Genomic DNA, 90,891 nt, shown 5'->3' on the forward strand with positions numbered 1-90,891 from the left:
TGCTGGAAGCCCACCTCGTACGCCGCCGTGTAGCCGATGAAGCGGGGGACGAGCACCCACAGGCCGTTGCGGCCGGAGCTGAGGGTGTCGGAGGTCGACCCGCTGAAGCCGACCTCGGCGCTGATGCTGAGCGCCGTCGCGTCGTCCGTGACACCGAGGTTGGCCCCGGCGATCAGCGGGGTCACACCCGAGGTCTGCGACAGGGTGTGGCTGCCGCCCCCGCCGTCGATGGCGGTGCGGACGTTCTCCACGGGGGCCTTGTCCGTCGTCGCGCCCACCGGCTCCGCACCGGGCAGGCGCTGCGAGCGCAGCTCGACGAGCACGGTACGGCCGTCGGGCTTGATCTCGAAGCTGTAGCCGCCGGCCTTGTTGACGGCCTCGTCCAGGTGGGCGTCGAGGTTCCACAGTTTCTGGATCAGCTCGTTGCGTGCCGTCGAGCCGAGCGGCAGGTCGATGCCCTGCCGGCCCAGCTCGCCGGTGACGGTGTCCAGCAGCGCCGGCAGCCCGGTCAGGCCCGAGGCGTAGTGGAACTGGGGCAGCCGGTCCCGCAGGACCTCCTCGCCCCTGGCGGTGACATGGGAGCCGGCGTCCTGGAGGTAGTGCTCCGGGACGTACAGCATCAGGCGTTCGTCACCGGTGGTCCGGATCTCGGCGGGCGGCGTGTCCGCCCACCGCCGCGCCGGGTCGGTGCGGAGCTTCACCGACCACTCGGCCTCGTAGGCGAGCAGCTGGGACTCGGCGTCGCTCACCTCGACGTGGCCGCCCTCGGCGTCCGCGATGTGCGTGGTCGAACGCGACGACGCGTTCGCGGTACCGGTGAGCCTGAAACCGCCGTAGAGGCCGCTCAGCGCCATCGGGACCAGACCCAGGTTGTACGTCGCCGTCATGCCGAGACGCGTGGCGCTGGTGTTGCCCGAGTGGGTCTGCGCGTGCGCGCCGGTGAAGTACGTCCCCTTGATGCTCTGGTTGGCGCGGAAACGGCTGGAGGAGTCCGTGCGGGAGCCGAACAGGCGCTCCTGGAGCCTCCCTTCCGCACCATTCTGAGCCGGTGTGCCGTCCGCCGCTTCGGCGGTGCCCTCGCCGTCCTCCTCCGGGACGGTCTCCAGCCGCGGCGGGCGCGCCAGTCGTGCCGGCCGTTCGGGGCGGCCCACCGGTTCCGGCCGTGCCGGTGCTTCCGGCCGTTGCGGCCGTGCCTCGCCGGGCGCGTCGGTGCCGGTGCTCTGCGTCAGCGGGCGGTCGTAGGACCCGGCGGGGTCGAGGACCGCGCGCGGGGCGGTCGGGTTGAGGGTGATCAGCGCCTCGGCCGGGCCGAGCGGCACCACGAGACCGCTGCGCCAGCCGGTGCCCGGGGCCGGTGTCTCGTCCGGGGCGGGCAGCAGGTAGCGGTAGTTGCTCAGCAGCCGGTGCGGCAGGAGCGTCCACACCGACTCCTCGACCGTGAGTCCCTGCTCCTCCACGAGGTCGCGCAACTGCCGCACGACCTGCGCCACATGGGGCAGTTGCGACCGGGGAACACCGGTGGAGCGCACCGCGGGCGGCGCGTCGACCGCGTCACCGAGCACCAGGTGCCGCGGTCCGGGACCGCTCTCGCCCGGTGTGGTTCCGTCCTCGCTCTGCCACGGCGCGATCCGTATCTCGTGGCCGACACCGAGGTCGAGGGGAAGGTCATCGCCCCGCGTCTCCTGCGGGGTGTACACGCGCAGGCCGGTGCCCTCGCGGATGCCCTCCGGGTCGGGCCGCTCCGACAGGATGCCCCGCACCGGGTCCGCCGTCACGCCGAAGCGGCTGCCGATCACCGGCCGTCCCAGGTGGTGGGTCAGACGGGCGGCCAGGACGTCGCCGTCCGGGCCCATCAGCACCGGCGTCTTGCCCTGGGCCTCGACGGCGAGGAACGTCGCGAGCCGGTCGACGGGCACGCCGGAACCGTCGGCGGTGCCCGGGCGCGCGGCGGGGGTGAACACCAGGACGTGGTCCGGGTCCGAGAACCCGGCCACCTCCCGCGCCGCGGCCCGGTCGGCGCCGGGCAGCCAGACGGCCTCGGCCCGTGTGTCGAACTCGTCCCGGACGAAGGACGACTCGTCCATCAGCCGCTTGATCGCAGGCCAGTTCCCCGGCGCGGCCGTGACGGAGTCCGGCCGTGCCGGGGACGGCGGCAGGAGGGCCGCCGCCGTGTCCACGAGGGAGACGAGCGCCTCGCGCTGTGGAAACGCCTGCGTACGCACCACGGTGAGCAGTTCCGCCAGCGGATGGCGCGGCATGGTCTCCGGAGTGGAGGTGCCCTCCACGGCCGTGCCGCCGGGCTCGTGCCGCGTCTCGCCGGCGGGGCCGGCCGCCAGGGCCTCCCGCAGCCGGGGCAGCAGAGCGGGCAGGCGCCGGTCGAGGGTCGCCAGGTGCTCGTGGCGGCTCGCGGTCTCCAGCCGGACCGCCTCGTCGAAGGTGCGGCCCGCCTGCCAGGAGGTCCGGTAGATCATGGCCAGCTCCCGCTCGTCGAGGCCCAGTTCGTCCACCAGGGCCCGTCGTTCGGGGGACAGCAGGCCCGCGTCCTGCGCCTGCTGGGCGGAGAGACCCGCCACTCCGGGCGCGCGGTCGTCGAGCGGGTCGAAGGCGTGGACGCGTCCGTCGGGGTCCGCCCAGCGGGTGTGCCACGCGCCGTCGGGGAGGCGGACGTCCAGGCGCAGGTGGGTGCCCAGGTCACCGGCGAGCCGGTGCAGGAGGTGTTCGACCGAGGCGAGGTCGTGCGGGGCCCGCAGGACCGGTGGCCGCAGCGGCGGCAGGCTGCCGTCGGGGTCGATCCGCGAGCGGACCGCCCCGAGGTCGCCGACCACCGTGGCGAGCAGGTCCTCCGGGGCGCCCGCGAGCGAGCCGGGCGCGGTCCGCAGGTCCTCGTAGGCGGCGAGCTGTTCGAGGACCTGCGCGTCGGGCCGGGTGCCGGTGTGCTCCAGGTCCGCGCGCAGGATGCGCTCCGCCCAGCCCGCGATGTGCCGCAGCGCGTTCTGCCCCAGCCGCCGGGTGTCCAGGGTCAGGACGGCGCCGTTCGCGCCCTCCCGGGCCGGGAGCCCGTCGGACCGCTCGCGCAGTGCCTGGGCCAGCAGGCGGTGGGGCGGCGCGGTGGCGGCGTTCGGGCCGTCCGCGACCTCGACGAGGAGGTCGGCGAGGTCCGCGCGGGGGGCGCCGTCCAGTCCGGGCCGGCCGGTCGTCTCCCCGGCGGGCTCCGCGACCTCGTCGACGGGGGCCAGGCGGGTGACGGGAGGGGCGGGCCGGCTGGTCTTGAAGAGGACCGGCGAGACGGGTACGCCGAAGCGCTCCGTCATGACGCCGGCGACGGAGGCGAGCCAGTCGCGGGCCTGCTCCGGACGCAGACCGGGCCGTACCTTCTCGCTCATGTGGCGGCCCGACTTGTCGGTCACCTCCCACCGGTCGGTCTCCGCGTTGAACGACAGCTCCCCGGCGACGCGGGCCGGGCGGACCACGGCCCGGCCGTCCTCGGTGAAACCCGCCGCGACCGTGGGATGGCCCTGGAGGGTCAGTGCCTCCTTGAGCAGGTCCTCGGTGAGGGCCGAGTCCTTCGCCGTCATACCGTCGGCGAGCTGCCGCCACTCCTCCTCGGAGAGGATGCTCAGCGGCTTCTCGCTCCCGATGCGTATCTCACCCTCCTCGTCGACGGCGAAGTGCCACACAGCGCCCTTGCGCGTGAGGAAAGCCGGGTCGAAGTCGTCCAGCGGGTGCCACAGCGGGTTCAGCCGTACGGCCCCCTGGTCCTCGTCGTGGAGGTCCCTCTCGTGGCCCTTCACCTTCTTCGGTCCGGCCAGCGGTCCGAACCGCTGGTCCAGTTCGGGGGTGCCGCTGCCCGACACGCGCACGTGCTTGCCCAGGCGGGGCTCGTCGGGGCCGACGGCGACGAGCGGGACGCCCAGGGCCGCGCTCATCCTGTCGGCGGCGTTGCGCACCCACCCGGCGATCTCGTCCGTGCCGTACCCCGGGCGCACCTCACGCCCCATGTAGCGGCTCGAGGCGTCGATCTCCCAGAGTCCGGTCAGCGGGTTGTGCAGCAGCTCACCGCTCACCCGGCCGCGGCCGACCTGCGTCACACCGGTGCCGGGATCGAAGCCGGCCGCGAGGGTGGGGACGCCGAGGTCCCCGAGGGAGTTCCTGAACCGGCTCAGGGTGAGCCCGGGATCCTTCTCCCGCATGCCCTCCCAGAGCCTGTTCAGCTCGGCCCCGCCGAGGACCGACTCCAGGTCCTCGGACCCGATGAACACCTCACCGTCGGCGTTCACCGTGTAGAGCCACCGGCCCTCGGTACGTTCCAGCAGGGACGGCGGGAAGTCCTCCAGCCGGTACCAGAGCGGGTTCAGCCGGACGGGGCGCGCCTCGCCCCCGTCGTCCGCGGTGGCCGCCGGGTCGTACTCGTGCTCCTTCACTTTCCTGGGCAGGACGGCCGGACCGAACTCCTCGTGGAGGGCGGCCCGTTGCGTCTCACTGTCGGGTGCGGGCCGGTGTCCGCCGGAGTAGGCGGCGGCGATCGACGACGCCAGGGCCTCGATGTCCCCCACCCGGCGTTCGCCGGGGGGCAGGTCCTTGAAGACGCCGAGGAGCGTGTCGAGGTCCAGCTCCCGCGTCCCGTCCCCGTCCCGCCGAAGCTGCCGGGCGACCAGCGAGGACAGCGTCGTACGGAACGCGGAGTCGCCGCGCAGCGCCGCCACGCGGCGCACGTCGGAGGCCGAGACCGAGTCCCGGAAACCCTCCCGCCGGGCGACGAGGCGTCCCGCTTCGGCCTCGACGATCTCCTCCACGGAGCGCGGCACGCCGCCGTCCCGGCCCGCCGTGCCCGCGTCCTCGTGCTGCTCCGCCAGCACCGCTTCCACCAGGGAGCGCACGTCCGCACCCCATTCGGCGCGGTCCTGCCGCGCCGCGGCCGGGTCCAGGCGCAGGGGCTGGGGACGCAGTTCGGTGTACGCCCGGTAGGCCGCACCCACCAGGTCCCGCGGCAGGTCGTCGAGCCCGTACGCCCTGACCGCCGCACCGGGCCGGTCGTCGGTGCCGTGCGTCTCGCGGCCCGCGCCGGGGAGGCCGGTGGTCACCGGCACCCGGTCCGGGACACGGTCTTCCGTCCGCGCGGGATCCCGCAGAGCCGTGGCCACTGCCCTGGCGGCGGGTTCGCGGCCCGCCTCCCAGGCCGTGACCAAGGTGCCAAGGTGCCATGCCGCATCGGATCCGGGCCGTGCCAGGTCTTCGGCGGACGCCGTCCCCGCCGGGTGCAGTTCCTCGTGCAGGGACCGCACCGGGGCGGGGACGGTGGACGCGCTCCCGCCAGGTCCGGCCATGACGTCCGCGCCGAGATCACGCAGCGTCCGGGCGGCGGACACGAGGGCGGCCGCCGGTTCGCGCAGGGACTCGGGGGACCGGGCCGAAGAGCCCGAGGCGCCCAGGGCGTCGAGCGCCGTGAAGTACTCGGCGGTGGCGGAGGCGAGCCGCTGCGCCCGGTCCACGACGGCCGTCTCGACGGGCGTGGGAGAGCTGACGGCGGGCGCCCACGACGGGGACGGCCCCGGCTGCTCCAGGGTGTTCTGCCGGACCTGGCGCACGAGGTGTTCGGAGCGCAGCAGGTGGGGGTTGTTGGCGATGTGCTCCAGCCTGGGCGGACCGGCGATCAGGTCACCCGCGCCGTTCCACCGGTAGTCGTTGCCGCTCGCTCCGCCCCGGTCCGTGCTCTTCGCGTACACGACGGTGTCCACCAGCCCGTCGGGGGCCAGCGCGTAGAAGAACGCGACGCCGCCGCTGCCGCCGTTCAGGTGTGCGTGCAGGGGCTTGTTGATCGTCCGGGCTCCGCGTTCCCGGATGCCCGTGAAGTCGGCCAGCCTTCTGACCACACCGAGTTCGAGATCGGTGAAACCGATCTTCTGCACCGTGTCCGTGAAGTGCACCCGCCCGCTCATGCTCCAGGTGGCGTGCTCGTGCGGGCGGAACGAGGCGAAGCGCCGCGCCCGTTCACCGCGTGCCTCGTCCCACGCCGCCAGCCGGCCGCGGACCACCTCGCGCCAGGCGTGCCTGGCCGCGCCCTCGACCTCCCTGATCACCTCGTCATAGACCCCGGGGTCGAGGACCATGTCGAGCTGCGAGACGAAGCTGCGGAAGTGCTGCTGGAAGCCGGCCGGTCCCAGCATCCGCTGGAGTGCCGGGATCTCGTGGTCGAGGAGGTGTCCGTCGGCCGCCGGAAGGTGGTGTTCGAAGTAGGCGCGTGCGCTGTGCGCGGTGGAATCACCTTCCGCGACCGTCCGCCAGTCCAGCGCGCCGGACCGCAGCAGCGGAAGCAGCGAGGGATCGTGCGCCAGGCGTCCGGCGATCGCCCTGCCCTGGGGCCCGGACAGGGCCTCGGTGAGTTCTTCGGAGTGCTCGAACCGGTCGGGCCGGGCCTGCGGAGGCATGGGCCGGGGGGCTTCGGCAGCGGTGTTCCGCTCCACCGGGGCGGGCTGGGGCTCCTGGGCCTGCGACGGCGTCGGGCCGGCGGTGTCCGGTTCCGCCGCGGCCGGGGCCGGCCGGCCGCTCGTGGGCCGGTCCAGCGCGGCGATCAGCCGCCCGGGATCGGCGTCGCCCAGTATCTCGTCGAACTCGGCGACGGAGCGCATCAGGTTCCGCACGTCGGAGGCGAAGCCCGGGTCGGTGTGGGCGCGCGCCTGCCAGGCCGGTTCCCGCAGGAAGCGGCCCGCGAACAGGCCGGCGCGCTCGTCCTGCTCCGCCAGCAGGTGTGCCAGGGCCGACCGCCGCAGCAGCGGTGCCAGCGAGCCGGCCTCCTCCTCGCTCATCCGCTCCAGGCCGGAGACACGCTCCGTGAGCAGCGGCCGGCGCAGCAGCTCGCGGCGGACCTGCCGGGTCAGCAGTCCGCCCAGGGCGGGGTGCCGCTGCACCAGCGCCCAGAGGGCGGGTTCCTCCTGCGCGACTTCGACCAGGGCGCGGTTGGCGCGGAACGCCCGGGCCAGCTCCGGCGTGGTGCGGACGGCGTTCAGCACGCCCTCGTCCCGCTCCAGCAGCCGCACCAGCCGCGGCTGGTCGATCAGCGCGCCGCGCAGGTCGTCCCCGCGGGCCAGTTCCTCGGCCAGGGCCGGGTACCGGCGGATGAGCGGGAGGACACGGGAGGCGAGCAGTGCCTCCCGCGACTCTTCCGGGGTGCGGGCGAGCACGTCCACCAGGGCGGGGGCGGCCTGGGCCGTCGGCAGTACGTCCGGGTCCAGGACGCGGCCGATGAGTTCGGGGTGTGACGTCAGCCGGCTCGTCAGGGCCCGGTTGCCGACGAGGTGGGTGAACTCCGTCTCGTCGGCCGCCACGTCCACCCGCGTCGCCAGGGCCGTGACGAGTTCCGGCAGGTCGCTCAGGGAGCCCACCAGGTAGCTCATCTCGGTCACGGCCGCCAGGCGTCCCGGCGTGGCCATGACGGCCCGTACGACCGGTTCGCCGGCCTCCTCCAGTGCCGCGATGGTCTCCGGGGCCTCGGAGAGCGCAAGAATCTCACCGGGCCACTTCAGCATGGCCTTCGTCGCGGCGGGGCTGTGCTTGACGAATTCACGCAGGGGGCCGTTCTCGTTCCGGCTCAGTTCCCCTCTTTCCACCGAGGCGAAGTCCGGGTTCTTGGTGAGGAAGTCGACCCGGCCCCGGTCGTAGGTGCTCCATACGGACGAATCCCTGGTGAATTCAGCGAAAACGACGTCCTGCTGGGCCAGGAGCTGCGGGAGACCTGTGAACTTCAGCAGGTGCGGCAGGAGGGCCGGGTTCTCCTGGATCCGGCTCAGAAGTGACGGGCGGACGGAGATGAGTTCCCGCATTTCCGAGTTGAAAAGCAGGGCCTCGGCGACGCCGGGGTTGGCGATGGCCGCGTCTCGCATGTTCTCGTCCGCCAGCACGGCGGAGTAGTTGTTCCGTACCTCTGTGATATCAGGGCTGTTGCTTGGTGGCAGTTGTGGTACGAGGTCTTCTGCGGGCGTCCGCGCGGAAAGGCCCGCGGTGAGCAGCCGAACGTGTTCGCTGCGTTCCAGGGTGAGCGGGAATCCCTCGGCGGTCAGGTGTGCGGGACCGCTCGCCTCTATCGCGGACAGCAGGCCGCCGCGTCGTGAAGGGTCTGCGAGGGCGGCCTGCGCGAGTGACTCCGCGTCGGTGGTGCCATGGTCCCATGCCGTGGTGAACCCAGGGCGCGCGATGGCCTCGCGCAGCGCCTCGGGGAAGGTCAGGAGCGCCTCGGTCAGAGCGCTGTCCCGGCGCTCCGCCATCAGGACGTACATTCGCTCGCTGGTCAGAAGTCTGTTCCAGTGCTCCGCCGGCAGTTTGCCGAAGGAAGGCGCCAGATCTTTCAGCATGTCGGGTGCTGAAGCTATGTTTCTGAAGTAACCGGCGAATCCGTCCACAATGTTGGGCCAGATGTTCGGGTGGCGGTACAGCAGCCTGATCAGCCCTGATTCCCCGGCGGTCAGGAGTCTGGAGAAGTCGGCAGGCATGGGGATGGCGATGGTGGGGGTGAAGCGGGCAGCCGCGGCCCACCAGGGTTTCTCGTCGATCAGTTCCACACGATGAAGGAAGTTCGAACTGAGAGAGATCCAGTAGTTGACAGCGGGGCTGTTGTAGGTGGCGGTGCGCGTCCTGTGCGTCTCCAGGGCGATCATGTGGTGCTGGAACGCGTAGAGGTGGGTGCCGCGATACGCGTGGGCCGCCATTTCGTTGCGGGCGGCGTTCTTGAGGGCGAACGCGGCCTGGAAGCCGTCCGCGGGCAGTCTGAGGTCGCCCAGCGGGCGGTTGAGGATGCGGCGCAGGTGATGAGGCCACAGCGGTGTGGGATCGGTCGGGTCGGGCTGGAGCTGCTGCACCGCTGTCATCAGCGGTCGCAGAGCGGTGGAGCGCAGCTGACCGGCGTTCTCCCTGAGCACCTTCGTCAGTGCGGTCTTCGCCGGTTCCAGATCAGGGGCGACGGTGGCGGCGAGTCGGGCCGGCAGGTCTTCGTCGGCGACGTCGTCGTAGCGGTGCGGATCGTGTGACAGCGCGACGGCCACCTGCGGGTTGCGCGCCGCCTCCGTGATCCGGCTGGGGTCGGAAAGCAGCCGCAGTGCGAGTTCCGGGAGATCTTCGAGTACATCGGTCAGACGCGAGTCAGGGTCGAGGTTCTTCAGCTGGGTGAGAGCTGAAGGGTCCCTCATGACGGTCCTGAGAATCCTGATGCCCGACAGCGCCAGAATGAGTTGACGCGGGTGGTGCGCGAGTTTCTCGTCGACGTACTGGCCGTCGATTCCGGCGAGGACCGTGCGGAAGAGTTCGGGGGTCGCCCTCTCGGGGAAGCGTGCCACCACCGAGTGCAGTGCTGCCGGAACAGCCGTCACCTGGTGTAGCTGCCAGATGCGTTCGACAGGGTCGTCCAGGCTCAGCAGCACATCGGTGAATTCCCTGGAGTCGTTGACCAGATGAGCCATCACGCTGATGTGGTTGGCGACCTCGACGAGAGCGGAAAGGACGTCGAGGTTTCCGTTTGTACGTGCCAGCAGCCGAGGAGGGTGAGTGATGGTGGGGAAAGCGAACTGGCGGATCGTGGCGTCGGACTCGAGCCGTGAGGTCACGTCATCGCGCATGAGGACGCGTATGAGGTCGTGATAGCCGTTCTCCTGGGCGCTGTGCCAGCGTTCCGGCGCCTGCTCCAAGGAATCCAGCACGTTGGGAGCGTTCTCGAGTACGTGAACGAGCGCGGGCTCGTTGCTCAGGATCGGCCACAGGAACCGCCCGCGACGAGCGAGCGAGTACATGATGGACGGGGATTCGAGGAAAACCTCGGCCCGGAATCCGGTGCCTTGGTTTCTCGCGGCGTGATTGATGACGTGGGCGATCGTCGACAACAGGTGGGTGAATTCGACGCTGTCGGGCTTCGGTTGCTTCCGGACGATGTCGAGAGCCGCTCTCTCCATCTCGTTCCGAAAAGCGACCGGAACGTTCGTGAATATCCTGAATGCCTCCTGGATCTCGGCCAGAGTCGTGCTGGGGATCTCGCTCTCGGCCGGCCGTGCGGGCTGGCCCGGTGCGGCGGCGGACTGGGGCGCGGCTGCCGGAGCCGATGAGTTCGCGTTCTTGGCCTTGCCCTTCTTCTTTTTCTTGGTTGCGCTCTGGTGCTCCTGCTTCTCGGGCTGATCAGGTGCCTGCTGGTCGGAATCTCCCGAGGGCCGCCCATGAGTGTCGAGAACCTGTTGGAGCCGGTCCCGTGCCCCGGGGGAGAGATCATCTCTCCTCAGTTCCCGTTCGAGTACCTCCCGGTGCGGGCTCTGGTCGATGCGTGAGGCCATGACGGTGACGGCGTTCTGCCTCGCGGCGGAGTGGTGGTGCGCGGCGGTCCACGCCTCCGTGATCAGGGGAAGCGCCTGGTGCAGGCGGGCTCGGACCTCGGGCGGGATGGCGGTGGCGGAGGACCGGGAGCGGTCGAGGAGGGAGCGGACGCGTTCGTGCAACTGCTGCAGCCGGCGCGGCACCGACGAGGGCAGCCCTCCGCCCTGGACGGCATACCGGGCTGTGAGCCCTGCGAGTTCGTTCCACTCGACGTTCGAGATCAACGGCTGGATGGGACGGTTCGGATACGGGTGGAGCTTGTCGATAGCCCTGGCCACGGTGACCAGGGACCTCGCGAGGGGATGGCGAAGGATGTGCTCGGCCTGTTGCACCGTGAGCGGAGCGTACTGCTTCTGTTCGACCTGCCTGTATGAACTGCGGGACAGATCGGATATCCGGTTGACGACGTGGGTCATCTGCTCGTTGTCGAGCAGATGGTCTGGATGGTTCAGGTGCCGAAGTTCCAGGAGAACCAGGGGGAAGCGAATGTTTCCGTTGTTGGTGTCCAGCCCACGATCGTGCATCCCCACCGAGCCGAACTGGGTGACTGGCCCTCCCCGGGTGGGTGCTCCCAGTATGCCGGTTCGGAAGTAGTCTTCATGCGTCGAACCCCAGTCCAAATACTGGCTGAGGATGTCCTGGGCCGCTTCGTCCTGAGAATTGCCTGAATAAACCCGCCGATACTCATCTATCGTGGCTTGAAGGTGCTCCTCGAATCCAGTACGCAGGAGGTCGAAATTCTGCCACAGGAAGACCTGAGCAGTCAGGTCGAGTGAGTTCAGGACTTCGTTCACTGGTGTGCGCAGTGCTGCGGGGAGAAGGTTCTTGATCAGGTCGTTCTTGAAGAAACGAGATTGCAGCGGCCCTGCGGAGACGTGACTGGAGAGAAGCCACAGGTGGCCACGGAGACCGTCCATTCCGGGCAACCCCGAAAGGAAAGGCAGTTCCTCGCTCGCTGCGCGGCGGCTCAGCCCGAGATATTGGGAATAGTGTCCGGCGACCTGGTCGGCGAAGTCCTTGGCGGCGCGGAAGGCGTAAGCGTTCTGGGAAAGGAGGTTGTATTCCTCCGCGGCCAACTCCAGGGTCGAGATCATGCCTTCCACGGGGAGGCCGACGGTGAGTTGGGTGTATGCGGGATGCTGTGCCCCGTCGGTCGACGGCAGTACGGAGACGGAAGCAGCGTCCGGGTGCAGGTTCCAGTGCGGGTGGTTCAGCAGCTCCCGCAGGGGTATCGGCCTGTTCTCCGCGTCGGCGCGTCCGAGCAGCGAGCGGACCCAGCTGTTCATTCTCAAGCCGTCATCGATGGTCATCCGCCCGTGATCACCCGGAAGCGCGGCCATGGGGGGCAGTACGATCTCGAGAATGGGGAGCGTCACCGATTCAGGCCGGACACCTGGCGTGGCGCGCAAGGCCTTCTCTTCAGAAGAGTAGAGTCGGCCGTCCCTGGCCCTGAAGAAGTAGCTGTAGTCCACCGCGATGACCACACCGGGTCCCTGGGGGGACGTCGGGGGGCCGACGTACTCCGCCAGTTTGGTGTCACCCGCAAGATGGACGCCGGATGCGACCAGGAGGGGGTGCTGGTCTTCGACCTCCGTTCCGACAGCCCCGTACTGGTGGTTGGACGCGGGGTCGGTCAGGGCCTGTGTGAGGGAGGTCGCGGCGGACTCGCGGCGGGGCGGCAGCACCTGGCCCGACGGGTCGACGAAGAGCGCGCGTGCCTCCACCGGGACCCGCGGCGGCAGGTCGTCCGAGAGGAGCCGCTGAGGCGTCGTCAGGTCGACCCAGACGACCCGCGGTGCGTCCTCCGGGTCCTCGGGCGTCAGGGCGTAGGCGGCCCAGGCATGCCCCACGCCGGCCAGGTGCCGGTTCAGGACGAACGCGGTGGTGCCCGGTGCGCGGCCGACTCTGGCCGCCACCGACTCCCAGGAGTCCACCGCCTGCCACCCCGGACCGAGAGCCAGGGGGCTCTCCTGCGGGCGGACGCCCAGCACGGAGTCGTCGACGGTCCCCGACGGCCTGACCCCGCGAGGGAAGAGGCCTGCCCGCAGCTCGTGCAGCAGGGCCAGGCATTCCTGCACCGACATGTCGTAGGGGGACTGGGTCGACCGCCCCGGTCCGGGGGCACCCGCCCGCGCGGCCGAGGTCCGCTGCTCGTCCACGGTCCGGATCGCGGCGCGCGCCGCCCTCTCCAGGCTTTCGGTGTCCAGCACCCGGTGGCGGACGGGGGCGACGGCGTCGTGCCCCGGTCCCTGTGCCACCGATTCCTCTTCGAGGGCAGCGTGTTCCGTCGGGGAGACGGAGCCGTCCGAGGAGAACCACTGCACGGAGTTCTTTCGGGTGTAGTGGTTCTTGTAGACGGGCTTCTGATGGGGAAAGACGACGATGACTTTCTCTCTCCCCTTGTTGATCGGACTGTCGATCTTGTCGCGGATCGCTATTTCCTTGGGATCATCCGTCTCCCACTGGCGGTGCGCTCCGTGCTGGACCTCGGGAATCGTGTTCATGGTCTCGCTCAGAACACGTTCGTACGTTCTGGGTGTGAGCGACAGGCCGGCCGGCTTGTAGATGTCGAGCAGATCGATGTCGCTCGCGATGGGGTGGCGAACCCTCTTGCTGTCGTACCCGTGGACGATGCCGTTGAGGACGGGGAAGTCCTCAGCGATCTCCGCCATGTGATCGTGGAACTGCGCGAACTCCTGCTTGCGCTTGTCGTGATGCTTTCTGATCGCATCCTGGAGTTCGGGTGAGTGCGGCGAAAGGTCCGGGAGTATCGGGTCGTAGAATCCGGTCAGGCCGAGGTGTTCTGTCTTGAAGCGCGCCCGTACGATTTCACCGGTGGCTTCATCGACTTCCTCGTGCTCCAGGTAGAGGTCGAGGGCAGAGATCGACTTCGACTTGATCTGGAGCGGTTTGGGCAGTGCGCCTTCCTGGAGGCGGAGGACGGCGAACTCGTTGACCTCCCGGATGGCGTAGGCGATCCCCAGATCACTGCTCAGCCGGCGGAACCGGGCCATGTTCTCGGCGGAGATGCCGCCCATGCCTTCGGAGTCGTCGTCCGACGGCGGTTTCCATCCGCCCCAGTGGGTGCCGAATCCGCTGCCGGTGTCCACGGTGAGACCCATGGCGTTCCGGCGGGCCCCGCTCTGCGCCGGCCGCGGTGTGAGAGGTGAGCCGGGACCGGCCGGCCGCGGCGTGAGAGCCGATTCCGGACCGGACGTCTGGGGCACCGGTTCCAGCGGTGACACCGCATCCCAGTCGAACGGTGCGGGGGTGCGGCGGACCCGCCCCGGAGTGGCCGTGGCGGGAGCGTCCTGCGGGTCGGTGCCGAACACGGAACCGAACTCGACGAGCCCGGCCTCGTCGGCCGAGGACGCGTCCTGACCGCCCCGGCTCCGCGACGCGAGCGCCGTGCGCAGCGTCTCGATGTGTTCGGGGCTGAGGTGGCTCGTGACGTCCGGGCTGTTCAGGACGTTCGAGATCCCCGATTCCATGGCCTCGTCGGCGGCTGCCATGAAGACCTGCACGTCGGCGGGGCGCTGGACGACGGAGTCGTTGCGCCACCAGCCGCCGGAGGAGTCGCCCGTGTCATGCGCCTCGTCGAGCCCGGCCAGGGCCGTCAGCAGTTCCTGGAAGGGGCCGTGGTCCGGGGTGAGCGTGCCGCGCACCAGGTCGGTGAGGTGGAAGGCGGGCGCGCCCGGGAGCACGTGTTCCGCGTCGATGAGTTCCACGGTGACGACGACGGGCACCCTGCCCGCCATCGCACCGACGCCGTTGAGGTAGGCGGAGAAGGCGCGGCTGATGTCCGTCTCGATGTCGTCGAGGCGGGTCCAGTGCGGGGCGGCCCAGCGTTCGGCGTCCCAGTCGCCGAGGCGTGCGTCGTACCGGGGGCGTGCGACCTTGAGGTGGACGTGCGCGTGCGAGGTCGCGCCCTCGCTGACGTGGGTGTGGATCGTGTAGGGCCGGCTGAGGAGGGGGGCGAGCACGTCCCGGTCGAAGCCGGCCGTGTGCAGGTGGGTGTGCCGGCCGATGAGGTCGGCGTAGTCGGCGGCGGTGGCGTCCACCGGCCAGGCGGAGGGCTGGGGTGCCTGGAGGAGGAGCATGCCCGCGCCGTCCTGCGGGTGGCTCGTGTCGGTGAGGTGGAGCGTGAGGTGCGGGCGCTCGTCCAAGGTGACCTGGCGCAGCGCGACGTAGCGCTGGTCAGGGCGGTGGTTGAAGCGCCGCGCGACACCCGCGCGGGCCTGGTCCAGTACCGCGGCGGCGTGGGTGTGGGCCGCGTCGCCGGTGAACGCGACGCGGATCTCCAGCTCGGTCCGTTCGTGCCCGGTCTCGGTGTGGACGCGGCGCGCGTCGAAGAGGGGGCCGGGGGTGAGCGGTCCGCGGCGTACCGGCGGCGGCGCGTAGGACCGGGCGGGACGGGAGGGTACGGGAGTCGGCGGAGCCGTCCGGTGCTCCGTGTCCTGGGTGTCGGCGGGGCGCGGCAGCTGCTCCTGGAGCTGGACGCCTTCCTGTTCGTCCTCCGGTCCGCGGACGGTGCTGCCGTCGGCCGGCACCGCGCCGGCGGTGTCCCGTTCCGGCGCGGGCGCGGGCGCGGGCGCGGAGGTCGGGGAGGGCGAGGGAGCGGCGGCCGGCGTCGGGTCGGTGACGTGGTCCTCGGCGGGGCCCGTGTCCGACGTGGTGCCCGGGCCCACGTGCCCCGGCGATTCGGTGACCAGGCCGTCGACGGGCCGGGGGACGGGCTGCCCGGCCGGCTGGGGGCCGGGGGCCCCGTCGTCGGGGGCGGGGTGTGCCGAGGGGGCCGGGGCGGCGGACCTCGCGGCGGTGTCGGCGGCCTCCAGGGCGGTGACGGTGGTGGTGAAGGTGTCTTCGTTGGCCTTGTCGTGGGTGAGCCAGGCGGCGATGTCGTGTTCGACCTGGGCCCAGATGGTGTCGTAGGCGGTGAGGGTCTTCTCGCGGAAGTCGTCGGCGAGCCGTTCCCGGGTGGCGTCGTCGAGGGTGCGGCCGGGGTCGTCACGGTGGTGGCCGGACAGCAGGGCGTGGAAGTCGCGGGCGGCGCCGGCGGCGGCTTCCGTCAGCTCGTGCTCGTGCTGGATCCGGGAGAGCAGCGTGGCGTCGAGATAGGCGGCCGACTCGTGCCAGGGGCGGTTCTCGGGGGCGCGCTGCGGGCGGGCGCCCCCGGACGCCGGGGCGTCGGCCAGGTGCAGGGCGGCGGCGCGGAAGTCACGGTGGCCCAGGTGCCCGAACCAGTGGTCGGCGACGGCCTGGTCCACCGCTCGCTCCCACTGGGAACGCAGCCGCCGCTCCATCTCGTCGCTCAGGGCCGGGCCACTGCGCAGACCGTCGAAGTGCTCGGCGAGCGCTTCGGTCAGGACGGCGTTCTGCTCGTCCAGGCGGGCCTGGCGGAAGGCGGTGTAGTCCAGGCGCGCGCGCAGCTCCTCGGAGCTGGTGTAGGACGTCGTGAGCCGGGCGAACCGGTCGCTCACACCGGCCGGGGACGCCGAAGGTCCCTCGCCGTCCCGTTCGAAGACGGTGTGCAGGTCCCGGTCGAGTTCGTCGCGCAGCAGGCGCCGTGTGTGCTCCGGCAGCTCCTGCGCACCGGACAGGGCGGGGCCGTCCAGGGCGCGTTCGAAGGCCTCCAGGCCCTGACGCGCCCACCGGGTACGTACGTTCAGCCGGGAGACGGCGGGCCGGACGTCGGCGAGCAGCCGGTGGTAGGTGTTCTCCAGGACGTGCCAGTCCGGCTCGGCGCGTTCGCCGCCGCGGCCGGTGTCGTTGACGTGCAGACCGTCCGTCGCGTCCGGGTCCCAGCCGGCGGCCTTGTCCACCGCGCGGTCGGTGATCGCGTCCAGTTCCCTGCCGAAGTGCTCCTGGAGAGCGCGGACGTGGCGCAGCATCATGCGGTCGCGCAGCTCGGTCATCGTCCGCGGGACCGTGTGCGGTTCGCCTTCGCCGAGTGCTTCCCAGAACCGTTGCGAGCCCACGAACAGGCGGCCCTCGTCCGGGTCGGCGCCGTCGTGCGGGGTGCCCGCCCCGTCCCGGCCCGCCTGGGCGCCGGCGTCGGCCACGGCCTGGCGGAAGTCCGCGTGGAAGGCGTCGGCCCAGCGTACGGTCTCGGCGAGCTGGACCGCGTGCCAGCCCAGGTGCGTGCGCAGCTCCTCGGTGACCGCCCGCCACTCCGGCTCGGTCACCACCACCTCGCGCGGGTCGGTGCCCAGCCGCTGGGCCAGCCGGACCCGCAGCCGGGCGTGGGCGTCGGCCAGCTGCCGGCGGAACGACTCCTCCACCCGCGCGGCCGCCACCTCGTGCGCGGCCTCCTGCGCACGGCTGTCCTCCCGCTGCTCGCCCAGCAGCGTCCGGGCGCCGAGGAACTCCTCGAACCGGGTCCCGCGCAGGGAGTCCACCGCCCCGCGGGTGTGCTCACGCAGCGCGTCCCCGTCGAAGATCTCCGCCTCGTCGAACAGGTCGTCCCGGGCCAGCTGCTCGTGCAGATCGGCGTCCCGCGCGGTACGGAACTCCTGCCACAGCCCATCGAGCCGTTCGCGCTCCGCCCGGCGGGCCCCGCGCAGCAGCTCGCCGCCCGCGTCCACCACGTCGGCGGGGCGCTCGTGCAGGTCTCCGCCGGGAGCGGCCCGCCGGGCCAGGTCCGCCAGCCCGGCCGTCACCTGCCGCCGCACGCCGTCGGCCTCGCCCCCGGCCCGGTCGGCGATCGTGCCCGCCCGTACGTCCGCCCGCCGGGCCGCCACCTCGTCGCCGCCGGCGGGAGCCTGGGAGTCGAACACCTTCGCGCCGAAGGCGGCCGAGTCGCCCGCGGCCCAATCCAGGCCACGAGGCAGCCCGCTCTCCGCCGCCGGGTCCACCAGCGTCTCCTGGGAGGCCATCGCCTCCGGGGCGGGGGGAGCCGGCGCGTCCCCGTCCACCAGCGTCTCCTGGGACGGGGACGCGTCGGGGAGCGGCCCGGTCGTGGGGTCCTCGGAGGCGGTCGGGAACAGGGCGGGGCCGGACGCGCTCCCGGCCGGCTGGTGCCGGACGCCGTCGGACGGGCCGGTGGACGTGTCGTCGGTGCGGACGGAGTCGGTCTCGTCTCCCGCCGGAACGGCTCCCCCTTCGGGACCCGCCGCGCTCCCCGGTTCCGGCGCCACGGTCTCCGTCTCCGCCGGACGGACGGTGCCACCGCTGAGGACGGTGGCCGTGGTGTCCGTGACGGAGGACGTCGTGACGGAAGACATGGTGGCGGAGGACGTCGTGTCCGGCGTGGTGCCGTGCTCGGCCTCGGAGGGAGCGCCGGGGGCGGTCGGCACGTGTTCCTGGCCGCCCTGGCTGTGGGTGCGTATGGGGTGGCCGGGTGCGGCCGTGGTGTGTGTGCCGGTGGCGGGCTCCTGGGCGGGTGTGCCGGATGCGGGTGTGTGGGGGACGGCCGGGCCGGTGTCGAGGGTGGTCCGTATGTGGTCGCGGAAGGCGGTGAGACCGGCGGCTGCCTGCGGCCAGTCGCGGCGGGCCACCGCTCTGTCGGCGCCGGCGAGCAGGCGGCGCTGTTCAGCCGGTGTGATGCCCGCTTCGGCGGCGAGCTGCCGCAGGTGCTGCATCGCCTGGAAGGCGGCCGCGGGACGCTCCAGGACGAGGCGCGCCCGGTCGGCGTCGTCGGTGTCGTGACGGGTCAGTTCCTCGGGCGCCTGCCAGCGGTGCAGCGACTCTTCCAGCCGGGCCCGCTGACCGGCCCCGAGCGGAGGGCGGGCGGCGCCGGACTCGGTGGCCAGGCGCGGGGTGGGGGAGAGGGACGACGGCCGGTCGCCGCCGGTCCGGACGGGGTCGGGCGTGGTGTGCCCGACGGTGAGCCGCTCGGGGATGTCGAGGCGGACGTGACCCGACCGGGGGAACTGGCCGGCCGGGGCCGGGGACAGGGGCGACCCGGTGTTTCCGCCGGTGGTGGGCAGCACGTTTCCCGGCGGCAGGGTGGTTTCGCCGGGGCGGGGGGCGGCCCGGTAGGACGGGGCCGGGGTGGAGCCGCCCTGCCTGGAGCCGCCGTCACCGGGCAGAGCGCCGCCGCCCCCGGCGGGCCCGTGCACGGGTGCCCTGTTGATCTGCGTGAGGTCGAGGTCCCCGAGGGAGGGTTTGTGCTGGGGGAGGTCGAAGCCGAGGCGGCCTTTGATCCAGTGGCCGAGCTTGACCGCCCCGATGTGGCCGACCGCGCTGCCGAACGCGGCGCCCGCACCGCCGGCGGTGGTCATCCAGGAGGTGGTGAACTTGCCCTGCTCGTCGAGGTTGAAGAAGCCTTCGGCGAGGTTCATCGCGCCGGCCTGCAGCCCGGCCTCCGGGAAGGCCCGTACGAACTTCATCCACGACGGCGACGGCAGCGCCCGGGCCAGTTCGTGGGAGAGCGCGTCCCGCACACCGCCCATGCCGGACGGCATCCAGTGCAGCGCGCCCTCCAGCTCCCGGCCCAGCGCCTTGGGACCGCGTCCCGCGTGCGCCATGAAGGTGTCCGCCCACAGCCGGCCCGCCTCCCGCGCCTGGCGCCAGCCCAGCCGCTCGCCGAAGGCCCGCGCGAACTGGTCGCCCACCGCGTTGCGGAACGTCTGCCGCCCCGAGCGCCCCACCACCTCGTTCTGCAGGCGGACGGCCATCGGGACCGTCAGACGCCCGATCTCGCGCCCGAACCAGTTGCCGCTGACCAGCTCGCGGTTGAGCGGATCGTTCCACAGGTCGCGCAGCGCCTTCTCGTCGAAGGACTTCGTGGCGCCGAGGAGGGCCTGCTTCCCGCCCAGGGCCGCCTTCTCCCCGCCGACGGCCGCCTTCTCCCCGCCGACGGCCGCCTTTCCGCCGCCCAGAAGGGCGCTCCCGCCGCCCGCGGCGGCCGTCTTGCCGCCACTGCGCGCCGGGGTCGCGGCGGGACCGTGCAGGCTCTCCCCGATGATCTGCTGGATGTTCCTGATCGACTTCGGCCCGAAGAAGGGCAGCTTGCCGATGCCCTTGCCGATCGGTCCCATCGCGAACGGCACCAGGGAGGACACCGCGCCCTGGATGGCGCCGAACTTCAGCGACTGGTTGCGGTACTCGTCGCCGTGGGCCGTGTGCTTGCCCTGCGCCGCCAGGACCCACCGGGTCAGACCGTCCAGGGCCGCGGCGAGCACGACGTTCATCGTCATGATCGACGCGGTCTGCGCCGCGATGCGGGCTATGAACTGCGTCAGCTCCGTCGTGAACAGCTCCCGGAAGAACGTGTCCAGAGCCAGTTTCTCGAACGCCGCCTGGATGGGGTTGAAGACCTCCAGGAGGGCGATGAGGGCCAGCTCCGCGAAGAACAGGACCACCTGCTCCACGATCATCATGTTCGTGTAGTCGAGCTGGTAGGCGAACTCGTTGCCGGCGTCCGCCAGCTGCAGCGCGGTGTCCTTCAGACCCTTCACATAGTCGGCGCCGTCCCCGGAGGTGAGCTGCGAGACCGCCTGCGCGTACGCCTGCATCGCCTCACCCTGCGCCCCCTTGACGGTGGCACCGGTGATGTCCCCGAGGGCGCCCTCCAGACCGGTCAGGAAGCGTGCGAGTTCCAGGTGCGGGACCACGATCTCCGCCCGCACCCGCTCCGCGGAGCCCTCGGGGATCGACATCCCCGACAGTGCGATCACCAGACCATTGACCACCGGGTCCACAGCCACCGAAAACCACCCGCAAGCACACATCAGCCGACGGAACAGGCCGTCGCGTGATCGCGTCCACAGCGCCTGTGCCGTGGAGGGTAGGCACCCTCTTCACCTCACACGATTCTCGCGGCGGAAAAGTTCACGGCGGGGACGCGCATGGATCGAGCCACACCGGGAGCGGCGGTTTCACGGGGCGGCGGACATGTGTCCGGGGGAACGGCGAAGGGCATGTCCTGGCGCCGGGGAACGGCAAAGGGCGTGTCCTGGCGCGGGAGGACCGGGCGCCGGGACACGCCCGAACGAGCGCGGGCAGGGGGTCAGCCGCGGGAGGCGCCGGCGCCGTCCTCGGCCGCGTCCTGCCGCCCCACCGGTTCGACCAGGGAGTACATCACCGACCGCTGCTGCTTGTGCCGCCGGATGCGGCCCTTGGCGACCAGGGCTTCCAGGGTGTTGCGCACCACCTGCGGCGTCGGGTTGCGGTCCGGGTGCTTCTCCAGGAGTTCGTCGCGCAGTTCCTTGGCCAGGCGCGGCTCCTCGTACTGGCCGAGCAGGTCCCGCAGCAGGTCCCCGAGCAGAGGCTGACGCGACTTCCCCTTCGCGGCAGTCCTCGGGGCGGTGCGGCCGGCGCGTGCGGCGGGGGTGCCGCGGGATGCCGTACGGCGAGCGGGCGCGCCCGTCCCGGCGGGAACGGTACCGCTGCCGGACTCCTCGGGTGTGAGAGCAGGCTCCCCCTGGGCCTGCTCGGGCAGGCGGGACGGGTCCGACGACGCCTCATACCGCTCCGCGAGGGTCAGGATGTCGACCAGGAGACCTTCCTCCTGCTTCAACATCTTGATCTTCTCGGCCAGTTCCTGCTGCCGACGGCGATTCTCCTCAAGGTCCGACGCGGCCTGCTCGACATACCGCGATCGGAGGGTGGCGGCTGATTGGCTGGTCACAACCGTTCACTCCTTTGTATTTGGATGACGTTGCGCATGGTACCCACGCCGGGGGACCTGTGCTCAGGAGTGCGCTTCACGGAGACCGGGCGGACGACGTGTCGACGGTGTGAACCGGTGTGCCGTCCCGGCGGGACAGCCCCTGTTCCGTTGCCGCTCCGGTGTACTCGCCTGCGATTCGGAAAACCTCCTCCGGGAGAAACTTTCCCCCGAACGATGTCCCGGAACCGGCCCGCTCCGCATCGCGCCGCTGGGTACCCCGTGCCGGGCACCACCGTTCAGCGCCGCGCGCGCTCGTACGCCCGACCTGCGGCTTCCTTGGCGGATCCGCGGTGCACCGGGCCGTGACCGGGCACGACGACATCCGCCGCCACCCCTTCGAGTGTGGTCAGGGCACCCAGGGCGGTGGCACGGTCGGTGTGGAACATGTCGGGCAGCAGCTGGGGGCCGGCGGTCCTCGACGTCGGGTGCGCGGTGACCAGTGCGTCGCCGCTGATCAGGATGCCGCTGCGGGGCAGGTGGTAGGCGCAGTGGCCCTTGGTGTGCCCCGGGGTGTGCACGGGGACCGGGGAGCCGGGCAGGTCCAGCGGCCCGGGCCACGCCTGGGGACCGGCCACCGGGACGTGCTCCGTTCCGCCGGCCCGCAGCGCGTGCAGGGCCCACGGCAGCACGCCCGGGCGCCACACCCGGGCGAGCACCTGGCCGACGGACACCTGGTCCAGGAAGTCGCGGCGCGCGTGCGGCACCTCTTCCTCGTGCATCAGGACGGGCACGCCATGGGCTGCCCGGAGCCGCTCGGCCGCTCCGATGTGGTCGTTGTGCGCGTGCGTCACCAGGACGGCGGCCACGGACTCCGGACGCAGTCCGAGCATGTCCAGCGACGCCAGCACGGCGTCGTGGTCGCCGGGATAACCGGAGTCGACCAGGACGCAGCTGTCCCCCTCCTTGACGATCACCCAGTTGGTGTTGCTCCCGGTGACCGCGTAGACCTCGTCACCGACGTGCACGACGTCCTCGTCGCGCAGGTCCTTCGGCATGTCTTCCCTCCCTCGGTGGGGCCGGCGGATCCGCGCGCGGTCCTTCGGCCCTCCCCCGAGAAACCGGCAGGTGGACAGGGCCCGTCGTGCGGCCCGGCGGCCCAGGCGTGTGCCCGCCGCGGTCCTCGCGGCGGGCACGGGCCGTGCCGCATGCGTGCTCAGCGCGCGCGAGCACCGCATGCGGAGTGTGTCACGCGCGGTGTGTCACGCGCGGTCAGGTCCAAAGGGGCCGGCCGGGCTCTTCTCCAGGTCCGCGGGGACGGCCCCGGGCGGGCCGAGGATGATGTCGCCGAGTTCCTCGGTGACCGCCTGGAACAGGCCCATGTCCCATTCGGTCTCGGCGGTCGCCAGGTGCGCCGGGGTCCCGCTGCGCCGGATGAGTTCCGCGAACGCGGCCGGGGAGGTGATGTTGAGGGACCGTGCGCCCTCCGGGCCCGCCTTGATCGTGTGCGGCGTGTTCATCGGGATGGCGTAGAAGTCGCCGGACCGCAGCGTGAACGTGTCGGGGCCGGCCCACACCGTCAGACTGCCCTCGACGACCCAGATCCGCTCCTCGTAGCCCGTGTGCAGGTGCAGCGGCGTGCCCGCGTCGGCGGGCAGGACGATGTCCGAGAGGTCGTGCCGCCCGTCCGTCTCCTCCGCGGACGTGAGGATGGACATGCGCAGGTGCTGCCCGAGGACGAACCGGCGGTCCTGCGGTACCGGCGGCGGCGAGGGGAAGTTGCTCACGAGGACGGGATCCTGACTGGGGGTGAGGATGACTCCAAGTCCGTACGGCGCGCAGGAGGTGTGCGCGGACGAGCGCCCGGACCGAGTCGCTGATGACACAGGGACCCTATACCCCGGACACACTTCGCAGGAGCCGATCAGCGATGGCAACACATATTTTCGTCTCCGGAGAAACCTGACAGGGTGCCTCCTGGACAGGGTGCCTCCTGGGCCGGGCGCTTCCTGGGCCGGGCGCCTCCTGGAGAGGGCGCCTCCTGGACAGGGCGGAGGTTGCCCGGCCGGGTCGGTGGCCCCGGCGGTGGCCACACGCATCCCCCCCCCGGCCGCGGCCCGCGGCGCTCCCAGTGGGAACCTTCGTTTCCCTCGTTTCCCTCGGTTCCCTCCGGTCCCGGCTCCCTGCTTTCGTTCGGCTCCCTGCTTTCGTTCGGGTCCCGCGCCCTTGCGGTCTTTCGGGTCCCGGGTCCCTGCGGTCCCTGGGGCGGCTGCGGTCCCTGCGGTCCCCGCCCCGCCCAGCGGCCCAGCGGTCTCTCGCGGTCCCCCAGTACGCCCGACGGTCCGGTCCCGTCATCCGACGGGGATCCGGGCCCAGGCCCCCCGGCCGTCGAAGCTGCCGCTCCCGGCCTGTGGCGCGCCGGGCGGCGGCCCTCGTCCGGCACATGTCGTCGCGCTCGTGAAGCCGGCGGACCGCAGGCCGACGGTGCACACGGGTCCGCCAGCTCCGGAACCGCCGCACGGCCCGCCCGCACCCGTACGCTCCGGCAACGAGCCCGCCGGGTCCGACCGGCGGTGAACCGGCCGTGCCGTCCCGGCTCTTGACAGACGCCCCGCCTCGCCACAGCCTATGGCCACACCTATGGCAACGTTGTCAGACCCGGCGGGGCAGCCCCGCGCCAGGCCGCTCGTGCCACCCGCCCACCCTGTGATTGGACGACTCACATGGCCGACCAGGCGAGTCCATCGCACCGCCCCTCCCGGCGCACCGTCGTGGCCACCGGCTCGACACTGCTCGCCGGGTTCAGCCTCGGCACGGTGTTCCCGGCCGCCGCGAACGGCGCCGAGCGCGCCGGGCAGCCGACCGCCGTCTCCTCCACCCCCGCCACCGGTGAACTCGCCGCGTACCGCCCGGTCGAGGTCTCCTCGCAGGCGTACGCACCCACCCCGGCCGAGTTCGCGGTGGACGGCATCGGCGCCCAGGGAGTGCGCGGCACCGGCTGGCGCGCGCAGGCGGGCGACCCGCAATGGATCTCGGTCGACCTCCAGGCGGAGTGCCGGGTCGACTGGATCCGGCTCACCTTCGAGGCCGACGCGAGCGACCCGGTGTTCACCCCGCCGAGCGACGGCAACCCGCACCAGGGCACCACCGGCAAGGAGATCCAGTCGAGCTACGCGACGGAGTTCGTCGTGGAGACCTCCCGGGACCGCGCGTCCTGGACGAGCGTGTACCGGACCACCGCGGGCACCGGCGGCCGGGTCGACATCCAGTTGCCGAGCCCCGTCACCGCCCGCTGGGTGCGCATGACGGCCCGCAGACGCTCCAGCCCCAACCCGCTGGGCGTCAACGGCTTCGAGGTGTACGGCGCCGTCCACGGCAGGCGCCCCGCCGCCACCGGCTGGACCGACTGGGGCACCCACCACACCCCCGCCCCGCCGCTCGCCGTCGCCGCCGACGGCACCGTGCCCCTGGAATCCGGCTGGACCCTCACCCTGGACGACCGGGCCGGCGGCGACGGCGCCCACCTGTCCACGCCCGGCGTCGACACCAGCCGCTGGCTGCCCGCCACCGTGCCCGGCACCGTCCTGGGCTCCCTCGTCGACCAGGGCAAGCTGCCCGACCCCGTCGCCGGACTGAACAACCTGCACGTCCCCGAGGCACTGTCGCGCCACTCCTGGTGGTACCGCCGCGACTTCGACCTGCCCAAGGGCCTGCGCACCGGCGCCGGACGGCACGTCTGGCTGGAGTTCGACGGCGTCAACCACCAGGCGGAGATGTGGCTCAACGGCCGGCAGGCCGGCACCCTCACCTTCCCCTTCGCCCGCAGTGCCCACGACGTCACCGGGCTCCTCACCGCCGAGGGCCGCAACGCGCTCGCGGTGAAGATCACCCCCATGCCGGTGCCCGGCAGCCCCGGTGACAAGGGCCCCGACGGCTCGGCCTGGGTGGACGCCGGCGCCGACCAGATGAACCGCAACTCGCCGACGTACCTGGCCTCCTCGGGCTGGGACTGGATGCCCGCGGTCCGGGACCGCGGCGCCGGCATCTGGAACCACGTGCGGCTCAGATCCACCGGGCACCTCGTCATCGGCGACCCGCGCGTGGACACCGTGCTGCCGGACCTGCCCGGCCTGTCGGTCGCCGAGGTGACCGTCACCGTCCCGGTCCGCAACGCCGACACCACCGACCACAACACCACCGTCACCGCCGCCTTCGACGGCATACGTGTCTCGCGTACGGTCACCGTCCCCGCGGGCAGGAGCGTCGACGTCACCTTCGCCCCGGACGCCTACTCCCGCCTGCGGATCAGGAACCCCCGCCTGTGGTGGCCCAACGGCCTGGGCGAACCCGTCCTGCACGACCTCACCCTCACCGCCGAGGCCGGCGGGACCGTCAGCGACCGGCGCACCACCCGCTTCGGCATCCGCCAGTTCGGCTACGAGCACCACACCCCGCTGCCCTTCACCCCCTCCACCGACGCCTGCACGCAGTCCGTCGACCTCGGCGCACAGCACGCCCGGTACGTACGGATCCGCTGTCTGACCCGGGCGACCGACTGGGGCAGCTCGCTGTGGGCGCTGTCGGTGTACGACAGCGCCCGGCCGGGCACCGACCTCGCCCTGCACGCGCCCGCCGACGCCTCCAGCCAGGACCAGGACGACCACGGCGCGGGCAACGCCACCGACGGCGACGCGGGCACCCGCTGGGCCTCCGCCTGGCGGGACGACCAGTGGATCCGCGTCGACCTCGGCTCGTCCCAGGGCTTCGACCGTCTCGACCTGGTGTGGGAGCAGGCGTACGCGCGGACGTTCGTCGTGCAGGTCTCCGACGACGGCACCGACTGGACGGACGCCAAGTCCGTGGACAACACGGCGGTGCCGCTGCCCTTCAACAGCGGCGACGCCAGCCTCCGGGTCACCGACTTCGCCCCGCGCACCGCCCGCTACCTGCGCCTGGAGTGCGGACTGCGCAACACCAGCTGGGGCAACTCCCTGTGGTCGCTCGCCGTCGTCGACAGCGCCGCGCCCGGCACCGACCTCGCCCTGCACCGCACGGTGAGCGCCTCCAGCGAGGAGGACGGCCACCCGGCCGCGCACGCCACCGACGGCAACCCCGGCACCCGCTGGTCCTCCGCCTACGAGGACCACCAGTGGATCCAGGTCGACCTCGGCTCGGCCCGCCGCTTCGACCGGGTCGCGGTCCTGTGGGAGCAGGCGTACCCGAAGACGTACACCATCAAGGTGTCCGACGACGGGAACACCTGGAGCGACGTCACCACCGTCTCCAACACACCCGAACCGCTGAAGATCAGCGTCAACGGCGTGCGGGTGCTGGTGCGCGGCGGCAACTGGGGGTGGGACGAACTGCTGCGCCGCATGCCCGCCGACCGGATGGACACGGCGGTGCGCATGCACCGCGACATGAACTTCACGATGATCCGCAACTGGGTCGGCAGCAGCAACCGCGAGGAGTTCTACGCGGCCTGTGACGCGCACGGCATCCTGGTGTGGAACGACTTCCCCAACGCCTGGGGCATGGACCCGCCGGACCACGACGCCTACAACGCGATCGCCCGCGACACCGTCCTGCGCCACCGCATCCACCCGAGCGTCGCCGTCTGGTGCGGCGCCAACGAGGGCAACCCGCCCGCCGCGATCGACCAGGGCATGCGCGAGGCCGTCGAGCAGGGGGCGCCCGGCATCCTGTACCAGAACAACTCCGCCGGCGGCATCGCCACCGGCGGCGGCCCCTACGGCTGGGTCGAGCCCGCCCGTTACTTCGACCCGGCCACCTACGGCAGCAAGAACTTCGGCTTCCACACCGAGATCGGCATGCCCGTCGTCTCCACCGCCGCCAGCACCCGCCGCATGACCGGCGGCGAACCGGAGTGGCCCATCAGCGGCGCCTGGTACTACCACGACTGGAGCGAGCACGGGAACCAGGCACCGCAGAACTACAAGGCGGCCATCGAGACCCGCCTGGGCACCGCCCGCGACCTGGACGACTTCACGGCCAAGGCGCAGTTCGTCAACTACGAGAACTTCCGCGCCATGTTCGAGGCCTGGAACGCCCACCTGTGGGACGACGCCAGCGGCCTGATGCTGTGGATGTCCCACCCGGCCTGGCACAGCACCGTCTGGCAGACCTACGACTACGACTTCGACGTCAACGGCGCCTACTACGGGGCCCGCACGGCCTGCGAGCCGCTGCACGTCCAGGCGGACCCGGTCGAGGGCCAGGTCATCGCGGTCAACCACACACGTGAGGCGCTGCGCGGGGCCACGGTCACGGCCGAGACGTACGGCCTCGACGGACGCCGGACCGGCCCCGCCCGCAGCACACGTGTCGACGTCCGGGCCGCCGCCACCGCGCAGGCGTTCACCGCCGCCTTCACCGACGACCTGCCCGACCTGCACCTGCTGCGCCTCACGCTGCGCAGCGCCGGGGGAGAGACGCTGTCGCGCAACACCTACTGGCGTTACCGCACACCGGAGGCGATGCGCGCGCTCAACCGGCTCAAGCAGGTCGGGCTCGCGGTGTCCGCCGGCCACGTCGTCCGCCACGGCGACCGCCGCGAGGCGAGTGTCACCGTCCGCAACCAGGGGACCGCCGTCGCCGCGATGGTCCGGCTGTCCCTGCTGGACGCCCACGGCGGCGACCGGGTGCTGCCCACGCTCTACGGCGACAACTACCTGTGGCTGCTGCCCGGGGAGGCACGGACGGTCACCGTGTCCTGGACCGCCCGGGGCCGGTCGACCGGGTGGGAGCTGCGGGCGGAGGGGTACAACACGAGGCCGGTGAGCGTACGGCTGTGACGTCCGGGGACTTCGCAGCCCGGGCGGCGGCCGGCGCGTCCATCGGCGCCGGCCGCGTCCACCTCCGCGCGCCCGCCACTGCCGTGAATCCCGCGGCCGGCGGCTGGAAGCTCTTCGCCCGCGGCACCACGGGCAACGCCGGGGCCGACGCGTACCTCGTCGTCGAGGCGAGCGAGCGCGGCTGAGCCGGAAACCCACGGATCCCCTCCGGACCCCTGCGGTCCGGACGGGATTCCTCGTTCCCGGCCGCCGCCCCGGCCGGGCTTCGCGACGGGCGGCCACGGCCGGGGCCGGCCGGTCGCCTCCGGTCACGGAGCGGGTGTGCGTGCCCCGGCGGCGAGCGCACCCTCGGGAAGGTCCTCGGGCAGCAGCGTGGTCAGTGCTTCCAGGTCCGGCGCGGACAGGGAGGCCAGACGGCCCGCCTGACGGGTCATCATCGTCTCCATCAGCTGCCGGGCCAGGCGGGCGTTGCCGAAGGACCGGGTGCGCGGCAGGGCGTCCAGGTGGGCGCGCAGCGCCTCGCGGGTCGCGGGCGCGCAGACGTACCCCGCCGTGGCGGCTTGCTCGTCGATGATGGACAGCAGTTCGTCGGTGGAGTAGTCCTCGAAGGAGACGTGCCGGGAGAAGCGTGAGGCCAGACCGGGGTTGGAGGCGAGGAAGCCCTCCATCTCCGCCGGGTAGCCCGCGACGATCACCACGACCTCGTCCCGGCGGTCCTCCATCAGCTTCAGCAGGGTGTCGACGGCCTCCCGGCCGAAGTCCTGCGGGGAGTTGGCGGGGGTCAGCGTGTACGCCTCGTCGATGAACAGCACACCGCCGACGGCCTCCTCGAACTTCTCCGTGGTGAGCTGCGCGGTGTGTCCGATGTAGCGTCCCACCAGGTCGGCGCGGCTCACCTCGACGAGCCGGCCGCTGGAGAGCACGCCGAAGGAGCGCAGCAGCTCGGCGTAGAGCCGGGCCACCGTGGTCTTGCCCGTGCCGGGCGGGCCGGAGAACACCAGGTGGTGGCTGATCGAGGGCGTGGGCAGGCCCACCGCCGCGCGCTGCCGGTAGGCGGTGAGCAGGTCGACGATGCCGCCGACCTCCCGCTTGACCGCCGCCAGACCGGTCATGGCGCGCAGCCTGGCCAGCGCGTCCGACTCGCCGGGTTCCTTCCTGACCTCCGCGCGCACCTCCTCGGCCTCGTCGGCGCCCACGTCCTCGGGGACCATGAGCATCAGGTCGGCCTCGCTCGCCTCCTGCTGGGTCGCCAGCCGCAGCGACTGCCGGTCGATCATCTCCTCGAAGACCTGGCGGGCGGCCCGGCCGTTGCCGAAGGTCGCGTCCCGCCGCATCCGGGAGAAGCGGATGCCGAGCGCCTCCCGGGTCAGCGGGTCCAGGACGTACCGGTGGGTGGCGCACATGTTCTCGGTGATGGTGACCAGCTCGTCCACCGAGTAGTTCTCGAACTCGATGGTGCGGGTGAACCGCGAGGCCATGCCCGGGTTGGCGGCCAGGAAGTCCGTCATCTCCTTGGGGTAGCCCGCGACGATGACGACGGTGTCGTCGCGGTGGTCCTCGATGAGTTTGACGAGGGTGTCGATGGCCTCCTGCCCGAAGTCGACGGAGGAACCCTTGCTGTCGGACAGCAGGGTGTACGCCTCGTCGATGAAGAGCACACCGCCCAGGGCGCGTTCGAACACCTCCGTCGTCTTGATCGCCGTACCGCCGATCACCTGGGCGACCAGGTCGGCCCGGGACACCTCGACGATGTGGCCCGAGGACAGCATCCCGAGGCTCGCCAGGATTCCGCCGTACAGCCGGGCCACCGTCGTCTTGCCCGTGCCGGGCGGACCGGCGAAGACCAGGTGGCGGCTCATGGGCGGGGCCGGGATGCCGAGCCGGGCCCGCCGCTGGGCGAGCTTGCCCAGGCTGACGAGCATGTTGACCTGTTCCTTGACGTTGTCCAGGCCGATGAGCGCGTTCAACTCCGCGACCAGCGCGTTCTCCGGCTCCCGGTTCTCCTGCCCGCTGGTCGTGGCCGGCTCGCCGGCGGCGGGCGGGGCGTCCTCGGCGGGCGGTTCCGTGCCCACGTCGGGCGTCTTGTTGTCGAGGCTGGTCAGACCGGAGAGGGTGAACCGAGCACCCGGGCGGGCGTGCTTCAGGCCGGCACCCCTGTTGGACCGCACGGTGCAGTCGGTCACCTCCACCGGGCCGTCCGACTCGATCCGGACGCCGTCGCCGGTGTTCCCGCTGAACTCGCACGCCTTGAGCACCGCCCGGCCCTCCGCCGCGACCAGCGCACCGTGCCCGCCGGACCCCAGGACCCGGGTCCTGACCAGGGTCAGCTCACCCTTGCCCTCGACCGCGGCGCCCGACGCGGAGGAACCGGAGATCTCGCAGTCGCGCAGGGTGCCCTGCCCCTCCGCGCCCGCCGAGACACCCGAGCCGCCCGCGCCGCGCAGCGCCGAACTGCCCATGTGCGGGTTGCCGCCCCCCTCGATCCGCAGCGCGTGTCCCGCGCAGTCACCGACCTCGCAGTCCTCGAACCGGCCCCGGGCCTGCCCGGAGACCTGGATGCCCGCACCGCGCGCCTCGGTGACGCGGGCACGGCGCAGCAGCGGGTTGGCGCCCGAGGTCACCGACACCCCGGTGCCGCCCGCCCGCAACACGTCCAGCTGGTCGAACTCGGCGGCGGACTCCCCCTCCAGCAGCAGGCCGGTGCCCTTGCTGCCGGTGACCCGGGCGCCGGTGAAGGACGGGGTGCTGGAGTCCTCGACGTGCACGGCCGCCGCTTCGGCGCCGTCGAAGTGGCAGTTCACGAAGTAGCCGCGGGAACGCCCGGTGACGTACGCGCCGCTGCCCTGCGTCGCGGAGGTCTCGCAGTACGACAGCTGAGGGTCGGAGCGGTCGGCGACGACGAAACCGTGGCCGGCCGAACGGTGCACCGCCACGTGGGACAGCTCGGTGCGCACCGAACTCGACACGTGGACGCCGAGCGTGCAGTCCCGCAGCGTGGTCCGCACGACCCTCAGTGACGTGCCGCCCTCCAGCGCGACACCCGGCTTCTCGGTGGAGGTGATCTCGCAGTCCTCCACGACCCCGCGCGACTGGCCGTTGGCGAGCACGCCGTTGCCCCGGGCGTCGCGCATACGGCAGTTGCGCACGGTGACCCGGCCCTCCTCGCTGACCACGACCGCCGACGTGCCCAGGTTCTCGATGAGGCAGTCCTCGATGACACTGCCCGTCGAACCGGCCTCGACGACACCCGCGCCGGTCGGGTTGGTGATCCGGCACGACCGCATCGCCAGGGAGCCGCTGCCCCGGCTGAGCAGCGCCGTCCAGCCCGCGCCCAGGACCTCGCAGCCGTCCAGGGCGACCTGCCCGCGGACCGCGTCGATCACCGGCAGCTCGCCCTCGCCGGCCCGCAGCAGCAGGTCGGTGAGCATCACGGCGTCCGCCGCGAGGGTCACCGCCGCCCCCTTGGCGGGAGCGATCTCGACGCTGCCGCGCGGGCCGTCGGCGACGATCGTCACCCGGTTCTGCACGACCAGGGTCTCCTGGTAACTGCCCGGACGGACACTGATGATCGCTCCCGGACGGGCGTTGAGCAGAGCCGCGCCGATCGTCGTGTGGTCGCAGCCGCCCTCCCGGCCGACAGTGATCAGATGGCGGGCCACGACTGCTCCTTCCCGTCGGGTGCGGACGGCCGGGACGCCTGTTCCTGGGCGCCGGCGGGCGGCGCGGCGGGACCCGCGCCGCAGGCACGGCGGTGCGCGCTCTGCATGGTGATTACCTCTTCGGGGTGGGGTACCCGGCCGGGCTGGTCGGCCGGGCCGTGCTCAGTGCTGCGTCCCGGCGGCCCACAGAACGCGGCCGTCGGTGGCGAGGATCGTGACGTTGCCGTCGTTCTGGAGGACGAGCCGGGCCCCGTCGTGGCCGCCCGAGCCGGACGACCAGAGGGTCTGCTGCGCCGCCGTACGGACGACGAGGTCGCCGTCCGACTGGAGGACGGCGTAGTCGCCCCGGCCCGAGGTGTGCGAGGACCAGCGGACCGCGCCGTTCTCGTCCGTGATGACGAGGTTGCCGTCGGAACGCATCGTCAGGTGCGTCCGGTTCGAGGCGAGGCTCTGCCCGGGGCGCAGGACGTGGGTGCCGGTGAAGACCTCGGTGCCCCACCGGGGGGCGGGCTCGGGATCGGGGTGCGCGGCCGGCTTCGGGTCGGCGGCGGCGCCGTCGCCCTGCGCCGGGGTGGCGGTGCCGGTGCCGGAGTCGGGGGTGGTGGTGTGGTCGGGCGTGGTGGCGACCGGGCTGGAGCCGGTGGCGTGGTCGTGGGGTGCGTCGGGGGCGGTCGTGGTGGGTTCGAGCGGGGTGAGGGGAGTCTCCGCGGCGGGCGCGGACGTGGAGGCGGAGGCGGCGGCTCGCGCCTGGGGCGCGGCGGGCTCGGCCGCGGCCGCGGCCGCGGCCGTGGCACCGGCCGCGGTTCCGGTCGCGGCCACGCGCGCGCGGGCCGAGGCCGTCGCCGGTGCGGAGCCGGCCTTCGCCGGGGTGTCCGCCGCGGCCTTCGTCGTGTCGGTCGTCGGCTTCACGGCCGCGTTCTTCACGGCCGCGCTCTTCGTCGCCGCGGTCTTCGCGGCGTCGGTGGTGGTGCCGGCCGGCTTCTTGGCGGCAGCGGTGGCTGCGCCTGCGCCCGTGCCGGCACCGGTGGCCGCGGTCTTGGCGGTTGTGCCGTCCGGCAGGCCCGGGTGGGCCGCGGCCGGTACGGTCTGCCGGGCCGCTCCCTTCGCGGGGGCCCCGGCGGCCGTCGCGGTGTGCTGCGGTACGGCGGAACGGACTGGGGAGGAGACGTCCGCCGCCACGCCGGACGGGGTGTTCGAGGAGGCCGTTCCCGTTCCCGCCGGGGTGTTCTGGGCCCGGTCGGCGGTGTCCGCGGCGAGCGCCTGGGGCACCGCGGGGGAGTCCGCCGCCGTCTGTCCGCCCGACGCGGCGGCCGGAGCGTGCCACGCGCCCGCCCCCGGGTCCAGCAGACCACCGGCGGAACCGTCGCCGTCGGACTGCGCGATCGGCATCTGGCTGGGGTAGGCGTCGGGGTGCCGGTCCGGGGTGCCGCCCGGGAGCTTGGCGACCGGATCACCGGCGCCCATGCCCTCGTAGTTGCGCATGTGGTCCTTGCCGTGGTTGGCGACGAACGGCGTGGCGGCGATGACGGCGCCCGCGACGGCGGCGGCCACCAGGAAGGGCCGTTCGGTGACCCGGGCGGCGAAACCCGTGCCCGGTGTCCGGCGCGGCCCCGACGGCGGGGCGGACGCCGCGGCCTCGCCGGCCGCCTCGGCACCGGCCTGCCGGGCCTCCTCGCCCGTGCCGCCCGGCCGCCAGGCCTCCGGGTCCGCCTCGGGCGCCGGCTCCGGGCTGCGGGGCGCGGACAGGGCCGTGGCCAGCGCCCGCGCGGTCTTCTCGTCCTCGCCGGTGCCCAGCGGGTCGGCCGGGGCGAACGGGCTCATGCTCGCTCCGTCGGGCATCGGCAGTGCGGCGGCCCGCCGGATCCGCGGCGCGGCGGCGGAGGCCGTGTCGGCCAAAGCGGCCGGCGTGGCCGCGGTCCTCGGGGTTCTGGGAGACATGGGGCTCCTTGTACGGGACGGGCCGGTGCCGGAGCACCGGCGTGGTGGCCGGGAGGGCAGGGGAAGCGGGAGGGGGTCAGGCGGTGCCGGTGTGCGGTGGCACCGCCGCGCCCGCCGCCGCGGGCCGGGTCGTAGGTGTGCGCGCGGCCGGGGCGGCGGACAGGTCCACGGCGGTGCGCAGCCGTTCGAGGAGGGCGAGGTCGGACGCGGTCAGCTCCGTCGTGCCGGACGAGCGGTCGTGCGCGGGCAGTTCACGCAGCAGGCCGACGGTGGCCGGTCCGCGCCGCGCCACACCCAGGAACCGGAAGCCGGAGTGGCGGGAGAACACGATCTCCCTGCTCTCCTCGTTCAGGAGGGCACTGGCGCGGCGGCCCGTCACCGACCAGATGAGCACGTGATCGGTCGCCGGTGCCGGGCCCGCGGCCTCGGCCGCCGTACCGCGGACCGGGAACTCGCCGTCCAGACGGGCTCCCACCAGGTCGGGCGTCAGGAGGGCGGTGAGCCGCGGGCTGACGCTGACCACGGCGCCACGGTAGGAGGGAAGCCTGCGTAGCCCCCACTCCAGACAGCGCAGCAACGCCAGTGTCGACTCGTCCCCGTCCGTCACGGACGTGCCCAGTTCCGACTCGTCCACGGCGGTCAAGTACACGTGCACGGCGGCCAGATGGGTGAGCGCGACGTCACCGGAGTCCTGCGCGCGCATGCCGGGCATCCGCGTCATCGCCTGCACGGCGGCCCTGGTGTGGCGCTCCCAGAACGGACCCAGGGAGGCGCGGAGCCTGTCGTGGTCGCTCTGCGAGTCCGGCGGCGGCGCCTGCGGGCGGGGCGGCGGCACGGCCCGCTGGGAGGCGGGGCCGTGCCGCGGCGAGGAGGCCCGCGGAGCCGGCGGCCGGAGCCAGGTCTCCCCCGGCGAAGCGGGGGAGGGCGTTTCGCGCGGCAGGGCCGGGGGCGCCGCGGGCCCGGCCGCCGGCGTCGCGCGCGGCGGGGCCGCCTCGCCCGAGGCCTCCGTGGCGCCGGTGCCCGCCGTGGCGTACGCGGGTCGTCCGGAAGGCGAGTCGGGTGCGGCCGGGCGGTGCGGGGTGCCCGGTGCGCCGGGCAGGTCCCGCGCGTGAGGGGAGGTCGCGCCGGGCAGGTCCGGCGCGTGCGGTGAGGCCACCGGGCCCGGGGCGTGAGCGGAGGTGGTCGCGAGCGGGGCCCCCGGCGTGGGCGGCTCCGGCGCAAGCACCGATTCCGGATCAAGCACCCATTCCGGCGCAAGCACCGACTCCTGCCCAGTCATAGACGCCAGTTCAGGCACCGACTCCGACTCAGGCACTGACTCTGGCTCAGGCACCGACTCCGACTCAGGCACCGACTCCGACTCAGGCAGCCACTCCGACTCAGGCACCGGATCCGGCCCAAGCACCGACTCCGGTTCCAGGTCCGGCGATGGGTCGGGACGCCACCCGGTCTCCGATGCGCCACTTGGCGCGAACTCACCCTCCGTCTCCGGCACCGTCCCCGAACCCGCCGTTTCGCCGGCACCGGCCTCCTCCGCCGTCCCGCCGGCCGGTTCCTGGGCCAGCAGCGAGAAACCGTGCCGCACGGCCAGCCTGCGCAACTGGTCCATGCCGTTGGCGCCGAGGACACCGTGGACACGCACCACCGCCCGCTCGCGTTCCTCCGGTTCCATGTCCCGCAGGATCGCGTCGAGGTGCGGCCAGAGGGAGTCGTCCAGCGCGCGCCGGGGCGCGCCGAGGTCGACGGCCACGACGTCGGAGGCGACCGGCCGGTGCGCGGCGGCGTGCGGCGGACGGGTGCTGCGCGGACCGATCCACAGGCCCGCAGGGGTCACCGCCGCCTTCCAGCGGCCGTCGAGCACCAGCGCGTCCGGCTCCGCTCCCTCACCGCGCAGCCCGGCCGGAGCGCGCCAGGCGGCCACCCGGACCGGCGGCCGGACCCCGTTCACCATGGGCGGGCAGACCACGGACTCCACGTACGGACGCCAGGTCGGCGTCCCGTCGGCGCCGACCATACGGAGGGAGACGGACGCCTCACCAGGCTCGGCACTCTCGGTGATCACAGGCACCCCGTGGGCCACCTGCGTGTCAGCGCCGATCAGATCGGCCACCGCCTGCCCGGTGCCGATCAGGTCCCGGCCGTCGAGGGACAGCAGCCGCACCGACCGGCGCAGCCGTCCCGGCAGCGCGGCCAGCACGTCCGCCAGCGCTTCGGCGGGCACGCTCGGGGCGCCGAGCAGCACCTGCGGCCGGTCCGGGTCGGGCGGTACGGCGTAGGGCAGGGCGTGCACGACGGGAGCGGAGGCCTGGGCCGGGCGGACCAGCAGGCCCGCCGGGACCGGTTCGACGACGTGCCCGTCGGCCGCTTCCCTCCCCACTCGTTCCAGGGCGGACTCCCAGTCGGGGACGGGCAGCCGGCTGCCGACCCGGCGGGGCACCTCACCGGTGGAGAAGTGCCACCAGCCGCCGGGCGCGCCGGGCAGGTCGGGCGAGAACAGGGACCCGTCCGGTACGACGACGGCGGCCCCGGCCGTGGCCAGTACGTCGAACCCCCAGCGTTCGCACAGGAGCCGGGCCACCGAGTGCCGGCCGCCGGCCTCGTCCGCACCGGCGGACATCACCAGGCGCAGCACACGTATGTCGGCCTTCCGGCTCTTGTCCAGCGCCGGTGCCAGCCGTTCGCACAGGGCGTCCGCGCCGCCGTCGCCCAGGGACGACCCGACCACGACGGCGACCTCGCCCTCCCCGGCGGGCCCCAGCCGGTCGGCGACGTCCTTGAGCGGCGTGGGCGGGCGGTCGCCCAGGTGCACGAGATGGACCCGTTCGCCGCAGGCCGTCACCGTCAGCGGCCCGGCGGCGCGGACGCCGGCGCGCCCGGTACGCCTTCCGGCACCGCGCCGGATCATCGCCTGCTCCCTGCACGGCTGACGGTCATGCGGTCCTCGCAGCTCTTGGTCGCGTCGGTGGGGTCACTGTCACACCGGAACCCATGTGTTCTTGACACATGGGTGAGTCCGGTACGGTGCTGACCGGCCGCGCCAGGCCGGAGAGGCGGAGCGGGAAACATGAAAGTGTTCCGTCCGCTCCGGTGTCGCATGTGGTGTCCGGAGCCGACCCGGCGCCACATGTGCTTGCCGGACAAGAGTTTACCCGCCGCCGAGACCGGCGACGGATGTCCCACCACCCGGAACCAACGGTCCACCACGCTCAGGGGTTTCAGCCTATGAACGACGAGAGCACCTCATCCCTCCTCGCCCCCGGACGTGCCCGCCGGCACACCCTGCGGTCCGCCGCCGTGCTCCCGCTCCTCGGCGGGCTGATGGCCCTGACCCCGCCCGTACCGGCGGCCGCGGCACCTGACGCCGGTACGACCGTCGCGGATGTGTCGACCGGCCCGCCGAAGCTGCCCCTGATGCCGCCGGCACTCACCTCCGGAGCGACCGCGTGCACCAGGCCCTCCAAGGTCCAGGTGAACGCGGTGCCCTGGGCGCAGCAGAGCCTCAGCCTGGCGCGGGCCGCGCGCTACAACCAGGGGGCCGGTGTGGCGGTGGGCGTGGTGGACACCGGTGTGTCGACCCACGCACCGCTGCTCGCCGGACGCGTGCAGGTCACCGGGGACGCCGCACAGGACTGCGTGGGGCACGGCACCTTCCTCGCCGGGATCGTCGCGGCGGCGCCCGCCGCCGGGGGCGGTTTCAGCGGTGTGGCGCCCCGGGCCCGGATCGTCGGCGCGCGCGGAACCGACCAGAACGGCACGGCGAGCGCGGCGCGGGTCGCCGCGGGCATCGAGGCAGTGGTGGCGGCGGGGGCCAAGGTCGTCGTGGTCTCGGCCGCGCTGCCCGGGGCGGGCGCCGCGCTGAAGCCGGCGCTCGCGGCGGCCAGGGCCCACGACGTGCTCGTCATCGCCCCCGCCGCACCCGACACCGCGCCCCCCGGCTCCGGACAGGGCGCGAACCCTCCCCCCACCGCCTACTGGCCGGCCGCCGCGGACGGGGTGCTCTCCGTGGTGGACACCGACATCGACGGCGGCCGGCCCCGCGATGCCGTTCCCGTCGCCGGGCACGCCGATCTCGCGGCACCCGGCAACGGCATCACCGGCATCGGCCCGTCCGGCCCGGGCTCCTACGTCGCCAACGGGCCGTCGGTGGCCGCCGCCTTCGTCGCGGGCACCGCCGCCCTGGTCCGCGCCCAGCGGCCCGGCCTGAGCGCCGGGGAGACGGCGGCGCGGCTGACGGCGACCGCCGCGCACGCGCAGGTGCCGCTCCTCGATCCCGCGGCGGCGCTCAGCATGGTGCTGCCCTCGGCGGGACCGGCCGCCGCACCGGACGAGACGGCCCTCCGGCTCCCGGAACGCGCCCCCCGCAGCGGTGTCGTAGGGCGGGCGGGAGCGCTGGCGGCGGGGTGCCTGCTGGTGACGGCGGCGGCGGTGGCCGCGATGGCCCTGGCCCGGGTCCGCAGGAGCCGGCGTGCCGGCTCAGGCGCACCGTCGTGAGGGGACGCCGGCCCCGCCTCCCGGCCCCCGGCCCCCGGCGCCAGCCGGGGTCCGGGGGCCGAGGCCGGTCGCCTTCCGCGCCAGGGTCCGCCCTCCGGGCCCCGCGCCGTCACCCCGTGCCCTCCTCCTCCGTCCCGTGCAGCAGGCCCAGCTGGATCTGCGTCGCACTGCGGCGCGTGACGTAGCTGCCGCGGCCGGGCGGCAGGATCCTCGGCCTGATGTTGTTGAAGAGGTATCCCTCGCTCGGCGGGCACGACATCAGCAGACCGGGGGTGTTGACCTCCAGCATGCGCCGCACCAGCGGGTCGTTGAGGCCGCGCATCGCGCCCGCGGCGGCCCGGGTGACGACCATGTGCAGACCCACCTCGTAGCCCAGCGGCAGGTGTTCCAGCAGGGGCTCGAAGACCGGCCGCATCGGGTTGGCGACGAGGTCGTAGTCGTCGACGAGGACGAACAGGCGGGGACCCGCCCACCAGTCGGCCTGCCGCATCTGGGCCGGTGAGATGTCCGGTCCGGGAGTGCGGGTCTTCAGGGCCCGGCCGACCCCGTCGACGTACTCCGCCAGCTGGTCGACCGACACCGCGTGGCCCAGCTGGTACTCCTTGGGCACCGCCTCGACGAGTTCGCGGCGGAAGTCGACCACCAGGATCCGGGCCTCGGCCGGTGTGAACCGCTCGACGACCCCCTTCGCCACCAGGCGCAGCAGGTTGGTCTTGCCCGACTCGCTGTCGCCGAAGGCCACCAGGTGCGGGGTCTCGGCGAAGTTGTGCCAGGCCGGTTCCAGCTGCGTCTCCTCCACACCGAGCGCGATGTGGAAGCGGCGTCCCTCGGGTGCGGACGGCAACCGGGCGGCGTCCAGTTCGGTGGGCAGCATGCGCACCGGCGGTGCGGACGGGCCCTGCCAGCTCTCCGTCACGGCCGACACCAGGTCGGCCACACCGTCGCTGAGGCTGCCCGCGTCGTCGATGCCGTCGATGCGCGGCAGGGTGGTCAGGAAGTGCAGCTTGGAGTCGACCGTCAGACCCCGGCCGGGCACGGTCGGCACGGTCCTGGCCCGCCGCATGTCGATCGTGGAGTCCAGCGGGTCGCCCATGCGCAGTTCCAGCTTGGTCCCCGACTGGTCGCGGACCGCCGTGGCCAGTTCGGCCCAGCGGGTGGTGGCGGTCACCACGTGGATGCCGTAGTTCAGACCGCTGGTGGTGAGCTGGGCGACCGTCTGCGTGTGGTCCTGGAACTCCTGCCGCATCGTCTGCCAGCCGTCGATCACCAGGAACACGTCCCCGTGGCGTTCCTCGGGGAACTCACCGGCCGCGCGGCGGCGGCGCAGCGTCGCCATGGAGTCGATCGAGTGCTCCAGGAACAGCCGCTCCCGGTGGGCGAGCAGCGTGGTCATCTCGGCCAGGGTCCGGCTCACCCGTTCGCTCTCCAGCCGGCCCACGACCCCGCCCACGTGCGGCAGGCCGGACAGCGAGGAGAGGGAGCCGCCACCGAAGTCCAGGCAGTAGAACTGGACTTCACGCGGGGTGTGGGTCAGGGCCAGGGCGGTGATCAGGCTGCGCACGAGGGTGGACTTGCCGCTCTGCGGGCCGCCCGCGATGGCCACGTGACCGCCCGCGCCCGCGAGGTCCACCGTCAGCAGGTCGCGTACCTGCTCGAAGGGCTTGTCGACGATGCCGAGGGGGACCCGCAGCTTGCCGCGGCCCTCCCAGTCGGCCGTGGTCAGACCCAGTTCCGGGTCGGGGATCAGCGGCGGCAGCAGTGCGTCCAGGGTCGGCGGGGCGCCCAGCGGAGGCAGCCACACCTCGTAGGCGGGCGGCCCGGAGTCGCGGAGCTTGTCGAGGGCCACCGCCATCAGGCTGTCCGCCTCCTCCTCGTCCGCCCCGGCCGTCACCGCCGCCGCGGGCTCCTCGGCGGCGGTGTCGTCGCGTCCGCCCACCCAGTCCCCGGTCCACGGCGCCACCTGACCGGCGATCTTCTCCTGGGCCAGCGCGCCCACCTTCTGCCGGTAGGGCCCGGAGACGTACGCGGCCCGGAACCGGGTCAGCGGCTCGACACCGCTCTTGAGGAAACCGGCGCCCGGCTGCGACGGCAGCTCGTAGGCGTCGGGCACACCGAGCACGCCCCGGCTCTCCATCGCCGAGAACGTGCGCAGACCGATGCGGTAGGAGAGGTGGCCCTCCAGCTGGTGCATCCGGCCCTCGTCCAGCCGCTGCGAGGCCAGCAGCATGTGCACACCCAGCGAGCGGCCCAGCCGGCCGATCGCCACGAACAGGTCCATGAACTCGCGGTGCGCCGCGAGCAGTTCGCTGAACTCGTCGACGACCACCAGGAGGCTGGGCAGCGGCTCCAGCGGGGTGCCGGCCGCGCGCGCCTTCTCGTACTCGAGGACCGAGGTGAAGTTGCCCGCGCTGCGCAGCAGTTCCTGCCGGCGCTGGATCTCCCCGCGCAGGGCGTCCTGCATGCGGTCCACCAGCGACACCTCGTCCGCCAGGTTGGTGATCACCGCGGAGGTGTGCGGCAGCTCGTCGAAACCGAGGAAGGTCGCACCGCCCTTGAAGTCCACGAGCACGAAGTTGAGCGTCTCCGACGAATGGGCCAGGGCCAGCCCCAGCACCAGGGTGCGCAGCAGCTCGCTCTTGCCGGAACCCGTCGCGCCGATCAGCATGCCGTGCGGGCCCATGCCGTCCTGCGCGGACTCCTTGAGGTCCAGCTCGACCGGCCGCCCGTCCGCGCCCACCGCGATCGGCACCCGCAGGCGCTGCCGCTGGCCGCCGCGCCGCTCCCAGTACTCGGCGGGGGAGAACCGGTGCAGGTCCGGGATGCCGAGGAGGGCGGTCAGCTGGATGTCGGTGGACAGCGGCTGTGCGGCCTCGGCGGTCGCCCCGGTCCGCATGGGGGCGAGCTGGGCGGCCAGCGCCCGCGCCGCGGCCGGCCCGAGGCGGTCCGCACGGCCCAGCGGGATCGTCGCCTCCTTCCGGTCCCGGTCCGTCCGTACGATCTTCAGCTCGTCGTACGCCCGCTGTCCCGGCTCCACCGGCTCGCCCTCCTCCACGCGCAGCCGCAGCACCGTACGGCCGGGCCGCCAGGGCAGCCCCCCGGCCAGGTCCACGACGACCGCGTTGCGAAAGCCGGCCCGGGCCGCGCGATGCCCCTCGGGCACCTGACCACCGTCCAGCACCACGACGACGTAGGGCTCGTCGGCGGTCGGGGAGGCACCCGCCTCGAAACCGGCGCGCTCGGTGAACTCCTCACCGAGCAGGTCCTCCAGTTCGGTGAAGGCCGAGGTGATCAGCCGGGCCGGCCCCGCGCCGTCCGTCTCGTCCGGGTGCAGCGAGTGCGGCAGCCACTTGGCCCACTCCCAGTCCGGGCGGTGCTCGGGAGCCACACAGAAGGCGATCATCAGGTTCTGCGGGGTGTGGGCCACCGCCAACTGCCCCACCAGGGCGCGCGCGGCGGCCAGCACCTTCGCCCGCTCGCCCTGGAAGAGCACGCGGGCCCAGGCGCGCAGGAACAGCGCGATCGGCTGCTCGGGGACGGTCGAGTAGGCGTTGATGAAGGCCCGCAGCGCGTGCGCGCTCAGCGGGTCCAGGTCCTCCACGGGCTTGCTCGCCTTGTTCACCAGCTGGAGGGACAGGCGCTGGTCACCGACGGCCAGCCGCACCTCCGCGAAGTCGGCGTCGGAGGCGCGGCGCTCCCACAGCCGGGTCGTGGCGGCGAACGACCACAGTTCCTCCGGCTCCGGGTGCCTCCAGGCCAGGGCGCGCTGCTGCTCGGCCACGGCCGCCCGTGCCTTGCGCCGCATCCCGCCGAGGTAGCGCAGGTAGTCCCGGCGCACCCCCTGCATCTTCTGCTTGCGTTCGGAGCCGGACTTCACCAGCTGCCCGACCAGCATCGTGATCATGGACAGCAGCATCAGCCCGACCACGAGATAGATGACCGGCCCGGTGCCGCTGCCGATACGTGTGTACAGCAGCACCATGCCGACGGACATGCCCGCCATCGGCAGATACGTCAGCAGACCGGCCGACGAGGAAGGTGTGGCCTCCGACAGGGTCGGTGGCTCCTGGAGGGCCAGTTCGCCGTCGGGCAGGTCCGGGCCGCGCCGACGGACCGGCCTGCGGAAGAAAACCACGCTCAACTGGGTCTCTCCTTCACGTGTGCACGGGGCGGAAGAACCGGGGCCCCGGTGCTGAGGGGGAGGGGCCTGGGCGGGCTCACCGCGAGAGCGCCGCACCCGGCCGTTCCCCCTGGGAACGGCGTGTGCACCACGTGTCGCCGCGGCGACACGCGCCGGTGCCGGGTACGGTCCCGGAGACTCACGGTGAAAACACGTTTGTGGCCATGAGAGTATCTGCTGTCAGGCACTGTTGGCGAAGGCACCCGGCTGCCCTCGACCGCCTCACGCTCCGCCCCGGCCCGCTGGCGCCCGCGCCGGGACGAAGCGGCTTCCCCGACCACCTCGCCATGCCCGGCGTCAGGCCCGCCGGCCGGTCGTGGCCGTGCATGTCCCCCGGAAGGCTGTTGCCCTCATGAGCGAAGGCTCGATGAACGGGTTGTGCCGTCTCACGGTGCGCGCCCCTGAGAAGACCCTGGACCTCGCCGTACCGGCCGACGTCCCCATCGCGGACCTGCTGCCCGTGATCGCCACGCATGCCGGTGAGGACCTGGCGGAACAGGGCCTGGAGAACGGCGGCTGGGCCCTCCAGCGCATCGGCGGCAGCCCCCTGGACCTGGAAGGCACTCCCGCCTCGCTCGAACTGCGGGAGGGCGAGACGCTGTTGCTGCGCCCCCGGCGCCAGGAGCTTCCGCCGGTCCGCTACGACAGCCTGCTCGAAGCCGTCTCCGCCGCCGTGCGGGGCCTCCCGCACGCCTGGACACCCGACGTCAGCCGCTGGGTGCTGCGGACCCTGATGGGCGGCGCGCTGCTCGGCTGCCTGGTCCTGCTGGCCACCTCCGGCGGGGCGGCGGGCGACCGGGCCGTGCTCGCCGCGGGCGCCGCCCTGCTGGCCCTGTCCGGTGCCGGTTCGGCGGCACGCGTCCTGGAGGACCGCCCCGGCGGGGTGCTGCTGGGCCTGTCCGGCGCCGCCTTCCTCGCCGTGGCCGGAGCGCTGCTGACCGGCGCCGGACGGCCCGGGGACGGGGCGGCGCGCACCGTCGGCGCGCACCTGGTCGCGGCGGGCGCCGCCGGGGCGGTCGGACTGGTCCTCGCCACCGCGATGGTGGCCGGGTACCCCGTGGTGTTCGCCGCCGCCGGGGTCGTCTGCGTGGCGGGGGTCCTCGGCGGCGGCGTCATGCTGGGGCTGGACGTGCCGTTCCCGCAGGCCGCCTCGGCCGTCGCGGTCGGCGTCGTGCTCTTCGGAGCCTTCATCCCCATGATGTCCTTCTCCCTGTCCGGACTGCGCCTGCCCCCGCTGCCGACCAACCCCGACCAGCTCCAGGAGGGCATCGAACCCCGCACCGAGGAGGACGTGGCGGCCGGAGCGGCCGCCGTCGACCGGTGGATGACCGGCCTGTATGGGGCCGTCGGCCTGGTGTGCGCGGTCTGCATGGCGGCCATGGCGACCAGGCCGGGCCTTGCGGAGACGATCACGTCCCTGCTCCTGGCGGTCCTGCTGGCCCTGCACGCGCGCACCCTGGGAACCTCCTGGCAGCGGATCGCCCTGGTCCTGCCGGCCGGCCTGGGAAGCGTGTTCCTCGCCGTCGAACTCGCCCGCGCCCACGGCACCCGCGGTGAACTCCTGGGCACCGCCGTGCTGCTCGCCGCCGCCGCCCTCGCCGGAGTCGTGTGCTGGACGGTTCCCGGGCGCCGGCTGCTGCCCTACTGGGGCCGCGCCGGCGACCTGCTCCACTCCGCCGCGGCCCTCGCGCTGCTCCCGATGACGCTGTGGGTCCTGGACGTCTACCGAAGCCTGCGCGGCCTGAACGGCTGAACTTCCGAGGAGTGTCACCATGCAGTCCCGACGCGATCAGGTCATGGCGCACCAGTTCCTGGTGTCCCGGCTGACCTCCGGCTTGCTGCGCGCCGACCCCGACCTGGCCGAGCCGCCCGCCCGGCGGACCAACCGCGGCATGACCTACGGCATGGTCGTGGCCGCCGTCCTCGCGGCCGGTTTCCTGCTGTTCGGCTTCATCAAGCCGGGCGGCAACACCTCCTGGCGCAGCGGCAAGTCGCTGATCGTCGAGAAGGGGACGGGCACCCGTTACGTCTACGACGGCCGCCTCCACACGGTGCTCAACTACCCCTCCGCCCGCCTGCTGCTCGGCCCGGACATGTCGACCGTCTCGGTGTCCGCGCAGTCCCTGGCCGAGGCCCGCCACGGCAACCCGGTCGGCATTCCCGGAGCCCCCGACTCGCTGCCTCCCGCCGCCTCCCTCAACGCCCACCCCTGGCAGGTGTGTGCCGCGACCGAGGTCACCGCGTCCGGGGCGCACAAGCCGCTGACCGTGCTCGCGGTCGACGCGGAGCACGACGGCGTGGGGGTGAGGTCCGACCAGGGTGTGCTGGTGAAGGGGCCGGACGGAGACCCCTACCTGCTGTGGCAGGACAACAGGTTCCGGATCCCCGGCGGCAAGTCCGCGCTGGCCGCGCTCGGTTACGGCGGCACGGACCCGCTCCCCGTCTCGGCGGCCTTCCTGGACGGTGTCCCGGCCGGAGCCGACCTCACGGCGCCCGCACTGTCCGGCCTCGGCTCGGCCGGTCCCGGCCTGGACGGACACGCGACCCGGGTGGGTCAGGTGTTCACCGTCCAGACACCCGGTTCCGCCCAGCGCTACTACGTGCTCGGCCGCGACGGCCTGGTCCCGCTCACCGCCACGCAGGCGGCCCTGGTGCTCGGCGACCACCGCACCAAGGAGAAGGCGTACCCGGCGAGCGCCCCCGCGGCCCTCGCGCTCTCCGCGCAGGCGCTCGGCGGCACCCTCGCACCCACGGGGTCGGCCTCCGCCGAGGCCGTACGGCAGTCCGGAGCCCGGCTGCCGCAACGGCCCCCCGCCCTGCTGACGGTGCCCGACTCCGCCGGCGTCTGCGTCGGCCTCGACGCCCACGGCACCCAGGCACTCCAGGTGACGCTGGCCCTCGTGCCGGTGCGTGCGCTCACCGACCAGGCCCTGCCCCCGCTCAAGGCGTCCGCGCCCGCCTGCCTCGCCGTCGACGGCATCGCCGTGGCCCCTGGAGGGGGCGGACTGGTCCGCGCCCTGACCAGCTCGGGCGGCGGCACGGGCACCGCGACCTACCTCGTCACCGACAGCGGGGTGAAATACCGCCTGCCGAGCGCGGACGCCGCCAAGGACCTCGGCTACGACCTCACCGCGGCCGAGGGCCTGCCCGCCGCGCTGCTGAACATGCTGCCGACCGGCCCCGATCTGTCCCCCGCGAGCGCCGCCACCGGTCATGTGTCCGTTACGGGCACACCTGCGTGCGGGCAGGGCGGCCGGCCCGGTGGCAACTCCGGCTGAGAACTTCTCGGTTGATGTGAACCCCCGGCGCATGTATCTCGTGTTCAATGTGTGGTGGGAGTTCTGTCGGCGCCACGACGTCTCCCGCATGTGCCCCTGCTCGTGGTCCGGTGTCACTGCCGAGGGGACCGGACCGACGAGCCGTACGTTCGAGATGAGGAGACGGTATGAGCCCGGTCCCGATGGACGCAGGAAAGAAGTCGTCGGACGAGACGTACAGCAGTATCCATTCGGAGCTGACCACGGCGAAGAGCACGCTCGACGGCGTGCACCAGGCCGTGGACGGGCTCCGTGCGCAGCTCTCGAGCGGGTACGGCGGCGAGGACGGCCAGGCGTACCTCCAGGTCATCAACGGCTGGCTCCGTGAGTTCGAGCAGATCAACGCCGCCACACAGAAGATCATCACCGTGGTGGAGCACAGCAGCGCCACGGACCGCAGGGCGCTGGCGAACAACATCGCGGAGACCAATGCTTCCGCGCGCACGTCCGCCCTCGACGGTTCCGACTACTCGACGCACTCGTTCCACACGCTGGCCCCGGAACACGCCTGACCGCCGCGCCGCGCCGCGGTCGCGTGGGTTCGGGAACAAGAGTGACGACACACCGGAAGAAGAGGGCGAACCATGGCAATTGACGCGAATTTTCCCGCCGTTCAGTCCGTCGTGCAGCAGATGGAGGAGCAGGCGGCGATCATGAACAGGACCATCGACCATCTCCAGGAACACCTGGCCGGGTACACCCGGAACTGGATCGGTGAGGACAAGGCCGCGTACGACCAGGTCAACGCCACGTGGGAACGCTGCCAGAGGAACGCCAGGGCGCTTCTGGACCGCCACACCAGCACACTGCACAACAACATGGTGACGCTCGCCCGCGCCTCGGCGTCGAACCGGGACGGCTTCCAGAGCATCACGATCTGACCAGACGGCAGGGTAACGATCGGTACCGGGAGGCATGAGTGGCAGCCGACGACTTTCATCTGGAGCGGCTGGACTTCGCCGCTCTCCAGGCGTTCATCGACAACGGGGTCGCGAAGTTCCAGGACAACCTGAAGAACGTACGGACCTCGGACGCCAAGTCGCCCAGTCTTTTCGAGCTCTCGACCAGGACACCCGTCATGCGCCTCGGGTTCCTGGAGCAGGACGAGAGCACCGGCATGCAGGGGCTGTCCGGTCGGATGAAGAACGCCGCCGGCGCCGTCGACAAGGTCCTCAACAAGCACGTCACGGCCTTCGGGGAACTCCACCTCAAGCTGGACGACGTCATCACCACGATGAGGAAGGCGCAGCAGCACAATCTCGCCGACGTCGACGCGCAGAAATTCCTGTCCGCCCTCGGCGGCTACGAGGCGGCACTGAGCGGCGGCAACAGCAACGCCAGTCAGACGCCGCCCACTTCCAAGAACTGAGCACGTGACCGCCTGGACGGAGTAGGGGCATCATGCCGACGGACAATTGGGAACACACCATCACCCAGATGACCGGATGGCGGATGCCCGAACGCAAGGACATCCAGCAACGCAACGGTGACAGCAATGCCGTCTGGGTGAACATCAATGTCAAAAAGGTGGCCGATCTCAAACCGTCGGACCCTCTCCTCCTGCATCAGGAGGAGAGGGAGGACGGATACCACCTGGAGTTCTTCCATGCCGAGAACATCGACCTCGGACAGCTCGGAGGGTGGTTCGTCTCCAAGTGGCAGGTGGATATCCAGTACGTCGCCAACGACGCGGTCCACGACTATTTGTCGAATCCGCTGCACGCTCTGACGAACCTGGTGTCCCGGCACACCTCCGTCGAGGAGAACTCGTCCGCTTCCGGTGCTCCGACCGCGGACGAGGGTGTCGATCTGCTGAACTTCGTGCGGCTCGCGGAGGCGTTCGACAAGACGGGGCGCTTCTTCAAGGAGCACACCGATGTGCTGGACGGGTGGAAGAAGGACCTCGGCGACGAGCAGGCCGCGTGGAAGGGGACTGCCGCCGGGGCCTTCTACCATCTGCTCGACGGCCTGCACACGAAGTACGAGAACTACACCCGGCAGCTGATGCTCCCCGAGGGCGCCTACAGGTACAAGTCGGTGTCGAACCCGAATTTCGAGCCGGTGACGCTCCAAGCGAATTCGCTGCTCGCGGCCGAGCGCGCTGTCTACGAGGCGTTCTGGGAACTCTACCAGGACTACTACAAGTTCCTCTGGGGGCAGGCCGGTGAGGTACCCGTCGTCTGGCCGGACGGCAGGGTCATCGGACACCGTCTGCCGGCCGACCCCAAGGACGTCCTCAAACTCCACTACCGGGGTATGGTCCAGTGGATCAACACGGTGAACGCGCACACCGTGGCCACCAACGGAAAGAAGTTCGTGGTGGACACCGCCAACTACTCGGAGAGTTCGTATTTCGGGGCTTTTCTGGACACGAGCACGTGGGCCAATGTCGCGGCATCAGCCCGGGACGCGTGGACCAAGAATCTCGAGATGAATCTGGACGAGCCGGCACACCGGGTCGTCACCGGTCTCCAGCACATGCTCAACCATGAGCTGGACCCCAACTGGAACACGGCGTTCGCCTTCGAGGACACCTCCAACACCTCGCTGACCAACGACGTGAACCAGGAGATCCAGGAGAAGAGCGGGAACGACCTCAACGAGAGTTTCAAGAAGCTCAACGACAACTTCAACACCGGCCTGAGTGATCTCGGCGGCGGTATCAAGGACGGGTTCGACAACTTCAACACAGGGTTGAGTGATCTCGGCGGCGGCATCAAGGACGGGTTCGACAACTTCAACACGGGCCTGAGTGACCTCGGTGGCGGCATCAAGGACGGGTTCGACAACTTCAACAGTGGGTTGAGTGATCTCGGCGGCGGTATCAACGACGGCTTCAACAACTTCAACTCTGGCCTGAGCGACTTCAACAGTGGCCTGACCGGTGGCGGCGGCGACCTGACGGGTGGCGGCAGTAACCTGACCGGCGGTGGCGGTGACCTGTTCAACGGACTGTCCGGGTCCGACGGAGGCGGTACGTTCACCAACGGCGCCTCCGACCTCCTCGGCGGGAACTCACCCACGGGGAACTCGTTCCTCAACGGTCTCGGTCTCGGTGCCGGGCTGCCGGTCAGCAACATCGACGGCAGTACCACCACCCGCACCGGCACAGGTGTGACGACGACGCTCCCGGACGGCACCGCCACGACACGCAACTCCGACGGCAGCCTGACCACGAAGTTCCCGGACGGCACCGTCCGCACGGTCACACCCGACGGTGAGGTGAAGACGGTGGACCCGAACGGGCACACCGTCACCAGCCACCTCGGTGTCGGGGAGTCGGTCAAGAACCCCGACGGCACCAGCGTCACCCGCAACGCGGACGGCAGCCTGACGCAGACGGCGGACGACGGCACCAAGACCACCACCTTCACCAACGGCGCCTCGGAGATCGTCAAACCCGACGGGCAGATCCAGCTCACCTCCCCGGACGGCACGGTCTCCCACCTCAACCCCGACGGCAGTCTGACCACGAACGGCGCCAACGGCTCCCACGTGACGGTGCACCCCAACGGCGACGTGACGACGACCGACGCCCAGGGGCACACCACCACGAGCCACATCAAGCCGGGCCAGAGCATCACCAACGCCGACGGCAGCACCACCACCGTCGACACCAAGGGCGACATCGTCACCCGTCACCCGGACGGCAGCACCACCACGGTGCACCGGGACGGTACCGTCACCACCACCAACGCCACCGGTCCCGGCACGGGCGGCAACACGCTGACGGGCCACTCGGACATCAAGGTGCCCGACCCCTACAAGTTCCCCACGATCGGGACCGCGGACCGGGTGACCCACCTGCCCAACGGCACGGTCGTCACCGACCGGGCCGACGGCACCTCGCACACCCGCTTCACCGACGGCAGCGCCATGATCACGAGTTCCGACGGGCAGTTCCAGGCGCTGCCCAGCCCGGCCGGCGCGGCGGCCTCGGCGGGACTCGGCGCCGGCGCCGGTGCCGGCGAGGGCGTCGGCGCCGCTGCCGCCGCGGGAGCCGGACCGGCGGCGGGGGGCCCGGCCGGTGCCGGGGTCTCGGACAGCCAGAACGCGCTCGGCCTCCTCTCCCCGATGATGATGATGGCCGGCATGAACCGCATGGGCGGCCAGCAGCAGGGCGGCGGTGGCTCCGGCGGCGAGCGCAACCGGGAGACGTACCACGACCAGAGCATGGACGGCGCCGTCTTCCAGCACGGGATGCCCGGCGCCCACTCGTCCGGAGCCCAGGACGAGGCCGAGGACTGGGAGGACGAGGAGAGCGACTCCGAGGAGCTGCTCGCCCCGCGGCGGCCGGCCACGGAGTCCCCGTACGGAATGCCGAGCACGTCCCGGATGTCCACGCAGAGCGGTTCCTGGTCCTCGGACGGCAAGGACGTGTGGGGAACCGAGGACGGCGGGCTGCCCGCCTCCATCGGACACTGACCGCAGACCGGGACCGCACGTCCGAAACATGTGAGGACCCGCCGACCGTCTGCCGATGGCACCGGCCGGTACAGACACACAGGAGCGAACATGGACAGGCCCATGGGGAGCGAGCTGCAGGACGCGCTCTCCGCGTTCACCAAGAAACACGAGTCCCTGCTCAAGGCCAGGGAGGAGATGAAGACGATCTCCGTGACGGCCCGTTCCAAGGACGGCTCGGTGGAGGCGACGGTCGGCATCGGCGGTGAGGCCTCGGCACTGCGTTTCCCGAACAACAAGTTCAAGGAGATGACCGGCAAGGCCCTGGCCACCAGCGTGCTGGAGGCACTGACGAGGGCGCGGTCCGAGGCGACGGCCCGCGCCACCGCCATCCTCCAGGCCGCGGGCGGCACCGCACCGGGCGAACAGGGAGGCAGCTTCCTGGACCGGCTCGACCTGGACCGGCTCCTGGACCCGAAGTCGTTCGCGGACGCGCTCTCGCCGCGCCGAGACGAGGGCAAGAGCCGTGGCTGACAGCGAACTGAAGGTCGAACCCAACCGGCTGCTGGCCGGCGGCGACGCCACCGACGAGATCGGAGGCGCCGCCCTGAAGGCGGCCGACACCTTCGCCACGGAGACGGCCTACGACCCGCAGGACCCGCCCTGGGGGAACGACCACTACGGCCATGAGTTCGCGGTGAACTACATCCCGGTGCACACCCAGCTCCGCGATGCCGTCGTGGCTCTGGCGAACGCCATCCACGCCGCCGCCGCCCTCACCCGGGGCGCCGGCGATGACTTCAAGAAGGCCCAGGAAGACGCGTTGCGGCGCATCCAGGACGCGTTGAACGAGCCGCTGCCCACCTACGGGGACGGGCTTCCCGGCTACGGCGACGTGCCCCCGCCGTACTCCGGCCCGCACCACGGCGGCCGGGACTGACCTTCCCGCCTGTCCACCGGGTCCGTGCGCCGCGAACGGCGCACGGACCCGGCGTCGTTCAGGACGCCCGGTCCCTCACTTCTTGGACCACTTCTGGTTGGGCGTCCCGGCGCAGGTCCACAGCTGCAGGCGGGCACCGTTCGCCGTCTGCTTGTCCCGCACGTCCACGCACTTGTCCGCGAGTACGCTGACCAGGTCGTGCCGCACGTTGAGACGGAACTGCTGCGCGGGGCCGCCGTTGCACCAGGCCAGCTGGACGGTCGTGCCGTCGGCGGTCGAGGCGCCCGCCGCGTCCATGCACAGGCCGAAGGCCCGGACCGTTCCGTCGGCGGCGAACGTCCACTTCTGGGAGCCCGCGCCCGAGCAGTCCTGGATGTCCAGCGGGGAACCGTCCTTGCCCTTGCCCCCCACGACATGGATGCAACGGCCCGACGCGTGGCCGAAGATCCCGACCCCGGACGCCGACGCGGACGATGACCCGGACCCGGACGAAGACCCCGACGAGGACGAGGTCCCCGACGAGGAACCCGACTTCGTGCCCGTCCCGGTCCCGGAGGAGCCCGAGGTGTGCTGGGACGAGTGGGTCGCCGGGGCGGACTTGGTCCCGTCGCCCTTGGCCGGCGCGCCCGCCGCGGGCCCGGAACCTCCGCCCTTCCCGGCCGTGCCGCCACCGGAGACGGCGGCCCCCTCGCCGGACCCGGAGCCCTTCCCCGAACCGGCGGGCCCCTTGACGGACTGCGGACGCGCCTGTCCCGGTGCGGAACTGCCCGGGGCGCCGGACGCGTGGGCGGACGGACTCGCGTCGGGCACCGGCAGGACGCCGGGGACGCCCGCACGAGGCCCGTCCCCGGAGTCGGGGGCGAAGACCGAGGCGGCGGAGTCCCGTGCGGCCGTGGTGCCGGTCGAGCCTCCGCCGCGCAGACTCACCACCACACCGGCCACCAGGACGACGCCCGCGACCGCCGCCGCGGTGAGGACGCCGCGGTGCGTGCCGCGCAGGACGGCGCGGGGTGTGCGCCGCGTGCGTGCGCCGGTCCGCGAGGCGGAGCCGGCGGACGTGCCGCCCGCGGCCGCCGGCGCCCCGGCCTCGGGCCCGGGGCGGCCGGTGTCCGCCCCGGCGCCGCGCCCGGGATCGCGTCCCTCGCCGGAACCGGACCGGCCGGCGGCCGGTCCGGAGGCCGACGACTTCGTGCCGGGACTCGTGCCGGGGGCGGACGAGGAGGCGGCGCCGGGCGTCGGCGCGGGCGCACCCTCGCCCCCCGCCCGGGTGGCGGCGGCCTTGCTCCCCGCCCGGGTGTCCGGCGCGGCCTCTCCAGCCTCCGGGCCGGTGGCGCCGCCGGTCGCGGCGGCGTTCGTCTCGGCGCGTTTCGCCCCGGTGCGTCTGGCGGAGCCGCGCTTCTTCCCCGCCGGGGTGGCGCCGCCGTCCGGGGCGGCGGCGACCGGCACGCTCGCGGGCACCGCCCGGACCGGCCGGGACGGTTCGCTAGCTGTCATGAGCTTCCTTCCGGGGAGCACAGAACCCGTGCGGCGTACGGGGTCGCCCGGCAGCCCGGGAGCGGGGCTGCACACATGTATGAGGTGTTTCCGGGTGGTCGTTCCGAGTCATGTGACATACGACTCATTCCGTGTGATGTGTTTCGGCCGCGGGTAAGGAAGGCGGGGCGCCGCGCGGGCGGTGGACGCCATGTGTGGCGGCGCCGTCCCCCCTGTGCGCTCCGCTCCCCGACCCGGATGCCGTGGCCATACGTATGGCACGGCATGAAGGCGTCACAAAAGCGACAGTCTTCTGGCACCTTGGCTTGTTTATATGCGTATGCGGGGACCAGATCCGGTCCCCGGTCGCTGCATGACACAGAGCCAGGATGGTTCAGAAAATTATGGCTACGCCCCCCACGGCTGTAAACCGAGCAGACCTGCTCCGGGCCATTATGACGGAACACCGCGACGGACTCGTCTCCTACGCGGAGAAGATGCTGGGTGATCACGGGCTCGCCGAGGACGTCGTCCAGGAGGCCGTCATCCGAGCCTGGCGGAACATCGACCGACTGCTGGGGATGGAGGGCTCGATCCGGGGGTGGCTCTTCACCGTGACCCGGCACCTGGTCATCGACTGGGTGCGCAAGCCGCATGCCCGCAGGGAAGTGGTCGGAGCAACGTACAACGACCCGACCACCGGCGCCGACGGCACGGACTCGGTGCACGACACACTGGTCGCCAAACCCCTGCTGCGCAGGCTGTCGCCCGAGCACCGCGCCGTCCTGGTGCACATATACCTGTGTGACCGGACCATCCAGGAGACAGCGGGCCTGCTCGGCGTACCGGCCGGAACGGTCAAGTCCCGCCAGCACAACGCCTTGCGCAAGCTGCGCAGCGTGGCCCGGGCCGAGGCCGCCTGAGAGGGGAGCCGCCGCCGACGGGAACTCAGCGGTCAGCCGGGGGTAAGGAGACCGCGAGGGCGTCGGCGAGCTGCTTGCGCAGCGACTCGTCCCGGGGACTTCGGCCGGCGTCCCGTACGAGCGCGAGCAGTGCCGGGCGTTCGGCGGCCGTCCAGGCGGCCGCCTCGGCGCGCCCGGAGAACCGCTGCGGGCACACCCCGGGAAGCGGCGGCGGCAGGTCCGTGCGGCCGTGCCCGGGGGCGAGCAGCGCCACGGCCGCCTCCACCGTGTACAGGTAGTGCTGCCAGATCCGGGTGTGCGCCGAGGAGCGCTCCGCGGGTGTGTCGTGGGTGTGGGCCAGCTCGGTGGCGTGGGCGCGCAGCAGAGGGTGCAGGGTGTAGTGGCCGAGGGCGGTCTCCGAGAGGAGATGGTGATCGGCCAGTTCCGTCAGCCGCTGGTGGGTGGTGCCGGGGTCGGTCGCGGCCAGGCTGGCGGCGGTGGCGACGGTGATGACGGGCGCCGGGTGCAGGCTCAGGAGGCGGAAGAGGGCGGCGGCACCCGCGCTGAGCCGCCGGTGCGTGCGGTCGAGGGCCTGACGCAGGTCGGTGTGCGGGTCCGGCCCCGTGTACGCGGCCAGAGTGCCGGCGTGGGCTTCCAGGTGTGCGGCGAGAGCGGTCAGCGGGAAGTGCGGGTTGGTCTGCGCGCGGGTGGCGGCGAGGGTGAGCGCGAGGGGGTGGCCCGCGCACAGGCCGGCGATCCGGTGGGCGGCGTCGGGTTCGCTACGGGTCCGGTGGGTGCCCAGTCGCCGGTCAAGGAGGCGAAGGCTCTCGGACCGGCTCATGGGGTGCACGGGGATGATGCGGGCGTTGTGGGTGACCGCGAGACCTTCGAGACGGCGCCGGCTGGTGATGATCGTCAGGCTGCCGGGGGTGGTGGGGAGCAGCGGTCGTATGTGTGCGCAGTCGCGGGCGTCGTCCAGGACCAGCAGGAGCCTGCGTCCGGCCAGGGTGGCACGGTAGAGGGCGGTCAGCGCGCTGGTGCTGGTGTGCCGGTCGTGCGCGGTGCCGAGGGCGTCGAGGACGGCGCGCATGGCCTGCGCGGTGTCCAGGGGGTCGCGGCTGGGGTGGTGGCCCTGGAGGTCGAGGTGGATCCGGCCGTCGGGGAAGCGGTCGGAGTGTCGGTGGGCGAAGTGGAGTGCCAACGTTGTCTTGCCGATGCCGGCCATGCCGCACACGACCGCCGCGGTGCCCGGCGGGCAGCTCCCGCCGACCGGTCCGAGCAGTTCGTCCAGTTGTGCCAGTTCCGTCTCGCGGCCGGTGAACACCGCGCTGTCCGCCGGGAGTTGGGCGCAGGGCACGGCTTGTTCACGCGGGGCGGTGAGGGGCCGGCCGTGCGGGGCGGCAGCGCGGACGCCGCCACCTGGGGTGTCGTCCCCGCGGGTGTCCGCACCGGGCGTGTCCGCACCGCCTGCGTGCCGCAGCAGCCGCTGCCGGGCGGCGCGCAGGGCGGGCCCCGGTTCCACCCCGAGTTCCTCGGACAGCACCGTGCGGACGGCCTCGAAGTGGCGCAGTGCCTCGGCCTGCCTGCCGGTGGCCGCCAGCGCCCCGATGATCCGTGAGTGCAGTGCCTCGTCGAAGGGATGGCAGTCCACCGCCACCCGCAGCACGGTCAGCACCTCCTCCGCCCACTCGGGTGCCGAGGCCAGCACCACGTCCGTGGCCTCCTTCACCGCCGCCACGAACTCGTGTCCCACCGCCACGAACGCCGGGTGTGCCGCCACCGGTGTCCCGGCGGCCACGACCGGGCCCCGCCACAGCCGCAGCGCCTCCACCAGGCACCGCGCCGCCCCTGCCGGATCCCCCTCCCGCAGTGCCCGGCGTGCCTGGGACCGCAGGTCCCGGAAACACAGCAGATCCGACGTCGAGGCGTCCACCAGCAGCCGGTACCCGTCCGCCGCCCGCACCAGGTGTGCCGCGTCGGTCCGGCTGGACAGTCCCGGTTCCAGCGCCCGCCGCAGCGCACCGATGTGCCGGTGCACCACATTGACCGCGCTGGCCGGCGGATCCTCCTCCCACAGGACGTCCACCGCCTCGCTCAGCGTGAGCGGACCCGGTGCGCGCAGCAGCAGCAGGGACAGCAGCGCCAGCCGCTTGGGCGGGCCCACCATCAGCTCCGCCTCCCCGCGCACCGCGCGGACCGTCCCGAGAATCGAGTAACGCACCGCCGCGTCCATCCCGTCCCCGTCCTCGCCCTTCCTCGTCCGTCCGGCCGTGCCGGCCGCTCACTGTCGTCACCAGTTTAACCGGTGACGGAACCGTCCCATTCGCGGACTCCGGCTGTCAAGCGCCTGGAGTGTGACGGATGTGTGCACCGGTGACTGCCGTTTCACTTTCGCCCGGCCGCGCGGCCGGCGCATCAGTCACCTGACCATCAGTCGTAGAGCACTCGTTCGTCACCTGCGACAGCGGGGCCGGTGTGCGGCGCGGACTCTACGTCATCCGGCCGCCTCCGAGGGACGTGTTCCGTGCCCGGCCGCGCAGGTTGCCGCGAGGTGTGCGGCTTGCTAATGTCCCCGATGTGTTTACCGAAGTCGACAGAGCCTAGTCACGGCGAATCGCCGACCGTACTGCTCCGGGTCTCCCTCGCAGAGGACCGTTGAGCGCAGGTCGGCTCCTCTCACCTGCTCGATGTGCCCTCGCACGTGGAGCGGGCCCGGCACATGTGCCGGGCCGCCGTGGGCCCGCCGCCAGGTCACGTCGTCACATCTCGTCGCCCGCACCCGCGTCACGGGGCAGGAGGAGAACTGACGGCCGGACCAGGGGCTCCGTCGTAGTGCACCGAGGCGTTCGCCGTTCCGCAGCCACCCTGGACGAATCCCGCTTCCCCGCACTCCGTCCGTCCGGTTCCCCGTCGGCCCCGCAGGCCCCGCAGGCACCGGCACACCCGGACGTGTCCCGGGAGAGCACACACAGAACCGGAACACCGCTCATGATGCACAAGAAGTCCCGCGCCCGTACCCGCCACCGGCGGGCACACTGGAAGGCCGCCAGGCCCACCCTGGTGGCCTGCGCCAACCCCGCGTGCGGCCGGCCCACCCCCGGGCACATCGCGTGCCCCCACTGCGGAACGTATCGCGGCCGTCAGGTGCTTCCCCCCGCCTCCTGACGACCGAGTCTCCTGACGACCGCGTCTCCTGATACGGAAGGGGCCGGCCGCGTTCCCGCGACCGGCCCCGTGCCACCGTCAACTTCCTTGCCCACCCGCTGCCTTGACGCCATCTGCCAGGCTCCGCCCCGGCCCGTCGGCACATGCCGTCCTGGTGGCCTCCAGCCCGGTCCGTCAAGTGTTCCGGCGCGCCGCCGCACCTCACACGTGGCGCCGCCCGAGGGGAGCGGACGCCGGGGAGTGAGTGAGCCTGCCGCCGGGGCAGGTGCCGGCACGTACCGAAAGAGCCTCGCCCGCGGCGGGCCCGGTCATGCGACCGGCGAAGACCACCGTTTCCCGCCCCATGACACCCGACCGGGGCCGGGCCGTCGTGCCGGCGCGGGCAGACGGGGACACGGACGGGCCCGGCGTCCGCCCGGGAGCGCGCCGGTCCCGCCCGCGCGTCACGCAGCCGTGCGGTCCGTCAGGCCGCCGCGGGCGCGCTCTTCTTGCGGGCGCGGTACGCGGCCGCCTTGATCTTGTTGCCACAGGACTCCATGCCGCACCACTGGCGCCGCATGCCCCGCGAGCGGTCGATGTAGACGCGGGTGCACTCCGGGTTGCCGCACTCCTTCAGCAGCGGCACGTCCGGGCCGCTCAGCAGCTCGACGGCGGTGCGGGCGAGAGTGGACAGCACCTCCTGCGGCGTCGCCTCGGTCCGCCGGCCCTCGGGGGTGAGCTGCGGCACCGCGGAGGGCGTGCGCGCCGTGCTGTTCACCAGCTCCAGCGCGTCGGCCTCGTACTCCTCACCGAGACGGCGCGCGGTGACCAGGTGGTAGATGGCCTCCCGCAGGGCCGTCGCCTGGTCCACGTCGGCCTGCTCGCTCGGCGTGACGGCGTCGACGACGCCCGACTCCAGGAACCAGGCGTCCAGGCGATCGGGTGTCACGAACATTTCAAACTGCAGCGTACGGCGGGCACGCAGCGTAGCGGCGAAATCCAGGACCGGATTGCCGCACACGAAGACATGGTCGAGATTCATGTCACCATTTTGACAGGTGACCGCCGCCTCTGCAAGAGTCGTCACCTGTTCAGCCGGTATTCAGTTGTGTGCGGGGTTCACCGTACCGCGCCGACCCGCCCTTCCCGTGCCGAGCCCAGCCGGATCTCCCGGCCCTGCCAGCGGTCGCGCAGCCAGCGGTCATGGCTGGCCAGCACGATCGCGCCCGGCCCGGTGCCGAGCGCCGCCTCCAGTTCGTCGCACAGGTGCGGCGAGAGGTGGTTGGTGGGCTCGTCCAGGAGCAGCAACCGCGGCGGCCGGGCCACCAGCAGCGCGAGCGCGAGCCGCCGCCGCTGTCCCACCGAGAGCCGGCCGACCGGCTTGTCCAGGTCCGTCTCGTGCAGCAGTCCCAGTGAGGACAGCGGCACCGCGTCGGCCCGCTCGGCGCCCAGCGTCCGCTCGTACGTGTCCCGGACGGTGCGCTCCGGGCGGTCGAAGACGGTGTCCTGGGCGAGCAGCCCCACCGTCAGCCCGGCGCGCCGCCGCACCTCGCCCTCGGGCACGAGGTGCCCGGCGAGCACGGCCAGCAGCGTCGACTTCCCCGCGCCGTTGCCGCCGGTGACCAGCAGCCGGTCGGTCGCCGACACCTCGGCACACACCGGCGCGAGCCGCCCCGGCACCCCGGCGCCGTCCAGCGACACGAGCGGCCCGCCGTCGTCCTCCTCCTTCTCCGCCGCTGCCGCCGGCGCCGTGCCGGCGAACCGCAGCGGCCTGGGCGGCTCAACGACCTGGGAACGCTCCAGCTCCTCCAGCCGCCGGGCGGCGTTGCGCACCCGCCGGGAGACCTGGCTCTGCACCCGCCCGGCCCGGTGGCCGTAGCCCATCTTCTCGTTGTCGCGCGGCCCCCGGTCCGGTGCCACCCGGCGCGCGGTCACCTGGGCCGAGACCCGGAGCGCCGCCAGTTCCTCCTGTTCCTGCGTCCAGCGCCGCTCCCAGCGCTCCCGCTCGGCGCGCTTCTCCGCCAGGTAGGCGCTGTAGTTGCCGCCGTAGCGGACCGGGCCGTCGACGGCCGGGTCGAGGTCGACCAGGTCCGTGCACACGGCGTCCAGGAAGGCCCGGTCGTGGCTGGCCAGCACGACGACGCCGGGCAGGGCGCGCACCTGTTCCTCGACGAAGGCGGCGGCCTCGTCGTCGAGGTGGTTGGTCGGCTCGTCCAGCAGCAGCGCGGCGGGCCGCCGGATCAGCAGCGCGGCCAGCGCGAGCCGTCCGCGCTGCCCGCCGGACAGCGACCCGAGGCTCCGGTCGTGTCCGAAGCCGCCCAGGCCGAGGCCGTCCAGGACGAGCGCGGCCCGCCGGTCGGCGTCCCACGCCTCCCGCTCCTGGGCCTGTTCGAGCCGGGCGCCGTACGTGTCGAGCAGTACGGCGTACTCCGGCGCGTCCTGCGCGGTGCGCGCGAGCTGTTCGGTGAGCCGTTCCAGCTCGGCGAGGTCGTCGCGGGCCTCGCGCAGGGCGTCGTCGAGGACGCCGGCGATCGTCGTGCCGGGGTCGTAGGGCATCTCCTGCTGGAGGAAGCCCAGGTCGGGCGGGCGGGTGACGCTGCCGGCGTCGGGCTCGTCCGTCCCGGCCAGCAGACGCAGCAGGGTGGACTTGCCGACGCCGTTCTCCCCGATCAGACCGATGCGGTGGCCGGGGGAGGCGATCAGGGAGACACCGTCGAGTACCCGGCGGTCGCCGAGGGTGCGGACGAGGTCGTGGGCGAGCAGGGCGGACTGAGGCATGGGGGCATCCTCCGGTGCGGTCGGTGCGCGGCCCGCGGGGCGGCGTACGCCTCGCGCGGGCCAGGTCGGCACACCGGCGGCTCACACCTCGGGCGCCCCCGTCTCCTTCAGCTCGCCGTCGGCCAGCCGCAGCCAGCGGTTCACACCGATCTCCCGCAGGAACCGCTCGTCGTGGCTGACCACCACGAAGGCGCCCTGGTAGGAGTTGAGGGCGCTCTCCAGCTGGCCCGCGCTGACCAGGTCGAGGTTGTTCGTCGGCTCGTCCAGGAGCAGCAGGTGCGGGGCCGGCTCCGCGCACAGCACACACGCCAGGGTGGCGCGCAGCCGCTCGCCGCCGGAGAGCACCCCCACGGGCAGGTGGGCGCGGGCGCCGCGGAAGAGGAAGCGGGCGAGCAGGTTCATCCGCTCGGCCTCGGGGCGCTGCGGCGCGTAGCCGGCGAAGTTCTCGGCGACCGTACGGTCCAGATCCAGCAGGTCGAGCCGCTGCGAGAGGTAGGCGATACGTCCGTCGGCCCGCCTGATCTCGCCGCCGTCCGGCGTCAGGTCGCCGTTCAGCAGCCGCAGCAGCGTGCTCTTCCCGGCGCCGTTGGGGCCGGTCAGCGCGATGCGCTCGGGGCCGCGGACGGTCAGGTCGACACCCGCTCCGGCGAACACGTCCTTGTCACCGAGCCGGACGCGCAGCCCCTCACCGAGGAACAGGTTGCGCCCCGCGGGCACATTGGTGTCGGGCAGCTCCAGCGTGATGCGCTGCTCCTCGCGCAGCGCGCGCCCGGCCTCGTCCAGCCTGGCCTTGGCCTCGCTGACGCGTCCCGCGTGCACCTGCCCGGAGCGGCCCGCGGACTCCTGCGCGCCGCGCTTCATGTTGCCGGCGAAGATGCGGGGCAGGCCCGCGTTCTTCAGGTTGCGGGCGGCGTTGCTCTGCCGGCGCTCGGCGCGCTCGCGGGCCTGCTGCATCTCCCGCTTCTCCCGCTTCAGCTCCTGCTCGGCGTTGCGGACGTTCTTCTCCGCGACCTCCTGCTCGGCCCGGACGGCCTCCTCGTACTCGGTGAAGTTGCCTCCGTAGAAGCGGAGTTCACCGCGCTCGAGTTCGGCGATGCGTTCCATGCGGTCGAGCAGGGCGCGGTCGTGGCTGACCAGGAGGAGGCAGCCGGTGAAGTCCCCGAGCACGTCGTAGAGCTTGTGCCGGGCGTCGGCGTCGAGGTTGTTGGTGGGTTCGTCGAGCAGCAGCACGTCGGGACGCCTGAGCAGTTGCGCGGCGAGACCGAGGGAGATGACCTGGCCGCCGCTGAGCGTGCTCAGAGCGCGGTCCAGGGTGAGGGCGCCCAGACCGAGGCGGTCGAGCTGGGCGCGGGTGCGCTCCTCGATGTCCCAGTCGTCGCCGATGGTGGTGAAGTGCTTCTCGTCGACGTCGCCGGACTCGACGGCGTCGATGGCCCGGATGATCTCGGCGACGCCCAGCACCTCGGCGACCGTGAGATCACCGGTCAGCGGCAGGGACTGCGGGAGGTAGCCGAGGGTGCCGGAGACGGACACCGACCCGCCGGCGGGCCGCAGTTCACCGGCGATCAGCTTGAGCAGGGTGGACTTGCCGGTGCCGTTGGGCGCGACGAGGCCGGTGCGGCCGGGGGTGACGGTGAAGGACAGGTCCTGGAAGACGGGGGTGTCGTCGGGCCAGGCGAAGGACAGGTTCGAGCAGACGACGGAGGCGTCGGACATGAAGGTGACCTCGTGAGGAAAGGACGGGGCGCACGCGAGACAGGTGTGCCCCGGCGGAAGACTGGTGGCATGAGGGGACGACAGAGAGACCACTTGGGCGGCGCCTCGTACGCACCGGCCGGTGGCCTGTCGGGGCCGGGTGATCACCCGGAGATGTCGTCGTCCACCACCATGTCTGGTCTCCTCGGGAAAGGATCAAGGTCCTCTCCAGTCTAACAGGCCGGGCGGCGGGAGCGGGTCTCGCGCTCCCGCCGCCCGTGCGCCCGCGGCCCGCACACGTGTGCCGTCCGGTGTCACGGCAGGTCAGGGCAGGAGCAGCAGCTTGCCGGTGGTCCGGCGCGACTCGATGTCCCGGTGCGCCTGCGCCGCGTCCGCCAGGGCGTAGCGGCCTCCGATGCGGACGGTGAGTTTCCCGGCCAGGATCAGGTCGAACAGCTCGCCGGTACGGCGGACCAGCGCCTCGCGGGTGGGCACGTGGTCGAACATCGTCGGGTACGACAGCAGGATGCTGCGCGGCATGTCGGTCGGCCGGAGCGTGGGAACGCCCATGACGGGACCGTAGTAGGCGTGCACCCCGTGCCGGCGCAGGGAGTGCTGGGAGGAGCGGAACGTCTCGGTGCCGCCGCCGTCGTAGACGACATGGGCGCCCTCGCCGCCGGTCAGCTCCATGATCCGGTCCTCGAAGCCGCCGCCGGAGGAGACCAGGACGTGATCGGCGCCCGCCTCCCGGGCCACGGCGGCCTTCTCCTCGCGGGAGACCAGGCCGATGACGGTGCCGCCCCGCGCCTTGATCAACTGGGTCAGGAGCAGGCCCACTCCGCCCGCCGCCGCGTGCACCACGGCGATGTCGCCCGGCTTGACCGCGTAGGTCTCGGTGGTGAAGTGGTTGGCGGTGAGCCCCTGCATCATGACGGCGGCGGCCGTCTCGTCCGGGATGCCGTCGGGCACCTTGACCAGCGAGGCCGCCGGGACGGCGAGCAGTTCGGCGTAGCTGCCCCGGTGGTAGAACCAGGCCACGCGGTCGCCGACGGTCAGGTCCTCGACACCCTCGCCCAGGGCGGTGACGTGTCCCATGCCCTCGGCGCCCAGGACGAGCGGCGCGGCCCAGCCGGGCGCGCCCTGACCCCGGGCGCCCGTGTCCATGAAGTTGACTCCGGCGACGCCCAGGCGGACCAGCACCTCACCGGGGCCGGGGACCGGGTCGGGCAGCTCGGTCCACTCCATGACCTCGGGGCCGCCGTGTTCCTTGATGTGGATCGCGTGCATGGGGTGACACCTCTCGGTGGGGAGAAACGTGTGGTGAAGCGGTAGTGCTACGCACCGTAGGAGCGTGGGATTGGACCTGCAAGTCCAAAAAGGGCGACTGCGAGTGCTCTCGTCACTGGCTTGACCGGTGACGAAAGTGGTACAGTGCTGACGTGTCCGTCCCGGAACGGGCACGAAACATGTTTCTCAACCGTTCGGGACGTGTGCACACCTCGGTGTGCCGCCGTGCCCCCTGACGCCGAGTCGCGGCGGCGGGGCACCCACCGTGACTGCGAAGGAGCACTGACCATGGCAGTGGAACAGCCCGGGAAGAGGGCGGCCGAAGGGGCCCCGGTGGGACGCCGGGCGCTGCTCGGCATGCTCGGCGCGGGAGCCGCCGGACTCGCCGCCGCGCCCTACCTCCAGAGCGGCTGGGAGGGGTTCCTCGCCAAGGCCTCCCAGGTCGACGCCACCGGCCTGACCGGGCTGCTGCCCAACCCGGGCGGCTTCCGTTACTACAGCATCGTCGGCTCGGTCCCGCACAAGGACGAGACGAACTACCAGCTGACCATCGGCGGCCTGGTCGACCGGCCGAAGACGTACACGCTGGCCGACCTGCGCGCGATGCCCCAGACCCGCGTCGTGCGCGACGTGCTGTGCACCGACGGCTGGCGGGTGGACGACACCCCCTTCGCGGGCGTGAAACTCTCCCACCTCCTCGACGACGCCGGCGTGCGCGGCAGCGGCCAGGCCGTCCGCTTCACCTGCTTCGACGGCGCCTACACCGAGAGCCTCACCCTGGAGCAGGCCCGCCGCTCCGACGTGCTGATCGCCCTCACCATGCAGGACAAGCCGGTCACCCACGAACACGGCGGCCCGGTCCGGCTCTACGTGGCCCCCATGTACTTCTACAAGTCGGCCAAGTGGCTGTCCGGCATCTCGGTGACCGACAAGGTCGTCCCCGGCTTCTGGGAGGAGCGTGGCTATGCGGTCGACGGATGGCTCGACGGCGCCGACCGGCACGCGGCCTGAACAGCCCGTCCGGATCAGGCGGTTCACCCCGGCCGAACGGTGGGTCCACCGGGCCACCGGGTACCTGATGCTGCTGTGCCTGGTCACCGCGGCCTGCCTCTACTTCGGACCGCTCGCCCAGCTCGTCGGCCGGCGGCACCTGATGGTCACCGTCCACGAGTGGTCGGGCATCCTGCTGCCCGCCCCCGTCCTGCTCGGCCTGTTCTCGCCCGCCTTCCGCGCCGACCTGCGCCGGCTGAACCGCTTCGCGGTCTACGACAGGCGGTGGCTGCGCGCGGCCCGCCGCCGGCTGCGCGCGCCCGGAGCACGGCCCGCCGGCAAGTTCAACGCGGGCCAGAAGCTCTACGCCGGCTGGATCGCCGGCGCGGTGCTGGTCATGATGTTCACCGGCCTTCTCATGTGGTTCATGGGCCTGCTGCCCTTCATCTCCCGCACCAGCGCGATCTTCGTGCACGACGTCCTGGCCTGGGCGGTCGCCCTCGTCCTCGTCGGACACCTGCGCAAGGCCTACGAGGACCCGGAGGCCAGGCTGGGCCTGCGCACCGGCTACGTGGACCGCGCCTGGGCGACACGCCACCATGCCAAGTGGCTGGAGGAGGAACCCGTGGGTACCGTGTCCGGAAAGACACGTGAGCACACGCACGACGGCGCGGACGCGCGACGACGCGACGCCCGGCAGAGCGCCGCGACCGACGCGTACGACGGCTGACACGGGATCCCCGTCCCCTCTCCTGGAGCGGAACACCTCTGTGAGCGGCAGCGGAGCAGTCGAGGACCACGAGGGCGGCGCCGCCGGGACCCTGGGCGACGGCCTGGCGGCGGCGCTGCACCACGCCGTCCGGGAGGCCGCACAGCGCCTGGACGCGGTGGCCGCCGCCGTCTACCTGCTCAGCCCCGACCGCACCGAACTGTGGATCGCCATGATCGGCGGCGGCCCGCCCTCCGTGTTCACGCTGCCCGGACGCATGACGCTGGACGCCCCCTACGCCTCCGCCCGTGCCCTGGCCGGCGGCGAGGTCGCGGTCCTGGACGATCCGGACGGACCGCACGAGCACGGGCCCGGCACGACCGTCTGCCCCTACCCCTACCTCGCCGCCGCGGCCCCGCTGACCGCCGCCGGGCAGCGGTTCGGCAGTCTGACCGTGCTCCGTCCCGAGGGCACCGACGGCTACGGACCCGGGCGGCGCGCGGAACTGGCACGGATCGCCGGCCGGCTCGCCACCGCCCTGGCCGCACTGCGCCGGCGGGGCGCCGCCGTGACGGCCGCCGGCCTGCCCGTCCTCGTCCCCGTGCTGGGCGCCGAATCCTCCGCCGACGCCGACCCCGACGGCCCCTGGGGCACGCCCGGCGTCCCCGGATCGGCGGGCCGCAGCCTGATGTACCCGTTGCAGCGCCTGGCCGACCTGCTCAACCGGGCGACGACGATGGAGCACGTCACCGCCGCCGCGCGGTTCTGCGTCATGTCGCCCTTCCAGGCCCGCGCCATGGTCCTGTCCTGTGTGACCGAAGGCCGCCTGTGGGTCATCGGGCACAGCGGCGACTCCGCCGGCCTCGTCCGCGAACTGCACGGCTGCGGCCTGCACACCCGCACCCCCGCCGCGCGCGCGGTGCGCGGCAACGCGCTGCTGCTCGCCGACGCCCCCGGCCCCGCGGCGCCCCGCCCGGGGCGGCCCGGCGCCGGTCCCGTCACCGCGCACCTCCCGCTCGTCGGCAGCAGACACGTCGTGGACGTCCCGATCACCGGCGGCCGGCACGTCGTCGGCCTGTGCTGCCTGTCCTACGCCGGACCCCGGGCCTTCTCGCCCGCCGAGCGGGCCGTGCTGACCATGATGGCCGGACTGCTCGGCTCGGCGGTGGAGCGCGTGGAACTGAACGCCAGACGCCACGCGCTCGCCGAGGGCATCCAGAAGAGGCTGCTGCCGCCCACCCTGGCCGAGGTCCCCGGCCTCATCACGACGGCCCGCTACCAGCCCGCCACGGCCACCGCCGAGGTCGGCGGCGACTGGTACGACGTGATCCGGATGCCCGACGACCGGGTCGCGCTCGTCATCGGCGACGTCGAGGGCCACACCATGGAGAGCGCCGCGGCGATGGGCCAGCTGCGCAGCGCCGTGGCCGCCTACGCCACCGAGGGCCACGGGCCCGCGGCACTGCTGCAGCGGACCTCGCAACTGCTGGTCCGGCTCGGCACCGACACCCTCGCCACCTGCTGCGTCGTCGCTCTGGACCCGGAGGACGGGACGGCCGAGGTGGCGCTGGCGGGTCACCCCGCGCCGCTGCTGCGGCTGCCCGACGGCACGGTGCGGACGCTGGACGCCCCGGCGAACGTACCGCTCGGGCTGCCCGGCCCCGGTGCGGGTGCCTACCGGGCGCGGGAACACACGATCCCGCACCGGTCGGTGCTGGTGCTCTACTCCGACGGTCTGTTCGACCCCCGCCAGGACGAGGCCGCCGCCCTGCTCGGTGCCGCCGGGGACGCGTCCGGCACCGATCTGGAGGGCCTGGCCGACCGCCTGCTCGGCCGGGCCGCGGGACCGGGCGGCCGGCGCGACGACGCGGCGCTGCTCCTGGCCCGCTACGAAGGTCCGGACACCCGGCAGGTGCCCCGGACCGGACACCTCTCCATCCAGCGCCGTGACCTGCGCGGGGTCGGCCAGGCGCGGGCGTTCGTGCACGAGCGGCTGTGCGGCTGGGGCCTGGCGGACCTGTCGGACGACGTCGAACTCGTCACCTCCGAGATCGTCACCAACGCGCTCGTCCACGCCGGCAGCGACGTCGACGTGCGGCTGCGGGTCTACGAGGACCGGATCCGCCTGGAGGTGCGCGACTCCGCCAGCGATCCGCCCGTCCCGGCCCTCTACTCCCTCTCGGAGGAGGGCTGCGCGCGGGCGGAACACGGGCGCGGGCTCTTCCTCGTCGACGCCCTGGCCGACACCTGGAACTCCTCGCCGAACGGGCGCGGCAAGACCGTGTGGCTGGAGATGGACATCCCGCAGGAGCAGGCGCAGGAGCAGGCGCAGGAGCGTCGCGCCACCGGCCCGGGTCCGGGCCGCGACACCGGTCCGGAGGGTCCGGGCCGGCCCGTCGAATGACTCAACACCTGACCCCCGCACACCCCGGTGACACACGTGTGTGCGCGCTCCGGTGTCCGGGCGACTGACCGTCATGTGACTGATGTGCCGCCGACGTGCCCGGGGCACAGTGGTCGGTGTCAGCCCCCCGGATAATCGTCACCAGCTTGACCGGTGACGTATTCCGTGTCAGTCTCTTCCCAGTCGAACGGGCGGGGGTCCCAGGCGGCGGACGAACTCGCTCCGCTTCGCGCCCTGCCGCTGTGCCCGCACCTGTGTGCCACAGCCAGGCACCACACACTTCACGATAGGAACGTCATGAGACGACTTCTGACCGTCCTCGCGGCCGGCGTGCCGCTGGCGGCGGCGGTGTACCTGCCGGCCGGCGCCTCGGCGGCCACCGGGAGCCCCGCCTCCACCTCGCCCACCTGCTCGACCGTCTCCGTGAAGGCCCCGGCCGGAACCAAGGTGGAGGCCGCGACCGCGGTCAGCCGGCCGGGCGGCACCATCACCGGCACCGGGCTCCTGCAGGGCACGGTCACCGACGTCCCCGCCTTCTGCGAGGTGACGGTCACCCTCACCCATCCGGGCGACGACGACCACGCCAAGGTCCAGACGTGGCTGCCCCTCAAAGGCTGGAACGGCCGCCTCCAGGCGTTCGGCGGCAGCGCCTACGCCGCCGGTGACAACGGTGTCGGTCTCGCCACCGCCGTCAAGAGCGGCTACGCCGCCGCCACCACCGACGCGGGTGTCGGTGACGTCCTCGACTTCGGGTGGGCGCTGAACGGCAAGGGCCAGGTGAACGCCGGCCTGCTGAAGAACTTCGCCGAGCGCTCCCAGCACGAGGCCGCCCTCGTCGCCAAGCAGGTCGTCGACGGGTTCTACGGCACGGCCCCCGCCTACTCGTACTTCAACGGCTGCTCCACCGGCGGACGCCAGGGCTACATGGAGGCCCAGCGCCACCCCGGTGACTACGACGGCATCCTCGCCAACGCGCCCGCCGTCAACTGGGACGAGTTCGAGGTCGCCACCCTGTGGCCGCAGGTGGTGATCAACCAGGAGAAGAACCGCCCCAGCGACTGCGAGTTCAAGGCCTTCAACCAGGCCGCCCTCAAGGCCTGTGACAAGCTCGACGGCGTCAAGGACGGCCTGATCTCCGACGCGGCGCACTGCACCTTCGACCCGCGCCGCCTGATCGGCACCAAGGTCGTCTGCGAGGGCAAGGAGGAGACGATCACGGCGGCGGACGCGGCCGTGGTCCGCAAGATCTGGGACGGTCCGCGGACCGCCTCGGGCAAGAAGCTCTGGTACGGCCTGCCGGTCGGCGCCGACTTCTCGGGCCTCGCCGGCGCCGGCCCGTTCCCGGTCCCGGCCGCCTGGACCGCCTCCTGGGTGGCCAAGCAGCCCGGCCTCGACGTCACGAAGCTGACGTACAGTCAGTTCACCCAGCTGTTCAAGCAGTCCCAGGCCGAGTACGACAAGATCATCGGCACGGACGACCCGGACCTGTCGGCCTTCCGCAAGTCCGGTGGCAAGCTCCTCACCTACCACGGCCAGGCCGACCCCTTCATCCCGACCCAGGGCACCGTGGACTACCGCGAGCGCGTCGAGCGCGAGCTCGGCGGCACGCACCGCGTCGACGACTTCTACCGTCTCTTCCTCGCCCCGGGCACCGCTCACTGCGGCCTCGCGGGCGGCAACGTCAACGACCTGGCGGCCCTGACCCAGTGGGTCGAGCACGGCAAGGCGCCCAAGACCCTCACCGCCAACCTCACCAACGCCGACGGCGTCACGCTCACCCGTGACCTGTGCCGCTACCCCCTCGTGTCCCACTACAAGGGCCACGGCGACCCGGCGGACGCCCGCAACTTCCGCTGCGTCCCCGCCGGCCGGCACTGACCTGACCTTCCCCGACAAGCCACCCAGAAAGGCCGGCTCCCCATGACCGCGAACACCCCGGCGACCGCCACGGACGGCGAACGCTCCTCCCTGCTGAAGCTGTACCTCGGCCGTGGCGTCCTGGCCGTGGCGTGGGCCGTGGCCTTCGCCGGGGCCCATGACACCCTCGGCGCGGCGGCGATCACCCTGCTGGTCGTCTACCCGCTGATCGACGCGGTGTCCTCGCTGATCGACCACCGCGCCCTCCCGGAAGGGTCGGAGCGCAACGTCACGGCCTTCAACGGGGTGCTGAGCGCCCTGGCCGCCGTAGCGGTGGGCGTGGCCGGAGCCGGTGGGGTGGCGGCGGTGCTCGCCACGTTCGGCGCCTGGGCAGTCATCTCCGGAGTCGCCCAGGTGATCGTCGGCCTGCGGCGGCGCGGCCCCGAGCTGGGCAAGCAGTGGCCGATGCTGATCGCGGGCGGCCTGTCGGTCCTGGTCGGCGCCTTCTACGTCATCCAGGCCGCGGGCGACGACCCCTCGCTCGACGTGCTGTCCGTCTACGCCACGGGCGGCGGCGTGTTCTTCATCGCCCAGGCCGGGCTGCTGGCCTGGAAGGCCCGCCAGCTCCGCACCCGGACGGCCTGACCCCGGGCGGGGGGACAAGTCCCTGACGGGGGGACAAGTCCCTGACGGGGCGACAAGTCCCTGACGGGGTGTCACCGTCTCGCACGCCTCGGCCCGCACCGTACTCACGGTGCGGGCCGAGGCGTTCCGGCGTTCCGGCGGACGCCCAGGCAGTGGTGGATGCCGTGGCCGAACGACAGGTGCCGTGTGGCGGGCCGGGTCACGTCGAGGACCGCGGGACCGCCGGCGTCGGAGAGGGGGATGTCGTGCCCGGCGGAGCCGAGGGCCACCGCGACGATGCCGCCGCGGGGGATGTGCACACCGTCGGGTTCGAGGTCCTCGGCCGCGTACCGGTTCGGAAAGCGCTCCACGGACGTGTCGTGGCGCAGGAACTCCTCCACCGCGCCCGGCACGAGGTCGGGGCGTGCGCGCGGCGTCGCGAGCTGGCCGGGCCGGCGCAGCAGGGAGAGTAGGGCGTGGCCCAGGAGGTTGACGGTGGTCTCGTGGCCGGCGACGACCAGCAGGACCGCGGTGCCGACCAGTTCGTCCTCGGAGAGCCGGCCGTCGTCCTCGTCGCGGACGGTGACGAGGACGCAGAGCAGGTCGTCCCCGGGAGCGTTCCGTTTGTCCACGACGAGGCCGCGCAGAGCAGCGTGTGCGGTCCCGCCGGCGCGGCACGGTGCTGGGGGTCGGTCACCCGGAGCGTGAGAGTGGACCAGCGGCGGAAGTCCTCGCGGTGCTGAGGCGGTACGCCGAGCAGTTCGGCGATCACCGTGACCGGCAGGGGAGCGGTGAACGCCTCCACGAGGCCCGTCTCGCCAAACGACGCGAGCGCGTCGAGCAGATCGTTCGCGATCTGCTCGACGCGCGGGGCGAGTTCGGCGGTGCGGCGCGGGGTGAAGGCGCGGGGGACGAGGCGGCGCAGCCGGGAGTGCAGGGGCGGATCGGACTCCAGCAGCTGTGCGCCGAGGCCGGCCTGGGGCTGGTGGAACACGAAACCGGCCGCCTCCAGGGTCGGGGCGGCCGGTGTGGCGTCCTTGCGCAGTGCCGGGTGGGTCAGGGCCGTGCGGGCCAGGTCGTGTCCGACGACCAGCCTGCCGTTCGGTCCCGGGGCGAACCGCACGGGGTGGATGGGGTCCGGGGCCCGCAGTCCTGCGTGGTGCCGTGGTGCGTCCGCCTCGAACTCGGGTCTGAGCACCGGGCCCGGCCCGTCTCCCGGCCCGTGAGGGCCTGGGCCGTCGGCTTCGGGGACTTCCCGGGCCCGCGTCGTCATACGTCTCTCCCTGCGCCGGACTCCTGTGGGTTCATCGGCGGCACGGAGGGCGCGGCGGGGAAGGTCCACCGCGGGCGGGCCGGTGCGGGCCCGCCGTGGGCGGTCAGTCGTCGCCCTGGAGCAGGGACAGGACACGCAGCGCCTCCAGGTAGATCCACACCAGGGTCAGCGTGAGCCCGAAGGCCGCCAGCCACGACTCCTCGCGCGGGGCACCGTAGGCGACCGCGTCCTCGATCTGCTTGAAGTCCAGGGCCAGGAAGGCGGCGCCCAGCAGGATGCCGGCGATGCCGAAGACCACGCCGAGCGCGCCGCTGTCGAACCCGAGGCCGTGTCCGGCGCCGAAGGCGGAGAAGAGCAGGTCGGCCGCCATCAGCAGGAGGAAGCCGGTGGCCGCCGCCAGGACGAAGCCGTAGAAGCGGCGGGTGACGCGAATCCAGCGCATCCGGTAGGCGATCAGCACACCGGCCGAGACCGCGAAGGTGCCCAGCACCGCCTGGACGACGACGCCCGGGGAGATGTACGTCGAGGTGGCGCTGGAGATGACGCCGAGGAAGACACCCTCGAAGGCCGCGTAGCCGAGGATCAGCGCGGGGGTGGGCCTGCGCTTGAAGGTCTGCACGAGCGACAGGACGAAGGCGACGAGCGCGGCGCCGACGGCGATGCCGTAGGAGCGGCCGATGCCGGCCTCGTCGACGGGGAGCAGGAGCCAGGAGAGCACGGCCGTCAGGGCGACGGTGCCGAGCGTCCCGGCCGTGCGGACCACGACGTCGTCCAAGGTCATCGAGGTGTGCGCGGCGGACGTGTCCTTGACGGGGGAGAAGTCACCGCCGGCGGCGTACGGGTTGCCCGTCCACTCGCCGGCCGGGGGTGTGCCCGCCGCGGTGCCGGCCGCGACGGCGACCGGCTGCGCCGGCGCTTGCCGCGCGGCCGGGTCCTCGGTGCCCTCGCGGCGGAAACCCCTGCGGGAGAAGATCGGGTTGCTGGACCTCATGTCGGTGTCCTCCTCGTGCGCCGACGGGCGGCAGGTGTGCCGGGTACGGCGGCCTTTCCTTGTGTCACCACTCTGACAGGTGACGCAAGGAAAGGCAAGGGATGTCACCGATCTGACTGGTGATTTTCCGGGAGGGTGCGGAACTCCGCGCCCCGGGAGCGCCGCGCCGTCCGCCGGAAGTTGTCATAGGTGCGCTTGAGCAGTTCCGCCGCCCGGCACACCTGGTCGTCCCGCGCGCACCGCGCACAGGTGCGCACGTGTGTCTCGTACGAGACGCGTGCCTGGTCGAGGAGGCCGCGGCCCGGTGGTGTGTCCTTCTCGTCCGGAGCCGGGGTGCTCATGAGAGGGCGGAGACTTCGAGGACCGCGGAGGCGAACGCGTCGGGCCGCTCCTGGGGCAGGTTGTGGCCGGCGCCCTGGATCACGTGGTGCACACGGGGCCCGGTGAAGTGGGCGGCGGACGAGGCGCCGTCGGTCCACGGGATGACGCCGTCCGCCGCCCCGTCCAGGGTGACGGTCGGCACGGTGACCGGCGGCTGGCCGGCCAGCCTGCGTTCGATGTCCGCGTACCGGGGGTCGCCGGGAGCCGCGCCGAGCCGGTGGCGGTAGCTGTGGATCACGATGTCGACGTAGTCGGGATTGGTCCACAGGGCGGCGGCCTCGTCGAGTTCGGCCTCGGTGAACCGCCACTCGGGCGAGTTGCGGTGCCAGACGACGCGGGCGAGTTCCTTGCGGTTCTGCTCCAGGCCCGCCCGTCCGCGCTCGGTGAGGAAGTAGAAGAAGTACCAGTACCCCGACTCCACGGAGGGGGCCAGCGGTGTCTGGGCGGCGGCGATGTTCTGGATGAGGTAGTTGTTCACGGAGACCAGCCCGGCGCAGCGCTGCGGCCACAGCGCCGCGACGACGTCGGCGGCCCGCCCGCCCCAGTCGTAACCGGCGAGGATCGCCCGCCGGATCCCCAGCGCGTCCATGAAGGCCACCAGGTCCGCACCGAGCGCGCCCTGCTGGCCGGAGCGGAACGTGTCCCGGCGCAGGAAGCGGGTCTCGCCGTGACCGCGCAGACAGGGCACGTAGCAGCGGTGGCCCTGGCGGACCAGGGCGGGGACGACCTCGGCGTAGGAACCGACGGGGCTGAACGGCCAGCCGTGCAGCAGGACCACCGGCGGTCCGTCGGCCGGTCCCGCGACGTGGTACGCGATGTCCAGCACGTCGGTGCGCACGTGCCGTACCGGGCCGAGAGCCGACGATGTGGGTGTTCCGGGCCCGGCCTCCGCGCCGGCGGGGGTCCGCGCGCCGGGGGTGGCCCGCGCGGCGGGGGCGGTCTGCGCGGCGGGGGCGGTCTGCGCGGCGGCGGCGCGGCCGGCCGCGGGCACGATCCCGGCGCCGGACGCCGCCGTGCCCAGAATCTGCGTGAGTCTGCGTCTGCTGATCATGGTGCGCCCTCCTGGCATCCGTACTCCTGGAAACAGCGCGCTGCCCCGCTCCAGAAGGCATGGCAAGCAGGGAGCGGGGCAGCGGGTCCGGGCGCGCGCAGAGCCGTGTGCCGCGCCCGGGTGCGGTCGGCGTGCCCGGCAGTTGGCCGCCGACCGCGGCGGCCCGGTGTGGAGTCCCAGACACCGGCCGCACCTGTCGCGCTCCGACACAGGGGTGTACGGCGGAGCGCGCAGGATCCTGGAGATGGCCGCCTTCGCTTCGGGGGAAGTGAGCGAAGGCGGCCATCCCGTGACCCCGCCGCCAGGCCAGCCAATTGATCACCATGGCGGCGGGGGGTCTCTATATGGCTCAACGGGCCTGGTACCGGGCGGGGTTCACGTCAGGGGCAAGAAAAACCCGGTGACGGTGGACCCGGCTCCCGGCCGGCGTGCCGTGGGCCGTCCGTCCGGCCGGCCCTACAGGCCCAGATCGGCGGCCAGGCAGTTGAAGCGCACCTCCGGGTCGTAGGCGCCGTCCGCCGTGTTCCGCGGGCTCGCCTGCTTCTCCTCGACCATGTCGGCGTAGGAGACGCGCTCGGGCAGCCTGCCGAACCGCGCCTGACGGGCCGCGGCCGCGCTGTCCACCGTGATCTTGATGTTCATCCTCGACCTCCGCTGGGTTCCGCGGCGGATGGTTCCGTCGTGTCCGGATGCCAGAAGTCTGACACCCGGGCTCGTCACCTGTCAAGCCGGTGACGCATGTCTCGGTGTGTGCGGGAGGTTTCCGCGCGGCGGCACCGTACTGTGGTGGGAAAGTACGTGTCTCCACAGCCGCGTGTCGCCCACCCACATGTCCGGCCGATCACGTGTCGCCATGTCGTACGGAGGTTTCCCGTGTCCGCAGTTCCCGAGCAGGTGTCCGTCTTTCCCGGTCCGGTGCCGGAGCCGGTACTGCGCCTCGGCCCCAGTCCGGCCGCCGCCCTGGAGGCCGCCGCCTGGGCCGCGGCCGCCCTCGTCGGCACCCTGCGGGACGCGCTGGACACCCCGCTCGCGGAGGTGCTCGCGGCCGACCCGCGGCGCACCGCCGTCCTGGAGAGCGCGGGACTGGTGCGCGCGGACGGCACCGGGTTCACCGTGCACCCGTCGCTGGTGCCGGCCGACGGGCCCACGGCACGCAGCGCGGTCCAGGCGCGGCTGAGCGGGCTGCGCCAGGCGGTGTCCGCCGCGGCCGGCCCGGACGGCCCGAGCGGTCCGGACGGCTCGGCGCCCGGCGGCTGGGCCGCGCAGAGCGACGAGGTGCTGTTGAACCAGGGCCGGGCCTCGGCGGCCACCGGCCGGGCACTGGCCGACAAGGTGGTGCCGCGGCTGACCGGGCTGGCGGAGCGGCTGGCCGCGCCGGGCGCACGGATCCTCGACGTCGGCACCGGCGTGGCCGCACTCGCCACCGTCTTCGCCGAACGCTTCCCGCAGGCCACGGTGGCCGGCATCGACGTACTGGACCGGGTGCTGCGCCTGGCGCGCGCGGAACTGGCCGCGGTGCCCGCGGTGGTGGCGGACCGGGTCACCCTGCGCCAGCAGGACGTCGCGGAGCTGGCGGAGCGGGACGCCTACGAACTGGTCTGGCTGCCCGCGCCGTTCCTGTCCGAGCAGGCCCTCCCATCCGCGCTGCCCCGCCTGGCCGGGGCCCTGGTACCGGGCGGCTGGCTGGTGGCGGGCACCAACCCGGCCTCCGAGGAACCGCTGCTGCGGTCCGTGGGCCGGTGGGTCGCGGTGCGCAACGGCGGCAACTCCTACGACACCGCGGCGATGACGGCGGCCGTCGAGTCCGCCGGGCTGGGGGAGGCCCGCACCTTCCCCACGGTTCCCGGTGGCCCGGTGCTGGTCGCGGCCAGGCGCCCGCAGGTGTGAGCGGGGGCAGCCGCCGTCCCAGCCGAGTGGACCCTCGGGTCCACTCGTGTGTGACGATGGACCGCATGAGCAAGGGGATGACAGCCAAGGGCGCGGCGACGCGGAGGCGCATCGTGGTCGCCGCCGCGCTGCTGATCAGGGAGAAGGGCGCCGCGGAGACGACCCTCGACGACGTGCGCGCGGCGACGTCCACGAGCAAGAGCCAGCTGTTCCACTACTTCCCGAACGGCCGCACCGACATGCTCGTGGCCGTGGCGCAGCACGAGGCGGAGCAGGTGCTCCAGGCACAGCGGCCGTACCTGGACGACCTGTCGAGCTGGGAGGCCTGGCAGAAGTGGAGCCGGGCCGTGCTCGATCACTACACGGAGCTGGGCCGGCGCTGCCCGCTGGGCAGCCTCACGACCGAGCTGGGGAAGACCTCGGCCGAGGCCGGCGCGGTGGTCACGGGTCTGTTCGAAACCTGGGAGGCGGCTCTCGCGCGCGGCGTCGAGGCGATGCTCCCCGGGGACGGCTCGCCGGCCGACCGGGCCCGCGTCGTCCTCACCGCCGTGCAGGGCGGGGCCCTGATGCTCCAGACCACCGGTCGTACCGACTACCTCGAAGCGGCCCTCGCCGCGGCGATCGAGCCACTGCGGGCGCCGGCGGAGGTCCGCGGCTGAGCGGCACGGGCCGACGGCATGAGTCGAACGTTACGGTGGAGCGGTACGGGCCGAGCGGCATCGGCTGAGCGGTACGGGCCGAGCGGCATCGGCTGAGCGGTACGGGCCGAGCGGCATCGGCTGAGCGGGGCCGGCTGCGGGGCGCCGGTCGCGTGCCGTGGGCGGGGATGGGCGGGGGCGCGGCGCTTCAGCCCGCGTCCAGCAGCTCCTGTGCCGCCCGCCGCAGCGTCGCCGCCGCGTCCTGCCCTCGGTCCAGGTATCCGCTCACCATGGCGCCGTCCCTCAGCAGGACCAGACTCCGTGCCAGCCGGTCGGGTTCGGGATGTCCGGCGTCGCTCACCACATCGCGCAGGACGCCACGGAACCACTCCCTGTGCTCGGCCACACACCTGCGTACAGGGTGTTCCGGATCCGGGTACTCCGCCGCGGCGTTGATGAAGCCGCAGCCGCGGAAACCCGGCCGGTTCACGGTCTCGCCGACCATGGCCATGATGCCCAGCAGGGCGTCCCGGCCGCGGTGCGCGGCGAGGACGGCCGCCACCGCCCGCCTGACCCGCGCCTCCCGCTCCTGGAGACAGGCGAGGACCAGTCCTTCCTTGCCCGCGAAGTGCCGGTAGAAGGTCGCCCTGGTGACCCCGGCCTCCGCGACCAGTTGCTCGACCCCCACGGTGTGGATGCCGCACGTGTAGAACAGGTGGCCCGCGGTGGTCAGCAACCGCTCCCGGGGATGGGGCTTCTCGGTGGCGCCCGATGTCATGCGGACAGGTTACCGAGGCGAGCGGACAGCCCGAACTCGGCGGCGACCAGCGCGTAGGAGCGCTCGCGCTCGGCGCGGCCGGGGATCAGCGAGGTGAGCATCAACTCGTCGGCGCCGGTCCGGGCGTGCAGGCCGGCCAGCGACGCGCGGACCGTGGCGGGCGTCCCGTGCACGACCGTGCCGAGCCAGCCCTCGACGAAGTCCCGCTCCTCGGGTGTGCGCGAGTGGTCCGCCACCGTCTCCGGGGCGGGCACGGCGGCCTGGATCCCCTGCCGCGCCCGCATCATCATCACGGCGCCGGCCGTGGCCAGCCGCTCGGCCTCGGCTTCGTCGGGGGCGCAGGTGACGTTCACGGAGACGATCGTGCGGGGCTCGGGCAGGGCGGCCGAGGGGCGGAACCCTGCCCGGTACAGATCGAGTGCGCGCAGCGCCTGCTCCGGATTGATGTGGTAGGCCGCGGCGAACGGCAGCCCGAACCGGGCGGCGACCTGCGCGCCCGTGGTACCGGACCCCAGGATCCACACGGGAAGGTCCGGGCTGCCGGGCACCACGTGCACGTGGTCGCGGGTGTAGGGGTGGTCGGCGGGGAAGCCGGACCCCAGGAAGCCCAGCACCTCTTCCACCAGGGCCGGGAACGGGTCGTCACCCGGCTCCTGCGGTGCGCGGCGCAGCGCGCGGGCGACGGCGGGCAGACCGCCCGGGCTCCGCCCCAGCCCGAGGTCGACGCGGCCCGGCGCGAGCGCTTCCAGGACACCGAACTGCTCGGCCACCACGAGGGGCGCGTGGTTGGTCAACATCACCCCGCCCGAGCCGAGCCGGATCGTGCTGGTGGACGCGGCGAGATGGGCCAGGAGCACCGCGGGCGCCGGGCTGCCCGAGGCGGGGAAGCTGTGGTGCTCCGCCACCCAGAAGCGCCGGAAGCCGTCGCGCTCGGCCGACCGGGCCAGGGCGACGGTGTCCCGCACCGCCTGCGCGGGGTCGTGGCCCTCGCCGACCACACTGAGGTCCAGCACCGAGAGGGGTACCGGGGGGTCCCCGCGACCGCCGCCGCCGGAGTCGGACGGACCGCGGGAGTCGGACGGATGGGGAGCGTCGCGGCGCATGGGTGGCTCTCTCGGGGCGGTGACGGGCTGGGATTCCAGGCGGAAAGCGAACCAAGAGGCCCATTTCCCGATCGTAGACACATGTTCATAGGTGGTCAAACATGTGTGTGCCGCGACGGGACCGGGGCCTTCGGATCGGTTCAGTAGGTGGTCACGAGCGGCTTCGTCTCGTCGACGACGTAGGTCGAGAGCATCATCGTCGTCACGGTGCCCACGTTGAGGGCGTTGTGGATGGCTCCCGAGGGGATGAAGGGCGGGAGACGAGGGAGAACGACCGGAAGGAGAGGAGAAGGAAAGGAGAAGGAAAGGAGAAGGAAAGAACGATCGTTCTCCTAAAGGAGAATACGTGTTCTGCCTCCTGGTCCTGCAAGAGCGTGATCCGGCCACGCCGGTGTCCGGTGCCGGCTCAGGCGGCTGCCCCGGGGCCGGGGCGGTCCCGCCGGGACGCGATGTCGCGCACGGTGGCCTCCCGCACCGTGGCGTCGTGCACGGGCGCCTCCCGCGCCGCGGCCTCCCGTACGGGGGCTTCCCGCACGGTGGCCTCCCGCGCCGCGGCCCGCTGTCCCGCGTACGCCTTCTCCAGGGCCTGCCGCCAGGAGACCACGGCCGGGTTGCGGCGCAGCAGCGCTCTGCGTTCGCGTTCCGTCATGCCGCCCCACACGCCGTGCTCCATCCGCTGGTCCAGTGCGTAGGACAGGCACTCCATGCGCACGGGACAGCGGTAGCAGACGCTCTTCGCCCCGTTCTGCGCGGCGCCCTCGGCGAACATCTGCTCGGCGCTCCCGCGGCACGCTCCCCTGACAGCCCACTCCATTGCGGCCTCATCTCATGGCTCGTCCATGCGCGCACTGCGCACATGTCTCGACGGTGCAGATATGTGTGACCCTAACCCGGATATGGTGGGACCGGACACCAGGGCAGCTGACCGGATTTCGCTGGTCGTTCAGGGTTTCGGAGCCCCCGCGAGGGTGTTCCGTCCCGGACGGCCGCTCCCGTCAGTCGATTGACCGGACTTTGCGGTCTGTTTAGTCTGACCGACAAGGGTGTCTTTCCGGCCACTCTGGACGACGTGCACCCTTTGGTGTGCTGACGCTGCTCGACGTGTGCGGGTTCGAGGGGGAGGAAGGCGGGCATGCGACACAGCCGCCGCTCGGGGGCACAGCGAAGAGACCGGTTCTTTGCCCAGCTCCGTGCCGGGCGAGGTGATGCGGACGCGGGGCCGCGGGCCCGGTCCGGCGGTGAAGGGAGTGGGGCGCCGTGAAGTCGCTCGTCACCATGATCGGGCGGGACGACGAGCGGGCCCGGCTGTCCGGTCTCGTCACCGCCGCCGCAGGACAGGCACTCGTCCTGCGGGGGGAGTCGGGGGTCGGCAAGAGCGCCCTGCTCGACGATGTCGCCGCACTGGCGGCGGACGAGGGGCACGAGGTGATCCGGGCCGCCGGGGTCGAGGCGGAGTCGGATCTGCCGTTCGCCGGGCTGCACCAGATCCTCTATCCCCTGCTGCCCCACATCGAGGCCCTGGACGAGGGCCACCGGGCCGTCTTCGACACCGTGTTCGGGCAGACCGAGGGCAGGCCGCCGTCGGTCATGACCCTCGGCATCGCCGTGCTCGACCTGCTCTCCCTCGCCGCCTCGCACAAGCCGCTGCTGGTGATCCTGGACGACGGCCAGTGGCTGGACGCCTCCAGCGCCGACGTGTGCGGCTTCGCGGGACGCCGGCTCACCGGCAGCTCGGTGAAGCTGCTGATCGCCCTGCGCTCCGACGTCCCGTCCCGCTTCGACACGGCGGCGCTGCCCGAGGCACCGGTCCCGGCGCTGACGGAGGCGGCCTCCGGAGAACTCCTGGACGCCTGCCACCCCGGCCTGGACCCACATGTCCGCCGGCTCGTCCTGGACCAGGCCCGGGGCAATCCGCTGGCCCTGCTCGAACTGCCCCCCTTCCTCGACGGCGACCGGTCCGGCCGAGGGCCGCTGGGCGCCTTCGCCTTCCAGAGCGTCCCGCTGCCCCGGCGCCTCCAGCACGTCTACGGCACACGTGTCGAAGCCCTCGGCGACGCCGTGCGCCAGGAGCTGCTGCGCGGCGCCCTCGACGGAGTCGGCACCTCGGCGGCGGTCACGCCCACCCCCGCGCGGCGTTACCGCATGCGCGACGCGGACGAGGCGGTGGCGGCCGGGCTCCTGCAGACGGACCCGGCCGGCGGCGACTTCGTCTTCCGCCATCCGCTCGTGCGCTCCACCGTGGTCCAGCTGGCCACCCCCAACCAGCGGCGGGCCGCCCACGCGGACCTCGCCCGCATCCACCACGACGACGTCGAGCGCCGGGCCACCCACCTCGCGGCCGCGGCGATCGACCCGGACGAGGAGGTCGCGGCCGCCCTGGAAGCCGCGGCGGACTCGGCGACCAGGCGCGGCGCGGCGGTGACGGCGGTGGCCTGGCTGACCCGTGCCGCGGAGCTGAGCGAGAGCCACGAGGGCCGCTCCCGCAGACTCAGCAACGCGGCGTTCACGGCCGGGTACGCGGGGCTGCTGGACCAGGCGCAGCAGCTCCTGCACGCCGAACTGCCCACCGGCCGCAACGAGAGCCCCTCGTCGGTGGCCACCGTCGCCTACATGTCGTGGTACGAGGACGGGGACGTGCGGTCCTCACGGCGCCAGGTCGCCGCCGCCATCGAGAAACTGCGCGCGAACGGGGGGCGCGAGGCCCCCGAAGTCCTGCTGCGGCTGGTGAACCTGCTGCTCGGGATCGAGCAGTACGCGGGCGAGCCGGAGTCGTGGCGGCAGACGCGCGAACTGCTCGACTCCCTGGGCGACCTGGTGACGGAGCGCTCGCTGATCTACCGCGACGCCTGGGGCGACGTCGTCCTGCACGGCGCGGGCCTGGCCGACCGGGTGGAGCGCGCCTTCGCCGACCTCTCCGAGCTGGAGCCCTGGGACGTGATGCGTCTGGCCGTCTGCGCCTACCACGTGGACATCCTCAGCCAGTACCGCCCGTACCTCCAGCGCGTCGTCGAGCGCGAGCTGGAGACGGGCGCCATGGGGGTCGGGATGACCATGCTGCACCTGATCATGCTCGACCAGATGGCGGTCGGCGAGTGGGACGAAGCGGAACGCACCGGTCGGCGCGGCCTGGACCTGATGGGGTCCCACGGGTACACGCTGCTGGCCCAGCAGACCCGGGCCTACCTGGCCCTGGTCGCCGCGCAGCGGGGGCAGGCCGAGCGCGCCCGGGAACTCCAGGCCATGGTCGACGCCTGGGCCCGCCCGCGCGGTGTCGGCTTCCTCACCCAGCTCGCCGACGCCGCCGGTACCGCGGCGGCCCTGAGCGAAGGCGACTACGAGGCCGCCTACCTGCACGCCATCGGCATCACCTCGCCGGGCACGTTCACCCCGTACGGGCACCAGGCCGCGCGCACCCTGCTCGACCTGGTCGAGGCCGCGGTCCACACCGGCCGCTCCGAACAGGCCAGGCGGCACGCGGTCGCCGCGCGGGAGGCGGGACTGCCCGCCGTCTCGCCCCGGCTGGCCATGATCACCTACGGGGCACTCGCGATGACGGCCACGGGCGAGACGGAGGTCGCCGAGATGTACGAGCGGGCCGAGACCCATCCGGCCACCGCCCACTTCCCGTTCGAGGCGGCCCGGATCCGGCTCGCCCACGGCATCCGGCTGCGCCACACCCAGGGGCCCAAGGCCGCGCGCCGGCTCCTGACCATGGCGGCCGAGACGTTCGAACGGCTCGGTGCGGCGACCTGGACGGAACGGGCCCGCGCCGAGCTGCGCGCCTCGGGTGTCTCGGCGCGCACCGCGTCCGCGCACCTGTCCACGCTCACCTGGCAGGAGCGCCGGATCGCCGACCTCGCCGCGAGCGGGCTGACCAACAAGGAGATCGGCGAGCGGATGCACCTGTCGCCGCGCACCGTCAGCTCCCATCTGTACCGGGTGTTCCCCAAGCTCGGCATCACCTCGCGCGCCGCGCTGCGGGACGCCCTCGGCAAGGCCCAGGAGACCGGGCGGGACTGAGTCGCACACCGCCCCGCACCGCGCCCGCTCCGTTCCGGCCGGGGCGGGACGGGCCGGGGCACGGGGGCCGGCCGGTCACCGTGCCGGGCCGTCCGCGTGGATCCCCTGCTCGGCGAGCCAGTCGAGGACGTGGTCGGCGACCGCCCGCCAGCCGCTGTCCACGGTCAGGGTGTGGCCGCGGTCGGCGAACTGCTTCAGGTCGCTCACCGCCACCGAGTCGCCGTACAGCTTGTAGGCGGCCCGGGTCAGGGAGTCGGGCACCACGCGGTCCTCCTGTCCCGAGATCAGCAGCAGCGGCCCGCGGACGGTGTTGCCGACGTCGGCGACGGTACGGGGGTGCGGGGCCGGACCGCCGCGGCCGAGGTCGGTGAGCAGGCGGCGGGGCGCCGGGACGACGTACCGGTCGTAGAGCCGGGCGGACTCCTCCGCGCCGACGGTGTTGGCGAAGACACGCCGGAACTCCTCGCGCGACAGGGGCACCGTCGTGTCGTCGTACGCCGTCGCGCCGCCGTTGGCGGTCTTGTCGTCGTACATCGCCGTGTCGCCGTACCTCCCCGCGCTGCCGTCAGCCGTCGTGTCGTCGTACGCCGCCGGGTCGCCGTGGGCCGTCGTGTCGTCGTACGCCGTCGCGCCGCCGTACATTCCCGTGTCGGCGGCCGGCGCCGTGCCACCGTCGGCCGCACCCGCCGCACCCTCCGTACCCGTCGCGCCCGGGGACCCCAGTGGGTCCCGGCCGGGCCGCGGTGCCACGTTCGCGATCGGGGCCGGCGCGACGGCCACCGCCGCCCGGCCCAGGCCGCGGCCCAGGAGGTGCTGCACGACGAGGCCGCCCACCGAGTGCCCGATGAGCACGGGTGGTTCGTCGAAGGACGCGGCGAGACGTCCGAAGTGGTCGGTGAGGGCGTCGAGGCCGAGACCGCGCAGCACGTCGGTACGGCGGCGCGCCTCGCGCACCGAGTCGGGCTCGCCCGGCCAGCCGGGCGCCCACACCGTGAAGCCCCTGCTGGTGAAACGCTCGGCCCACGCCTCCCAGGACAGCGCGTGGAACCACGCTCCGTGGACGAAGACGACGGGGGTACTGTTCACAGCTGGGTCCTCCGAACGGGGAGCGGACATCCGGCACCGGCATGCGGGCGACCGTCCAAGCATCGTTCAGGCCGCCGGACGGCCGGAACAGTCGAATGACTTAATGTTCCGCGCCGCTCGCCCCGGGGCCGGGCCCCGGCCGCCGCGCGGGCACCGAAGTCCCGCCCTGTTCCGCCTGCGGCGACACCGGCGCGGCCCCGGTCCCGCGAGCACCCGGCGCCGCCCCGTCGCGGACACCCCGCCGTCTCTCACCGTCAAGTGACTGATGTGCCCGAGCGGTGGCCGGGGCGAGAGTGAATACCGCCAGCCCCCGCTTCACGGAAGGACATTTCGTCATGAGCGGCGATCACCACGACGTGCGGACCCAGCACACCGCGTCCGCGACCCCGTCCGGACCCGCCCCCCAGAGCCTGCCCCTGCTCCGCCTGGACATCCACCGGATGCTGGACGTGATGGAGTGGCAGGAGACCCTGGCGGAGTTCCGGTACGACCCGGTCTCGCCGCTGGTCGTCACCGTCACCTTCCTCATCGAGGGCGGACCCCGCGCCACCTGGCGCATCGGCCGCGACCTGCTCTACCAGGGCCTCCATTCGATGAGCGGTGTCGGTGACATCCAGGTGTGGCCCTCACACCTGGAGGAGCGGGCGACGGCCTGGCTGCAGCTCATGTCGAAGGACGTGGGAGCCCTCTTCGAGCTTCCGATCCCGCCGCTGGCGGAGTGGCTCGACGACACCTACCGGCTCGTCCCGGCCGGTACGGAGACGAGCCGGCTGGATCTGGACACCTTCCTCGCGGATCTGCTCGACGGTCCCGAAGTGCCGTCCGACTGACTCCGGGAGATAATGAGTCACCTGTTTGACAGGTGACGACGCTTGTGTGACAGTCATCGCGCAGATCCCGCGGTGATCCCAGGAACAAGCCTCGGCCGCCGGTTCCCGCGCCTGCCGGTGCGGCGGGCGGCGAGGGCGTACGACGAACGCACGACGGAGGATTCACATGATCAACAGGCGGAACTTCAGCAAGGCCGTGGGCCTGGGCACGGCGGCGGCCTCGCTGGTCGGACTCCCGGGCGTCCAGGCCGCCTCCGCCGCCCCGCAGCGGGGCGGCGGCGCACCGGCGCCGACCATTCCCACGATCGCGCCCGGTACCCACACCTCCTTCGAGCGGCTGAAGCACGTCAAGGCCGGTCTGCTGGACGTCGGTTACGCCGAGGCGGGACCGCACCACGGCCCCGTCGTCATCTGCCTGCACGGCTGGCCCTACGACATCCACAGCTACGTCGACGTCGCCCCGCTGCTCGCGGCGCAGGGCTACCGCGTGATCGTCCCCTACCTGCGCGGCCACGGCACGACGCGCTTCCTGTCCTCCCGTACGTTCCGCAACGCCCAGCAGTCGGCGATCGCGCTCGACATCATCGCCCTGATGGACGCCCTCAAGATCGAGAAGGCGGTGCTCGCCGGCTTCGACTGGGGTTCGCGCACCGCCGACATCATCGCGGCGCTGTGGCCGCACCGCGTGAAGGCGCTGGTGTCGGTGAGCGGGTACCTGATCACCGATGTCGCGGCGCAGAAGGCGCCGCTGGCGCCCAAGGCCGAGTACGCGTGGTGGTACCAGTACTACTTCGCCACCGAGCGGGGCCGCCTCGCCATGGAGGACAAGGGCGACCGGCACGACCTGTGCCGTCTGGTCTGGGACACCGTCTCGCCGACCTGGGGCTTCGACGACGCCACCTTCGAGCGTACGGCCCAGGCCTTCGAGAACCCCGACTACGCCGCGATCGTGATCCACAACTACCGCTGGCGGCTCGGCCTCGCCGACGGTGAACGCCGCTACGACCGGCTGGAGAAGCAGCTCGCGGCGCAGCCGTACATCTCGGTGCCCACCGTCACCCTCGACGCCGAACGCGATCCGTTCACCCCGGCTCCGGGCGACGGGTCGATGTACCGGAAGTTCTTCACCGGCAAGTACCAGCACCACACGCTCCAGGGCATCGGCCACGACCTGCCCCAGGAGGCCCCGACCGCCTTCGCCCAGGCCGTCGTCGAGGCCGACCACCTCTGAGCGACCGCCTCTGGGCAGGCTCCTGTGAGCGATCGCCTGTGAGTGATCGCTTCTGAGCAGGCTCCTGTGAGCGATCGCCTGTGAGCGATCACCTCTGAGCAGGCCGCCTCCGACACGTGTCCGCCGGCCGGTCCCTGGCCGGCCGGACGCACCTCGCCCGGTCCCGGTCCACCCCCCGTCCCTCCCCGAAGGAGCCCTCCCGACCATGAGCGAAGTCCAGTGGAACCGCATGACCGCCGCACAGCTGCGTGACCTCGCGGCCCAGGACGCGGTGGTGCTGCTGCCCGTGGGGTCCACCGAACAGCACGGACCCCACCTGCCCACCGGGGTGGACGACCTGCTGGCGGCCGAGGTGTCCCGCCGGGCGGCCCACCTGGCCGCCGAGCACACACGTGTCGTGGTGACGCCGTCCGTGTGGGCGGGCCTGGCCGAGCACCACATCGCGTTCGGCGGCACCTTCTCGCTCAGCCTGTCCACCTACCACGCGCTGCTGCGGGACATCTGCCGTTCCGTGCTCCGCGCCGGCTTCTCCCGGATCATGATCGTCAACGGCCACGGCGGCAACATGACCGCCCTCAACGCCCTCACCAACGAACTCACCGCGGAACTGGCCACGCCGATCGTCTTCGCCAGCTACTTCAGCGCCGGGCGGGACGTGGTGCGCGACACCCTGGAGACGCAGAACGGCCTCATGCACGCCTGCGAGGGGGAGACGTCCATGATGATGGCCGCGTTCCCCCAGCTGGTCCAGGAGGAGCACCTGGACGCCGCCTGGGGGCCGGAGATCACGCTGCCGGCGGAGTCCAGCGACCCGTTCTACATGTTCGTCCCCTTCGACCGCATCACCGAGTCCGGGGTGGCGGGCAACGCCCGGGTGGCGACGGCGGACAAGGGTGAGCGCATGCTCGCCGGCTGTGCCGCGGCGCTCGCCGACGTCATCGCGGGCGACCCGTGGGCCAAGACGCGGGACCGGTGACAGCCGGGCGGCGAGGCGGAGGGACCGCAGGGTCCGGACCGTGACCGCATCCCCGTTTTTGGACTTGTGAGTCCATTTTTGGCGACGCATGATTGGACCAAGCGGTCCACGGAGGCGGTGGGCCCGTCCGGTGACGTTTCTCGTCACGGGACGGGCCGTTCGCCGTCCGGGGCCGCGCACCCACCCGTCTCCGAACAGGGATGACCCGTCATGGATGTCACCGAGCGTCTGAGCATCATCGAGGAGCTGCGCCGTCTGATGGCCCGCTACGTCCGCTACGCGGACCACCAGCGCTGGCAGGACCTGGCGGCCCTGTTCACACCGGACGGCACCTTCACCCCGCACCGGCCCGACGGCTCGGTGTGGCTGGCCATGAAGGGCCGCGAGGAGATCGCCGCAACGGTCGGCGCCGGCGGCGGCCCCGGAGTCACCCTCGTCCACCACCTGTTCTCCGACGAGATCGACGTCGACTCGCCGACCACGGCGCATGGCGTGTGGGCGATGGAGGACATCGTCACCCGGCCCGAGGGCGCCGAGGCGTCCGAGGTCATCCCCTACCGGGTCATGCACGGCTTCGGCCACTACCACGCGCGCTTCGTCAGGACGGACGGCCCGTGGCGCATCGCCGAACTCGAACAGACCCGGCTCCGCCTCGACTTCGCCGACTGATCCCACCCCTTTTGTTCGCAGCTCTTACACACCCCGGGAAAGAAGCAGCGCCGTGAGCGACGACATCAAGGCCCGCACCCCCGAGCCGTACAGCATCGACATCTCCCAGGACGTCCTGGACGACCTCAAGGACCGCCTGAGAGGGACACGTTTCTTCGACGACCTCGACAACGAGGACGAGTACTACGGCATCAGCACCGCCTACCTCAAGCCCCTCGTCGAGTACTGGGCGGACGGGTTCGACTGGCGGGCGCAGGAGAAGCGGCTGAACGCCTTCCACCACCACCGGGTCGAGATCGACGGCACGCCCGTGCACTTCGTGTACGAGCGCGGCAAGGGCCCGAACCCGGTCCCCCTCCTCATCAATCACGGCTGGCCGTGGCCCGGCGAGTTCAGCTACGGCCTCATCAGCCCGCTCACCGACCCCGCCGCGTACGGCGGCGACCCGGCCCTCTCCTTCGACGTCATCCCCGACCTGCCCGGATTCGGTTTCTCCACCCCGCTCACCCGCGGCGACCTGAACTACTGGAAGATCGCCGACATCCTGCACAAGCTCATGACCGAGGAACTCGGCCACGAGAAGTACGGGGTGGCCGGCTCCGACTACGGCGCCCTGGTCACCAGCCAGTTGGGGCACAAGTACGCCGACAGCGTCATCGGCCTGCACTACGGCCACGACCTGCCGCCGGGCATGTTCTCCAACGAGCGTTTCTGGGACCTGACCGACGGGGCGAAGATCCCCGAGGACGCCTCGCCTGAACTGCGGGCCGGCATGGAGTCCATGGTCACCACCTACGTGTCGCACGTCGCGGCGCACATGCTGGACGCGTCCACCCTCACGCACGGCCTGAACGACTCCCCGATCGGCATGCTCGCCTGGCTGCTGCGGCGCTGGAAGAAGTGGAGCGACAAGCGGGGCGACTTCGAAGCGGACTTCTCCCGCGACTTCATCCTCACCCAGGCCACCGTCTTCTGGGCGACCCAGTCCATCGGCACATCCATCCGCATGTACCGCAACGCGGTGCGCCACCCCTGGGTGCCCTCCCACGACCGCCGGCCCGTCGTCGAACCGCCGGCCGGGTTCACCTTCCTCCTCGGCGACGCCTATCCGCCCGGGGTCGACACCGTCGAGGGGCGCATCGCCGCCTTCGAGAACGGCCCCACGCGTGACGTGTTCAACGTGGTCAACGTCAACGCCCACATGAAGGGCGGCCACTTCGTCCACTACGAGAACCCCGAGGCGTTCACCGCCGACCTGCGGGAGACCTTCCGCAGACTGCGCTGACCAGGGCAGGCGGGCCCGCCGCGCCGGTTTCCGGCACAGCGGGCTCCGACCTGCGTACACCTCGGGGGCGGGGGCGGGCATGCCGAAGGCCCCGCCCCTGCCTGGCCCGGCACGGCCGGGCCGGGTCCCTCGTTCAGCCCTGGCGGTCGAACGCGGCGGAGCCGACGGCCGTCGCCGTCGTCCCGCCGGAGGGAGTCCGCGCGTCGCACCGGCCTCCCGCCTGTCTGCGGTAGTCGCGCGGGGACGTACCCGTGACACGTTTGAACGCCGTGCTCAGCGCGCTCTCGGAGCCGTAGCCCACGGTGCGGGCGATGGCCGAGACGGTCTCGTCGCCCTGGAGCAACCGCTTGGCGGCCAGCTCGATCCGCCACTCGGTCAGATACTCCTGGGGCGCCCGGCCGACGGCCTTCCGGAACCGCTCGGCGAGCGTCGAGCGGGACACCGACGCCGAACGCGCCAGCTCGGACACCGTCCACGGACGCACCGGGTCGCGGTGGATGCTGGTGAGCGCCGCGGCCACGGCGGGGTCGGCCAGCCCGGCGAGCCAGCCCGTGCGCGTGTCCGGCTCGCCCGCCAGGTACAGCCGCAGGACGTGGACCAGCATCACGATCGCCAGGTGTTCACTGACCAGGGTGGCGCCGAGGTCCCGGTGCCGCAGTTCACGGTCGATCGCCGACAGCGCCCAGTGCAGTGTCTCGGCCTGGCTGGTGCCGGCGGGGATGTGGATGACCGGGGGCAGACTGTCGAGCAGCAGGGCCCGGGCCCGGGAGTTGAAGGTGAAGCGGCTGCCCAGCAGGAGGACGTCGTCGCCGCTGCCCGTCCGCGCGACGCCGTTCTCCGCCCGCGCGAAGAGGGGCCCCGCGGCGACCGGTGCCACGTCCGGGCCGCTGCTGAGCGTGAAGGCCCGTTCCCTGGTCAGGAGATAGCAGTCGCCTTCCGCCAGGAGTACCGGTTCGGGGACTCCGTCGACCTCCAGACGGCAGCTGCCGCGCCGTACGGCGTTGAACTTCACCTCCGGGGGCGGCGCGAACCGCACGGCCCAGTCCCCGCCCGCCGCGAGGCTGACGGAGAGCCGGCCGCGGGTGTCGAGGAGCGCCAGCACGTCCTCCAGCGGATCCATGCACTCTCCTGTGGCGTGGGACGCGTGTCGGCCCGGCTGCGGCCGGCCGAGCACGGAAGCGAAACGGGGCGGGGACCGATGGTACGCCTGGTACGCCGCCGGGAATGCACCGGTTCGGCCGGTCCCGGCCGGCCGGAGAGCCGTCGGCCGGGGAAGGGACGCGTGGAGGGCCGTCGGCACGGAGAAGGGTCGGGCGGGGAGTCATCGGCCGGGGGATGGTCGGGCAGGGAACAAGGCCAGGGTCGGGCGCGGTACGGTCGGCCGGAGAGCGGTTCGGGGCGGCCGTACGGGGAACCGGCCCGCCGGGCACCGCGTCCCCGACGCCGCGTCTCTCCCGGTGGCCGGACGCCCGCGCAAGTTCGCCGGAGTCCTGGACATGGCCCCTGCCGGGCCCGTCTCCTAGGCTGGCAGACGAGACATGTGTCGTGCAAGCATGTGCACACATGCTCCGTGCCCCGGACGCATCGGCCGGGGCGTCCGCTCCGCCCGGCCGCGCAGCGCGCCGCGCCGGCTCTTCCCGAAGGCACGTCCATGACCCTCAATGCGCCCGCCGCGGCGTCCAGCCGCCCCACGATCCTGCTCGTCCACGGAGCCTGGCACGGAGCGTGGTGCTGGGAACTGCTCGCACCCGAACTCAGGGACCGCGGATGGCGGGTGGAGACCGTCGAACTGCCGAGCGCGTCCGCCGATCCGGACAACACCGCCGGCATGTACGACGACGCCTGCGCCATCCGGAAGAGGCTGAGCGACCTCGGCGGCGAGGTGACGGTCCTCGCGCACTCCTACGCGGGCCTGCCGGCGACCGAGGCCGCCACGGTGCCCGGGGTGTCACGCCTGGTCTACCTCGCCGCCTTCCAGCTGGAGGAGTGCGAGTCCCTGTCGAGCCTGAGCGGTGGCGCACTGCCGCACGGCGAGACGGGCACCCTCGAGCCCCACGAGGACGCCCGCAACCATCTGTACGCGGACGCCGCCGACGACGTCGCCCAGCGGGCCGTGGAGCGACTGGTGCTCCAGAGCGTGAAGTCCTTCAGCGAACCCCTCACCACGGCGACCTGGAAGACCGTGCCCTCCACCTACATCGTGTGCGAGCGGGACCGGGCGATAGACCCCGGCTTCCAGGAGGTCATGGCGGCCCGCGCCGAGCGGTCGTACCGCATCCCGGCGAGCCACTCCCCGTTCCTGTCCATGCCCGCCGAACTGGCGCGCCTGATCACGGCGGACGCGGCCCTGTGAGCGGGCGGCGAGGTCGTCCGGAGGACCGCGAAGCATGAGAGAGGCGAGAGTGTTCCGCGGACGCGCGTGGCGCGTGGTGCGGTTCGGCGCCCCCAGGGACGCCGTCGAACTCCAGGAGCTGACCTGGGACCCGCCCCTACCGGGCCAGGTACTGGTCAGAGTACGGACCGCGGGCGCGGGCCACCCCGACGCGATGACGACGGCGGGTGACTTCCCGCTGCTGGGCGATCCGCCCTTCGGTCTGGGGGAGGAGGCCGCCGGCGAGGTCGTCGCCGTGCCGCCGGGCTCGCGGTTCGCGGTCGGCGACCGGGTCGCGGGCATCACGTGCTTCCTGGACAACTGGGGCGGATACGCCGACTACACGTACCTGCGCGAGACATCGGCCTTCCGCGTACCCGACGGCATGACCGACGAGGAGGCCGCCGGTTTCCCGATCGGCTTCCGGACCGCGTACGCCGGTCTCGTGGAACGCGCCCCGGTCGTCCCCGGCCAGACCCTGCTCGTCCTGGGCGCCGCGGGCAGCAGCGGATCCACCGCCGTCCACCTCGGCAAGGCGCTCGGAGCGCGGGTGATCGCGGTGGCGGGCGGGCCGCGGAAGACCGCCTCTGCGCGCGCCACGGCGCGGACGAGGTCATCGACCACCGCACCGAGAACCTGACGGCCCGTATCGCCGAACTCACCGGCGGACGCGGCGTGGACCTCGTCTACGACCCGGTCGGCGGCGACCTGGCCGCCGAGGCGGTCAGGGGCCTCGCGCGCCGGGGCAGGGTCGTCGTGATGGGCCTGGCCAGCGGTAGCACCGTGCCGCTCGACCCACTGGACCTGCTGCTGCGCGACTGCAGCGCGGTCGGCGTGCTCGCGGGGCCCGACGGGGACCCGGTGGTGGAGGCCGCCGTGTGGGACCGCCTCCTGCGCCTGGCGGACAGCGGGGCGATCAGGACGCCGCTCGGCACGGTGCACGCCTTCGCCGACGTACCCGCCATGATCGCCGGCCGGAAGGCGTCGGAGCCGGGCAAGTCGGTGGTGCGGGTGACGCCCGCATGACGGAGGGACCCCTCGCCCGCCGGTACGGCAGGCGCGGGGCCCCGGGTCCGCACGGCGGCCGCCCGGAGTAGTGGGACGAGCCGGGGCGGCCGCCGTCTCCCCGCTGCGCCACCGTCAGGCAGCGGGAGTCCAGGAGGTTCGTAAGGACCCTTCTCCTCGCCGCGCCCGGCCGCCGCGGCGGGGCGGTGCGGCGCCGCGCGAGCGGGTCCCTCACCGGGGCGGTGTGCGTGCTACTGCCAGCGCACCACGTACGGAGGGTTGTTCGGGTCGCCCGTGTCGCCCTCGGCCCCCCACTTGCTGCCCGGCGTGCTGGAGTTGAACCCGCCGGGCAGGGGCAGGACGGTGACCAGCTTGAAGTGGGCCTTGCTGACGTTGTAGAAGCCGCCGATGGTGTAGGGGCCGGTACCGACGATGTCGAAGGTCTGGCACTGCCCGGGGAAGACGACCCGCGTGCTGGAACCGGTCGACCAGGTGATGTCGGCGGCGTAGTTGCCCTGAGCACACAGCTGGACCCGGTGGTTGCTGATGGCGGCGGAGGCAGGTGTGCCGACGGCGAGGACGGCGGCGCCGGCCGCGAGGGCGGCGCCCGCCACCGCCGCGGAACGGCGGCTCAGTCTCGGCTTGATACGCATGGGGGACTCCGTTGGTGGGGACCGGGGTGTGGGTCTGTCATGTAGTCAACGGAGCTTGCGACCCGCCGAGTTCACCTTTCATGGCCACTTCCCCTCGGCGCTCGTACCGCCGCCGCGCGGCGGCGTTCGAGCGCCGAGGGGGGTCAAGTCGCCGGGATCACCC

The 90,891-nt window shown here is 72.7% G+C and carries 55 protein-coding genes (1 of these 55 cut by a window edge); 29 read left to right on the forward strand and 26 right to left on the reverse strand.

Going from position 1 to position 90,891, the window contains the following annotated elements; genetic code table 11:
• From ABZ719_RS16790 to ABZ719_RS16805, 4 genes are all read right to left on the reverse strand, one after another.
• Positions 1-19,994 carry the 5' portion of a hypothetical protein gene (locus tag ABZ719_RS16790; protein ID WP_366725926.1) on the reverse strand. The gene continues 11,677 nt to the left of window position 1, outside the view, so the window shows 19,994 of its 31,671 coding nt (coding positions 1-19,994); its start codon is at positions 19,992-19,994; its stop codon lies off the left edge, out of view.
• A gap of 302 nt (positions 19,995-20,296) precedes the next feature.
• Positions 20,297-20,917 carry a hypothetical protein gene (locus ABZ719_RS16795; RefSeq protein WP_366725927.1) on the reverse strand — a complete coding sequence of 207 codons (621 nt, stop codon included), beginning with the start codon at positions 20,915-20,917 and terminating at the stop codon, positions 20,297-20,299.
• Positions 20,918-21,195: 278 nt separating this feature from the next.
• Positions 21,196-21,954, reverse strand: coding sequence for an MBL fold metallo-hydrolase (locus ABZ719_RS16800; protein ID WP_366725928.1), 759 nt, complete (start codon positions 21,952-21,954; stop codon positions 21,196-21,198).
• A 204-nt stretch (positions 21,955-22,158) separates the two neighbouring features.
• On the reverse strand, positions 22,159-22,683 hold the full coding sequence (locus ABZ719_RS16805; protein ID WP_366725929.1) for a cupin domain-containing protein: 525 nt from the start codon (positions 22,681-22,683) through the stop codon (positions 22,159-22,161).
• A 936-nt stretch (positions 22,684-23,619) separates the two neighbouring features.
• Between ABZ719_RS16805 and ABZ719_RS16810 the strand changes: the two genes are divergently transcribed.
• Both ABZ719_RS16810 and ABZ719_RS16815 read left to right on the forward strand, forming a co-directional pair.
• Positions 23,620-27,711, forward strand: coding sequence for a discoidin domain-containing protein (locus ABZ719_RS16810; protein WP_366725930.1), 4,092 nt, complete (start codon positions 23,620-23,622; stop codon positions 27,709-27,711).
• Positions 27,708-27,896: a hypothetical protein gene (locus ABZ719_RS16815; protein WP_366725931.1), complete on the forward strand. Its 189-nt coding sequence runs from the start codon at positions 27,708-27,710 to the stop codon at positions 27,894-27,896. The genes ABZ719_RS16810 and ABZ719_RS16815 overlap by 4 nt, the downstream gene beginning before the upstream one ends.
• Positions 27,897-28,019: 123 nt before the next feature.
• Here ABZ719_RS16815 and ABZ719_RS16820 read toward each other — a convergent pair whose 3' ends face one another.
• The 4 genes from ABZ719_RS16820 to ABZ719_RS16835 form a co-directional block, all read right to left on the reverse strand.
• The gene (locus ABZ719_RS16820; protein ID WP_366725932.1) at positions 28,020-31,370 is read right to left on the reverse strand and encodes a right-handed parallel beta-helix repeat-containing protein; all 3,351 of its coding nucleotides are present in this window, start codon (positions 31,368-31,370) and stop codon (positions 28,020-28,022) included.
• Positions 31,355-31,477, reverse strand: a complete 123-nt coding sequence (locus tag ABZ719_RS16825) for a hypothetical protein (protein WP_366725933.1) — start codon at positions 31,475-31,477, stop codon at positions 31,355-31,357. Before ABZ719_RS16825 ends, ABZ719_RS16820 begins: the two co-directional genes overlap by 16 nt.
• 55 nt (positions 31,478-31,532) lie before the next feature.
• Positions 31,533-33,308: a hypothetical protein gene (locus tag ABZ719_RS16830; protein ID WP_366725934.1), complete on the reverse strand. Its 1,776-nt coding sequence runs from the start codon at positions 33,306-33,308 to the stop codon at positions 31,533-31,535.
• Positions 33,309-33,384: 76 nt separating this feature from the next.
• The gene (locus ABZ719_RS16835) at positions 33,385-36,213 is read right to left on the reverse strand and encodes a hypothetical protein (protein WP_366725935.1); all 2,829 of its coding nucleotides are present in this window, start codon (positions 36,211-36,213) and stop codon (positions 33,385-33,387) included.
• Positions 36,214-36,530: 317 nt separating this feature from the next.
• Here ABZ719_RS16835 and ABZ719_RS16840 point away from each other — a divergent pair, with 317 nt between their 5' ends.
• Positions 36,531-37,799: a S8 family serine peptidase gene (locus ABZ719_RS16840; protein ID WP_366725936.1), complete on the forward strand. Its 1,269-nt coding sequence runs from the start codon at positions 36,531-36,533 to the stop codon at positions 37,797-37,799.
• Between the two features lie 109 nt (positions 37,800-37,908).
• Here the strand turns inward: ABZ719_RS16840 and eccCa are convergent, their stop codons facing one another.
• The gene (eccCa, locus tag ABZ719_RS16845; RefSeq protein ID WP_366725979.1) at positions 37,909-41,931 is read right to left on the reverse strand and encodes a type VII secretion protein EccCa; all 4,023 of its coding nucleotides are present in this window, start codon (positions 41,929-41,931) and stop codon (positions 37,909-37,911) included.
• A gap of 397 nt (positions 41,932-42,328) precedes the next feature.
• Here eccCa and eccD point away from each other — a divergent pair, with 397 nt between their 5' ends.
• The 8 genes from eccD (at position 42,329) to ABZ719_RS16885 (ending at position 50,637) form a co-directional block, all read left to right on the forward strand.
• Complete coding sequence (eccD, locus tag ABZ719_RS16850) at positions 42,329-43,729, forward strand: type VII secretion integral membrane protein EccD (protein ID WP_366725937.1); 1,401 nt, start codon at positions 42,329-42,331, stop codon at positions 43,727-43,729.
• Between the two features lie 19 nt (positions 43,730-43,748).
• Positions 43,749-45,254 carry a type VII secretion protein EccB gene (eccB, locus tag ABZ719_RS16855; RefSeq protein WP_366725938.1) on the forward strand — a complete coding sequence of 502 codons (1,506 nt, stop codon included), beginning with the start codon at positions 43,749-43,751 and terminating at the stop codon, positions 45,252-45,254.
• A 167-nt stretch (positions 45,255-45,421) separates the two neighbouring features.
• Entirely contained in the window at positions 45,422-45,805 is a 384-nt protein-coding gene (locus tag ABZ719_RS16860; RefSeq protein ID WP_366725939.1) for a WXG100 family type VII secretion target, read from the forward strand.
• A gap of 72 nt (positions 45,806-45,877) precedes the next feature.
• Entirely contained in the window at positions 45,878-46,174 is a 297-nt protein-coding gene (locus ABZ719_RS16865) for a hypothetical protein (protein ID WP_366725940.1), read from the forward strand.
• 38 nt (positions 46,175-46,212) lie between these two features.
• Entirely contained in the window at positions 46,213-46,662 is a 450-nt protein-coding gene (locus ABZ719_RS16870; RefSeq protein ID WP_366725941.1) for a type VII secretion system-associated protein, read from the forward strand.
• A 32-nt stretch (positions 46,663-46,694) separates the two neighbouring features.
• Positions 46,695-49,718 carry an AAWKG family protein gene (locus tag ABZ719_RS16875; RefSeq protein WP_366725942.1) on the forward strand — a complete coding sequence of 1,008 codons (3,024 nt, stop codon included), beginning with the start codon at positions 46,695-46,697 and terminating at the stop codon, positions 49,716-49,718.
• A 90-nt stretch (positions 49,719-49,808) separates the two neighbouring features.
• On the forward strand, positions 49,809-50,231 hold the full coding sequence (locus ABZ719_RS16880) for a YbaB/EbfC family nucleoid-associated protein (protein ID WP_366725943.1): 423 nt from the start codon (positions 49,809-49,811) through the stop codon (positions 50,229-50,231).
• Positions 50,224-50,637, forward strand: a complete 414-nt coding sequence (locus ABZ719_RS16885; RefSeq protein ID WP_366725944.1) for a hypothetical protein — start codon at positions 50,224-50,226, stop codon at positions 50,635-50,637. The genes ABZ719_RS16880 and ABZ719_RS16885 overlap by 8 nt, the downstream gene beginning before the upstream one ends.
• Positions 50,638-50,712: 75 nt before the next feature.
• On the opposite strand, the gene ABZ719_RS16890 is transcribed toward ABZ719_RS16885, so the two are convergent.
• Positions 50,713-52,131 carry a ricin-type beta-trefoil lectin domain protein gene (locus tag ABZ719_RS16890; protein ID WP_366725945.1) on the reverse strand — a complete coding sequence of 473 codons (1,419 nt, stop codon included), beginning with the start codon at positions 52,129-52,131 and terminating at the stop codon, positions 50,713-50,715.
• A 383-nt stretch (positions 52,132-52,514) separates the two neighbouring features.
• Between ABZ719_RS16890 and ABZ719_RS16895 the strand changes: the two genes are divergently transcribed.
• Positions 52,515-53,033, forward strand: a complete 519-nt coding sequence (locus tag ABZ719_RS16895) for a sigma-70 family RNA polymerase sigma factor (RefSeq protein WP_366725980.1) — start codon at positions 52,515-52,517, stop codon at positions 53,031-53,033.
• Positions 53,034-53,058: 25 nt separating this feature from the next.
• Here ABZ719_RS16895 and ABZ719_RS16900 read toward each other — a convergent pair whose 3' ends face one another.
• On the reverse strand, positions 53,059-55,233 hold the full coding sequence (locus ABZ719_RS16900) for a BTAD domain-containing putative transcriptional regulator (RefSeq protein ID WP_366725946.1): 2,175 nt from the start codon (positions 55,231-55,233) through the stop codon (positions 53,059-53,061).
• 767 nt (positions 55,234-56,000) lie between these two features.
• Here ABZ719_RS16900 and rpmF point away from each other — a divergent pair.
• A complete protein-coding gene (gene rpmF / locus ABZ719_RS16905) occupies positions 56,001-56,177 on the forward strand; it encodes a 50S ribosomal protein L32 (RefSeq protein WP_366725947.1) in 177 nt (58 codons plus the stop codon).
• Between the two features lie 463 nt (positions 56,178-56,640).
• Here rpmF and ABZ719_RS16910 read toward each other — a convergent pair whose 3' ends face one another.
• The 4 genes from ABZ719_RS16910 to ABZ719_RS16925 all read right to left on the reverse strand — a co-directional run bounded on the left by ABZ719_RS16910 (position 56,641) and on the right by ABZ719_RS16925 (position 61,916).
• On the reverse strand, positions 56,641-57,198 hold the full coding sequence (locus ABZ719_RS16910; protein ID WP_366725948.1) for a CGNR zinc finger domain-containing protein: 558 nt from the start codon (positions 57,196-57,198) through the stop codon (positions 56,641-56,643).
• A gap of 77 nt (positions 57,199-57,275) precedes the next feature.
• A complete protein-coding gene (locus ABZ719_RS16915; protein ID WP_366725949.1) occupies positions 57,276-58,934 on the reverse strand; it encodes an ABC-F family ATP-binding cassette domain-containing protein in 1,659 nt (552 codons plus the stop codon).
• Positions 58,935-59,015: 81 nt separating this feature from the next.
• On the reverse strand, positions 59,016-60,650 hold the full coding sequence (gene abc-f / locus ABZ719_RS16920) for a ribosomal protection-like ABC-F family protein (RefSeq protein WP_366725950.1): 1,635 nt from the start codon (positions 60,648-60,650) through the stop codon (positions 59,016-59,018).
• 303 nt (positions 60,651-60,953) lie between these two features.
• A complete protein-coding gene (locus ABZ719_RS16925) occupies positions 60,954-61,916 on the reverse strand; it encodes a quinone oxidoreductase (protein WP_366725951.1) in 963 nt (320 codons plus the stop codon).
• A gap of 288 nt (positions 61,917-62,204) precedes the next feature.
• Here ABZ719_RS16925 and ABZ719_RS16930 point away from each other — a divergent pair, with 288 nt between their 5' ends.
• The 5 genes from ABZ719_RS16930 (at position 62,205) to ABZ719_RS16950 (ending at position 68,521) form a co-directional block, all read left to right on the forward strand.
• Positions 62,205-62,927 carry a molybdopterin-dependent oxidoreductase gene (locus tag ABZ719_RS16930; RefSeq protein WP_366725952.1) on the forward strand — a complete coding sequence of 241 codons (723 nt, stop codon included), beginning with the start codon at positions 62,205-62,207 and terminating at the stop codon, positions 62,925-62,927.
• Positions 62,881-63,636, forward strand: coding sequence for a cytochrome b/b6 domain-containing protein (locus tag ABZ719_RS16935; protein WP_366725953.1), 756 nt, complete (start codon positions 62,881-62,883; stop codon positions 63,634-63,636). Before ABZ719_RS16930 ends, ABZ719_RS16935 begins: the two co-directional genes overlap by 47 nt.
• Positions 63,637-63,676: 40 nt before the next feature.
• Complete coding sequence (locus ABZ719_RS16940) at positions 63,677-66,019, forward strand: SpoIIE family protein phosphatase (RefSeq protein WP_366725954.1); 2,343 nt, start codon at positions 63,677-63,679, stop codon at positions 66,017-66,019.
• A 297-nt stretch (positions 66,020-66,316) separates the two neighbouring features.
• Positions 66,317-67,897: a DUF6351 family protein gene (locus tag ABZ719_RS16945; protein WP_366725955.1), complete on the forward strand. Its 1,581-nt coding sequence runs from the start codon at positions 66,317-66,319 to the stop codon at positions 67,895-67,897.
• A gap of 42 nt (positions 67,898-67,939) precedes the next feature.
• On the forward strand, positions 67,940-68,521 hold the full coding sequence (locus ABZ719_RS16950; protein ID WP_366725957.1) for a DUF308 domain-containing protein: 582 nt from the start codon (positions 67,940-67,942) through the stop codon (positions 68,519-68,521).
• A gap of 104 nt (positions 68,522-68,625) precedes the next feature.
• Here the strand turns inward: ABZ719_RS16950 and ABZ719_RS16955 are convergent, their stop codons facing one another.
• From ABZ719_RS16955 to ABZ719_RS16975, 5 genes are all read right to left on the reverse strand, one after another.
• Positions 68,626-69,132: a hypothetical protein gene (locus tag ABZ719_RS16955; protein WP_366725958.1), complete on the reverse strand. Its 507-nt coding sequence runs from the start codon at positions 69,130-69,132 to the stop codon at positions 68,626-68,628.
• A gap of 744 nt (positions 69,133-69,876) precedes the next feature.
• On the reverse strand, positions 69,877-70,764 hold the full coding sequence (locus tag ABZ719_RS16960; protein WP_366725959.1) for a Bax inhibitor-1/YccA family protein: 888 nt from the start codon (positions 70,762-70,764) through the stop codon (positions 69,877-69,879).
• Positions 70,765-70,868: 104 nt separating this feature from the next.
• Positions 70,869-71,105: a hypothetical protein gene (locus ABZ719_RS16965; protein ID WP_366725960.1), complete on the reverse strand. Its 237-nt coding sequence runs from the start codon at positions 71,103-71,105 to the stop codon at positions 70,869-70,871.
• On the reverse strand, positions 71,102-72,196 hold the full coding sequence (locus ABZ719_RS16970) for an alpha/beta hydrolase (protein WP_366725961.1): 1,095 nt from the start codon (positions 72,194-72,196) through the stop codon (positions 71,102-71,104). The genes ABZ719_RS16965 and ABZ719_RS16970 overlap by 4 nt, the downstream gene beginning before the upstream one ends.
• A 456-nt stretch (positions 72,197-72,652) precedes the next feature.
• Positions 72,653-72,838, reverse strand: coding sequence for a hypothetical protein (locus tag ABZ719_RS16975; protein ID WP_366725962.1), 186 nt, complete (start codon positions 72,836-72,838; stop codon positions 72,653-72,655).
• Between the two features lie 231 nt (positions 72,839-73,069).
• On the opposite strand from ABZ719_RS16975, the gene ABZ719_RS16980 reads away from it, so the two are divergent.
• Both ABZ719_RS16980 and ABZ719_RS16985 read left to right on the forward strand, forming a co-directional pair.
• On the forward strand, positions 73,070-74,083 hold the full coding sequence (locus tag ABZ719_RS16980) for a class I SAM-dependent methyltransferase (RefSeq protein ID WP_366725963.1): 1,014 nt from the start codon (positions 73,070-73,072) through the stop codon (positions 74,081-74,083).
• Positions 74,084-74,148: 65 nt separating this feature from the next.
• Positions 74,149-74,742: a TetR/AcrR family transcriptional regulator gene (locus ABZ719_RS16985; RefSeq protein WP_366725964.1), complete on the forward strand. Its 594-nt coding sequence runs from the start codon at positions 74,149-74,151 to the stop codon at positions 74,740-74,742.
• A 187-nt stretch (positions 74,743-74,929) separates the two neighbouring features.
• On the opposite strand, the gene ABZ719_RS16990 is transcribed toward ABZ719_RS16985, so the two are convergent.
• The 3 genes from ABZ719_RS16990 to ABZ719_RS17000 form a co-directional block, all read right to left on the reverse strand.
• Positions 74,930-75,499 (reverse strand): TetR/AcrR family transcriptional regulator, encoded by a 570-nt coding sequence (locus ABZ719_RS16990; RefSeq protein ID WP_366725965.1) that lies wholly within the window; start codon positions 75,497-75,499, stop codon positions 74,930-74,932.
• On the reverse strand, positions 75,496-76,512 hold the full coding sequence (locus ABZ719_RS16995; RefSeq protein ID WP_366725966.1) for an LLM class flavin-dependent oxidoreductase: 1,017 nt from the start codon (positions 76,510-76,512) through the stop codon (positions 75,496-75,498). The genes ABZ719_RS16990 and ABZ719_RS16995 overlap by 4 nt, the downstream gene beginning before the upstream one ends.
• A gap of 496 nt (positions 76,513-77,008) precedes the next feature.
• Positions 77,009-77,416: a WhiB family transcriptional regulator gene (locus tag ABZ719_RS17000; RefSeq protein WP_366725967.1), complete on the reverse strand. Its 408-nt coding sequence runs from the start codon at positions 77,414-77,416 to the stop codon at positions 77,009-77,011.
• A 461-nt stretch (positions 77,417-77,877) separates the two neighbouring features.
• On the opposite strand from ABZ719_RS17000, the gene ABZ719_RS17005 reads away from it, so the two are divergent.
• Positions 77,878-80,622, forward strand: a complete 2,745-nt coding sequence (locus tag ABZ719_RS17005) for an AAA family ATPase (RefSeq protein WP_366725981.1) — start codon at positions 77,878-77,880, stop codon at positions 80,620-80,622.
• 75 nt (positions 80,623-80,697) lie between these two features.
• Here the strand turns inward: ABZ719_RS17005 and ABZ719_RS17010 are convergent, their stop codons facing one another.
• Complete coding sequence (locus ABZ719_RS17010) at positions 80,698-81,708, reverse strand: alpha/beta fold hydrolase (RefSeq protein ID WP_366725968.1); 1,011 nt, start codon at positions 81,706-81,708, stop codon at positions 80,698-80,700.
• 335 nt (positions 81,709-82,043) lie between these two features.
• Here ABZ719_RS17010 and ABZ719_RS17015 point away from each other — a divergent pair, with 335 nt between their 5' ends.
• The 5 genes from ABZ719_RS17015 (at position 82,044) to ABZ719_RS17035 (ending at position 86,699) form a co-directional block, all read left to right on the forward strand.
• The gene (locus ABZ719_RS17015) at positions 82,044-82,538 is read left to right on the forward strand and encodes an SsgA family sporulation/cell division regulator (RefSeq protein ID WP_366725969.1); all 495 of its coding nucleotides are present in this window, start codon (positions 82,044-82,046) and stop codon (positions 82,536-82,538) included.
• A 166-nt stretch (positions 82,539-82,704) separates the two neighbouring features.
• Positions 82,705-83,769: an alpha/beta hydrolase gene (locus ABZ719_RS17020; RefSeq protein ID WP_366725970.1), complete on the forward strand. Its 1,065-nt coding sequence runs from the start codon at positions 82,705-82,707 to the stop codon at positions 83,767-83,769.
• 205 nt (positions 83,770-83,974) lie between these two features.
• The gene (locus tag ABZ719_RS17025) at positions 83,975-84,745 is read left to right on the forward strand and encodes a creatininase family protein (RefSeq protein WP_366725971.1); all 771 of its coding nucleotides are present in this window, start codon (positions 83,975-83,977) and stop codon (positions 84,743-84,745) included.
• A 210-nt stretch (positions 84,746-84,955) separates the two neighbouring features.
• Complete coding sequence (locus tag ABZ719_RS17030; protein ID WP_366725972.1) at positions 84,956-85,414, forward strand: nuclear transport factor 2 family protein; 459 nt, start codon at positions 84,956-84,958, stop codon at positions 85,412-85,414.
• Between the two features lie 52 nt (positions 85,415-85,466).
• On the forward strand, positions 85,467-86,699 hold the full coding sequence (locus tag ABZ719_RS17035) for an epoxide hydrolase (RefSeq protein WP_366725973.1): 1,233 nt from the start codon (positions 85,467-85,469) through the stop codon (positions 86,697-86,699).
• A 133-nt stretch (positions 86,700-86,832) separates the two neighbouring features.
• Here the strand turns inward: ABZ719_RS17035 and ABZ719_RS17040 are convergent, their stop codons facing one another.
• On the reverse strand, positions 86,833-87,819 hold the full coding sequence (locus ABZ719_RS17040) for an AraC family transcriptional regulator (RefSeq protein WP_366725974.1): 987 nt from the start codon (positions 87,817-87,819) through the stop codon (positions 86,833-86,835).
• Between the two features lie 531 nt (positions 87,820-88,350).
• Here ABZ719_RS17040 and ABZ719_RS17045 point away from each other — a divergent pair.
• Genes ABZ719_RS17045 through ABZ719_RS17055 form a run of 3 tightly spaced genes read left to right on the forward strand, consistent with a single transcriptional unit; the run spans position 88,351 to position 90,096 of the window.
• Positions 88,351-89,052 carry an alpha/beta fold hydrolase gene (locus ABZ719_RS17045; RefSeq protein ID WP_366725975.1) on the forward strand — a complete coding sequence of 234 codons (702 nt, stop codon included), beginning with the start codon at positions 88,351-88,353 and terminating at the stop codon, positions 89,050-89,052.
• A 34-nt stretch (positions 89,053-89,086) separates the two neighbouring features.
• Positions 89,087-89,710, forward strand: a complete 624-nt coding sequence (locus ABZ719_RS17050) for an alcohol dehydrogenase catalytic domain-containing protein (RefSeq protein ID WP_366725976.1) — start codon at positions 89,087-89,089, stop codon at positions 89,708-89,710.
• Positions 89,707-90,096 carry a zinc-binding dehydrogenase gene (locus tag ABZ719_RS17055; protein ID WP_366725982.1) on the forward strand — a complete coding sequence of 130 codons (390 nt, stop codon included), beginning with the start codon at positions 89,707-89,709 and terminating at the stop codon, positions 90,094-90,096. Before ABZ719_RS17050 ends, ABZ719_RS17055 begins: the two co-directional genes overlap by 4 nt.
• A gap of 230 nt (positions 90,097-90,326) precedes the next feature.
• Here ABZ719_RS17055 and ABZ719_RS17060 read toward each other — a convergent pair whose 3' ends face one another.
• Complete coding sequence (locus ABZ719_RS17060) at positions 90,327-90,728, reverse strand: hypothetical protein (protein ID WP_366725977.1); 402 nt, start codon at positions 90,726-90,728, stop codon at positions 90,327-90,329.
• Positions 90,729-90,891: the final 163 nt, after the last annotated feature.

The organism is Streptomyces sp. NPDC006743 (assembly GCF_040703815.1).
Taxonomy (GTDB): domain Bacteria; phylum Actinomycetota; class Actinomycetes; order Streptomycetales; family Streptomycetaceae; genus Streptomyces.

What these genes read in the sequence shown, in the direction of transcription:
- ABZ719_RS16945 (WP_366725955.1), top strand. Translation starts at nt 66,317, where the DNA reads ATGAGACGACTTCTGACCGTCCTCGCGGCCGGCGTGCCGCTGGCGGCG.
- ABZ719_RS17045 (WP_366725975.1), top strand. Translation starts at nt 88,351, where the DNA reads ATGACCCTCAATGCGCCCGCCGCGGCGTCCAGCCGCCCCACGATCCTG.
- ABZ719_RS16835 (WP_366725935.1), bottom strand. Translation starts at nt 36,213, where the DNA reads ATGATCCGGCGCGGTGCCGGAAGGCGTACCGGGCGCGCCGGCGTCCGC.
- ABZ719_RS16960 (WP_366725959.1), bottom strand. Translation starts at nt 70,764, where the DNA reads ATGAGGTCCAGCAACCCGATCTTCTCCCGCAGGGGTTTCCGCCGCGAG.
- ABZ719_RS16830 (WP_366725934.1), bottom strand. Translation starts at nt 33,308, where the DNA reads ATGTCTCCCAGAACCCCGAGGACCGCGGCCACGCCGGCCGCTTTGGCC.
- ABZ719_RS16950 (WP_366725957.1), top strand. Translation starts at nt 67,940, where the DNA reads ATGACCGCGAACACCCCGGCGACCGCCACGGACGGCGAACGCTCCTCC.
- ABZ719_RS16890 (WP_366725945.1), bottom strand. Translation starts at nt 52,131, where the DNA reads ATGACAGCTAGCGAACCGTCCCGGCCGGTCCGGGCGGTGCCCGCGAGC.
- eccB (WP_366725938.1), top strand. Translation starts at nt 43,749, where the DNA reads ATGCAGTCCCGACGCGATCAGGTCATGGCGCACCAGTTCCTGGTGTCC.
- ABZ719_RS17000 (WP_366725967.1), bottom strand. Translation starts at nt 77,416, where the DNA reads ATGGAGTGGGCTGTCAGGGGAGCGTGCCGCGGGAGCGCCGAGCAGATG.
- ABZ719_RS16925 (WP_366725951.1), bottom strand. Translation starts at nt 61,916, where the DNA reads ATGCACGCGATCCACATCAAGGAACACGGCGGCCCCGAGGTCATGGAG.
- ABZ719_RS16935 (WP_366725953.1), top strand. Translation starts at nt 62,881, where the DNA reads ATGCGGTCGACGGATGGCTCGACGGCGCCGACCGGCACGCGGCCTGAA.
- ABZ719_RS16860 (WP_366725939.1), top strand. Translation starts at nt 45,422, where the DNA reads ATGAGCCCGGTCCCGATGGACGCAGGAAAGAAGTCGTCGGACGAGACG.
- ABZ719_RS16930 (WP_366725952.1), top strand. Translation starts at nt 62,205, where the DNA reads ATGGCAGTGGAACAGCCCGGGAAGAGGGCGGCCGAAGGGGCCCCGGTG.
- abc-f (WP_366725950.1), bottom strand. Translation starts at nt 60,650, where the DNA reads ATGTCCGACGCCTCCGTCGTCTGCTCGAACCTGTCCTTCGCCTGGCCC.
- ABZ719_RS17025 (WP_366725971.1), top strand. Translation starts at nt 83,975, where the DNA reads ATGAGCGAAGTCCAGTGGAACCGCATGACCGCCGCACAGCTGCGTGAC.
- ABZ719_RS16915 (WP_366725949.1), bottom strand. Translation starts at nt 58,934, where the DNA reads ATGCCTCAGTCCGCCCTGCTCGCCCACGACCTCGTCCGCACCCTCGGC.
- ABZ719_RS17050 (WP_366725976.1), top strand. Translation starts at nt 89,087, where the DNA reads ATGAGAGAGGCGAGAGTGTTCCGCGGACGCGCGTGGCGCGTGGTGCGG.
- ABZ719_RS16965 (WP_366725960.1), bottom strand. Translation starts at nt 71,105, where the DNA reads ATGAGCACCCCGGCTCCGGACGAGAAGGACACACCACCGGGCCGCGGC.
- ABZ719_RS17040 (WP_366725974.1), bottom strand. Translation starts at nt 87,819, where the DNA reads ATGGATCCGCTGGAGGACGTGCTGGCGCTCCTCGACACCCGCGGCCGG.
- rpmF (WP_366725947.1), top strand. Translation starts at nt 56,001, where the DNA reads ATGATGCACAAGAAGTCCCGCGCCCGTACCCGCCACCGGCGGGCACAC.
- ABZ719_RS17020 (WP_366725970.1), top strand. Translation starts at nt 82,705, where the DNA reads ATGATCAACAGGCGGAACTTCAGCAAGGCCGTGGGCCTGGGCACGGCG.
- ABZ719_RS17030 (WP_366725972.1), top strand. Translation starts at nt 84,956, where the DNA reads ATGGATGTCACCGAGCGTCTGAGCATCATCGAGGAGCTGCGCCGTCTG.
- ABZ719_RS16875 (WP_366725942.1), top strand. Translation starts at nt 46,695, where the DNA reads ATGCCGACGGACAATTGGGAACACACCATCACCCAGATGACCGGATGG.
- ABZ719_RS16990 (WP_366725965.1), bottom strand. Translation starts at nt 75,499, where the DNA reads ATGACATCGGGCGCCACCGAGAAGCCCCATCCCCGGGAGCGGTTGCTG.
- ABZ719_RS17060 (WP_366725977.1), bottom strand. Translation starts at nt 90,728, where the DNA reads ATGCGTATCAAGCCGAGACTGAGCCGCCGTTCCGCGGCGGTGGCGGGC.
- ABZ719_RS16825 (WP_366725933.1), bottom strand. Translation starts at nt 31,477, where the DNA reads ATGCAGAGCGCGCACCGCCGTGCCTGCGGCGCGGGTCCCGCCGCGCCG.
- eccD (WP_366725937.1), top strand. Translation starts at nt 42,329, where the DNA reads ATGAGCGAAGGCTCGATGAACGGGTTGTGCCGTCTCACGGTGCGCGCC.
- ABZ719_RS16985 (WP_366725964.1), top strand. Translation starts at nt 74,149, where the DNA reads ATGAGCAAGGGGATGACAGCCAAGGGCGCGGCGACGCGGAGGCGCATC.
- ABZ719_RS16910 (WP_366725948.1), bottom strand. Translation starts at nt 57,198, where the DNA reads ATGAATCTCGACCATGTCTTCGTGTGCGGCAATCCGGTCCTGGATTTC.
- ABZ719_RS16970 (WP_366725961.1), bottom strand. Translation starts at nt 72,196, where the DNA reads ATGATCAGCAGACGCAGACTCACGCAGATTCTGGGCACGGCGGCGTCC.
- ABZ719_RS16840 (WP_366725936.1), top strand. Translation starts at nt 36,531, where the DNA reads ATGAACGACGAGAGCACCTCATCCCTCCTCGCCCCCGGACGTGCCCGC.
- ABZ719_RS16800 (WP_366725928.1), bottom strand. Translation starts at nt 21,954, where the DNA reads ATGCCGAAGGACCTGCGCGACGAGGACGTCGTGCACGTCGGTGACGAG.
- ABZ719_RS17005 (WP_366725981.1), top strand. Translation starts at nt 77,878, where the DNA reads ATGATCGGGCGGGACGACGAGCGGGCCCGGCTGTCCGGTCTCGTCACC.
- ABZ719_RS16810 (WP_366725930.1), top strand. Translation starts at nt 23,620, where the DNA reads ATGGCCGACCAGGCGAGTCCATCGCACCGCCCCTCCCGGCGCACCGTC.
- ABZ719_RS16975 (WP_366725962.1), bottom strand. Translation starts at nt 72,838, where the DNA reads ATGAACATCAAGATCACGGTGGACAGCGCGGCCGCGGCCCGTCAGGCG.
- ABZ719_RS17015 (WP_366725969.1), top strand. Translation starts at nt 82,044, where the DNA reads ATGAGCGGCGATCACCACGACGTGCGGACCCAGCACACCGCGTCCGCG.
- ABZ719_RS16865 (WP_366725940.1), top strand. Translation starts at nt 45,878, where the DNA reads ATGGCAATTGACGCGAATTTTCCCGCCGTTCAGTCCGTCGTGCAGCAG.
- ABZ719_RS16895 (WP_366725980.1), top strand. Translation starts at nt 52,515, where the DNA reads ATGGCTACGCCCCCCACGGCTGTAAACCGAGCAGACCTGCTCCGGGCC.
- ABZ719_RS16880 (WP_366725943.1), top strand. Translation starts at nt 49,809, where the DNA reads ATGGACAGGCCCATGGGGAGCGAGCTGCAGGACGCGCTCTCCGCGTTC.